Raw genomic sequence first — 114,006 nt, forward strand, 5'->3', positions numbered from 1 at the left:
GCTGCGGGTCGAACTCGGCCGGGGCGCCGCCGCGTACGAGAACCTCGCCGGGCAGCACGCGCCCGACGAACTGGTCAACGTCGTGCAGCGCGCCGAGCAGGCGACGGCCCCCGGGCTGCGCCTGGTCAGCACCCGCAAGCACCAACTGGTCTCCGCCCTGTCGGACTTCGGCCGGGTGGCGGTCCGGCCCTACTGGCCGCAGGTCCGCACCATGCTCGAAGGCATCCGCGACACCAGCGGACGCATCATGATCGCGGGGGGTGCCGAGCGACTGCTCGACACCCTGCACCCCAGGCTGCGCTGGCAGAGCCCGGTGCTCGAACTGCACGGCCCCGGACCCGACCGCGACGTCCACCTCGGTGGGCGCGGGCTCGTCCTGAGCCCCTCGTTCTTCCTGCCCGAACAGACCTGCCTGTTCGTGGAGTCGGAGGGCACGAGCGGACGGCCCGCGATCCTCTTCCCCGTCAACGACCCGGCGAAGGCCGAATTCAGCCGGGACTGCGAAGGAGGTGCCGAAGCCCTCGGCGCGCTGGTCGGGCACACCCGGGCCGCCGCGCTCCAGGTCCTCACCGAGAGCTGCAACACCAGCGAACTGGCCGAACGCCTCAACCTGTCGCTGGCGGGCGCGAGCAAGCACGCCTCGATCCTGCGCGGCGCCGGCCTGATCATGACCACCCGCTCCCGCAACACCGCACTGCACACGCTCACCCCGCTGGGCGTGGCCCTGCTCGACAGCAGGGCCCCCGTGACGCGGGCGGCCCCTGCCACGCGGGCCCCCGTGACCCGTACGCCGGACACCCGTCCGTACGGCACGCGCATCCCCGAGCCCCGTGCGGCCACCTCTCGTACGGTCAACTCCCGTACGGCCGGTTCCTGCACCGCCACCACCCGTCAACCGCTCGGCATCCCCGCCTGAGCGTCCCACCAGAGGAGCAACACATGAGCACCAACCCGTTCGACGACGCGTCCGGCACGTTCCTGGTGCTGGTCAACGACGAGGGCCAGCACTCCCTGTGGCCGTCGTTCGCGGAGGTCCCCGACGGCTGGACGGTGGCGCTCGCCGCCACCGACCGGGCCTCGGCCCTCGCCTACGTCAACGAGAACTGGACCGACATGCGGCCCAAGCGGCTCGTCGAGGCGATGGGCGAGAACTAGCCACCGCCGCACGCCCCCAGGAACCCCCTCCACGACCCTGCGAGAATGGCCGACTGTGACGATTCGAGTGGTACTCGCCGACGACCAGGAAATGGTCCGCCGCGGCATGCGGCGCATCCTTGAGGCCCAGACGGACATCGAGGTGGTCGGCGAGGCCGCCGACGGCGTGGACGCGCTGGCCGAGGTCCGCCGACTGCGCCCCGACGTCGCCCTGGTGGACGTCCGGATGCCCCGGATGGACGGCCTCGAAGTCACCCGGACCCTCCAGGAGTCCGCGGCCGAACTGCCGGTGAAGGTGGTCATCGTGACGACCTTCGACCTCGACGAGTACGTCTACCCGGCACTGCGGCACGGAGCCTCCGGCTTCCTGCTCAAGCGCTCGGGGCCGACCCTGCTCGTCGAGGCGGTCCGCGCGGCCGTCGCGGGGGAGAGCCTGATCAGCCCGTCCATCACGGTGCGGCTGCTGAAGCACGTCGCCGGCGCGGGCCGGACGCCCGAACGAACCGGGCGTCCGGCCGTGGTCGAACCGCTCACCAAGCGGGAGACCGAGATCGCGGCCAAGGTCGCCGAAGGGCTGACCAACGCCGACATCGCGGGCGAGATGTTCATCTCCGCGGGCACCGTCAAGACCCATGTCGCCGCCGTCCAGCGCAAGTTGGGCGTACGCAACCGGGTCGGCATCGCCGTCCGGGCCTGGGAGATGGGCTACGCGAACGCCGGTTAGCAGCCTCGCCCGGCACTCCACCAACACCCGTACCAGCCAAGGAATCTGAGTTACCGTCACGCCTTCGGTGTGCCCCGAAGTCCGCGTGGCGAAGCACCGCACCCCCACCGTCGGACCGCGCCGCCGGGCGCCCCCGCACGCCCTCGGTGAACGGTCCGTCACGCCCCGGTGCGGGTCCCGTCCGGATCCCACCCGCCCGCCCCCTCCGTTCAAACCTGTCCGAAAGAGACATCATGGCCATCGCTCTCGGCGAGAAACGACCACAACTCCACTCCCTGACCGGTCTGCGCGCCCTCGGCATGCTGCTGGTCTTCGTCGTCCACGGCTCCTTCGAGATCGTCTTCAGCGACGACACGATCGGGCTCGCCTACCTCGAAGGCGTCGGCACCTCCGGCCAGACGGCCGTCACGTACTTCTTCATCCTCACCGGCTTCGTGCTCACCTGGTCCTGGAACAAGAAGGAGTCGCTGCGCGCCTTCTGGCGGCGGCGCGCGGTGCGCGTCTTCCCCAACCACGTCACCGCCCTCGCCTTCGCGGTGGTCCTCATCATCGCGCTGGGCGCCCTGCCCGACTTCCTCCCCCTGCTGGCCAACCTCTTCCTGGTCCAGTCCTGGTTCCCCGACCCGGCCTTCCAGGAGGCGGGCAACAGCGCCACCTGGTCGCTCGCCGTCGACATCGGCTTCTACGCGCTCTTCCCGTTCCTGCTGCCCCTGGTCAAGCGGATCCGCTCGCAGTACCTGTGGTACGTGGTCGGCGCCGTGGCCGTCGTCATCGCCCTCATACCGGTGGTCGCGAACACCTTCCTGCCCGCCACCCCCGAGTCACCGCTGTGGCAGACCTCCGAGAGCCGCTACTGGTTCGTCTACTTCTTCCCGCTCTCGCGCATGCTCGAATGCCTCCTCGGGATGCTGGTCGCCCGCATCCTGATCACCGGGCGCTGGATCGGACTGCGTCCGCTGCCCGCCGCCCTGATCCTGGTGGCCGCCTACGTCGCCGCGCAGCAGGTGCCCTTCCTCTACCGGTACGCCGCCATCACCGCCGTACCCGTCGCGCTGCTCACCGCCGCCCTGGCGACGATGGACGTCGAGGGGCGCAAGAGCTGGCTGAACAGCAAGGCCCTCGTGCGACTCGGCGAACTCTCCTTCGCCTTCTACCTGTTGCACGGTCCGATCCTCAAGTACGGACACCTCATGTTCGGCACCGTCATGGACGGCGGCATCCCGGAGGGGCGCACCTGGGAGGTCCCCGGAGCGCTCGCCTTCCTGGTCGGGATGTTCGCGGTGTCCCTGGTGCTGGCCTGGCTCATGAACGTCTTCGTCGAGCAGAAGGCCGTACGCCTGTGGTCGCGTCGCAAGACCCCGGCGGCCCCGCGCGTCAAGGTCGCCGCCTAGGCTCATGCAGATGATGACAGGTAATCAGCAGATGGGCCGCATGCGGCAGTTGTGGTGCGGAGCGAGCGTGGTCCTCCTCGGGTTCCCGGCCCTCCTCGGGCCGCCCGCGGCGTACCTCCTCGCGGTCACCGCCGTCGTCGCCGTGCTCGTGGTACTGCTGCCCCTGCCACTCGGAAGGATCACCCTGCCGGTGGCCGCCCTCGCGGCCACCGGCCTGTCCGTGGTCACCGACGTGGCCTACGGCGGGCAGCAGGGGCTCACCCTCCTGTGGATGCCCTTCGAGTTCACCGCGCTCCTGGTGCTCACCGGACGGCTGATCCGGCGCGTGCGCCGGTACGCCGCCCCGCTGGCGGCGGCCGTGGCACTGGCCACCGTCGCGCTCCCGCTGCGCTTCACCGTGCGCAACCCGGAGTCGGGGGCCAACGGCTCCCTCGTCATGGTCGTGATCACGCTGGTGCCGGTGGCCTGCGCGGTCGCCGTCGGCGGCTACCTGCGGTCGGTCGACGAACGCAGGCGGCGCGCCGTGCTCCGGGCCCGCAGGGAACAGCGCCTCGACATGGCCCGAGTGCTGCACGACTTCGTCGCGCACGAGCTGACCGGCATGGTCCTGGAGGTCCAGGCGGCCCAGGCGTCCCCGTACGAACCCGATCAAATGGCCTTGTTCCTGGGCCGGTTGGAGGAGTCCGGGCTGCGCGCCCTGGACCAGCTGGACCGCGCCCTGGACACCCTGCGCCAGCCGGAGGAGCACCCGGGCGCGACGCCTGAGGTCGGCGAGCAGATCCCCCCGGGACAGTACGAGGACGCCGAGGAGCCCGCCCACGTGCCCACCCTGGTGCGCGGGCTTTCCGACCTGCCCGACCTCGTCACCCGCTTCGCCGAGTCCAGCTCCCTCCCCGCGAAGCTGGACCTGGACGCGGAACTGACCGGCACCCTGCGCCGCGAGAGCGACGAAGTCGCGTACGGAATGGTCATCGAGGCCCTCACCAACGTGCGTCGGCACGCCCCCTCGGCCACCTCCGTGACCGTCTCCGCCCAGCCCGAAGGCGACGACCGCGTGCGCGTCAGCGTCACCGACCACGGCGGTGGCCGGGAGGGCGCGTCCGGCGCCCTGCTGAAGGACCGTCAGGGCGGCGGCACCGGACTGGTGGGCCTGCGCGAGCGGTTCACCGTACTGGGCGGAGAACTGACGGCCGGACCGTGCGAGGACGGCTGGCGCGTGACCGGAACCCTGCCCCGCTGACCCACCGGGTCGCCACCGCAACTCCGCACCACTGACGTACCGGGTCGCCACCGGAACTCCGTACCACTGACGTACCGGATCGCGACCGGAACTCCGCACCACTGACGCATGGACGTGCGAGGGATCCGCAGGGACGGACCTGCGGATCTCTACCAAACGGCAGATGTGCGGATGTCGCCGAACGACGAATCTAGAACCCATCGAGCCCCGCCGCATTCTCGCCGAACGCGGCAACTCCCCAACCAGCCCCCCACCTTCACCACCCCGGAGACACCCCATGGACCTCAAGCCCCTCGCCCGCACCCGGAACGCAGTCGCGGGAGCCGTCGTACTCGCCGCCGTCGTCGGTCTGACCGGCTGCGCCAGCGCCAAGGACGCGGACCCCGAGACGAAGACCTTCGCGTACAAGGGCAAGACCGTGAACGTGAAGTCGCACGGCATCCCGACCGACCTCGTCGCCACCGACCGCGACGACATCCTGGTGACGCGGTGGTTCGACGTCGGTGCGGGCGCCGACGAGGAGAGCAGCTGGGAGCTGAAGGAGGACGTCCTGGACCTGGTCGCCAAGTGCAGCAAGCTCGCCAACTGCGACGTGCGCTACAAGGTCGAGGTGCCCAAGGAGATGAAGGTCCTGCGCAACGGGAAGGCGACGGACCTCAAGGGCGAGAAGGGCGACAAGGAGAAGGGCACCAAGGACAAGTCCGCACCCCCTGCCGGTGCCGTCTCGGCCGCCGTCCGGAACCTGGCGTAGGGGAGCGGAACGACATGCTGGAACTCATCGACATCACCAAGGACTACCGGGGCGGCAAGCGTGCCGTCGACAACATGACCATGCGCATGGAGCGCGGCATGCTCGGTCTGCTGGGCCCCAACGGGGCGGGCAAGTCGTCCCTGATGCGGATCGCCTCGACCGTCACCCGCCCCACCAGCGGCCAGGTCCTCTTCCAGGGCACCGACGTGGTGGCCAAGCCGGACGTGCTGCGCCGCGCTCTCGGCTACCTCCCGCAGGACTTCGGCGTCTACCCGAACCTCACCTCCCGCGAGTTCCTCGGCTACCTCGCCGCCGCCAAGGGCCTCTCGGCCCGCTCCTCCAAGGCCCGTATCGACGAACTGCTCGAACTGGTCAACCTCACCGAGGCCGTCAAGCGCCCCCTCGGCAAGTACTCGGGCGGCATGATGCGCCGCGTCGGCATCGCGCAGGCGCTGCTCGCCGACCCGCAGGTGATCATCGTGGACGAGCCCACGGCGGGCCTCGACCCCGAGGAGCGGGTCCGCTTCCGCAACCTCCTCAGCGACCTGGCCGCCGACCGGGTGGTCATGCTCTCCACCCACATCGTCTCCGACGTCGAGTCCGTCGCCTCCGACATCGCCGTCGTCGCCCAGGGGCGGCTGCTGCGCCGGGGCACCCCCGAGCAGCTGATCGCGGCCATCGAGGGCTGGGTCTGGGAGGTCATGGTCGACGCCGCCGAACTGCCGGTGCTCCAGAAGCGCCACCTCGTCAGCCGGATGGTGCGCACCAGCAGCGGCGTACGGGTGCGCCTGCTCACGCACCTCGCGCCGTACGCCACGGCCCAGCAGGTGGCACCGGACCTGGAGGACGCCTACCTGGCCGCCGTGAACAACGTCGGCGCCGGGGCTGCCCAGCAGCGCATGACCAGTGCCGGAGGGCGGTAGCCGTGCGGACCCTCTACAGGCTCGTCGTCGGCGACTTCTGGGACCGGGTGCGCCGCCCGGCGTACGCCGCGATCCTCCTCGCGGCGGTCGGACTCGGCTACCTCGCGACCCCCGCCCGCGAGGCGGGCTGGGTCGTCATGCAGGTCGGTGAGTACCGGGGCACGTACAACAGCGCGTACATCGGCATGGTGGTGGCCCTCGCCGGATCGGTGTGGCTCTCCCTCGGCGGCTTCTACGTCGTCCGCAACGCCATCTCCCGCGACGAGGCCACCGGCGTCGGCCGCCTCCTCGCCTCCACCCCCCTCAAGAACCACCTCTACCTCGCGTCCAAGTTCCTGAGCAGCGTCCTGGTCCTGGCCTCGATGCTGGGCGTGCTGGCGCTGACCGCCGTGGTCATGCAGCTGTCCCGGGGCGAGACGATGGCCGTCAACCCCGTCGAACTGCTCAAGCCGTTCCTCTTCATCGCGCTGCCGCTGATGGTGTTCACGGCGGCGGCGGCCCTCCTCTTCGAGGCCGTACCGCTGCTGCGGGCCGGACTCGGGAACATCCTCTGGTTCTTCATCTGGGCCTTCATCGCGATCGGCGGACAGTCCCCGAACGCGCCGCTCGGCGGGATCGGCGTGCACCAGGTGGTGCAGTCGCTCAGTACGTCGCTGAAGGCGCAAGGCATCGACCCGACGCAGGTCGGCGAGTTCAGCCTCGGTCTGACCCTGGTCGACAAGCCGCTGAAGACCTTCGACTGGAGCGGCTTCGAGCTGACCGGCGACTACCTCCTCACCCGGCTCGTCCTCGTCCTGATCGGGGTGGCGCTCGCCATGGTGCCGGTGCTGTGGTTCCCGCGCTTCGACCCCTCGCGGGGGCGTGCGGCCAAGGACACGGCGGCGACGCAGGCCGCCGGTGAGGGTCCCGCCGGGGCACCCGGTGCCGTTGCCGCTCCCGGTTTCCCCGCCGCTCCCGGTTTCCCCGCCGTACTGCGCGAAGAGCACGAGTCCGGCACGAAGACCTTCGGCGGTGTGCCGAAGGCCCAGGTCAAGCTGGGCAACTCCGCGGTGCGGCTGCTCGTCGGCGAGGTGAGGATCCTGATCCAGGGGATTCCACTGTGGTGGTGGGGCGGTGTGCTGACGCTCGCGCTCGTCGCGCAGATGGTCACCCCGGCCACCGGAGTCTCCCGCTTCCTGCTGCCGCTGGCCTGGATCTGGCCGGTGCTGATCTGGTCGCGGCTGGGCACGCAGCGGCACGAGTCCGGGGTGGAGGCCATCCTCGGGGCGTACCCGACGACCCACCGCCGGGTGCTCGCCGAATGGGCGGCGGGCTTCCTGCTGACCGCCGTCGCGGGCATCGGACCCGCCGTCCGGATGGCGACCGGGGCGGACACGGTGGGCCTCTTCCACTGGGTCCTCGGCGCGCTGTTCATCCCCTCGCTGGCACTGCTCCTCGGCACGCTGAGCCGCACGCACCGCCTCTTCCAGGCCCTGTACCTGCCCCTGTGGTACGGAACGGTCAACGGCATCACCCCGCTGGACTTCATGGGCGCGCTGCGCACCGACGACGGAACGCCCGTGGGCATGTCACCCGGGTTCCTGATCGGCAGCTCGGCCGTGATGCTCGCCCTCGTCTTCGCGGCGGGCAAGGCACGGCGCGCGGTGAGCTAGCGAGAGCGGGCAACGAGCGGCAGGCCGGCGGAGCCGGGACCACGGACGCCACGTCCACGGTCCGGCGCCCGCCGGCCGCGCCGTTTCCGGGCCCGGCACCCTCCGGTCGGTGCCGGCTCCCCTCCCGCATAGGGTGGGCACAATGCAGGAGCAGTACCGGACCGTCGCCCACGCGGGCGTGCACGAGACCGAGATCAACCGATCCCGGTTCCTCTGCGCCCTCGCCCCCGCCGCCACCGAGCAGGAGGCGCAGGACTTCGTCGCCCGCGTCCGCAGGGAACACCCCACCGCCTCGCACAACTGCTACGCGTACGTCGTGGGGGCGGACGCCGGAATCCAGAAGGCCAGCGACGACGGAGAACCCGGCGGCACGGCGGGCGTCCCGATGCTCCAGATGCTGATGCGCCGCGAGGTGCGGTACGCCGTCGCCGTCGTCACCCGTTACTACGGCGGCGTGAAACTCGGCGCGGGCGGTCTGATCAGGGCCTACGGCGGAGTCGTCGGCGAGGCCCTGGACACCCTCGGCACGATCACCCGCCAGCGCTTCCGGCTCGCCACCGTCACCGTCGACCACCAGCGCGCGGGCAAGCTGGAGAACGACCTGCGGGCCACCGGGCGCTCCGTGCGCGAGGTGCGGTACGCCGAGGCGGTCACCATCGAGATCGGGCTGCCCGACGCCGACGTGGACGCCTTCCGGGGCTGGCTCGCGGACGCGACCGCCGGAACGGCCGCCTTCGAGCTCGGCGGCGAGGCGTACGGAGACGTCTGAGGAGCCCGCAGGACCAGGGGCGCGAGAGGCCGGTGCGCGGGCGGATTCCACCGTTGCCTCCTTGATTGTCAGACCCTCCCTTTACTCTCGTGAACCATGAGGCTTCTGCATACGTCCGACTGGCACCTCGGCCGGTCCTTCCACCGGGTGGGACTGCTCGACGCCCAGGCCGCGTACCTCGACCACCTGGTGGCGACGGTCCGCGCGCACGAGGTGGACGCCGTGCTGGTCGCGGGGGACGTGTACGACCGCGCGGTGCCGCCGCTCGCCGCCGTGGAACTCTTCGACCGGGCCCTGCACCGCCTCGCCGAGGAGAACGTGCCGACGGTGATGATCTCCGGCAACCACGACTCCGCGCGCCGCCTGGGCGTCGGCGCGGGCCTCATCGAGCGGGCGGGCATCCACCTGCGCACCGACCCCGCCGGGTGCGCCACCCCCGTCGTGCTGTCCGACGCGCACGGCGACGTCGCCCTCTACGGGCTGCCCTACCTGGAGCCCGCTCTCGTACGGGACGAACTGGGCGCGGCGAAGGCCCGGCACGAGGACGTCCTCGCCGCCGCGATGGACAAGGTCCGCGCCGACCTCGCCACCCGCCCCGGAGGCACCCGCTCCGTCGTCCTCGCACACGCCTTCGTCGCGGGCGGCGAGCCCAGCGACAGCGAACGCGACATCACGGTGGGCGGTGTCGCCGCCGTCCCCGCCGGGGTCTTCGCGGGCGTCGACTACGTCGCCCTCGGCCATCTGCACGGCGCGCAGACGGTGAACGAGCGGGTCCGCTACTCGGGCTCGCCGCTCGCCTACTCCTTCTCCGAGGTCAACCACCGCAAGACGATGTGGCTGATCGACCTCGGCCCCGGCGGGGAGATCGCAGCCGAGCGGCTCGACTGCCCGGTGCCCCGGCCGCTCGCCCGCCTGCGGGGCCCCCTGGAGGACCTCCTCGACGACCCCGCCCTCGCCCGGCACGAGGCCGCCTGGGTCGAGGCCACCCTCACCGACCCGGTCCGGCCCGAGGACCCGATGGCCCGGCTCTGCGCGCGCTTCCCGCACACGGTGAGCCTCGTCTTCGACCCGGACCGGGGGCCCGAGGGCGAACACGTCTCGTACGCGCAGCGGCTCAAGGGCCGCGACGACCAGCAGATCGCGGAGGACTTCGTGGCGCACGTACGCGGCGGCAGCGGACCCGACGGACGGGAACGGGCGGTGCTCCAGGGCGCGTTCGACGACGTCCGCGTCGACGAGACGGTCCGCGAGGTGGCCCGGTGATCGCGTACGCCGCGACCGCGCGCGAGGTGACCCGATGAGGCTGCACTCCCTGTGCGTCACCGCCTTCGGGCCCTTCGGCGCCGCCCAGCACGTCGACTTCGACGAACTGAACGCCGCCGGTCTCTTCCTGCTCCACGGGCCCACCGGAGCGGGCAAGACCTCCGTCCTGGACGCCGTCTGCTTCGCGCTGTACGGATCGGTGCCCGGCGCCCGCGAGGGGCGCGGCCTCACCCTGCGCAGCGACCACGCCGCCCCCGGCGTGCCCACCGAGGTCGTCCTCGAACTCACCGTCGGCGGACGCCGCCTCGAAGTCACCCGCAGGCCCGCCCAGTTGCGCCCCAAGAAGGGCAACCGCACCGGCTTCGTCACCGAGAAGGCCCAGAGCTGGCTGCGCGAACGCGACGCCGGCACGGGGGAGTGGCAGGCCCTCAGCCGCTCCCACCAGGAGATCGGCGAGGAGATCAGCCAGCTCGTCGGGATGAACCGCGAGCAGTTCTGCCAGGTCGTCCTCCTCCCGCAGGGCGACTTCGCCCGTTTCCTGCGCGCCGACGCCGAAGCGCGCGGCAAGCTCCTCGGCAAGCTCTTCGACACCCGCCGCTTCGCCGCCGTCGAAGAGCGCCTCGCCGATCTGCGCCGCACCGCCGAACAGCAGGTCAAGCAGGGCGACGAACGCCTCCTCGCCCTCGCCGAACGCACCGCGGAGGCCGCCGGGCCCGCCGCCCGCGACGTTCCCCGCCTCGAGCAGCGGCCCGGCGACCCCGGCCTCGCCGCCGCCGTCCTCGCCTGGGCCGCCGTCGCCCGCAGCGGCGCCGTCGAACGCCGTGACCTCGCCTCCTGCGCGGTCGCCGCCACCGACAGCAGACGCGCCGCCGCCCGCCTCGCCCTGGAGGACCAGCGGGAACTGCTGCGGCTCCAGCAGCGGTTCGCCGAAACGCGCCGCCGCGCCGACGCGCTCGACGAACGACGCGAACAGTTCGAGGGACTCCGCGCCCGCCAGGACCTGGCGCGGGCCGCCGACCGGGCGGCCCCCGCCCTCACCCTGCGCGCCGCCGCCGAGCGTGACCACCGCGAGGCCACCAGGGCGTACGAGCAGGCCCGCACCCGGCTTCCCGCCTCCCTCGCGGACGCCGGAGCCGATCAGCTCGCCGAGCGGGAGCGGCGGATCCGGCAGGAGCTGGGCGGCCTCGACGCCGCCCGCCGGGCCGAGCGGCGCAGTGCGGAGATCACCGCCGAACGCGCCGCCCTGGACCGGGAGGCCCGCGCCGACGAGGAACTGCGCCAGGACGCCGACGACTGGCTCACCGGGTGGGACGCCGTACGACGCGGCCTCCAGGACCGCATCGAGGCCGCGCAGGAGGCCGCGACGCGCGCCGGACACCTTCAGTCGCAGCTCGCACCGGCCGCCGCCCGGCTGGCGGCGGCCCGCCGCCGCGACGAGCTCGACCAGCGGCTCCGGGCCGCCGAGCAGAGCCTGCACTCCGCCCGCGACACCGCCGCCGACGCCCGCGAACACTGGCTCGACCTGCGCGAACGCAGGCTGACCGGCATCGCGGCCGAACTCGCCGCCGAACTGCGCGACGGCGAGGCGTGCAAGGTGTGCGGCGCCACCGGCCACCCGGCCCCCGCCCGTCCCGGATCCGGACACGTCGACCGGGCCGCCGAGCAGGGTGCCCAGGACGCGTACGGACGCGCCGAGGAGACCCGTACGCAGGCGGAGAGCGCCCTCTCCCGGCTCCAGCAGACCCACGCCGCCGCCCAGGCCGAGGCGGGAGGCGCGAGCTTCGCCGAACTCGCCCTACTGGAAGGGGAGTTGCGGCGTGACCATGCCGCCGCGCACGCCTCGGCGGGCGACATGCACGCCGCCCGCGAGGAGCTAGGCCGGGCCGAGCAGGAGCACACCCGCCGCGTCGACGTCCGGGAGCGGGCCGAGCGGCGCAGCGCCGCCCGCACCTCGCACCGCGAGGCCATCGACCGCGAACTCGCCGGACTCCAGGAGGAGTTGACCCGGGCACGCGGGGACGCGGGCAGCGTCGAGGAGCAGTACGCCACCCTGACCCGCCGGGTCGCCCTGCTCGCGGACGCGGCCGAGGCGGTCCGGTCGTACGAGGCGACGGCGGATCGGCTCAAGAGCGCCGACGGGTCCCTCGCCGACGCCGCGTTCAAGGCCGGTTTCGCCACTACGGAGGACGCGGCGCGGGCCTTCCTCGACCACCCGGAACAGCGCGCGCTCCAGGACCGCATCGACGCCTGGCAGGCCGAACGGGCGGCGGTCGCCGACCGGTTGCGCGAGGAGGACGCCGTCGAGGCGGCCGACCGGCCCGCCGCCGACGTGTGGGCCGCCGAGGCAGCACACACCGCCGCCGAGCGCGCCCAGCGGGACGCCACCTCCGCGTACGACGCGGCCCGCGACCGGTGCGCCGCGCTGGCCCGTCTCGCCCGGCAGGCCGAGGAGGAGGCCCGGCGGCTGGGACCGCTGCGCGCCGACTACGAGCGGGTGGCCCGCCTCGCCGGACTCGCCGCGGGCACCTCCGCCGACAACGAACGCAAGATGCGCCTGGAGTCGTACGTCCTGGCCGCCCGCCTCGAACAGGTCGCCGCCGCCGCGACCGCCCGTCTGCACCGCATGTCGGCGGGCCGCTACACCCTCGTGCACTCCGACGAGCGCACCACCGGCACGGGCGGCAGACGGGCCGGGCTCGGCCTGCACGTCGTGGACTCCTGGACCGGCCGCGAACGCGACACCTCCACCCTGTCCGGCGGCGAGACCTTCTTCGCCTCCCTCGCGCTGGCCCTCGGCCTCGCGGACGTCGTCACCGACGAGGCGGGCGGGGTGCGCCTGGACACCCTGTTCATCGACGAGGGCTTCGGCAGCCTCGACGAGGCGACCCTCGACGAGGTCATCGACGTACTCGACGCCCTGCGCGAACGCAACCGCAGCGTCGGCATCGTCAGCCACGTCGGCGACCTGCGCCGCCGCATCCCGGTCCAGCTGGAAGTACTCAAGGGACGGGCGGGCTCGGTGGTGCGCCCCCGCAACGCCGGAGACTGAGGCGCCCGGGGCCGCCCGAGGGGCGCCGGAGACCGAGGGGACCACAGAGGCGCGGGCCCACCGGAGCGACCCGGCGGCCCCGCACCCCGCTGCTCACCGTTCGGCGTCAGACGCGCTGGGGAACGCGGTCCACGCCCTGCGAGGAGTTCTTCGGGTGGTTCGGGTTGAGGAACCACTTGCGGGCGGAGACCAGCCACCAGATCCCGGCGAACGCGACCACCGCCAGCACCGCCAGCGGCGCGTAGTTGAACGTCTCGACGCTGACCGGGGCCGACTGCGGAAGCATGAACAGCACCGTGATCACCGCGACCCAGCCCACCGCCACGATCCCGATCGGCTTCGACCAGCGTCCCAGGTGCCACGGCCCGCGCCGGAAGTTCTCCCCCTGCCGCAGCCGCAGCAGCGTCGGGGCGACGTACGCGATGTACAGGCCGATCGTCGCGATCGAGGTGACGGCCGCGTACGCGGTGGTGTTGAAGAGGTACGGCAGCCCCAGCACGAACGCGGCGCCCGCCGCCAGCCACACGGCGTTGGTCGGCGTGCGCGTGCCCGGGTGCAGCTTGTGCCACACCGTGGACAGCGGCAGCGCGCCGTCGCGCGAGAAGGCGTAGATCATCCGGCTGTTGGCGGTCACCGACGCCATCCCGCAGAACAGCTGCGCGCCGATCACGACGAGCAGCATCAGGGACCCCAGGGTCTCCCCGAGCGCGTCCAGGAGGATCTGCGCCGGCGGCACCCCGGTCTCGGAGTCCAGCGCCCCCGCGTACGACTGGATCGCGAAGGTCAGCCCGAAGAGCAGCACGAACCCCGCCGCCCAGGACACCAGCACCGACCGCACGATCCCCTTCGGCCCCTCCACGGAGGCGTTCTTCGTCTCCTCCGTCATGTGCGCGGACGCGTCGTACCCGGTGAAGGTGTACTGCGCCATCAGGAGCCCGATCAGACCGACGTACACCGCCGAGCCCCACCCGGTGTTGTTGACGAACTCGGTGAACACGAACCCCGGTGACTGGTGCTTCTCCGGCACGATCAAGAGCGCGCCGACGATCACCACGACACCGATCAGGTGCCACCACACGGAGACGGTGTTGAAGAACCCGACGACCCGCACCCGGAAGGTGTTCATCACCGCGTGCAGCACCAGGATGATGCCGAACAGCGTGATGGTGTGCGCGGGTGTCGCCGCGTACCCGAACTGGAGGTTCAGATAGGCGTTGAGGAACGACGCCGCCCCGAAGTCGATGCCCGCCGTGACGGCCACCTGCCCGAGCGTGTTGAACCACCCCGTGAACCAGGCCCACGCGGGCGCGGACTTCACCGGGGCCAGCTTGTGCGCCCAGAAGTACAGCCCTGCGGAGGTCGGGTAGGAGGAGCACACCTCCGCCATGGCCAGGGCGACGAAGAGCGTCATCAGCCCGACGAAGACCCAGCCCCACATGATCACGGCGGGCCCGCCGGTGTTCATGCCGAACGCGTACATGGTCAGACACCCGGAGAGGATGCTGATGATCGTGAACGAGACGGCGAAGTTCTGCCGTCCCGACATGGAGCGGTCCAGGGTCTGCGTGATGCCGAGCTCCGCGAGCCGTTCCTCCTCGGAGGGGGCGATGCTCGGTATGTCCAAAGGCATGGGGGTGCCCTTTCCTGATCCGGTTCGATGACGAACGTCCCACCGGGCGGCGGTGGTTGAGGGGTGGTGCGGTCTCTGTGGTGACGGGCTGCGTGACGGTGACGGGCCGCGTGACGGTGACGGGCTGCGCGGTGGGTTACGTGGCGATCGCCCGCTGCGCCCACGTCCGGTGCCGGGTGAACAGCGTCGCCGCGTCGCCGCAGTAGCTCCACGGCGTGTCCGAGGCGAAGGGGCCGATGGCGTCGAAGACCTCCGCCGCCTCCCGGTAGCGGCCCGCGAAGGACAGGGCGTGGGCCAGGTAGTTGGCGTCCTCGGTGAAGTGGGCGTGCGGGCGGACGGGTACGCGGTGCACCCACCAGTCGTCCCACGCCTGCGACGTCGACGGGTTGTCCGTCCACGGGTGCACGGCCATCCCGTACCGGTTGCCGTCGGCCTCGGTCCGGCTGCGGTGCGACTCGGCCAGCGCGACCAGCGGCATGACGTGCAGCGGCAGCCCGCGCGGCGCGTGCGCGCACTGCTCCTGCGCCCAGTGGAAGAGCTCGCCGCCCGTCCCGTGCCAGTCCGGGAACAGGTACGTGAGGATCTCGTGGTGCCCCTCGCGGCTCCACCGGTCCCGCTCCGTGACCTGCCGCCACACCTGGTGCAGCGTCGCCCGCCACTCCGGGTCGCGGACGGGGGAGTGGAACCGCAGGAGGGCCAGCATGACGACGTACGGAGCCGGATCGGCCGGAGCCGCGTCCGAAGCGGTGTCGCACGCCGCCCACGCCTGCTCCATCGCCTCGCCGCGCCCCCTGCCACGCCCGGCCGCCATGGACCGCAGCGCCAGTACGTTCGCCAGGAGGGCCAGGGCGTGCGGGGAACGGGGCTCCGCCTGCGCCCAGGTGTCGGCGAAGGTCAGCCGCGCCCCGGTGCGGGCGAGGACCTGGAGGCGGAAGATGCGCCGGTCCCAGTCGCCGCCGGTCCTGGTCAGCAGTTCCCGCGCGCCCTCCCACCGGCCCATCGCCGCGTCCTCGACCACGGTCCGCAGCCGGGCGTCGTCCCGGGCCGGATGCCTGTCTAAGGCGGGCGTCCGGCTCACGGCCGCCCCGCTCGGCGCGTCCCGGGGCGGTGGGTCGCCGAACAGCCTTGCCCGACAGAGGTGTCGAGGAACACCTTCAAGCCTCCGGAATGCCTTCGTGGACCGATCCGGCGGTGCGACAGCACAGCCGGTGACGCAGGGGGAACAGACTGTTCCGCCAAGTGATGTCGTGCACATCTCACTAGTGATATGGCGCGCCGTCTTGACGGTTCGTCAAATGTTCTACGACATGCGGGAGTTGACAGATCTTACCCATGCCGGATAACCCTTTCCCTGCCTCGCGGATGCGAATCGGGAGCAACGTCTTCGCCCGGAGGGGCAGGGGTGCGCGGGCGCGCCCGAGGACGCTGTTTCTGCCGGAGAAGGACTCACGGAGCGAAGGAGCGTAGGTGCCATGGCGGCGCTGCGGACGATGAGCGGGCACCCGGGGGCGAAGAACGTGCGGCAGTGCCTCGACTGCGGACGGGCCCTGAGCAGGTACAACGACGAAGACCGCTGCCACCAGTGCGTCCGCGGCCTCAGGGAGTCCCCGCCGGAACGCCCGCGCGTGCCGTCGTGGGTGTGGGAGCTGCCGGAGGTGCGGCGGGCGCTGCTGCGGCATGACTTCGGTTATGTGTGCATGCAGGTGCGAAGACACGCCTCGCTCCGGCAGGAGGACGTGGCGGAGCTGACCGGACTGAGCCAGGCGTTCCTGTCGATGCTCGAAGCGGGGGCGCGGCGGCTCACGAACATCGACAAGGTGGTGCGGCTGCTCGACGGCCTCGACGTGCCGATCGAGCTGACGGGCCCGATGCTCCGGAACCCGGCTGCCAGGCCCGCATCCGCCCCCTCGGGCCCCGGGGGTGCTAGAGGCTGATCGCCCGTCGCGGCAGCGGCGACGAGTACACCACGCTGGTCGTGACCGACCCGAGCGCCCCGATCCGCCCGGACACCTCCTCCAGGTGCTGCATCGACCGCGCGGCGACCTTGAGCACGAAGCAGTCGTCGCCCGTGACGTGGTGCGCCTCCAGGACCTCCGGCGTCACGTCGAGGAGGTCGTGGAAGGGCTTGTAGTTCCCGTGCGGGTACCGCAGCCGCACGAAGGCGAGGATCGGCATGCCGATCCGCTCCGGCTCGACCACGGCGGCGTACCCCGAGATCACCCCCGCCTCCTCCAGCCGTCGTACGCGCTCGGTCACGGCGCTCGACGACATCGAGACGGTCCGTGCCAGCTCGGCGAACGAGGCACGGCCTTCACGCTGCAGGGCTTCCAGGATGCGCCAGTCGGTAGCGTCCGCTGAATATCCGGTCATGCTCACAGACAACAGGGGAATCACCGGCAGATCAAGAGAAGTTCCGGGGGAATCCACTTCAGTGGGATGATCACTCCCCGTAGATTTTCAGCCATGACCAACACCACCGCGCACATCGCCCCGCAGGCCGCTCCCGCCGTCAACGCCGTCCTGCGGGTCCCGCCCGCTTCCCCCGCCGCTGCCGCCGCCCACTTCGGCGCGAGCCTCGCCTTCCACGCCGACGTCTCCGACGTCGCCTCCGCCCTGGCTGCCGGAGGCGACCCCGGCTTCGTCGTGATCGACTCCCGCAACACCGCCTCCTGGGACCAGGGGCACGTCCCCGGTGCCGTGCACCTGCCGACCGCCCTCATCCCCGAGCATGCCGAACGCCTCCTCGACAAGAGCGTCCCGGTCGTCACCTACTGCTGGGGCCCCGGCTGCAACGGCGCCACCCGTGCCGCCCTCGCGCTCGCCCAACTCGGCTACCAGGTCAAGGAGATGCTGGGCGGCATGGAGTACTGGATCCGGGAGGGCTTCGCGTACGAGACCTGGGAGGGCCGCCAGACCCCCACCGCCGACCCGCTGACGGCCCCGGTCGACTCCGACGACTGCGGCTGCTGAACCGAATGCGGTGGCCGTGGCGGGTGCGGCCTGAGAGGATTCCGGGCCATGCCCACCTTCCCGCACCCCGCCCCCGAAGACCTCCGCCGTGACCCGCGCCCCCTTCTCGGCCGTACCGCACTGGTCACCGGAGCCAGCCGGCGCGACGGCATCGGTTGCGCGGTGGCCCGCCGGCTCGCCGCGTACGGTGCGAGCGTCTACCTCCACCACCACGTCCCGCACGACGCCTCCCAGCCGTGGGGTGCGGACCCCGAAGGCCCCGAAGGCGTGGCCCAGGGCGTCCGCGAAGCCCGCAGTGACCCGGCAGCGGTCGTCGCCCACGGTCCCGGCGACCTGTCAGAACCGACGGCCCCCGCCGCCCTCATCGCCACGGCGGCGAAAGCTCTCGGCGGACGCCTCGACATCCTGGTCGCCAACCACGCCCTGAGCGGCGGGGACGGCACCCTCGACGAGATCGACGCGGCGATGCTCGACGCCCACTGGGCGATCGACACCCGCTCCGTGATCCTCCTCGCCCAGGCTTACGCACGCCTGCGCGCGAAGGCCCCGGCCGCTCCCGGCGGCCGCCTCCTCATGATGACCTCCGGCCAGGACCTCGGGGGCGGCATGCCCGGGGAACTCGCCTACGCCCTCGCCAAGGGCGCCCTCGCCTCCGCGACCCGCAGTCTCGCCACCACCCTCGCCGACCTCGGGGTCACCGTGAACGCGGTCAACCCAGGCCCCGTCGACACGGGCTACCTGTCAGGCTCCGACCACGCCGCCGTCGCGGCGATGTTCCCGGCGGGCCGCTGGGGCCTGCCGGACGACCCGGCCCGCCTCATCTCCTGGCTCGCCACGGACGAGGCCGCCTGGGTGACGGGCCAGGTCATCGACTCGGAGGGTGGCTTCCGCCGGAGCTGACGGCCGCACCCAACGCCTCGAACAGAACCCGGGCGTCGGCCCCTTCCGGCAGTCCGCTCACCTGCCCGTCCCCCACCTCCACGACCCGCCACTCGCCGTCCCCGCGCAGGGCGAGATCGGTGGTCACCCAACGGCAGCCGAGCGCCCGCACGGCCGGGCGCACCGCCGCGAGGTCCGGCTCGGGGGCGTCTTCGGGGGAGTCGGGGTGGGCGGTGACCAGCACCGCCTCCCCGTCCACCCACCAGACCCGGGCCTCTCCGCCCGGCACGAAGTGCTCGAACTCCCGCACCACGAGACCGCCCGCGAGGGAGTCCTCCTGGAGCGCGAAGAAGCGGTCCACGACGGCGGACAGGGCGGCGGTGTCCCGGAGTTCGGGCACGAAGCACGCCTCGTGCCACTCGTGCTTGCGGGACTTGACGAAGTCCTTCACCACGGCGGGCCCGTCCCGCAACGGGCGGACGAGCGCGTCCAGTCCTGCTCCCCGGGGCGGCCCGCCCGGCGGGCACTCCCGCCAGACGCTCCGTGGGGTGAGTGCGGTGAACTCCCCGTACCAACCGGGCAGTTCGTGCGCCGTACGGTACGCGTCGGCCCCGGTCAGCAGGGAGCAGCCGCGCTCCTCCATGCCGCGCGCCACCTCCTCGTACCGCCGGACGGGGATCATCCATCCCCGATACCAGTACGGCCCCGAGCCGCGCGGCACCCGGGCCAGCGCGGCCCCGACGTCACCGGCGAGCAGGGCGTCGTGGTCCAGCAACGACACCGCCCCGCCCGCCTGCCGTACGGCCGCCGCCTCCCCGGCGAACGCCGGATCGACCCGCCGCCCCGACAACGGATCCCCACACACCAGCCAACCGGCCTTCACGCTCTCCCCGCTCCCACGTCCGCCCGCCCCCGCACGGTCAGAGCTTCGACAGCTCGTCCACCAGATCGTCCAGCCCCAGCGAGCCCTGCGACAGCGCCGCCATGTGCCACGCCTTCAGGTCGAAGGACTCCCCGTGCGCCGCACGCGCGTTCTCGCGGCCCTTCAGCCACGCCCGCTCGCCCAGCTTGTAGCCGATCGCCTGCCCCGGCATCGACAGGTACCGGGTCATCTCGCTCTCGACGTAGTCTGCCGGACGCCCGCTGTGCAGCCCGAAGAACTCCTGCGCCAGGTCCGGCGTCCACCGCTCGCCCGGGTGGAACGGCGAGTCCGCCGGGATCTCCAGACCCAGGTGCATGCCGATGTCCACGATGATCCGCGTCGAGCGCATCATCTGGGCGTCCAGATAGCCGAGCCGCTGCTCCGCGTTCTTCAGGAAGCCCAGTTCGTCCATCAGACGCTCCGCGTACAGCGCCCAGCCCTCCGCGTTGGCGCTGACCATGCCCACCGACGCCTGGTAGCGCGACAGCCGGTCGGCCACGTGCGTCCACTGCGCGAGCTGGAGGTGATGACCGGGAACGCCCTCGTGGTACCAGGTCGACGTCAGGTCGTACACCGGGAAGCGGGTCTCGCCCATGGTGGGCAGCCAGGTGATCCCCGGACGGGAGAAGTCCTCGGAGGGATGCGTGTAGTACGGGGCCGCCGCCCCGCCCGGCGGAGCGATCCGCGACTCCACCTTGCGCACCCGCTCGGCGAGCTCGAAGTGCGTGCCGTCGAGCGCCTCGATCGCCTCGTCCATCAGCGCCTGGAGCCAGACCCGCACCTCCTCGACGCCCTCGATGTGCGTGCCGTGCTCGTCCAGCCAGGCCAGCGCCGCCCACGGGGTCGCGGCCCCCGGCAGGACCTTCTCGGCCTCGGTCCTCATCTCGCCGAGCAGCCGGTGGTACTCGCTCCAGCCGTACGCGTACGCCTCGTCCAGGTCCAGGTCGGCGCCGTTGAAGGCCCGCGACCACACGGCGTACCGCTCGCGGCCCACGGCGTCGGGAGCGTCCTTGACGGCGGGCGCGTACACGTCCCGCATCCAGTCGCGCAGCGCGACCACCGAGGCGGTCGCCGCACGGCCCGCCTCGTCCAGCTCCGCACGCAGTGCGTCCGGTCCTGCCGCCGTGAACTCCTCGAACCAGCCCCGCTCGTCTCCCGCCCACTCGGTGAGCTGCTCGATGAAGGTGGCGGTGGGCCGGGGGCCACCGAGCAGGCCCTGCTCCAGGCCGAGTTCCAGGCAGAGCCGGTAGCCCTCGAAGGCCGCCGGGACGGCGCGCAGCCGCTCGGCGACGTCCGCCCAGTCCTCGTCCGTCTCGGTCGGCGTGAGCGTGAACACCTCGCGGACGCTGTGCGCGGGGGAGTGGATGTTGCTGACCGTGCGCAGGTCCTCCTGCGCCGCGTGCACGGCGAGTTCGGCGGTCAGCCGCTCGCGCAGCAACCGCCCGCAGCGCCGTTCGGCCTCGGTGTCCGCGCCGGGCTGCCGCTCCGCCTCGTCCAGGACGGCGAGGGTGTGCCGGGCCAGTTCGGCGACGGCCTGGCGGCCCTCGGGGGAGAAGTCGGGGAGGGCACGGGAGCTGGCCCTGACCCCGAGGCCGGTGCCGATGATCGGGTCGAGGGTGATCAGGGCGTCGACGTACGCGTCGGCGACCTCGCGCGGGAGCGGGGTGCGAAGGGTGCTGTTGTCTGGCATGCGGCCATCCTCGTACGAAGAGGGGGCCCGCGTCACTACCGTTCTGTACCGGCCGCCGTTCGGCCCGTGACCTGGGGAGACGCCGGAGGCAGGAGGGGCCCGCAGTCCCACTGCTGGAAGATCAGCCGGGTTTCCACCCGGGCCACCTCGCGCCGCGACGTGAACTCGTCGAGCACCAGCCGCTGGAGGTCCGCGGCGTCCGCCACGGCCACCTGCACCAGATAGTCGTCTGGCCCCGTCAGATGGAACAGCGCCCGTGACTCGGGCAGCGCCCTGATCCGCTCCACGAACGGCCCGATCAGCTCCCGCCGGTGCGGACGCACCTGCACCAGCAGCAGGGCTTCGATGCCGCGCCCCAGCTTCGCGGGGTCGAGCCGCAGCTGATGCCCGAGGATCACCCCGGAACGGCGCAGCCTGGTCACCCGGTCCAGGCAGGTGGAGGGGGCGACGCCGACCTCGGCGGCGAGATCGCGGTACGTCGTCCGGGCGTCGTTCTGCAACAGGCGCAGAATGTGCAGGTCGACCGTGTCCAGTACGACGGAATCAGCCATTGGCCGAACGTAGCACGGCAGTTCGCTACGAGAACCCGCCGGATGTTCAGACTGCGCAGCATGACTGCCGCATCCCTGGCCGGTTCCGCCGCCTCCTCGCCCGCACCCCGGGCCCTCGCCACCCAGGCCGTCCACGCGGGCCGCGAAGACCTCGCCGCGCTCGGCGTGCACGCCGTACCGCTCGACCTGTCGACCACGTACCCCTCCTACGACAGCCGGGGAGAGGCCGCGCGCATCGACGCGTTCGCCGCGACCGGCGAACTCCCGGACGGGCCGCCGGTCTACGCCCGCCTCGACAACCCCACCACCGCCCGCTTCGAGGAGGCCCTCGCCACGCTCGAAGGCACGGACGCGGCCGTCGCGTTCGCCAGCGGTATGGCCGCGCTGACCGCCGTACTCCTGGTACGGGCCTCGGCGGGGCTGCGGCACGTCGTGGCGGTGCGCCCGCTGTACGGCTGTAGCGACCACCTGCTGACCGCCGGGCTCCTGGGCACCGAGGTCACCTGGGTCGACCGCAGCGACCCGGAGGGCATCGCGGAGGCGATCCGCCCCGACACGGGCCTGGTGATGGTCGAGACCCCGGCCAACCCGACCCTCGCGGAAGTCGACATCGAGGCGGTCGCCCGCGCCTGCGGACCGGTACCGCTGCTGGTCGACAGCACCTTCGCCACACCCGTCCTCCAGCGCCCCGCCGAACACGGCGCACGCCTCGTGCTGCACAGCGCGACCAAGTACCTGGGCGGGCACGGGGACGTGCTGGCCGGAGTGGTGGCGTGCGACGACGCGTTCGCGCGGCAGCTGCGTCAGGTGCGCTTCGCCACCGGCGGCGTCCTGCACCCGCTCGCCGGTTACCTTCTCCTGCGCGGCCTGTCCACGCTTCCGGTACGGATGAGGGCCGCCTCCGCGAACGCCTCCGAGCTGGCCCGTCGCCTCGCCGCCGACCCGCGCGTCGCCCGCGTCCACTACCCCGAACTGGGCGGCGCGATGGTCGCCTTCGAGGTGTACGGGGACCCGCACGCCGTGATCGCGGGCGTCCGCCTTATCACCCCGGCCGTCAGCCTGGGCAGCGTCGACACCCTGATCCAGCACCCGGCCTCCATCAGCCACCGCATCGTGGCCGAGGGAGACCGCCGCTCCTCGGGCGTGAGCGACCGGCTGCTGCGGATGTCGGTCGGCCTCGAGGACGTCGAGGACCTCTGGCGCGACCTCTGCGAGGCCCTCGCGGCGGCCGGTGCGGTCCCGCCCGACCACAAGGGCCTCAACTCCCCGTGGACCGAAGAGGCCCTCAACTCCTCTCGGACCGGGGCACGTACGGCAGACCTTCCTCGCGCCCGAGCCGAGGGCGTACCGGCTTAGCCACGGAGCCGAGCCGCGCCGTCACCACGAGCGTGCCCTCCTCTATCTGGTAGTCGAGGGGCAGTTCCAGCCCTCGCATCGACGCCACCATGCCTGTGTTGGACGCCTGGGTGACGGCGTACACGCTCGCGCAGTCCGCCTCGGCGGCCAGAGCGACCAGTCGGTTCAGCAGCTCGGAGCCGATGCCCCGCCGCTGCCAGGCGTCCTCGACGAGCAGGGCCACCTCGGTCTCGTCGCCGTCCCACAGCAGGTGCCCGAGGGCGACGAGCCGCCCGGACGCGGTCTGCACGGCGAGGGTGCGGCCGTACCGGGGGTTGAGCAGGTGCGTGAGATACCGGTCGGCGTCGCCCATCGGGCCGTGGTAACGGAGCCCCAGCGTCCGCTCGGAGCAGCGCTCGTGCATGGCGAGCGCCGCTTCGAGGTCGTCGGGCCCCGCTCGCCGCACGGTGATGGCGTTGCCCTCGGGCAGCGTCAGCACGTCCTGGCTGCGCGGCACCCGGGGCCCGAGCCGGGCGTCCAGCTCCACCAGCGCCCGCGCCCGCGCGAACTCCGTCGGCGTGAACGGCAGATACGGCCGCTCCAGGGTGATCGCCCCGCCGGACGGGTCCCGCAGCCGCATCACCGTCCCTTCGAGTACGCCCTCCACGGGTGCGGTCTGCCCGGACGGCCGCCCGGTCAGGGTCGTCGCGGGCAGCGAGTGGATGGTGCACCGCCCGAGCAACTGCCGCAGGGCGAGCGGGAGTTCAGCAGCGTCGAGCGCGGTCCGGGTGGCGAGCCCGAGCACCCGGGTCGGGGCGTCCACCAGGTCGTGCGCGTCGGCCCGCTCCAGCCAGGTGTCCTTGGCCCCGATGGCCGCGACCTCCCGGGACAGGTCCCGGATCTGGATCTCGGCGGGCGCCCGGAGCAGCAACTCGTCCACGGTGCCGTTGCCCAGCGGGTGCGTCTGGAGCGTCAGGATGTCGACGTCGAGCCGGGCGAGCACGGTGCACAGCGCGGCCAGCGAACCCGGCTCGTCCTTCACCGTCGTCCGCATCCGCCACAGCGAGGTCTCCCGGGGCTCCCGCGGTTCGGCTGCGTCGACGGGGGCGGACTCGCCCGGGCCAGGATCGGTCGGCGGTGCCGGAGGTGGTGCGTGGCTGTGCTTCCGTGCCCACCAGGTGTGGAACCCGGCGGTGGCCGCGAGAGCCACCGCCGAGGCGATGAGCAGTACGGGCCCGTCGGGACCGTGCACGATCATGTTCGCGATCGAGTCGGCGACCGCCACCGCCGTGAAGAGAGCCGCCAGCTCCACGAGGTCGCGCCGCCAGTGATGGCGCCTGGTCCGGCCTGCCGGGGAAGGGGTTGCCGTGGGGCAATTCGTGTCCGTCATGGCAGCACTCTTGCTCAGCGGTGTTGCGTGATCACGAACGGTTTGTGACTGATGGGTTAAGTGTGGATCTGGTCGATTCGCCGCGATTTCCGGCGCGGAGAGACCGGAGCTGTCCACTCCCGTGACGGGTTACGTTCACCAGGTCAGGCCGGTGCGTCAAGCCCCTGGTCCCCGGCGATCGCCCGCAGTGCGGCCAGGTGTTGACGGTACACCGTCCGTCCCTCGTCGCTCAGCCTGAGCCACGTCCGGGGCCTCCGCTCGATCCGCCCCTTCTCCACGGTCACCCACCCCGCCTCCTCCAGCGCCGCCACCTGCTTCGACAGCACCGAGTCGGACACCTCGACCAGGTCCCGCACGAAGCTGAACTCGGCCTTGTCCAGCGGAGCGAGCGCCGCCACCACGGACAGCCGCACCGGCGAGGTCAGCAGTGGTGCCAGCGCGTGCCGGGGGTGCGACCCCTGCCTCTCACCGCCCGCACCGCTCACGCGGTCCTCCGTATCTCGAACCAGGCCCCTGCCGCGAAGGGCAGAAGGCAGGCCAGGGTCGCCACCGCCGCGAACGGAACGCTGCCGTGCCAGACGGTTGACCCGAGCCAGGACGTGGCCACGAAGGCCGCCGCCCAGGTGCCGATCACCGTACCGTGCCGCCAGCCGAAGCCGGGTCGGACCGTGCGTTGCCGGGCCACGTACGCGCTGAGGACGATCACCATCACCGTGTTCAGCCCGACGGACACCTGGGCGCCCAAGGGGTGCGGCAGCAGGACCAGTGCCGGAACGATGACCAACTGCGCAGCCCCGTACGGCAGGAGGAAGCGGAGGTACCACCCGCTCCTGCGCCACGCGGTGGTCTCCAACGCCCCGACCCTTCGCAAGGCTGCTGCGGCATCGCCGTACTCACTCATGCTTCCCCCTCGGAACTGCTGACGGTCTTCTTTCTTTCCAGAGTGGCATCCACTTTCCAGGTTGGCAAGTAGCTCGTCAGGGTGAAGCCCGGAGGGGGGTGGTCGTAGGCCCCCGCGGCCTCAGCGGCTCGTGTCGAGAATGACCCTCGCCACCGCCGCCGGATCGTCGTTCATCGGGACATGCCCGCACCCGGGCAACCGCACCAGCCGCGCCCCCGGAACGACCCCCTTCGCCCGCACCCCCTGCCGCCGCACCAGCAGCCGGTCCCTCGTCCCCCACGCCACCGTCACCGGCACGTCCCGCACGTCGTCCAGGAACCGCACCTTCAGCCCGGCCGCGAGCGTCGGCTCGAACCCCGTCGCCTCCCGCAGCGCGACCGTCTCCGCGACCACGGCCTCCGGCGTCCGCCGTCCCGGCTTCGCGTAAATGGTGCTCGTCAGCGCGAACCGCCCCGCCTCGCTCTGCGACAGCCGCTCGATCATCGCCAACGGCATCGCCCGCGCCGCCACCCGCATCCCCCGCAGCGTCCCGAACGCGTACCGCCGCTCGGCCTGCGTCCAGAACCCCGCAGGGGACAGCGCCGTCACCGACCGCGCCAGCTTCTCCCGCCCCATCTCCAGTGCGAGCAGCCCGCCGAGCGAGTTCCCCGCGACGTGCGGCCGCTCCACCCCCAACTCCCGGCAGAACGCGCCGAGCACTGGCACCACGGCCCCCAGCTCGTACGAGATTCCGTCAGGCAGCGACGGCGAAGCCCCGAACCCCGGCAGGTCGACGGCGATCACGTCGCGCTCCGCAGCCAGCGCGGACAGCACCGGCTCCCACGCCTGCCAGTGGTGCCCTATGCCGTGCAGCAGGAGCAGCGGCTCGCCCTGCCCCCGGCGCTCGTACGACACGGACGCGGTGCGCGGGCCGCCGGGGGACTCGACGGCGAACTCGACGGTGGCGGTCATGGGGACTCCCTGGGGTCGGGGGCGGGGATGGGTCGACGAAGCGGTGCCCGAAGTCGGCTTAGACACTCTGTCAGCAACAACTACCCTTCGGTAGCTTGGAGTTCAAGGGTGTGGCCGAAGCCGCTTCCGTCCGGTCTGGACACCGTGGTCGACGTGGGCTGGGATGGGACGATGACCGCCGACACCGCCGCCGAGGCGGCCGACGCCGCAGCCCTGTTCGAAGAGCACCGATCCGTCCTGACCGGTGTCGCCTACCGCATGCTCGGTCGCGTCGCCGACGCCGAGGACGTCGTGCAGGAGGCGTGGCTGCGCTGGTCGTCGGAGGACCGCGAGGACGTCCGTGCCCCGCGCGCGTATCTCGTACGGATCACCACGCGCCTGGCCATCGACCGGCTGCGGCACGTGCAGTCGCGCCGCGAGGCGTACGTCGGCCCCTGGCTGCCCGAGCCGCTGGCCACCGACCTCGGCACGGACGTCCCCGACACCGCCGACCGCGCCGTCCTCGCCGAGTCCGTCTCCCTGGCCGTCCTGGTCGTCCTCGAATCGCTCTCGCCGCTGGAACGCGCCGTGTTCGTCCTGCGCGAGGCGTTCGGCTTCCCGTACGGGGAGATAGCGGCGGCCCTCGACAGGTCGGACGCGGCGGTGCGTCAGCTCGCGGGCCGGGCGCGCAAGCACGTGGACGAGCGCAAGCCGCGCTTCGACGTGGACCCCGTCGAGCGCCGCGAGATGACCGAACGGTTCCTCGCCGCGGCCGGCGGCGGCGATCTCGGCGACCTGCTCACCCTGCTGGCCCCCACGGCGCGGCTGGTCGGCGACAGCGGCGGCAAGTCGCGGGCGCCCCTGCGGATCGTGGAGAGCGCCGACAAGGTGGCGCGCTTTCTGCTGGGCGCCGCCAAGAAGTCCGTCCCGGGAATGGAGGTCCGGCTCACCGAATTCAACGGCGGCCCCGCCCTCCTCTTCCTCTCCGGCGGCCGCCCCGACAGCTTCTTCCAACTGGACGTCGCCGACGGACTCATCCAGACCGTCTACATCGTGCGAAATCCCGACAAACTCGCATCACTCATGCCGGAATAGGCGCTTCCAGATTTGTCGTACGCCCCACTGCCCCGCTTCCGTCCGCCGGATGCGGGGCAGTTTGCGGCTCTGTGAACGGTCCGTGACGTACGCGCATTTCGCTCCCCCGCTTCCATAACCTCCGTAAAGGAAGGCGGATTGGTCTTGACCAAGTAGGGGGGTCGACCTATGGTCGCAGAGTTAGTGCAAGGACCTTTAATAAACAAAGGCGTGGAACGGCGTTCGGGCCTGCGGACGTCTCGGAGTGCCGCAAGGACGCGGCGATTGCGGAGGATCAGGGTGGGGACCACGCAGCTCGAAACGGTGCCGGAGCCGAAGTACTGGCACCTCAAGACCGTGCTCAGCGAGGCGCTCGACTCCGACTTCTCGGTCGGCGAGATCCTCCCCAACGAGCGTGACCTCGCGGCCCGCTTCGGCGTCGCCCGTGCCACGCTCCGCCAGGCCCTCGAACAGCTGGAGCTGGAGGGCCGACTGCACCGCCGCCGAGGCGTGGGCACCACGGTGGCCCCGCCCCGCATGGGTGTCGACGTGTCGACCTCCCAGCACGCCTGGCCCGGCACGGCAGGTGACGCCTGGCAGCCCGTCGACTCCTCGGTCGCCGTGCCTCCCGCCGCAGTCAGCCGCATGCTCGGAACGGCCGTCCGGGAGGAGCTGCACGTCGTGCGCCGCACGCGCATGACGCACGGCCAGCCGGTCGCCGCCGAACTGCTCTACGTACCCCTCGCCTCGGTGCCCGAACTCCCGGCGCTGGACGCCCCGTCGGGCCAGGTCCGCGCCCGCAGCGTGCTGCGCGAACTCCAGCTCCTCGGACTGGAGGGCCAGGACCGCGCCGTCGAACTGGGCTCCGCCCGCGCCGACGACGCCAAGGAGCTGGACCGGCTGCCCGGCGCTCCCGTCCTGGTCGTCACCACCCGCTACTTCGCGGCGGGCCGCACCGCCGCCGTGTCCGTGGCGACGTACCGCGCGGACACCTGCCGCCTGACCTTCGGGGACTCGGGCGACCTGGAGATAAGCCACCACGACAGCCCGGCCGCCCACGCGTCCTGACCTGCCGATCTCCTCCGTACGGCCCGCCACCGGGAACTCCGGGTGCGGGCCGTACGTATTGAAGAGGTACACAGCCAAGAAGAGCTCAACCAAGAAGAACTCAGCCAGGGGAAACTCAGCCAAGAAGAACTCAGCGCCGCGCCGTCACCGTCGTCTCCACCGCGAACAACTGCTCCTCCACATGGTCCAGCGCGAGGCGCAGCGCCCCCGTCGCCACCGACGCCTCGCCGAGCAGCGACAGCGCCACCCTCGGCGGACGCAGGCAGAACCGCTCCAGCTCCGCGCGCAACGGGTCCAGTACGCCGTCAAGACCGGCCGCCCACCCGCCGACCACCACCAGCTCCGGATCGAGCGCCAGCACCAGCGCCGCCACGTCGTGCACCAGCCGCTGAAGGAACCTGTCCATCGCCGCCCGCGCCTGTACGTCCCCCTGCTTGGCCTGGGCGAACACCGCCGCCACCGCCTGCTCGTCCAGCGGGTGCAGCGGCTCGTCCGTCGTGGACAGCAGGCTTTCGGGCCGGGCCTCGCGCCCCAGCAGGTGCAGCGCGCCGATCTCTCCGGCCGCGCCGCCGTACCCCCGGTGCAGCCGCCCGCCGATCAGCGACCCCGCCCCCGGGCTCAGCCCGGCCAGGACGAAGACCATGTCGTCGGTGTCCTGCCCGACGCCCTTCCAGTGCTCGGCCACGGCAGCGGTGTTGGCGTCGTTCTCCACCAGCACCGGGCAGCGGAAGGACCGCCGCAGCCGTTCGCCCAGCGGCAGCCCGGTCCACCCGGGCAGCGCCGTACCGAGGCGTACCGTGCCGTCGGCCTCGACGATGCCGGGGCTGCCGACGCCGACCGCCCGCAGCGAGCTGCGCGGCACTCCGGCCCGGCGCAGCACGTCCGCGACCACGGTCCGTACCCGCTCCAGCCGGTCGTCCGCACTCGCGGACTCGTCGACCTCGCGCGACCCCGCGCCGACGATCCGCCCGTCGAGACCGGAGATCAGCGCCGACACCCGGTGCGGCCCGATCTCGATGCCCAGCAGGTGCCCCGCCTCGGCCCGGAACCGGAACCGCCGCGCGGGCCGCCCCTGCCGTTTCGCAGCGCCCTCTTCGGCGACCGAGGCAGCCGACTCGACGACGAGCCCGGCCTCGATGAGCCCCTCGACGACGCCCTCGACGGTCGGCCGGGAAAGCCCGGTGATCCGGGTCAGGTCGGTCAGGGTGGGGGAGTCCGCGTAGTCCGCGCCGCGCAGTGCGTGCAGCACCACCGCGGAGTTGATCCGCCGCAACAAAGAGGGGTCCCCGCCGGTCAGCCGCCCCAACGTGTCCTCCCAGCTCGTACGCGTGTGTGCTGCTGGATCGTATCTGCTGGTGACAGGCCGGGGCGAGTCAGGCCGTACAAAGCGGAACCGGATCGTTGCGGGGCGCTACGTGTCCGCAACGTCTGCGGACGCTTCGCGCAGGCGTGCGTACTCCTCCGCCATCGCCTCCAGGCTCCAGTGCGCGTTGAGCCCGCTGGGGTTGGGCAGCGCCCAGACCCGCGCCCCGCCGATGGTCCGCTCCTGCGGCCCGATCCGCGCCTTCTTCTCGTCGAACGCCGTGCGGTACGCGGTCACACCGACCACCGCCAGCCACACCGGCCGCAGCCGCTCCACCTTCTCGGTGAGCAGCCGCCCGCCCTCGCGGTACTCCTCCGCGCTCAGCTCGTCCGCCCGGGCGCTGGCCCGCGCCACGACGTTGGTGATGCCGAGACCGTACGAGAGGAGTTCGTCCTGTTCGGACGGCTGCAACTGGCGCGGAGTGAAGCCCGACCGGTGCAGCACCGGCCAGAACCGGTTGCCGGGGCGGGCGAAGTGGTGACCGGTGGCCGCCGACATCAGCCCCGGGTTGATGCCGCAGAACAGCACGCGCAGACCGCCCGCGACCACGTCGGGGATGACGCGGTCGCGGGCGGCCCGGAGCTCCTCAGGAGTCACGGTGCCTCAGAGGATCGAGCCGGGGGTGTACGCCGCCGCCTCGGGGTGCTGCTTGACGATCTCCTCGATACGGGCGACCAGCACGCCCACCTGCTGCCCCGCGGCCCCCGTGAACGACAGCTTGTCCGCCATCAGCTCGTCGAGCTGTGCGCGGTCCAGCGGCATCCGGTCGTCGGCGGCGAGCTTGTCGAGCAGCTCGTTGCGCTCGGCGCCCTGCTCCCGCATGGCCAGTGCGGAGGCCACCGCGTGCTCCTTGATGACCTCGTGCGCGGCCTCCCGGCCGACCCCGGCCCGTACGGCGGCCATGAGCACCTTGGTCGTGGCGAGGAACGGAAGGTAGCGGTCCAGCTCACGGGCGACGACCGCGGGGAACGCCCCGAACTCGTCCAGCACCGTCAGGAAGGTCTCCAGGAGGCCGTCGAACGCGAAGAACGCGTCCGGCAGCGCGACGCGGCGGACCACGGAGCAGGACACGTCGCCCTCGTTCCACTGGTCGCCCGCCAGCTCGCCGGTCATCGACGCGTACCCGCGCAAGATGACCATCAGGCCGTTGACGCGCTCGCAGGAGCGGGTGTTCATCTTGTGCGGCATCGCGGAGGAGCCGACCTGCCCGGGCTTGAAACCCTCGGTGACCAGCTCGTGGCCCGCCATCAGACGGATCGTCTTGGCGACGGAGGAGGGGGCACCGGCCAGCTGCACCAGCGCGGTCACCACCTCGTAGTCGAGCGAGCGCGGGTAGACCTGGCCGACCGAGGTGAAGGCGTGCGCGAAGCCGAGGTGGCCCGCGATGCGCTGCTCAAGATCCGCCAGCTTCTCGGCGTCGCCGCCCAGCAGGTCGAGCATGTCCTGCGCGGTGCCGACCGGGCCCTTGATGCCGCGCAACGGGTAGCGGCCGAGGAGCTCCTCAAGCCGTCCGTACGCGACGAGCAGTTCGTCGGCGGCGGTCGCGAAGCGCTTGCCGAGGGTGGTGGCCTGCGCTGCCACGTTGTGCGAACGGCCCGCCATGACCAGCTCGGCGTACTCGCCCGACAGCTTGCCCAGGCGTGCGAGGACGGAGACCGTGCGGTCCCGCATCAGTTCGAGCGAGAGCCGGATCTGGAGCTGCTCGACGTTCTCGGTGAGGTCGCGGGACGTCATGCCCTTGTGGACCTGCTCGTGCCCGGCGAGGGCGTTGAACTCCTCGATCCGCGCCTTCACGTCGTGGCGCGTGACCTTCTCGCGCTCGGCGATGGAGGCCAGGTCGACCTGGTCGAGCACGCGCTCGTAGTCGGCGATGGCGGCGTCCGGAACCTCGATGCCGAGGTCCTTCTGCGCACGCAGTACGGCCAGCCACAGCTGGCGCTCCAGCTTGACCTTCTGCTCGGGGGACCACAGGACGGCGAGCTCCGCGGAGGCGTAGCGGCCGGCCAGGACATTGGGGATGCGAGGCTTCGCACTTACAGCAGTCACGTAAACAGATTCTACTGGCGGTTTGTGCAGGCCAGGGCCACGGGTTCGTTCGTACGTTGCTACGAGAGGGGCCCGTCGTACGGAACCAGCTCCGGCCTCTTCGCCGGGCGGCCGTCGCCCGAGGAGCGTCCCGACATCCTGCGCCCGATCCACGGCACCAGGTGTTCCCGCGCGAACCGCACGTCGCTCACCCGGCGCGCGACCCACTTCGGGGGCCTCGCGAGGGGCAGCGGGGACAGCCAGTCGTCCTCAGCGTCCAGGCCGAGAGCCTGCCAGACCGCTTCGGCGACCCTGCGGTGCCCCTCGGCGGTCAGGTGCAGCCGGTCCACGTCCCACATCCGCTGGTCGCCGAGGACGGCTGCCCCGTACAGGTCGACGACCACCGCGTCGTGCCGGGCCGCCAGCTCGTCGACGAGGACGAAGAGTTCCTCCATGCGCGGCCGGAAGCGCTCCATGACCGGGCCGTTGCGCCCCGGGCTGCGCATCAGGACGAGCTGCTTGCAGGAGGGAGCCAGGATCTCGACGGCCTCGGTGAGCTTGGCGCGCACGCGTCCCATGTCGACCTTGGGGCGCAGGGTGTCGTTCAGCCCGCCGACCAGCGTGACCACGTCGGCCTTCATCGCGGCGGCGAGCGGTGCCTGCTCGTCGGCGATCTGCGCGATGAGCTTGCCGCGCACAGCGAGGTTCGCGTACCGGAAGCCGGGCGTGCGCGCGGCCATCCGGGCGGCGAGCAGATCGGCCCAGCCGCGGTAGGAACCGTCGGGCAGGAGGTCGGACATTCCCTCGGTGAAGGAGTCGCCGACCGCGACGAGACTGGTGTAGGTGGCATTCATCTCCATGGCGGAGTGATCGTACCCAATCGCTTCCGGGCGTGCGCGGTCGGGAAACGACAACTGCCGGGCCCCCTCCCGAAGGAGGGGGCCCGGCAGCGTCACGCGACACGGACTACGCCTGCTGCGGCGGCCCCACCAGCTCCCGCAGCACGTCCTCCATGGTGACCAGACCGGCCGGGCGGCCGTCCTCGTCGGCCACCGCGGCCAGATGCGTACGGCTGCGGCGCATGGCCGTCAGTACGTCGTCCAGCGGCGTCTGCGCCTTCACCCGCGCGATCGGCCGCATCGCCGTCACCGGGAACGGCAGGTCGCGCGGTACCGCGTCCAGGGCGTCCTTCACGTGCAGGTAGCCCAGGATCCGCCGGTTCGCGTCGAGCACAGGGAAGCGGGAGAACCCGGACTCGGCCGACAGCCGCTCCAGCTCCTCCGGCGTCGTCCCGACCTGCGCGTACACGACGCGCTCGACCGGCATGACGACGTCCCGCACCGGGCGGCGGCCCAGCTCCAGGGCGTCCCGCAGCCGCTCGGCGGCCCGGTCGTCCAGAAGTCCCGCGTCCTCGGTGTCCTTGACCAGCCGGGCCAGCTCGTCGTCCGAGAACGTCGCCGCGACCTCGTCCTTGACCTCCACCTTCAGCAGCTTCAGCAGCACGTTGGCGAAGGAGTTGATCGCGAAGATCACCGGACGCAGCGCCCGTGCCAGGGCCACCAGCGGCGGGCCGAGGAGCAGAGCGGTCTTCGTCGGCTCGGCCAGCGCGATGTTCTTCGGCACCATCTCGCCGAGCAGCATGTGCAGGTACGTGGCCAGCGCCAGCGCGATCACGAAGGAGATCGGGTGCGTCAGCGCGTCCGGCACGCCCACCGCGTGGAACGCGGGCTCCAGCAGGTGCGCGATGGCGGGCTCGGCGACGATGCCGAGCACCAGGGTGCAGAGCGTGATGCCGAGCTGGGCGGCCGCCAGCAGCGCGGAGACGTGTTCCAGGCCCCAGATGACGCTGCGCGCCCTGCGGTTACCGGCCTCGGCCTCCGGTTCGATCTGCGAACGCCGCACCGAGATCAGCGCGAACTCCGCGCCGACGAAGAAGGCGTTGACGACCAGCGTGAGCAGGCCGATGAGGAGCTGTACGGCGATCATCGTCCGGCCTCCGACTGCTTCGCGCCCTGCACGTCGTCGGAGGGGAGCGGCGCGTGCATCAGCACCCGGGCCGCCCTCCTGCCGCTCGCGTCCACCACGTCCAGCCTCCAGCCGGACAGCTCCACGCGGTCACCCGCCTCGGGGATGCGCCCCAGCTCGTTGGCGATCAGCCCGGCCAGGGTCTCGTACGGGCCCTCCGGCACGCGCATTCCGATCCGTTCCAGCTGGTCGCAGCGGGCGGCGCCGTCCGCCGACCACAGGTCGTGGCCCTCGGTGTCCTCGCCCGCGCGGGCGAGGTCGGGGGTCTCGTGCGGGTCGTGCTCGTCGCGCACCTCGCCGACGACCTCCTCGACGATGTCCTCCAGCGTGACCACACCGGCCGTGCCGCCGTACTCGTCGATGACGACGGCCATCGTGCGCTTGCCCGACAGCCGGTCCAGCAGCTTGTCGACGGTCAGCGTCTCGGGTACGAGCAGGGGCTCGCGCACCAGCTCGGTGACCGGGTGGCGGGGCCTGCGGTCGGCGGGCACGGCCAGGACGTCCTTGATGTGGACCAGGCCGACGACGGAGTCCAGGCTGCCCCGGTACACGGGGAAGCGGGACAGCCCGGTCGCCCGGGTGGCGTTCGCGACGTCCTCGGCGGTGGCCTGCACGTCCAGCGCGGTGACCTGCACGCGCGGGGTCATCACGTTCTCGGCGGTCAGCTCGGCGAGATTGAGCGTACGGACGAACAGCTCGGCGGTGTCGGCCTCCAGCGCGCCCTCCTTCGCGGAGTGGCGGGCCAGGGCGACCAGCTCCTGCGGGCTGCGCGCGGACGCCAGCTCCTCGGCGGGCTCCATGCCGAAGCGGCGCAGGATCCGGTTGGCCGTGTTGTTGAGGTGGCTGATCAGCGGCTTGAAGGCGGCCGTGAACAGGCGCTGCGGGGTCGCCACGACCTTCGCGACGGCCAGCGGCGAGGAGATCGCCCAGTTCTTGGGGACCAGCTCGCCGACGACCATCAGAACGACGGTCGACAGCGCGGTGCCCAGCACCAGGGCCACCGAGGAGGCCACGGTGGGGGACAGGCCGATCGCCTCGACCGGGCCCTTGAGCAGCTTGGAGATCGACGGCTCGGAGAGCATGCCGACGAGGAGGTTGGTGACGGTGATGCCGAGCTGCGCGCCGGAGAGCTGGAAGGTCAGACCGCGTACGGCCTTCAGGGCGCTCTCGGCACCCCGCTCGCCCCGCTCGACGGCCCGCTGCAAGTCGCCGCGCTCCACGGTCGTCAGCGAGAACTCCGCCGCGACGAAGGCACCGCAGATCAGCGAGAGCAGTACCGCCACGAGGAGCAGAAGCACTTCAATCATCGGTTCACCTCCGTCCCATGATCGATCAGGGTCAGGAGGATCGCGCGATGTCGGCTACTACTGGGAGGCTCGCCCATGGGCGGACGCTCACACCTTTCAAGGAGACGGTGAACCGGGGCGCGGCGGCTGCCGGGCCCCCTGGTTCAACAAGAATGAGCCACCCATGGTAAACGATCGGTAAAGCTGCTGGTAAGAGGGTTGGTCGTCGGATCGGGTTCAGGGAGTGAGCGGCTTGACCCAGCGGGACCACTGCGGCTCGGGCGCGTACCCCGCCGCCCGCCACGCGGGGTGCGCCGACTCGTTCGCGTCCAGCACCATCGCGTCCCCGCGCCGCCCGCCGAGCGCGGCGAACCGCTCCTCGGCCGCAGCGAGGAGGGCCCGCGAGATGCCCTGCCGACGGTGGCCGGGGTGGACGGCCAAACGGTAGAGCGAGCACCGCCAGCCGTCGAAGCCCGCTATGACAGTGCCCACCGGTTCGCCGTCGCGCTCCGCCAGGATCAGCGCCTCGGGGTCGCGCGCGACCAGCCGCTCGACGCCGTCCCGGTCGTCGCTGATGCTGGTGCCCTCGGCGGAGGTCTTCCAGAAGGCGAGGACGGCGTCGAGGTCGGCGGGGGTGGCGGGGCGGAGCCGGATGCTCGCAAGATCACTCATGGGGGCATCCCACCACCGGGCCGCGACCGGGGTCGAGCGGGTTTCCCGCCAGGCGATCGGATGCCGCGCAGCTCCTCGATACCGGCCGTCTCGTGCTCCTGCGTGACGTACCCGGCGCCGATGCCCGTCCGGTATTGGCTTTCGGACCTAACTTCCGGCCGGACGCCTCGCCGTTCCCAGCACGCACGCCGACGACGGCAGCCTCGGCCCCTTCTCGGGTACGTTCACCCGCCGGTGGGGGCCGAGTTCGAAGCCTGCCGACCGGATCGAGGCGAGGGGGTCACGGGCGGTGTGGCAGTTGCCGAACAACAGGGGCCACACGGTCGTGTCCAGGACCCGCTGAAGCACCGCCATGCCGCGCCGCTCGTCCCTGCCGTGCTCGAAGAAGCGCAGCTCACCGCCGGGACGCAGCACCCGCTTCGCCTCCACGAGAGCCCGGTCCACGCTCCGTACGCTGCACAGCACCAGGGAGAACACCACCGCGTCGTACGCCTCGCTCTTGACCGGCAGGGCCTCCGCGGCACCGGGCACAACGTCCACCGGAACGTCCGTCCGCAGCGCCTCCTCCAGCGCCAACTGCCGCAGGGAGCGCTCCGGTTCGATGGCGACGACCTCCGAGACGGTCGCCGGGTAGTGCGCGAAGTTCAGCCCGTTGCCCGCGCCGACCTCCAGCACCCGGCCGGACAGCCCGGACAGCAGTTCCGCCCGGTGTGCGGCGATGCCGCCGCGAAGGTCGGCGGACACGCTGAGCCGCGCGTACACCCGGGCGAACAGGGGGTGGTGCACGGCGTCGTGCGGGACCTTGCGGTTCCGGCCCGTGACGGCCTTGGCAGCCTCGACGGCCTTGACGCGCCTGATGCCCCTGATGCCCTTCGGGCCCCTGAGTCCTTTGAAGAAGTGTGGACGTACGGCCATCGCGGACCTCCTCCGTGGAGTCCGTGGACTCCGGGATACGGGCGGGTTACCGCAATTGTCCTCCCCGGCACCGGGAGTGACAGCCCGTCAGGCGCTCACGAAGCAGAACTCGTTGCCTTCGGGGTCCAGCAGCACCTGGAAGTCCCCCGGCTCCTGCGACACGATTCCGCCGGAGAGCTTCGCCCCGAGCGCCACCGCTTCGGCGCTGAACGCCGGGATGTCGTCGGCCACCAGGTCGATGTGCACCCGGTTCTTGGCCGACTTGCCCTCCGGAACCCGCTGGAAGGCGAGCCGGGTGAAGTCGGGGACGTCGATGTACGACCAGTCCGGGCTGCGGTCGTGGGGTTCGCCGCCGACCAGGGAAGCCCAGAAACGGACGAGGGCGGCGGGGTCGGCGCAGTCGAAGACGATTTCGTCGATACGTGCTCGCATGATCCCCACCCTACGCACAGCCGGTGTGCGGTCCCTGAGTCACCGCAGGGCGGCGGCGAACTCCGCCGCGTCCCAGCCCCCGCCCAGCTCCCGCGCCAGCCAGCTCCCGGCCTCCGCCGCGAACCGTACGGGGTCGAGAGCGCCCGCCCCCGCCGGTACGGCGCCGAGCAGCGGCGCGCCCGCCATCTCGGCCAGCTCCTCGACGTTGCAGCGCTCGGCGAGACCGGGCTCGTGCGGCCAGGCCCCGATCACCACGCCCCGCGTCGTCAACCCCCGTGCCCGCAAGGCGTCTCCGGTCAGCTGCACGAGGTTGAGCGTCCCGAGCGCGGGGGCCGCCACGACGAGCACGGGCGCGTCCAGGAGCCCGGCGACGTCTGCCAGCGTTCCCCCGTCCCCGTCCATCCTGACGAGGAGCCCGCCCGCCCCTTCGACGAGTACGAGGTCGTACGCGGCCTCCAGCTCGCGGGCGGCGTCGGCGGCGTCCTGCGGGGTGACCGGGCGCAGGCCCGCGCGGCGGGCGGAGGTGGCGGGGGCGAGGGGCTCGGGGAACCGGGCCAGCTCGAAGGCGTCCACGCCCTCACCCGCGAGGCGGGCGGCGACGTGCGCATCGCCCTCTTCGCCCGGGGCGACGCCGGTCTGCGCAGGCTTCAGCACGGCGACGCGCTGCCCCTTTGCCCGGGCGATGGCGGCGACGGCGGCGGTGACGACGGTCTTGCCGATGTCGGTGTTGGTGCCGGTGACGACGAGGGTGGGCATGCGGGCTCCTGGTTCTGGTGGGGGTGTCTCAGGTACGGGTCGGTGGGCGGACTGATGCCCCTACCGGGGGCTCCGCCCCCTCATCCCGCCCCCGCCGCCGCACAGACCCCCCGCCCGATCCGGGCAAGGTCCGCGTCCCCGGTGACGTACGGGGGCATCACGTACACCAGGTCCCGGAACGGCCGCACCCACACCCCTTCCCGCGCCGCCGCCTCCGTCGCGGCCTCCATCGACACCGCGTGGTCGAGCTGCACGACGCCGATCCCGCCGAGCACACGCACCTCCCGCACCCCCGGCAGCTCCCGCGCCGGAGCGAGCCCGTCCCACAGCCCCGCCTCCAGCCTCTTCACTTCCGCCTGCCAGTCCTGCGACAGCAGCAGCTCGATCGAGGCACACGCCACCGCCGCCGCCAGCGGGTTCGCCATGAACGTCGGCCCGTGCGCCAGTACCGGCACCTCGCCCCGCGAGATCCCGTCCGCCACCCTCGCCGTGCACAGCGTGGCCGCCATCGTCAGATACCCGCCGGTCAGCGCCTTCCCCAGACACATCACGTCCGGCGAGACCGCCGCCTGCTCCGCGGCGAAGAGGGTCCCCGTGCGCCCGAACCCGGTCGCGATCTCGTCGAAGACGAGCAGCACGTCATGCGCGTCGCACGCCTCCCGCAGCACCCGCAGGTACTCGGGCGCGTGGAAGCGCATCCCGCCCGCTCCCTGCACCACCGGCTCCACGATCACCGCGGCCAGCTCGTCCGCGTGCCGGGCGATCGTCTCGCGCAACAGCTCCGCGTACGACTCCTCGTACGCCGCCGGAGGCTCCGGGACGAAGAGCTGCTGCGGCAGCACCCCCTGCCACAGCCCGTGCATCCCGCCATCCGGGTCGCACACCGACATCGGCTGCCAGGTGTCCCCGTGGTAGCCGCCGCGCCAGGTCAGCAGGCGCTGCTTGGCGGGACGGCCCACCGAGCGCCAGTGCTGGAGGCACATCTTCACGGCGACCTCGACCGACACCGAGCCCGAGTCGCAGAGGAAGACGTGCCGCAGGGGCTCCGGGGTGATCTCCACCAGCTTCGCGGCCAGCCGTACGCCCGGCTCGTGGGTGAGCCCGCCGAACATGACGTGGCTCATCCGGTCGAGCTGGCCGCGCGCCGCCTCGTTCAGGACGGGGTGGTTGTAGCCGTGGATCGCCGACCACCACGAGGACATGCCGTCGATCAACTCGGTCTGCCCGAAGGCGGGTCGGGCCAGGCGCAGGCGTACGCCGGACGCCGATTCCACGAGCAGGGGTTCCGCGCGTCCCGGCATCGGACCGTACGGGTGCCAGACGTGCTCCTTGTCCAGACGCAGGAGCTCGGTGGGGGAGAGGGAGCGGTCAGGCATTGGGCGCGAGGTCCGTTCCCGCGCCCCGGCGGCGCACCGACACGAGATCCGTACGGGCCTCCTCGCGCGCGGCTGGAACGGTGGCGTCCGGCTCGGACGTACCGCACACCGACCCGCAGACGCCGCCCCCCTCGGCATCGGCCGAGGCGCCGGAACCGCATCCGCCGCCCGCCGTGGCCCGATGCCCCGGCAGCGTCGTCGTGTCCGTGCCCTCCACCTCGAAGCCCGCGTCCGCGATCATCTCCAGGTCCGCCTGTCCTGCCTGGCCCTCGCTGGTCAGGTAGTCGCCCAGGAAGATGGAGTTGACCAGGTGCAGGGCGAGCGGCTGCATCGTGCGCAGGTGGACCTCGCGGCCGCCCGCGAGCCGGACCTCCACGTCCGGGCAGACGAACCGGACCATCGCCAGGATGCGCAGCGCCCGCTGCGGGGTGAGGTTCCACTCCTTGGCGAGGGGGGTGCCCTCGAAGGGGATCAGGAAGTTCACCGGGACGGAGTCCGGGTCGAGTTCGCGCAGCGAGAAGACCACGTCGACCAGGTCCGCGTCGGACTCGCCCATGCCCGCGATCAGCCCGGAACAGGCGGACAGACCCGCCGCCTGCGCCTGCTGGACGGTCTCCACGCGGTCCGCGTAGGTGTGGGTGGTGGTGATGTCGCCGTACGTCGCCTCGGAGGTGTTGAGGTTGTGGTTGTACGCGTCCGCGCCCGCGGACCGCAGGCGCTCGGCCTGGCCCTCGGAGAGCAGGCCGAGGCAGGCGCAGACCTCGACGCCCTCGTTCTGCTCCTTGATCGCCTCGATGGTCTTCGAGACCCGGTCCACGTCCCTGTCGGTCGGACCGCGCCCGCTCGCCACCAGGCAGACCCGCTTCGCGCCGCCCGCGACCCCGGCCGCCGCCGCCTTCGACGCCTCGTCGGCCTTCAGCCAGGTGTACTTGAGGATCTCGGCCTTGGAACCGAGCCGCTGCGAGCAGTACGAGCAGTCCTCGGGGCACAGCCCCGACTTCAGGTTGACGAGGTAGTTGAGCTTCACCCGCCGACCGAACCACTGGCGGCGCACCTTGCCCGCCGCCGCCACCACGTCGAGCAGGTCGTCGTCGGTCGTCGCCAGTACGGCGAGTGCTTCTTCACGGGTCGGCAGCTCGCGCCGCAGCCCCTTCTCCACGAGAGTGTTCAGCAGGTCCATGAGCATGATCCTGACCTACGGCACTGCCGCTGTCCAAGGAGGATCCGTACAACAGCGCGCGTTCGAGGTGTGGGTATTGCCACACCCTGAAGGCGGTTCCGTGCGGCTAGTGTCTGTGAGCTGCCTACAAAAGCAGACCGCGTGCCCGTTTTCCCGGCATGCGTTGCGCGCGTACCCCCCACCCCGTCCCCTGTGCCACGGAGGGTCTCCCATGCCCCAGCGTCCCACCACCCCCTTCGGACGGCTCGCGGAGGAGGCCGGACGCCGGGAGCGCGCCGGGCTCGTCAGGACGCTGCGGCCACGGCCTGCCGACAGCCCCCTGCTCGACCTCGCGAGCAACGACTACCTCGGGCTCACCCGCCACCCCGAGGTCACCGCAGCCGCCGCCGAGGCCGCCCGCCGCTGGGGCGCGGGCGCCACCGGGTCACGGCTGGTCACCGGAAGCACCGAACTGCACGCCGAACTGGAGCGGGAACTCGCCGAGTTCACCGGCTTCGAGGCGGCCCTCGTCCTGTCCTCCGGGTACGCGGCCAACCTCGCGGCGCTCACCGCCCTCACCGCGCGCGGCTCCCTGATCGTCTCCGACGCGGGCAACCACGCCTCGATCGTGGACGGTTGCCGCCTCTCCCGGGCCGAGACCGCCGTCGCGGCACACACCGACCCCGCTGCCGTACGCAAGTGTCTGGACGGGCACCCGGGGGAGGCCCTGGTGGTCACCGACTCCGTCTTCTCGGTCGACGGCGACGCGGCTCCGCTGGAGGAAATCGCCGACGTGGTACGGGAGTTCGGTGCGGCGCTCGTCGTCGACGACGCGCACGGTCTGGGCGTACTCGGTGACGGTGGGCGCGGCGCGCCGCACGCGGCGGGTCTCGCGGGAGCCCCGGACGTCGTCGCGACCGTCACCCTGTCGAAGTCGCTCGGCAGCCAGGGCGGCGCGGTGCTGGGGCCCGCGCACGTCATCGACCACCTGGTGAACGCCGCCCGCACCTTCATCTTCGACACCGGGCTCGCCCCGGCCGCCGTCGGCGGGGCCCTCGCGAGCCTGCGGCTGCTGCGCCGCGAACCCGGCCGGGCGGCGCGGGCGCGCGAAGTGGCGCGTTCCCTGCACCGGCAACTGACGGACGCCGGTCTCGTCGCCGCCAGGCCCGACGCGGCCGTGGTCTCCGTACGGGCACCCGCGGCGGACGCCGCGCTGCGCTGGGCGGCCGACTGCCGCACCGAGGGGCTGGGGGTCGGGTGCTTCAGGCCGCCGTCCGTTCCCGACGGCATCTCGCGGCTGCGGCTCACCGCGCGGGCCGACCTCGACGAGGCACAGATCGCGGGTGCGGTGGACGTCATCGTCCGTACCGCACCCGCCAGTTGACTTGGTGTCGGAAGTGCGTTGGCGCTGGATCAGAGGGCCTCTTCGCGCACGGCGCCGACGAAGCGCGCCCATGCGTGGGAGGTGAACAGGAGAGCGGGCAGGGTGGTGCGCTTCGAGTCCCGGACGGCCCGCAGGCCGCCGGGGGTCGGAGCGGTTTCCACGCAGTTGTTCATGCCTGCGCTGTGACTGCTGCGACGCCACGCTGCGTCGGGCAGAAGCGAGCCGGAAAGTACGACTGGGAGGTGTGGGGACATGGGGTCTCCCTGCACGTCGTCACCGATAGGTGGTCGTCCGTCACGGGGCGGCCCGTTGCCGGGCCGGCCGCTCCGGGTTGTCCCTCAGGAACCGCCTTCGATGTCGGCGATCAGCTCCAGCGAGTCCTGCGGGGACAGGGCCTGTTCCTGGATCTTGCGGAATGCCGCCGAGTATTCCGCAAGGTCTTCTTTCCGTTCCAGGGAGAGGCTACTCGCCAAATGGTCGATAACAACCACATCCAGATCGGCAATGTTCGGAAAGGAGAAGATAACGAAAGAACCCGTGATACCCGTGTGCGCACCCACCGCAAAGGGAATCACCTGTAACCGGACGTTCGGCAATTCAATTGCCTCCAGCAAGTGCCGGATCTGTTCCTTCATCCCGCGTCCGCCGCCCACCTGCCTGCGCAGCACCGCCTCGTCCAGCACCGCCCTCAGTACCAACGGCTCCTGCGAACGCAGTACTTCCTGTCGGGCCAGCCGCACCTCCACCAGCGTTTCGATCTTCTTCACCGACAGGTTCGGCAGCATCGCCCGCGTCACCTCGCGCGCGTAGCCCGGCGTCTGGAGGAGCCCCGGCACCACCGAGGTCTCCAGGTTGCGTGCCGAGGACGCCTGGGACTCCAGGGAGATGAAGTCCCGGTACTGGGAGGGCAGCAGCCCCCGGTAGGAGTGCCACCACTGGGTCCCCGACTCTCCGGCCGTCTCCGCCAACGCCGCGAGCAGACGGCGCAGTTGGGGGTCCCGGACGTCGTACACCTCCAGCAGCCGGGCCACGTCGTCGGGCTTGACGCCGCTGCGCCCGGTCTCGATGCGGCTCACCTTCGACTGGTGCCAGCCGACGAGGCGCGCGGCTTCCGGACTGGTGAGCCCCGCCCTGTCGCGCAGTCTGCGCAGTTCCTCCCCGAGCTTGCGGCGGCGTACCGCGGGTCCGTGGCGCATTCCCGACTCCCTTCGGTCTGGCATCCCCTCCCCGCCGAAAGTCAGTGTGCGGTCAAATACGGTCTTGCGTCGCAGAGTTCACTACTTTGAGTGGCAGATATATGTATGTCTGGGAGGAACGCCCTCCGCGCGCGCACCATGAGTGACACTCTGGCGCGGAACCAAGTCCGGGGCCGCCCCCGCACAGATCCGCGTACGACCAAGAGTCCGGCCCCGGTGGGAAAGGGACAGCGTCGCCATGGCAGACCACCAGGAAGTATCCGTCACCCTGCCGAGCGATCCCGCCTCGGTGTCCACGGCCCGGAAGTACGTCGCCGAAGTCCTCGCCGAATGGGGCCTGTCGGCGGACTCCGATGCCGCCGACACCGTACGGCTGATCGTCTCGGAGCTGGCGACCAACGCCGTGCAGCACACCTTCGGCCAGTCGCCCACCTTCACGGTGGACGTCCAGTTGGAGCGGGACGAGCGACTGCGCGTCGGCGTCACCGACAGTCATCCACGCTGGCCCCAACGGCTGCCCGCCGCCGTCCAGCAGGACAACGGCCGAGGCATGGTCATCATCCGCTCGCTCGTCGCCGAGTGCGGCGGCCGTCTGTCCGTCACACCCACCGCCGAGGGCGGCAAGACGGTGTGGATCGCGCTGCCGTGGACCGTGCCCGTGCAGAGATGACCGCACGGGCACGCGGACGGCGGCCGGGAACGGACGGCCGGGAGAGTACGGCGGTGCGCCGGGGAGTCCAGCCCCGGCGCACCGCCGTACCCAGGAGATGGACGGGGGTCACTTCACCCGGCCGTACCACACGCTCTTCGTCCAGATCCGCTCCAGCCGTACGACCGTGCCCCGCCTCGGCGAGTGCCAGATCTTGTTCGACCCGGCGTAGATGCCGACGTGGTAGACGCTGCGGCCGCGGTGGAAGAAGACCAGGTCGCCGCGCTGGCGTTGGGAGGCGGAGATGTGCCGGGTCTTGTTGTACTGCGACTGCGCGGTGCGCGGCAGGGTCTTCCCGGCGCGCTTGAAGGAGTAGAGCGTCAGCCCCGAACAGTCGAACCTGTTCGGTCCGGTGGCGCCGAACTTGTAGGGGGCGCCGCGCTTCGAGGCGGCGATGTTGAGCGCTTTCGTGGCGAGCGTCGCGGCCTCGGCCTCGGAGGCCGCCCCGGGGACGATCAGACCGCCGCCCACCACCGCGAGAGTGAGGACGGACGCGGTGGACGCCCTGACGAGCAGCGACGTGCCGTACTTCGCCGGTCGGCCGCCCGCCGGGCGGTTCTGCGCCGGGAGTTCCCCGGTCGCCTTCGCGGGGAGCACCCCGGTCGTCCTCGCGGGGAGCCCGCCGGTCGGGCCGTACCGCGTCCGCCGGTCCTCGTCCGGTGCGCTGTTCGCCGGGCGGCCCCCTCCCGGTCCGCCGTTCGCCGGACGGCCCTTCCCCGAGCCGTCCTTCCCCAGGCCGTTCTTCGCCGGGCTGTCGTTCCCCACGATGTGGCAGTTGACGTGCGCAGGCATGCGCAACCCTTCGTCGACCAGACGTCCCGGCCGGCGTCCTCCATGACGCGACGCCCGCCAGGACCGCCCCGCCACGACGGCGGGGGCTTGTCGTCCCACGGATCTTGACCCGGTCGACGTCCGGTTTCCGAGCGGAAGCAGGGGTTTGTGAGGCTCCTCACCACTCGGCCGTTCGGGTGGACAAAGGCGGCACTGATCTTGTGCGTCGGCCCGCGGGGATGCCCGCACCAGCACCGGAGCAGCTCACTCCGCACAGGGGTCGGCCGAATGGCGCAACTCGATCAGTACGTCCGCAGTAGACGTGGATGGGCCGAAAGGGGGAGAAGCCCTGGTCATCGCACGCCCCTCCCCGCACCCCCGACGGTGATCAACTCGCGTGTTCCGGAGGCACGGTGAGCCGTCCGGCCCGCCGCTCCCCGTCCAGGACGCGCAGCGCCCGCCCCAGCGTCACCGGGTGGAGCGCGCTCTCTCCCCTGTCATGCATGAGGGTGAGTGCGTCGCGCAGCGCGGTGGCGCGCCCGACGAGCGCCTGAGCCGCGCGCAGGGCTCCGTAAGTGTCGTTGGTCCGGGTCGGGTTGATCCGGCCGAGCAGGTCCACGACCTCCAGGTAGCTGTCCACCAGCTCGCACTCGGCGCGGGTGAGCGCGGGCAGCGGTGGCAGCTCGGGCGGCAGCATGTGCGGCCTCACCCCTCGGCGGGCGCCATGGCGGCCTTGCGGCTCGCGATGATGCGGTCCACGAGGCCGTACTCCCGGGCCGCCGTCGCGTCGAGCACCTTCGTCCGGTCGAAGTCCGCCTCGACCTGCTCGGCGGGCCGCCCCGTGTGCCGGGCCAGCATCCCCGCCGTCATCGTGCGCAGCCGTACGAGTTCCCGGGCCTGGATCTCCAGGTCCGACGGCTGCCCCTGGGCGGGTTCGTCCAGCGCGGGCTGGCTGAGCGTGATCCGGGCCCCGGGCAGCGCGAACCGCTTGCCGGGGGTCCCCGCCGCGAGCAGCACGGCCGCGGCGTCCAGCGCCTGCCCGAGACAGATGGTCTCCACGTCGCAGGTGACGAACTGGAGAGTGTCGTAGAGGGCGGACATCGCGGTGTACGAGCCGCCGGGGGAGTTGATGTACAGCGAGATGTCCCGGTCGGGGGCGTCGTGCTCCAGGTACATGAACTGCGCGGCGATGTCGTTGGCCGAGGCGTCGTCCACGGGCGTGCCGAGGAAGACGATGCGCTCGCCGAGCATCTTCGAGTACGGGTCGAGAGTGCGGGTGCCCGTACTGGTGCGCTCGGTGAAGGACGGCAGGACGTAGCGGGCGGACGGCCCGGGCAGGTGCGGCGGGGTCAGCGACGGACTGTTCATGGCGCGCTCTCTTTCGGCTGAAGGGCGGCGTGCGCCTGTCTCCGTAAAAAATGTACAGGATGTACGTTCAGTACGATGGGGAGCATGACCTACGAGATTCCTGTGACGCAAGCCCGCGCAGAGCTAGCCGACCTGATCAACCGCGTCGTATACGGCGGCGAGCGGGTGGTCGTGACGCGCCACGGGAAGCCCCTCGTCGCCCTCGTTTCGGCCGCTGACCTGGAGCGACTGGAGAGCGAACCGGAACCCGTCGCCGAGGAGCAGGTGATCAGCTCCGTGTCGTCCCTGGGGACCTCGCTGTCCGCTCCCGGCGAACGCGGCCGCTTCGGCATCGCCGCCGAGCACCGGGGCGAGGAGCCGCGCTGACCGGCGGCCCGAGGTGAGGCGGCCCGTCCGGCCGCGTTGATCATGCACTGGCAAAGCGTCAGTTAACGCGTTGGAAAAACTCGGGCTCTAACGTGCAATTCCTGGCCGGGTGGCTGGGATTGACGCCTCAACGTTCCGTTGAAGTCGGATATGGTCCCGCTGCGCCGAGGCGGGTGCCCTTTACATCTTTCTGGTCACCTCCGCCCCGTACATGCGCAGGGTGTTTGACAACCAGGAGGTGGGAAGCGTGCAGCTGTCCCCGCACGAGCAGGAGCGCCTGCTCATCCATGTGGCCGCGGACGTGGCCGAGAAGCGCCGGGCGCGCGGGGTGAGGCTCAATCACCCCGAGGCGGTCGCTCTCATCACCTCGCACATCCTCGAAGGCGCCCGCGACGGCCACACCGTGGCCCAGCTGATGTCCACCGGGCGCAAGGTGCTGCACCGCGACGAGGTCATGGACGGCATCCCGGAGATGATCCACGACGTGCAGGTCGAGGCCACCTTCCCGGACGGCACCAAGCTCGTCACCGTGCACGAGCCGATCCAGTGACCGCCGTGCCGCAGGACGCGATTCCGGGAGCGCCCGTTTCCCGGCCGGTCGTCCCCGGAGAGATCCTCTACGGCGAAGGGCCGGTCCTCTTCAACGAGGGGCGCCCCGTCACCCGGATCACCGTGCTCAACGCCGCCGACCGGCCCGTCCAGGTCGGCTCCCACTACCACTTCGCCGAGGCCAACCCGGGCCTCGCCTTCGACCGCGCCGCCGCCCGCGGCCTGCGGCTGAACATCGCCGCCGGTACGGCCGTGCGCTTCGAGCCCGGCATCCCCGTCGACGTGGAACTCGTACCCCTGGGCGGGCGGCGCGTCGTCGCCGGGCTGCGCGGGGAGATCGGCGGTGCCCTCGATGTCTGACCGTACGCACGCGGGCTCCACGCACCCCGGCATCGCGCGGCCCGTCTACGCCGACCTCTTCGGCCCCACCACCGGCGACCGCATCCGCCTGGCAGACACCGACCTGCTGATCGAGATCGAGGAGGACCGCTCCGGCGGGCCCGGACGCGCGGGCGAAGAGGCGGTGTTCGGCGGTGGCAAGGTCATCCGCGAGTCCATGGGCCAGGCCCGCACCACCCGCGCCGAAGGCGCTCCCGACACGGTCATCACCGGCGTCGTGATCCTCGACCACTGGGGCGTCGTCAAGGCCGACGTCGGCATCCGGGACGGACGCATCACCGGCATCGGCAAGGCCGGAAACCCCGACACCATGGACGGCGTCCACCCCGATCTGATCATCGGTCCCGAAACCGAGATCATCGCGGGCAACGGCCGCATCGTCACCGCCGGAGCCATCGACGCCCACGTCCACTTCATCTCCCCGACCGTCGTCGACGCGGCCCTCTCCTCCGGCATCACCACCCTCGTCGGCGGCGGCACGGGACCCGCCGAAGGCTCGAAGGCGACGACCGTCACTCCCGGCAGCTGGCACCTCGCCCGGATGTTCGCCGCGCTGGAGCACTACCCCGTCAACATCGGCCTCCTCGGCAAGGGCAACACGATGTCCCGCGAGGCCATGCACGCCCAACTCCGGGGCGGTGCACTCGGCTTCAAGATCCACGAGGACTGGGGCGCGACCCCCGCCGTCATCGACGCCTGCCTGTCCGTCTGTGACGAGACCGGCGCCCAACTCGCCATCCACACCGACACGTTGAACGAGGCCGGGTTCGTCGGCGACACCCTCGCCGCCATCGCGGGCCGCACCGTCCACGCGTACCACACGGAGGGTGCGGGCGGCGGCCACGCACCGGACATCATCACCGTCGTCTCCGAGCCGCACGTCCTCCCCAGTTCCACCAACCCGACCCGTCCGCACACCCTCAACACCCTCGACGAACACCTCGACATGCTGATGGTGTGCCACCACCTCAACCCGGCGGTCCCCGAGGACCTGGCCTTCGCCGAGTCCCGCATCCGCCCCTCCACCATCGCGGCGGAGGACATCCTCCACGACCTCGGAGCGATCTCGATCATCTCCTCCGACTCGCAGGCCATGGGGCGCGTCGGCGAGGTCATCCTCCGCACCTGGCAGACCGCCCACGTCATGAAGAAGCGCCGGGGCTCCCTGGCGGGCGACGGCCGCGCCGACAACCACCGGGCCCGCCGCTACGTCGCCAAGTACACGATCAACCCCGCCGTCGCGCAGGGCCTCGGCCACGAGATCGGCTCGGTCGAGCCCGGCAAGCTCGCCGACCTGGTCCTCTGGGAGCCCGCCTTCTTCGGCGTCAAGCCGCTGCTCGTCATCAAGGGCGGCCAGATCGCCTACGCGCAGATGGGCGACGCCAACGCCTCGATCCCCACCCCGCAACCCATCCTGCCCCGCCCGATGTACGGGGCGATCGGCCTCGCCCCCGCCGCGAACTCCTTCAACTTCGTCGCCGAGGCCGCCATCGAGGACGGCATCGCCGATCGCCTCGGCGACCGCTACGGCATCCGCAAGTCCTTCGCGCCGATCACCAGCACCCGTGGGGTCACCAAGGCGGACATGCGCGAGAACGACGCGATGCCGAGGGTGGAGGTCGACGCGGACACCTTCACGGTGACCATCGACGGCGACCCGGTGGAGCCGGCCCCGGCCGCCGAACTGCCCATGGCCCAGCGCTACTTCCTGTTCTGAGGGTGTGCATCATGGACCACCGGTCAGTCATTACGGGGAGCACGCCTGCGCCGCGGGGGCGGAGTTCGGCGGGTACGGGCGGCGCACAGGAAGAGGCCGCGCCTGGTACTCGTACGACCACGGCCATGGCCTCGGTCACAGCCACGGCCATGGCCTCGGCCGCCGCTGTCGGGGCGTCGGCGACGGGCCCCGCTCCGGTACGGCCCGGGGGCGCGCGGCCCCTGCCGAGCAAGCCCCCGTCGGGGCGGCCTGGAGGCCAGGCCGTGGCACGAGTCGCCCCCTTGCGCGACCGGCTCGCGGCAGTCGACCGGGGCCCGGGCGTGCGGTCCCCGGCGGGCAGCCCCGTGGGCGGCGCGTCGCCTGCGGGCACGGCGGACGCCCCGGCTCCGGGCGCGCCGCCGAAGCAACTCCCAGCAGCAGAGCACCACACGCCCCCGGAGCCCGGCCCTACCTCCCCCGCCGCCCGCGTGTCCTCTTCTCGCGCCCCCGACGGGCCCGCCCCCCGCGCCGCAGGCTCCCGTGCGGCCCTGCTCGTCCTGGCCGACGGGCGGTTTCCTGCCGGGGGGCATGCGCACTCCGGGGGAGCGGAGGCCGCCGTCAAGGCCGGGCGGATCAAGGATCACCGGGATCTCGCGGCCTTCTGCCGGGGGCGGCTGCACACCGCCGGGCTCACCGCCGCCGGACTGGCGGCGGGCGCCGCGCTCGGGCTCGACCCGCTGGAACTCGACGAGGCGGCCGACGCCCGCACCCCTTCGCCCGCCCTGCGCACCACCGCCCGCAAACTCGGGAGGCAGCTGATGCGGGCGGCACGGATCACCTGGCCGTCCGCGGAGCTCGACGCCCTCGCCGCCGCCCGGCCGCGCGGGGCACACCAGCCCGTCGTGCTCGGGCTCGCCGCCCGCGCCGCCGGGCTCGGGCCCGAGGACGCCGCGCACTGTGCCGTGTACGAGAGCGTCAGCGGCCCCGCCACCGCGGTCGTACGGCTGCTGAGCCTCGACCCGTTCCAGGCCACCGGCGTCCTCGCCCGGCTGGCCCCCGAGATGGACCAGGTCGCGGCGCGCGCCGCCGAGGCGGCGTACCGGGGTGTCGACGCCCTGCCCGCCGCCTCCGCCCCGCTCCTCGACATCACGGCGGAGGCACACGCGGCCTGGCCGGTCCGTCTCTTCGCCTCGTAGACCCCGTACACCACACGTACGGCATCCGTCATCCGTCATCCAAAGGAGCCCGCACCATGCACCTCGACCACGACCACGCGTACGAAACCGCCGTCAGCGCCGACGCCCACCGCCCCGACGGCACCCGCCGCGCCCTGCGCATCGGGCTCGGCGGGCCGGTCGGCTCCGGCAAGACCGCGACCGTTGCCGCGCTCTGCCGCGAACTGCGCGACACCCTCTCCCTCGCCGTCGTGACGAACGACATCTACACTCGCGAGGACGCCGAATTCCTGCTCCGCCAGGCCGTGTTGCCGCCCGAACGCATCCAGGCGGTGGAGACCGGCGCCTGCCCGCACACCGCCATCCGCGACGACATCTCCGCCAATCTGGAGGCCGTCGAGGACCTGGAGGAGGCGGTCGGGCCGCTCGACCTGATCCTCGTGGAGTCCGGCGGCGACAACCTCACCGCCACCTTCTCCAGGGGCCTCGTGGACGCCCAGATCTTCGTCATCGACGTCGCGGGCGGCGACGACATCCCGCGCAAGGGCGGCCCCGGCGTCACCACCGCCGACCTCCTCGTCATCAACAAGACGGACCTCGCCCCGTACGTCGGCTCCGACCTGGCGCGGATGGCCCGCGACGCCAAGGAGCAGCGTGGTGAACTCCCCGTCGCCTTCACCTCGTTGACCACCGGCGAGAAGGTCAAGCCGGTCGCCGACTGGGTGCGCGCGCAGCTCGCCGCCTGGACCGCGCCCGCTCCTGCCGCCGTATGACCCTCACCGCCACGGCCCGCATCGTCGCCGCCCCCGGCGGGAAGCTCCCCGTCCTGGAGGGCGAAGGACCGCTCGCCCTGCGCCGTACGAGATCGGCGGAAGGGGCAGGCCACAGCAGGGTCACCGTCGTCGGCGCGATGAGCGCGCCCCTGGGCGGCGACCGGCTCGCCGTCGAGGTGGAGGTCCTGGACGGGGCCCGGCTGACCGTCGACGCGGCGGCCGCCACCGTCGCCCTCCCCGGCCGCATCCCCCAACAGGCGTTCTACGACGTACGTGTGACGGTCGGTCAGGACGCTGAGCTGTGCTGGCTGCCGGAACAGCTCATCTCCGCGCACGGCAGCGACCTGCGCATGACCACCACGGTCGACCTCGCCCCCACCGCCCGCCTCGTGCTCCGCGAGGAGCAGGTGCTGGGCCGGTGCGGGGAGAGCCCCGGCACCCTCTTCACCCGCCTCACCGTGCGCCGCGCCGGACGCCCGATCCTCGACCAGGAGCTGGCGTACGGTCCGGGCGCGCCGGGCGGCTGGGACGGCGGGGCGGTGCTGGGCGGACACCGTGCCGTGGGTCAACTCATCGTCATACGGGGGGAGTCGGCAGACAGCGAACCGCGGCCCCGCCTGCTCGGCGAGACCGCGGTGCTCACCCCGCTCGCGAGCGGGGGCGTACTCGTGACGGCGGTAGCCCCGGACGCCAGGGCGCTGCGCCTGATCCTCGACGAAGCGCTGAGCGGCGTCACGGAGGGTGTGCCGCACAGGTGACCGGTCACCCGCCGATGAAGAAGCTGAACCCGCCGGCGACCATCAGGACGATGCCGAGCACGGTGTCCACGATGCCCACGACGATGGCCGCCTTCGCCATGCCGTTGCCGCCCTTGCCCGTCTGACGCAGGCCCAGCGCGCCGAGCAGGATGGCCAGCGGGCCGAAGAGGATGGCCAGGATGATCAGGCCGATGATGCCGCTGGCGAGACCGCCGATCGCCAGCCAGTTGGTGCTCGTGCGCGACTGCCCGCGAGTGCCGCTCATGCCGGTAGCCATCTGAACTCCCCTGCTGTGAAGGACTGTTGGAGACATCCGCGTAACCCGTGGTGACAGGTTCATGCATGGGGCCGCGCCGAGGATCTTGTGCGGAGGAATGTGCGGGTTTCCGGGAGCACCGCTCAGCGAACCCTTCGTACCGGCTATTGGTTCGGTAAAGAAACACCCGTACGGTCTGTTCCCGGCGTCCCTCCTGCCGGAAGGATGCCGCCGGGGCCCAGTCAGGGTCCCGCGCAACCCTCAGGGGGAGGTCTCACTTGCGTCGCACCGCAGTGCTCGGCTCGGCCGGCACCCTGCTCGCGGGCACACTCATAGCCGGGGCAATGGCGGCACCGGCCGCCACCGCCGCCGCCGGACAGGCCAACCAGGGCAACAAGAGCTCCAACAGCCTTCTGGGCAAGGGGGGTTCGGAGGCGTACGGCGTGAAGGTCGCCGCCGACCGGGCCGCCAGGACCGGCATCGCCTGGCAGGACTGTCCGGCCGCCTGGGGCCTGGAGAAGCCCATCCAGTGCGGCTACGTCACGGTTCCGCTGGACTACAAGAAGCCGCACGGCAAGCAGATCAAGCTCGCCGTCGACAGGGTCGGCAACACCGGCTCCAAGAAGGACCGGCAGGGCTCCCTGGTCTACAACCCGGGCGGCCCCGGCGGCTCGGGCCTCAAGTTCCCGCGCCGCGTGGTCACCAAGAACCCGATCTGGGCGGGTGCCGCCAAGGCGTACGACCTGGTCGGCTTCGACCCCCGGGGAGTCGGCAAGTCGACTCCGATCTCCTGCGTCGACCCGCAGGAGTTCATCAAGGCCCCGAAGGCGGACCCGGTCCCCGACAGCGAGGCCGACAAGCAGGCGCAGCGCAAGCTGGCCGCCGAGTACGCGGCGGGCTGCAAGGAGCGCAGCGGCTGGATGCTGCCGCACATGACCACCCCGAACACGGCGCGCGACCTCGACGTCATCCGCGCCGCGCTCGGCGACAAGAAGCTCAACTACCTGGGCGTCTCGTACGGCACCTACCTCGGCGCCGTCTACGGCACGCTCTTCCCGACGCACATCCGCCGCATGGTCCTCGACAGCGTCGTGAACCCCTCCACGAAGAAGATCTGGTACGAGGTCAACCTCGACCAGGACATCGCCTTCGAGGGCCGCTGGAAGGACTGGATGAAGTGGGTCGCAGCGAACGACGCGACCTACCACATCGGCGACACCGTCGAGAAGGTCCAGAAGCAGTGGGAGAAGCTGCGCGCGACCGCCAAGAAGGAGCCCGTGGGCGGCCTCGTCGGCCCCGCCGAGCTGATCGTCTTCTTCCAGAGCGCGCCGTACTACGACTCCGCGTGGGCGCCCGTCGCCGACGTCTGGAGCAAGTACCTCGCCGGTGACCCGAAGCCGCTGATCGAGGAGGCGGGCCCGCACCCGGAGGACACCGCGGGCAACATCGCGTCGGAGAACTCCAACGCCGTCTACACGGCCGTCGAGTGCGCCGACGCCAAGTGGCCGACCAGCTGGAACAAGTGGAACCGGGACAACACCCGGCTGCACGAGAAGTACCCCTTCCTCACCTGGTCCAACGCCTGGATGAACCTGCCCTGCGCGACCTGGGGCGCCCCGCAGCAGCACGCCACGGAGGTGAAGACCAACAAGGGTCTGCCGCCGGTGCTGATCGCCCAGTCGACCCGCGACGCGGCCACGCCGTACGCGGGTGCCGTCGAACTGCACAAGCGGTTCAAGGGTTCGCGCCTGATCACCGAGCGCGACGCGGGTTCGCACGGCATCACCAACCTGGCCAACCCGTGCCTCAACACGCGGGTCGAGGCATACCTGCTCAGCGGCAAGCTGGACAGCCGTGACGTGACGTGCGCCCCGCACGCCACGCCCAAGCCGTAACTCCCGGCAGGCTGTCGGCGGTTCCGCCCGAACCAGGGGGCGGCCGGTGCTCTCCCACCGGCCGCCCCCTCTCCCATGCCGCGAGAGCCTGGCGCGCCCGCCCCCTCAGCGCCGCAACCTCGGGAACTTCCGCCCCTGCGCGGCCTGTTCCGCCTTCACCTCGGCCGCGTACCGGTCGACGTACTCCTGCCCGGACAGCGCCAGGATCGCGTACATGATCTCGTCGGTGACGGCCCGCAGCGCGGTCTTCTCGTCCTCCATCCCGGCGAACCGGGAGAAGTCCAGCGGCTCTCCGAAGCGGATCGTCACCCGCTTCACCTTCGGGATCTTCCGCCCCGGCGGCTGGATCTCGAACGTCCCCACCATCGCGCACGGCACCACCGGCACCCCGGCCCGGATCGCCATCACCGCGACCCCCACCTTGCCCTTGTACAGCCGCCCGTCGTGCGACCGCGTCCCCTCCGGGTAGATCCCGAGCAACTCGCCCTTCTCCAGCACCCCGAGCCCCTCCCGCACGGCCGCCTTCCCGGCCTCCTTCCCCGACCGGTCCACCGGGATCTGCCCCGCACTGCGGAAGAACGCCGCCGTCAGCCGCCCCTTCACCCCGGGCCCGGTGAAGTACTCGGCCTTGGCGAGGAAGGTGATCCGCCGCTTCAGTACGGCGGGCATCAGGAAGTGGTCGGAGAACGACAGGTGATTTCCCGCGACGATCGCCGCCCCGTCCGCCGGAATGTGCCGCAGCCCCTCGATCCGGGGCCGGAAGAGAATTCTCAACAGCGGTCCGAGAACGACGTATTTGAGCACGTAATAGAACACCCGGTTGCTCCCTACTGTCACGGACTGCCTTGGGGCTGCGTTCTTGCTGGGCAGGGCCTGTTTCGGGGGGCGCTCAGTGTATGTGCAGGTATTGCCTTGTGTAACCACCTCTGGTCGTATCGACGGCCACCGTCCGGGTGTGGACGGCCGCCATCGAGCCGCTCTCATCGACCCGCTCTACTCGACGGCGCTCCTCTTGGCGTCCGCCTCGATCGCGGGTACGTCCGGGAAGGGGCGCGGGTAGCGGGCGCCGATGCCGAAGCGGGAGGCCAGGGTGTCGGCGAAGGCGGCGGCGATACGGATCTCGCCGTTGGGGTTGGGGTGGGTTCCGTCCCAGGTGTGCTCGGAGGCGACGAATTCCGCCGAGGTGTCCGCGACGACGACGGGGGAGGACGGGCTGTCGAGGTCCTTCGCCACGGCGCGCAGCCGCTCGTTGGAAGCATCGACGCGGGCACCGAACTCAAGGTCGTCGACCGCCTTCCGGCACGGCAGCACGCGGCCCAGAACGATGCTCAGCCGAGGATCGGCGCGGCGGGCGTTCACGATGAACTCCCGCAGGTTCGCCTCGAACTGGGGCGGCTCGACGCCGTACCAGAACAGGTCGTTGATGCCGAGCAGGACCAGCAGGTAAGCGGGCCGGTGCTCGCGCACCTTGGCCTCGATCTCGTCCTTCTCCGTCACGTACGGGCGGCCCCACTGGGCGTCGTGGTCACGGTCGAAATCGGGGTCGGCGTAGGTGCCGTCGTCGTCCCCGACCTCGGCGGTGCGGATGTTGTCCAGCGTGTCCTTCGGCCCCACCAGGTCCAGGCTGACGCCATGTCCGCGCAGGTGCTTCCAGAGGCGGTAGCGCCAGGTCCAGTCGCCGCTGCTGCCGTGGCTGATGGAGTCGCCGACGATCATGATGGGGATCTCGTCGGCCCGGTGGCCCTCCGCGTCGGGGACGGCGGGGCCGGGGCGCTGCTCCGGGTGGTCGGAGTCGGGCATGCGGGTCTCCTTCGGAGGTGCGGACATGCGGGTCTCCTTCGGAGGTACGGAGCGCCAGTGCGTCCCGGGGCCGTAGCGGCGCAGGATGCGGGCCGGTATCCGCCCGGTGCCTCGGAGGTGATCGGCCCCCGCCGCTCGGCCCACGCCCACGCGCGACGGACGGCCGTGCCGGTGAGACGGTGGCCGTGCACGGCGGGCCGCCTCCTCAGCGCGTCGGCGGTCGGAGTCATGGCCTCACGCTAGGCAGCGACCGACCACCCCGCCGCAGGGAAGCCGCTGTCCAGGTGACGAGACCGCGTGCCCGGGTGCGGGACGAGGCGGACGACGTCCATGCGCACGCGAAGGTTCCTCGGTCAGGGATGTCTCTCCTGGCCCCCGTCGGAACGTCAGGCGGGTCGGCCCGTGCGGGCGGCCCCTCAGGTCAGTCCGGCGAGGGACCCCGTCAGCACCAGCAGTACGCACATCGAGAAGTTGACCACCTTGTGCTGCATGAAGATCGCCACGAACTCCCGGATGACCGCGCTCGGCCAGAAGTAGCGGGCCGTTCGGGAGCCCACGACCTGACCGGGGATGTCCGTCTTGCGGGCCATCAGGGCCGCCCGGAACGCGTGGTAGTTGTTCGTGACGATCACGCACCGGTACCCCGGGTCCACGTCCCGCATCAGCGCGCCGCTCAAGGCGAGGTTCTCCTCGGTGGTGCGCGACTGGGTCTCCTGGATGATCCGGTCCGCCGGTACGCCCGCCTCGATCAGGTACTCGGCCATCGCCTGGCCCTCCGGCCGGTCCTCGTCGGGACCCTGCCCGCCCGAGGTGACCAGCATCGGACTGCCGCCGGCCGCGACCTGGGCGTCGTACACCTCGCGCCCCTTGTCGAGACGGCCCGCGAGCAGCGGCGGCACCTTGTTGCGGATCAGGCCCGAGCCCAGCACCACCACGAAGTCGATGCGGCCGCGCGGCTTGAACCAGCCGTACAGGAGCGCGTACAGCAGGAAGCAGGTGAAGAGGAAGGACACGTACCCCACGACCAGGACCGTCACGACCGTCACCGTGCCCAGCGCGCGCGAGCCCGTCGCGAGCGAGGCGACCAGCATCGCGCCGAGGCCGATGATGCCCAGGCCCGCCACCAGGGAGAGCAGGTTCGCCGGGCTGCGGCCCTCCTTGCGGAGCATCGTCAGCCCGTTCCGGACGAGGAACCAGGCGAGGACGAACGCGGACAGCAATGCCAGCAGGAGCAGGATCCCGGCGATCACGGCCGCCAGCGCCGGGTGCGTCTGCCCCGCCTTCAGCATGATGCCGACCAGGGTGAAGAAGAGGGTGAAGACCAGATAGAAGCCGTTCCGCAGACGGCGTCGGTCGCGCAGCATGCCGACGAGCAGCGCCAGGAGGAAGATTCCGGCGGGAACAAAGACGATCATGCGTTTACGGTACGTCAGCGGAAGGCGTCGGCGGGACGGAATGAGCAGGGCCGGACGGCCCAAGGGGAACCTCCGGGCGGGCGACCCGGACGGCGCGGCGCGTTGCGGGCGGCGGGGTGCGGCGGATGCGCTCTTCCGGACAGCCCCGCTCCCGTCCTTGGAGACCCCATGCGCCCCCTCCGTACCGCCGTCGTCGCGGCAGCCGCCCTGTGCGCCCTCGCCCCGGCCGCGACCGCCGTCGCCGACTCCCACCCCACGCCGCAGCGGGGGTTTCTGCTCACCGTGAGCGGTGCCGAGAACACCTGGATCCGGGGCGTCAGCCTGCACTGCTCGCCCAAGGCGGGCGGCGGCCACCCCGACGCACAGGCCGCGTGCGACGACATCACGAAGGCACGCGGCGACTTCGGCTCGCTGCCCGGCGACCCGCACGCCTGCACCAAGCAGTACGACCCGGTGACCGCCACGGCCTCCGGCACGTGGCGCGGCCGTACCGTCAGCTGGACGAAGACCTTCGGCAACGCGTGCGAGCTCGACGCGGCAGCGGGACCGGTGTTCCGCTTCTGATCCGGAGCCTGATCCGGATCCTGATCCGGCTCCGGAGCCTGATCCGGTTCCGGACGATGTCGTACGACGCGAGGGCCGTGCCCTGCCCCGGCTCAGCGGCCCCGCGTCGTGGCGATCGTCCCGACCGTCGCCAGCAGCAATACCACCCAGCCGAACCACAGCCAGCCGTTGCTTCCCATCGCGGCCGTGTAGCCCGTGACCACGACCAGCATCCCGACGGTCAGCGCCCCCATCGACTTCGGCGAACTGGACATGCGCGCCCCTCCCTGACGAGTGGAGGGTCATCGTCACCCGAGGGGGCACGCCACCGCTACAGCCGTGCGGGCACCCGTACGTGCGTCAGGCGTACGCGTACGCGCGTCACGACTGACCGCCGCGCGCCCGCAAGGACGCCAGGTACGCGTTGTACTCCTCCAGCTCCTTGTCACCGTTGCGGTCCGCCGCCCGGTCCGAGCGCCGCGCCACGCGCTGCTCGGAGCGGTACCACTGGAAGACCAGCGCGAGCAGCACCACCACCGACGGGATCTCACTGAACGCCCAGGCGATGCCGCCCGCCGCGTTCTGGTCGGCGAGCGCGTCGATGCCGAGCGAGGCGGGCGGATTCTTGTACGCCTCCACCATCGGCTGCGTCGCCATCATCAGCGCGATGCCGAAGAACGCGTGGAACGGCATGCCCGCGAACAGCTCCAGCATCCGCATCACGTAGCCGGGGCGGTGCGGTCCCGGGTCGACGCCCATGATCGGCCAGAAGAAGACCAGGCCGACCGCGAGGAAGTGCACCATCATCGCGATGTGCCCGACCTTGCTGCCCATGAGCGTGTCGAACAGCGGGGTGAAGTAGAGGCCGTACAGGCTCGCGATGAACAGCGGGATGGTGAACGCCGGGTGCGTGATGATCTTCATGTACCGGCTGTGCAGCAGTGCGAGCAGCAGCTCGCGCGGCCCCTTGCGGCCCTTGCGCCCGCGCCCCGACACCGGCAGCGCGCGCAGGGCGAGGGTGATCGGCGCGCCCAGCAGCAGCAGGATCGGCGACAGCATGCTGATGATCATGTGCTGCACCATGTGCACGCTGAACATGACCATGCCGTAGTCGTTGAGCTTGGTGCACATCACCAGGAGCAGGGTCAGCACGCCGATGGTGAAGAACACCGTCCGGCCCACCGGCCAGTCGTCGCCGCGCCGACGCAGCCGCGCCACGCCCCATCCGTACAGGGCGAGCGCCGCGAGGCAGGTCACCAGGAAGAAGGGATCGGGGGAGAGCTCCAGGCCCCGTCCCAGCGTGAACGGCGGCAGATCCATGTTCATGCCGTGCCCGCTGTGGTCCATCCGCTGACTCCTGATTAGTGCCGGGTTGTCCGGTCCAGAGTAGAACTGCCCCCGGCCGCGTCGGCGACCGGGGGCAGCTCTCAGGAACCTTGCAGCGCTACAGCACGCATTCCGCTTCCGCGTACCGCTCCACCGGAACCGTCTTCAGCTCTTCCACCGCACTGGCCAGCGGCACCATCTCGATGTTCGTGCCGCGCAGCGCCGTCATCATGCCGAATTCGCCTCGGTGCGCCGCCTCCACCGCGTGCCAGCCGAAGCGGGTCGCGAGGACGCGGTCGTACGCGGTCGGGGTGCCACCGCGCTGGACGTGGCCGAGGATCACCGGGCGGGCCTCCTTGCCGAGGCGTTCCTCCAGCTCGATCGCGAGCTGGTTGGCGACCCCGGCGAAGCGCTCGTGCCCGTACTGGTCGGTCTTGCCGATGTCGAACTCCATCGACCCCGCGCGCGGCTTCGCACCCTCCGCGACCACGACGATCGCGAACTTCTTGCCCGCCGAGAATCGCTTGCCGACCAGCTCGGTCAGCTCCCCGATGTCGAAGGGCCGCTCGGGCACCACGATGGCGTGCGCGCCGGCCGCCATCCCGGAGTGCAGGGCGATCCACCCGGTGTGCCGCCCCATGACCTCGACGATCAGGACGCGCTGGTGGGACTCGGCGGTGGTCTTCAGCCGGTCCAGGGCCTCCGTCGCGACCCCGACGGCGGTGTCGAAGCCGAAGGTGACGTCCGTCGACGCGATGTCGTTGTCGATCGTCTTCGGTACGCCGACGATCGGCAGGCCCGCCTCGGACAGCAGGTGCGCCGCCTTGAGGGTGCCTTCGCCGCCGATCGGGATGATCGCGTCGAGGCCCAGGTCCGCGACGTGGCCGCGGGCCTGCTCGATGCCGCCGCGCAGGTGCGCGGGCTGGACGCGGGAGGAGCCGAGGATGGTGCCGCCCCGGGCCAGGATGCCGTTCACGGCGTCCAGGTCGAGGGGGCGGTAGTCGCAGTCGAGGAGGCCCCGCCAGCCGTCGTGGAAGCCGATGACCTCGTCGCCGTGGTCGACGACGGCACGGTGGACGACGGAGCGGATGACGGCGTTCAGGCCGGGGCAGTCGCCGCCGGAGGTGAGGACACCAATGCGCATGGCGCGAAAACCTTTGCAACGTGGGCCGAATGACCGGACCACGTCGTCCGGGCGGGGTCCCGTCACCCTACAAGTGCGGGGTGACGGGACCGAACCGGGCGTCCAACGGGTGGACGTTTCACGTGAAACAGGCGGTGCGCGCCGTGAGGAGGCGTCAGGCCGGCTGCGGCGTGCGCCGTGAGCGGGTGTCAGGCGGGCTGCGTGGCGCTGGCGATGCGCTCGGCGCGCAGCGCCTCGTACCAGCGGTCGTCGGTGGGCGGCAGCGCGTTCACGTCGAGGGCCAGCTTCAGCAGCAGGTCCGCGATCTGCGGGTTCCGGGCGAGAACCGGACCGTGCATGTACGTGCCGAACACGGTGTCGTTGTACGCGCCTTCGGTGCCGTCGCCCGTGCCGTTGCCCTTGCCGAGGCGGACCCGGGCGAAGGGTCGGGCGGTGGGGCCGAGGTGGGTGATGCCCTGGTGGTTCTCGAAGCCGGTGAGCTGCGGGAGGTTCAGCGGGGCGTCGATGTCGGCGAGCACGTCGCCGACGCAGCGCTCGCCCTCACCACGGGTGGAGATGACGTCGAGCAGGCCGAGGCCCTGCTCGCGCTGCCCGAGGTCGTTGATGAACTCGTGGCCGAGGATCTGGTACCCGGCGCACACCGAGAAGACGATCGCGCCGTTGGAGACGGCACGGCTGAGCCCGCCGTCCTTGCGCAGCCGCTCGGCGGCCAGCCGCTGGGGTCGGTCCTCACCGCCGCCGATCAGGTAGATGTCGCCCGAGGTGGGCACGGGCTGGTCGCTGCGTACGTCCACACGCTGCACGTCGAGGCCCCGCTGGCGGGCCCGGCGCTCGACGACGAGGGCGTTGCCCTGGTCGCCGTACGTGCTGAGGAGGTCGGGGTAGATCCAGACCAGCCGCAGACTGTTGTCGTTCATTCGAGTCATGTCCCTGCGGTTTCTGTCAGTTGCCGACGCGGCGGCGGAGGTCCTGGAACGCGGTGTAGTTGGCGATCGTCTCGATCAGGCCGGGCGGTGCCATCTGCACGGCCTCGTCGAGGGTCTCGCACACCCGGAACTCCAGGTTGGCGACTTCGAGGCGGACCGCCAGGTCCAGCTTGCGGTCGCCGAGCACGAAGATCGGGTGACCGGCGAGCCGGGTGTAGTCGACGTCCCACAGCCAGGAGGTGTCGGTGCCGTCGGCGCCACGGGCGTTCACGGACAGGATCACCGGCGTCGGCGGCGGGTTGATCAGCGAGAACGTCTCCAGCCACCCGGCCGGGTTCTTCGCGAGCAGCAGCCGCAGTTCACGGCCCTGGTACTGGACGACGTCGTACCGTCCGGCCACCGCCTGCACCTGGTACATGCGCTCCAGCGCCACCTGCGGGGGCACCCCGAAGGTCGCCGCGACGGCGGCCGACGTGGCCGCGTTCGCCTTGTTGGCGCGGCCCGGCAGCTGGAGGTGGATCGGCCACGCCGAGCCGTGCGGGTCCAGGACGTGGTCGCCGGAGAGCACCCAGCTCGGCGTCGGACGGCGGAAGCCGCACTCGCCGCAGAACCAGTCGTCGCCGGGACGCTGCATCACACCGCCGCAGGAGGGGCACGACCAGGCGTCGTCCTTCCACTCCTGACCGGCCGCCACCCACACCACGTTCGGCGACGAGGACGCCGCCCACACGATCAGCGGGTCGTCCGCGTTCGCGATCACGACGGCCTTGGAACCGGCCAGACCCTCACGCCACTTCTCCGCCAGCATGCGGGTCTCGGCGGCCCGGTCGAGCTGGTCGCGCGAGAGGTTCAGCAGCGCGATCGCCTTCGGCGTCACATCGCGCGCCACCCCCGCCAGGTACTTCTCGTCGACCTCGATCACGCCGTACTTCGCGTCCGAGCCGCCCGCGAGGGCGGACGTGATGCCCGCGGGCATGTTCGCGCCGAGCGCGTTCGACACGACAGGACCGCTGGCCCGCAGGGCCTCCGCGATCAGCCGGGTCGTCGTCGTCTTGCCGTTCGTCGCCGAGACAAGCACCACGTCCAGGTGGTTCGCGAGTCGTCCCAGCAGGTCCGGGTCGAGCCTGAGCGCGACCTTTCCGCCGATCACCGAACCGCTGCCGCGCCCCGCGGCGCGGGACACCGCCGCCGCGGCCTTGCCTGCCGTCACGGCCAGCTTGGCCCGCGGCGACAACGGCTCCGTGTTGCCTGCCATCGTCACTGATCCTCCTTGCATCCGGCGCCGCACTTGCCCCAGGTCCACCGGTCAACAGTCCGGGCTCAGCCTATCGAGGTCCCGCCGCCTGCCCGAACCGCGGCACCCGTGGGGAAGGGCGCGGACCAGCCTCGACCGTACGTGACGCGCGGCGGAACGTACGCTTGCGGCCATGCGACACCGCCCCATTCCCGGCAGTTCCGGCACCGTACGCCCCATGACGCTGCACGGCGAGCCCGTCCTGCACGCCCCGTGCGAGCCCGTCACCGACTTCGACGCGTCCCTGGCCCGCCTCGTCGAGGACATGTTCGCGACGATGTACGCGGCCGAGGGCGTCGGCCTCGCCGCCAACCAGGTCGGCACCTCGCTCCGCGTCTTCGTCTACGACTGCCCGGACGACGACGAGGTCCGCCACCTCGGCCACGTCGTGAACCCCCGCCTGGTGGAGGCGGACGGCGTCGTCGTACGAGGCGCGGAAGGCTGCCTCTCCCTGCCGGGCCTGGAGGCGGGCACGCCGCGCTACGACCACGCGGTGGTCGAGGGCTTCACGATGACGGGAGAGCCGGTCACGATTTCCGGCACCGGCTTCTTCGCGCGCTGCCTCCAGCACGAGTGCGACCACCTCGACGGCACGGTCTACCCGGACCGCCTCACTGGCTGGCGCAAGTCCAAGGTCCTCCGCGAGGCCCGCAGGGCGAAGTGGAACCGCTCCGCACAAGGGGCGTGACCGCACGGGGCCCGAGCGGGGCCGCCCGTACCTAGAATCCCGGCCCGCCCGGCCGATCCCCCGCAGCGGCCAGCCGGCCCCACAGCAGATCCGCCAGACTGCCCACCAACTCCGCCCGCGAACAAGGCCGCTCACCGAGCCACCAGTCTCCCGCCGCATGCATCATGCCGACGATGCCGTGCCCCCACACCCGCGCCAGCTGCTCACTGTTCGGCCCGAGGTCCACCCGCTCGGCGATCACCTCGGCCAGCTCCTCGCCCATCCGCCGCAGCAGCGGCGCCGAGTGCCGCCCGACGTCGAACCCCTGCTCGGGCGTCGGAGCGGCGGCGTCCTCCGCAGGGTGCATCAGGAACCGGTAGACCTGCGGACGCGCCTCGATCGCCGCGAGATACGTGTCGAGGGTCCGCTCCACCCGCTCACGCCGCTCCGCCGGAGCGTCCAGCGCGGCACGCAGGGCGGCCAGCAACGCGTCGGTGTGCCGCTTGGCGAGGGCGCGGTAGAGACCGCCCTTGTCACCGAAGTGCCGGTAGAGGATCGGCTTGGTGATCCCGGCCTCGGCCGCTATGGCGTTCATGGAGGCTTGCGGACCGTCCCGCAGGACCACCCGGTCCGCGGCTTCGAGCAGCTCGCGCCGCCGGGTCTCGGCACTCGACCGCTGCGTTCCGGCCTGCTGTGTGGTCTCCATCGTGTGCTCTCCCCGCCCAGGTGATTCCGTTCCGTGACGCCCGCGCAACGTAACACTGCCGGTCCGCAGCCGACTGTTGACAGGGGCTACCCGTGGGTAACACACTCGTGGTTACCGCAAGTAACGTGCACGTGCTGGAGGGGACATGGCCGAGTTCACGCTCGATCTCAACGATGACCAGAAGCAGGTCCGCGACTGGATCCACGGCTTCGCAGCCGAGGTGATCCGCCCGGCCGCGGCGGAGTGGGACGAACGTGAGGAAACGCCCTGGCCCGTCATCCAGGAAGCCGCCAAGGTCGGAATCTACTCCCTCGACTTCTACGCCCAGCAGTACTTCGACCCTACGGGCCTGGGCATCCCCATGGCTATGGAAGAGCTCTTCTGGGGCGACGCGGGAATCGCCCTCTCGATCGTCGGCACGGGTCTCGCCGCGGTCGGCGTCCTCGCGAACGGCACCGAGGAGCAGATCGGCACCTGGATACCGCAGATGTACGGCGACGCGAACGACGTGAAGGTCGCCGCCTTCTGCTCCTCCGAGCCGGACGCGGGCTCCGACGTCGCCTCGATGCGCACCCGCGCCGTCTACGACGAGGCCAAGGACGAATGGGTCCTCAACGGCACGAAGACCTGGGCCACCAACGGCGGCATAGCCAACGTCCACGTGATCGTCGCCTGTGTCGACCCGGCCCTGGGCTCGAAGGGCCACGCCTCCTTCATCGTCCCGCCCGCCACCCCCGGTCTCTCCCAGGGCCAGAAGTTCCAGAAGCACGGCATCCGGGCCTCGCACACGGCGGAGGTCGTCCTCGAAGACGTACGCATCCCCGGCTCGTGCCTCCTGGGCGGCAAGGAGAAGCTCGACGAACGCCTCGCCCGGGCCCGCGAGCGGGCGGCCAAGGGCGGCGGCGAGCGCGTGAAGAACGCCGCCATGGCCACCTTCGAGGCATCCCGTCCCGCAGTCGGCGCGATGGCGGTCGGCACGGCCCGCGCGGCCTACGAGGTCGCCCTCGACTACGCGAAGACCCGCGAACAGTTCGGCCGCCCCATCATCGACAACCAGGGCATCGCCTTCCAGCTCGCCGACATGCGCACCCAGATCGACGCCGCCCGCCTCCTCGTCTGGCGGGCCTCCTGGATGGCCGTCTCGGGCAAGCCGTTCACGGCGGCGGAGGGCTCCATGTCCAAGCTCTACGCGAGCGAGGTCGCCAAGAAGGTCACGGCGCAGGCGATCCAGATCCTGGGCGGCAACGGCTACACACGGGAGTACCCGGTGGAGCGGATGCACCGCGACGCGGCGATCTACACCATCTTCGAGGGCACGAGCGAGATCCAGCGCCTGGTGATCGCGAGGACCCTGTCGGGAATGCCGATCCGCTAGGAACGGAACGGGGGCCACGGGGACCAGCCCCCGTGGCCCCCGTTCCGTGAGCGAGGTCAGCCCTGCGGCAGCTGCGCCTCGATCGCCGCTACGAGTACCGCGTCGGCCGGCTCCGTGCGCGGGCGGAAGCGGCCCGCGACCTCGCCCGAGGGGGAGAGCAGGAACTTCTCGAAGTTCCACTGGACGTCGCCCGCCTCGCCCTCCGCGTCCGCGACCTCGGTCAGGGCGGTGTAGAGGGGGTGGCGGTGCTCGCCGTTGACCTCGATCTTCTCGAGGAGGGGGAAAGTGACGCCGTAGCCGGCGGAGCAGAAAGCGGCGATCTCCTCGGCGCTGCCCGGCTCCTGGCCCGCGAACTGGTTGCAGGGGACACCGAGCACCGTGAAGCCCCGGTCGGCGTACGTCTTCTGGAGTTCTTCGAGGCCCGCGTACTGGGGAGTGAGGCCGCACTTGGAGGCGACGTTGACGATCAGGACGGCCTTGCCCTTGTGCGCGGCCAGGCTCGTCGGCGTGCCGTCCAGCGTGTGCAGCGGGATGTCGTACAGGCTCATGAGTTTCTTCTCCTGTTGCGTCCGGCGTGATTCGTCGGAGACCCAGCCGCAGGCTAACCCCCGCCGCACTCTGATCAGGCAACCGCCCTTGAGGGCCCCGTGAGCCCCGCGAGGATGACGGAGCGGGAGAGGTTGCGGGGCCGGTCGGGGTTCATGTTGCGGCGGGCGGCGAGTTCCACCGCGAGGCGCTGGGCGCGGACCAGGGAGGCGACCGGGTCGAGTGCGTCGGCGCTGAACAGGGCTCCGGTGACGCTCACTTCGTCCTCCAGTCCGGCCGGGGGCTCGCCGAAGGACCAGACCAGGCTGTTCTCGTCGCTGATGCTGATGGGGCCGTGACGGTACTCCATCGCCGCGTACGACTCGGTCCACGCACGGGCCGCCTCGCGCAGCTTCAGGGCCGCCTCGTCGGCGAGGCCGACCGTCCAGCCTCGGCCCAGGAAGGTGAACTGGGTGCGGTGGGACCAGGGGCGGGGGAGGGGTTCCTCCACGGCCAGTTCGCCGTCGGCGATGGAGGCGGAGAGATCGAAGCCGAGGGCGGAGCGCAGGAGCTGGAGGGACGTGTTGGCGAAGCGGGTCTGGACGACGGACCTCTCGTCGGCGAAGGACAGGTCCACGAGGGCGTCGGCGCAGTCGGCGACCGGGCCGTCGGGTACGCCGGTCAGGGCGACGGTGGGGATGCGGCCGTGCACCTCGTCGAGGAGGGAGAGGACTTCGGTCGTCGTGCCCGAGCGGGTGATGGCGACGATCCGGTCGTACGGGCGGGCGAGCGCGGCCTCGGAGGCGGCGTGGGCGTCGGTCTCGCCCTGACCCGCGCGCTCGCGGAGGACGGCGTAGGCGCGTGCCATGAAGAACGACGTGCCGCAGCCGACGACGGCGACCCGCTCGCCGGGCTGCGGCAGCCCGTGTCCGACGGTGGCGGCCAGTTGGGCGGCCCGCGCCCAGCAGGCGGGCTGTGAGGCGATCTCGGCGGTGACGTGGGCTGCGGCGGTCATGGTGCGTCCCCCCGGGGAGGTAAGGAAGTGTGGTGCGTGCTGGCCTGATTGTGAGGGTGGGGTGGGGGGTGCGCAATGAGCAATCAGTGAGCAATGAGGGAGTAATCGGGGATGAGTTCTGGGGAGGGGGGAAGACCGTTGCGGAGAGGTGTTGTCAGCGGTGCGTTGTCAGTGGTGCGTCCTACGCTCGGTTCATGTCTACGCAAACGCGTGATCCGAGCCTGCTGGAGCGGCAGACCGCCGAGTACCGGGAGTTGGCCGCACAGGGCGGGCTGCCCGCACTCGCCCGCGCGGTGATCCGTTCCGCCTGCCGCAACGGTGCGGCGACCGGCCCTGGTCCGCCCGCCATGGGCCTGCTGCGGTCGCTGCCCGACGCGGACCGGTTGGCCCTCGGCCGGATCTGGGCCCACGAACTGCCCAGGATCCCGCTTCACGGCCCTTACGCCTTCGAGGAGTTCGGCCGCACCCCGGCCCATGTGCGCGGCGAACTCCTCACCGTGGCCAGTGGCGTCGTCCGGGGCCTGGACGGCGACCTCCTCGCCGCCGAACGGCGCACCAGGCTGGCCGAGCTGAGCCGACTGTACGAGACCGGTCCCGGCAACCGGGACTGGGAGCTCGCCGTCGCGGAACTGGCCGCCGGCCGCGCGCCCGCCCCCGACGTCGTCGCGGTCTTCCGCCGCACCGCCCTCGGCCCCGGCGCCCCGCGAGCCCTGCGCGAGACGGCCGCCGCACTTCCGGGGCCGGTGCTCAATCCCGGTGAGCCCTGGGCGGACCTGGCCCTCCGGGAGGCGACGGGCGGCCCGTTGGAGGTGCTCCTCGCGCACCCGGCACCGCCCACCGCCCGTGCCCCCTCCGCCCGGTGGGCCCGCACTTCCCGTGCGGTGCTCGCCCGAGCGGGGCCCGAGTGGTCCCGGCAGCGCCTGCACGGATGGTGCGACGCCTTCGGCCTGCCCCGTACGGTCCCGCTGCACGCCTACCGGCCGGTGCACCCCGACGCCGGGCAGCCGCCCGATCCGTACAACTGCGCAGTGCTGCGCGGCGTGGTCTGGTCGCTCGGGCTCCTTCCTTGCGCCCCGGACACAGCGCGCACCCTTGCGGGCCTCACCGTGGCCGCGCTGCGCCCCCTGCGCGACGGGAGAGCCGTCGCTCCCGCCGTGGCGGAAGCCGCCGTCACCGCCCTGGGGCTCCTGGGCGACACCGCAGCCCGGGACGAGCTCGCCGGGCTGACCCGCCGGGTGATCCACCGGGGCACGACCCGCAGCATCGCCACCGCCACCGCCCTCGCCGGAACCGGAACCGGAACCGGAACCGGGAGGTGAAGTCGCCTCGACGTCTCCTCCCGCAGCCCCTACTGCCGACGGGCCCCGCAGGACGCCCGCACCACCAGGTTCGGCCGCAACTGCACCTGGTGCAGCGGCGACGCGTCGCCCTCCGCCAGTCGCCGCAGCAGGATCTGCGCCGCCAGCCGCCCCACCTGGAACTTCGGCGGCGACACCGCGGTGAGCGGAATCTCCGCCACGTCCGCGAACTCGTTGTCGTAGCTGACCAGCGCCAGATCGTCCGGGACCTTCAGCCCGGCCCGGCGGGCCGCCGACTGGACCAGCGCCGCCTCCCGGTCGCCGAAGCACAGCGCCCCGGTGGCTCCGCCCGCGACGAGCGCCGCCACCGCCCGGTCCGCGCGGGCAGGCGTCCACGCGTCCATGACGTCCGCGTCGTACACCGGCTCCCGCAGCCCGAAGTCGGCGACGGCACGAGCGAATCCGGACCGGATGGGCGCCGCAGTCGCCGCGTCCGTACGGACCACCAGGCCGAGCCTCTCGTGGCCGAGGGAACGCAGATGGCGGACCGCGTCGTACGCGCCGCCCTGGTGGTCCGTGCACACGTGCTCGGTCGGATCTCCGGGGCCCGCGGCCGTCAGCCGCCGTTCCACCAGCACGGCGGGAACGGGGAGTGCCAGCAGCTCCTCCGCGCGGCGTGCCGGGTCGTCCTCGTCGTGCAGCCCGGGGACCAGGAGCAGTCCGTGCACCCCGGAGAGGAGGAGTTCGGCGACGGCCGCGTCCTCGGCCCGCCGGTCGTAGTGGGAGCAGGCCAGGACGAATTGCGCGCCCGCCTCCGACAGCACTTCCTGGATGCCCTGGAGGACGCGCGGATAGTAGAGCGTCGTGTCCGGGACGAGCACGCCGACGATCCGCCGGTGGTGCGGCACCCCGGGGACGCGGCCGAGCGCGAACGTGCCCGCGCCCTGCCGCCGTACGACCAAGCCCTGCGCGACCAGGTCCTCGTACGCCCGCCGCACCGTCGTCATCGAAAGCCCGGTCTCGGCGGCCAGGGCCCGTTCGGTGGGGAGCTTGCTGCCGGGCGGCCAGGTGCCGTCCTGGATGCCGCGCCGCAGGTCGGCCGTCAGTGCGCGGAACTTGAGCTCTCTGGCGGTCACGTCTACCCCCGGCTTGGCAATGCTCCTGGAATCCTATCCTCATCGCTCCCTGGCGTCCGCCGACAGTTCGGCCACCCGCCCCCGTCCACCACTGCGCGACCGTCGTGCGCACCGCCGACGGGAAGCCGGGCCATTGCAGTCTGTCGATCGAGTCCAAGTACCGCTATTCCGATGAGAGTTCGCGCGGCCAGCTTGCGATCTCGCGGAGCACCTTCATGAAGGCGTGCTCCGCGGGTGACAGCAGCCGGTCGCGCCGACGCACCAGGTTCACCGGGCGCGAGCGCGGGGCCGGGCTCACCGGGACGACCGTGAGCGCCCCGGACCGTACGTCGTCCACGACCGCGTGCTCCGAGATCAGCGTGATCCCCAGGCCCGCCGCCACACACTGCTTGACGGCCTCGGGGCCCCACACGTCGCCGTGCCGGACATCGGTCAACTCCCAGTCGCCCAGCACCTGTTCCTGGAGCTCGCGGGTCTGCGAGCCGGGCTCGCGCAGCAGGAAGCGGCACTCCCGCAGCTCCTGCGGACCCACCTCCCCGACACCCGCCAGGGGGTGCGAGGAGGACGCCACCACGATCAGGCGTTCGTCCAGGACGGTCTCGACGACGAGCTGGTTCGCGGTAGGGGTCCCGGCCACGACGGCGATGCCGATGCCGCCGCCCAGCAGGCGTTCCATGACCGACTCGTTGTTGCCGACGAAGAGGTCGCAGACGATGCCCGGATGGTCCTGCTGGTAGCGGGCGAGCAGCGGCGGCAGCAGATACGTGCCCACGGTCGTGGAACCGCCGACCAGGAGGCGGCCCGAAGCCAGCCCGCTGACCTGCTGCACCGCCGCTACGGCCTCCTCCGCGAGCAGGAAGACCCGCTTGCCGTACGCGGCGAGCACCTCGCCCTCCGCCGTCGGGCGGGTCCGGGCGCCGGAGCGGTCGATCAGCGTCACGCGCAGGGACTGTTCGAGGCGGCGCACCTGGTTGGAGACCGAGGGCTGGCTCATGTACAGCTTCTGCGCGGCGGCCGAGAACCCCTGGTGCTCCACGACCTGCATGAAGATCCACAGCCGGTGGAGGTTCAGTTCCACGTGCCCCCCTTGATCAACTGTGCGCGCGGTGAGCCTAACCGCGAACCCGCCGGAGGGGGAGGGGTCGCGCCGGCCGGAACGCGGCTATGGCCGCCATAGCGAACCGAGAGGTTCTTCACCCCCGGCAGCGGGTGCTACCCATGTCACACGGGGTGGCAGCCACCGCCCCGCGACTTCGAACCTCAGGGGTGTCCGTACATGGAGCAGCTTCAGGTCAACGGCCGCGACTACCCGTGGCCCGCGCGGCCCGTCGTCGTGGTCTGCATCGACGGCAGCGAGGACGCGTACCACGAGCGGGCCGTCGCGGACGGGCGGATGCCGTTCCTGGAGAAGATGCTGGAGCGGGGCGCGGACCTGCGCGGCGACTGCACGATGCCGTCGTTCACCAACCCGAACAACATCTCCATCGCCACCGGGCAGCCGCCGGCCGTGCACGGCATCTGCGGCAACTACTTCTACGACACCGAGTCCGACGCCGAGATCATGATGAACGCCCCGGAGCTGCTGCGGGTGCCGACCATCTTCGCGGAGTTCTCCAAGGCGGGCGCCAAGGTCGTCTGCATCACGGCCAAGGACAAGCTGCGCCGCCTCCTCGGCCGCGACCTGATCGACGGCATCAACTTTTCCGCGGAGAAGGCCGACCAGGTCACCGACGAGGACAACGGCATCACCAAGGTCCTGGAACGCGTCGGCAGGGAACTGCCGTCCGTCTACAGTGCCGAGCTGAGCGAGCTGGTCATGGCCGCCGGTGTCGACGTCCTGGAGAAGGAAGGACCGCAGCTGATGTACCTGTCGCTGACCGACTACATCCAGCACAAGCACGCCCCGGGCTCGCCGGTCGCCAACGACTTCTACGCCATGCTCGACGGCTACTTCGAGAAGATCGACGCCCTCGGCGCGGTCCTCGTCGTCACCGCCGACCACGGCATGAACGCCAAGAGCGACGCCGACGGCGTCGCCCAGGTCGTCTTCCTCCAGGACTTCTTCGACGGCCGTCTCGGCGGGGGCACCTCCCGCGTCATCCTGCCGATCACCGACCCGTACACCGTCCACCACGGCGCGCTCGGCTCGTACGCCACCGTGCACCTGCCCCAGGGCGCGGACGTCGCGGCCCTCGTCGCCGAGGTCGCGGCGATCGACGGTGTCGACACCGTCCTGACCCGTGAGGAGGCCGTCGAGCGCTTCGAGCTGCCGGGCGACCGCATCGGCGACCTCGTCGTCATCGCCACCCGGAACACCGTGCTCGGCACCACGCCCTCGCGCCACGACATCTCGGGTTTCAAGGAGCCGCTGCGCTCGCACGGCGGCCTGACCGAGCAGAAGGTCCCGTTCCTGGTGAACGCCCCCGTCGAGCTGCCCGCCGGGCACCGGCTGCGCAACTTCGACGCGTACTGGGTGGGCACCACCCTCGCGGCGGGCCGGTCGCTGACCGCCTGACCCGTCCCCCGTAGCAACACCCACTGACCCGGTCCCGGCGCGCATGCCTGGGCGCGCGCCGGGGCCGTGTCGTGCCCGCACACCGCTCTGTTCGAGGTGCGGGCACGGCCGTACCTCGGTACGACCGCTCGTTTCCCCTACCCGTGCACGTCGAGGACAGGACGCCGCCGCCATGGCCGACCTCGCACCACAGCAAGGAACACCGCAACAAGGAACACCACAGCAAGGAACACCACAGCAAGGAACAGAAGAGCCACAGACCATCACCACCCGCGAGGCGGTGAACCGGACCAACCCGCTTCTCGGTTCCGCCCGCGCCTCCCGCTGGCGCTGGCAGATATTCGCGATCACCTGGGTCGCGTACGCCGGGTTCTACTTCGTACGACAGGCGTTCTCCGTCGCGAAGCTCGGGATTCTGGACGACCCCGCCGTCAACACCGTACTCACCAAAGGGGTATTGGGGGTCATCGACTCCGTCTACCTCGCCGCCTACGCGGCGGGCCAGTTCCTGTGGGGCATGTGGGCCGACCGCTTCGGCCCGCGCGTCGTCGTCATCGGCGGCATGATCGGCGCGATCGTCGCCGCCTGCCTGATGGGCCTCAGCAGCGCCGTCCTCGTCTTCGGCGGGGCGATGGTCCTCCAGGGCCTCTCCCAGTCCGCGGGCTGGGCGCCGCTCTGCAAGAACATGGGCGACTTCTTCACCGTCAAGGAACGCGGGCGCGTCCTGGGGCTGTGGAGCACCAACTACGCCTTCGGCGGCCTGGCCGCCCCGCCGTTCCTCGGCTGGATGGCGTACTCGGTGTTCGACAGCTGGCAGGCGGCCTTCTTCGCCGGAGCCGCGACCCTGGCCGTCGTCCTCGGACTCTTCCTCGTCTTCCAGCGCAACGCGCCGAAGGACGTGGGCCTGGAGGACCCGGACCACGACCCGCAGGCCGCCCCGGTCACCGCCGGCGAGGAAGAGGAGCGGCTCACCGGCCTCGCCCTCTACCGGGAGACCGTGCGCGACCGCATGGTCCTCACCCTCGGCCTCTGCTACTTCCTGCTGAAGCCGGCGCGGTACGCCATCCTCCTCTGGGGCCCGGTCATCGTCGCCGAGCGCATCCCCGAGATCGACAAGGCGGGCGCCACGCTCATCCCGGTCGCCTTCGGCGTCGCCGGAGTCCTCGCACCGATCCTCATCGGCTGGGTCTCGGACCACGTCTTCGCGTCCCGCCGCGCCCCCGCCTGCGTCATCGCCCTGGGTATCCTGACCGTGGCGCTCGCCCTGTTCATGCCGCTCACCGCGACCGGCAGCGTCGGCACCATGATCGCCGTGCTGGCCGTCATCGGGGTCTCGGTGTACGCCGCCGACGCGATGATCTCCTGCGTCGCCGCCGTGGACTTCGGCAGCGCCAAGGGTGCGGGCACCGCCGCGGGTCTGGTCAACGGGTGCGGTTCGGTCGGCGCCATCCTCGGCGGACTGCTCCCCGGATTCCTCTCCGGGGGCGTCCTGTTCGCCCTCTTCGCAGTGGCCGCACTGCTGGCCGGTGTGCTGATGGTCCCGCACTGGAACCGGGTTCCCCGGGCCGCGTGACCCCGTACGGGCCGGGTGACCCCCGGGCCGCGTAACTCCCGGGAAAGGCGGCGTCCTCATGGGCGTCGCCTCCCGTACACCGTGAAGTGATCTTGTACCCGACGTACGTCTTGTAGATAGGGGACCCCCATGACTGTCAGCAGCGCAGCCGTCAACCGCGCGGACACCGCCGTCGTCGGCGGAGGCATCGTCGGGCTCGCCCACGCACTCGCCGCAGCCAAGCGCGGCGACAAGGTCGTCCTCTTCGAGCGCGACGACTACGCGGTCGGCGCGTCCATCCGCAACTTCGGCATGATCTGGTCGGTCGGCCAGCAGCGCGGCGCGATGTACGAGCGAGCGCTGCGCAGCCGCGCCGTATGGCAGGAGATCTCGGCCAAGTCGGGCCTGTGGGCCGCCCCGACGGGCTCCCTGCACCTCGCGCACCACGCCGACGAGGCCGCCGTGCTGGAGGAGTTCGTCGAGACGACCGAGGCCGCCCGCGAGCACGGCACCACCATGATCTCCGCGAAGGACGCCCTGGCGCGCAGCTCCACCGCCGTGGCGGAGGGCCTGCTCGCCGCGATGTGGAGCCCCACCGAGCTGAACGTGGACCCGCGCCGCGCGATACCCGCCGTCGCCGAGTACCTGATCAGCGAGTACGGAGTCGACATCCGCTTCGGCACCACCGTGCGCGGCGTCGACATGCCGACCGTGTCCACCACGGCGGGCGACTGGCAGGTCGACAACCTCTTCGTGTGCAGCGGCAACGACTTCGAGACCCTCTACCCGGAGGTCTTCGCCGAGTCCGGCATCGTCCGCTGCAAGCTCCAGATGATGCGCACCGGCACGCAGCCCACGGGCTGGGAACTCGGCCCGATGCTCTGCGGCGGCCTGACCCTCCTGCACTACGCGGCGTTCGACGACTGCCCCTCGCGCACCGAGCTGGCGCAGCGGATGGGCGAGCAGTACCCCTTCCACCGCGAGAACGGCATCCACGTCCTGCTCTCGCAGACCGCCGACGGCCGCCTCACCATCGGCGACAGCCACGCGTACGCGAAGACCCTCGACCCGTTCGAGAGCGAGGAGATCAACAAGGCGATCCTCGACTACCTCGGCACCTTCGCGAAGCTCCCGAACACGGAGATCACCGAACGCTGGGTCGGCTTCTACCCCTCCCTGCGCGACGGCCGCACCGAGCTGATCGTCAACCCGGAACCGGGCGTCACCGTCGTCAACGGGGTCGGCGGCGCGGGCATGACCCTGTCGTTCGGACTGGCGCAGGAGCTCATCCCCGGCTGACCGCCGCGGAGTTACGGGAAGGGCCCCGGCGGACACGGAACCGCCGGGGCCCTTCCCGTTGCCGCTACTTCGGGGTCGGCACCGGATCCACGCCGAACACCCACGGGGCGAGGACCACGAGCCAGCCGTCCGGGTCGGCGTACGTCACCGCGCCGCGCTCCGGCCAGTACGCGTTGGCCGCCTCGACCGGCTCGTGTCCGCGCTCGCGCATCCGGGCGACGGCCGCCCCGACGGCCTCGGGGCCGCGCAGGTAGAGCGCGATCAGGTTCTCCGGGTGGGGCTCGGGTATCCGAGGCGGGTTGCCGTGCTGGGTGATCTCCATGTGCACGGGAGCACCAGGCAGCCCGAACACCACTCCGGAGTGCTCGTCCGGGGTGTCTCCCCGCCAGGCGGCCAGCACCGGCAGCTCCACGTCGTCGCGGTAGAAGGTGAGGACGTCGTCGTAACGAGCCGTGGGGCGCGCGAAGCGCACGGCGCCGACGTCGAGGTGCTGGGGCCAGGTCTCTGTCATGGGCCTGATTGTGCAGGAGGGGGCCCGGCGCGTACGCCGGGCCCCCTCAGCAGGTGAGCGTCAGTAGCTGATGCAGGCCGAGTGCCACTCCGTGTAGAAGTCGAACACTTCCGGCGAGCACTCCGGCGGCCCGTACTGCGAAGCCTTCGACCCGACGTGCGGCAGGTGCGCGTACGCGCCCACACCCGGCCGGTTGACGTGCAGCATGCCCGCCTCGAAGCGCTCGATCGCCTCGAAGGCCCGGGACTGCGAGGCGGTGAAGATGGTCCCGGACATGCCGTACTTCACCGAGTTGGCGATCTCCATGGCGTTCTCGAAGCCGTCCGCGTCGATCACCGCGAGCACGGGCCCGAAGACCTCCTCCTGCGCCAACTCGCTGTCCCACGCGGTACGGACGACCGTCGGCTGCACGTAGCACCCCTCCGGCAGGTCGTCCCGTACCTCCCGCTCCCCACCGCACAGAACCTTCCCGCCCTCACGCTGCGCCCCCGCGATCGCGTCCAGGGCGGCATCGAGCCGGGCCGTGTTCACCACCGGGCAGATCTTCGACTCCGGGTCGTCCCCGGGCCCCACCCGCAGTTCCCCGAGCCGGACGAGCAGCTTCTCCAGGAACTCCTCCCGCACGCTGACGTCCACCACGGCCCGGCTGGTGGCACTGCACCGCTGGCCCGCCTGCCCGAACGCGCCCTTCACCACCGCGTCGACGGCCTTGTCGACATCCGCGTCGTCACACACGATGACCGCGTTCTTGCCGCCCAACTCCAGCTGCGTACGCAGCAGTCGGCCCGCGCCGCCCGCGTGGATCGCCGTCCCCACCGGCAGCGAACCGGTGAAGCTGATGCCCGCCACCGCCGGATGCGCGACCAGCGCCTCACCGGCCGCGACGTCGCCCTGAACCAGGTTCAGCACCCCGTCCGGCACCCCCGCCTCCTGGAAGACCTCCACCAGCAGCGCCGACGTCAGCGGCGTCAGCGGCGACGGCTTCAGGACCGCCGTGCACCCCGACAGCAGGGCGGGCGCGACCTTCCACATCGGGATGGCGAGGGGGAAGTTCCACGGCGCGATCAGCGCGACGACCCCGATCGCCTTGCGGAACGTGAACGCGAAGGTACGGTCCTCCTCGGCCGGGGCCGTCACCCCGCCCAGTACCCGCGCCTGCCCCGCCGTGAACTCCAGGACGGCCCGCGCCCGTTCGACCTCGCCGCGCGCCTCGGCGAGCAGCTTCCCCTGCTCCCGCGTGATGACGGCGGCGACCTCCTCGGCCCGCTCGCCCAGAATCCGCCCCGCCTCGACGAGGTATGCGGCCCGCCGGATCGGGCCGAGCCCCCGCCAGGCCGCGAGCGCCGCCGACGCCGCGTCGACCGCGTGGTCGGCATCCACCCCGCCGGACTCGGTGAACGCGCCGATCACATCCGAGAAATCGGCCGGATTGACGTTCTCCCGGGTCTGCCCGGACTCCGCCGCCACCCACCGGCCGTCGATGAAATTGAGCCGCAGGTGCGGTGCGATCGCGTTCGGATTGCGCTCCACAACGGGTGCCATGCCCTCCCCTTCGCCGGACCGAGCAGGCACCGGCGCCGCTTCCCCGGCGCCGACGCCCTCGTCGGACAACGTGGTCAGGCTCGCTCAGGAGTGGGGCCCCCACAACGGCCGATTAGGGTATGCACCCGATAGCCGCGCCCTATCGGCCCTCCGGCCCCACCGGCATCCGCGCCCTGTCACCCCTTCGCGACCACCGGTGCACCGCCCACGCGAGCGCCGCCCCGACGGCGTACCAGAACAGATCCGGCGCGTTGAACGTCGACCCGAACACGAGCCTCAGCAGCCCACTGCGTGCACTCAACTCCGCCGGTACGGACGTGAGTTGAGCGAACTCCGCCAGCCAGCTCACCCCGAGCGCGACCCCGCCCGCCAGCACGGGCCGAACCCGTGGCCACACCGCCACCACGAGCGCGTACAGCAGCACGGTGTACAGCGCGTCCCCCGCGTACTTCGCGAACGCCCCCGACGAGACGGCCCGTATGCCGAGAGCGGCGGCGATGGTGACCGCCGCCGCTCCCAGCGCGTACAGCCGCACGCGCAACGCCCGTATGCCGTTCAATCGCCGAGCTTCCGGAACAGCCCCTCCTGCACCACCGACACCAGCAACTGCCCGTCCCGGTCGTAGATCCGGCCCCTGGCCAGACCCCGCCCGCCGGTCGCGATCGGGGACTCCTGGTCGTACAGGAACCACTCGTCGGCCCGGAACGGCCGGTGGAACCACATCGCGTGGTCCAGCGACGCGATGTCGAAGTTGCGCGATCCCCACAGGGGCTCCACCGGCAGCCGCACCGCGTCCAGCAGCGTCGTGTCGCTCGCGTACGCCAGCGCGCACGTGTGGACGAGCTGGTCGTCGCCCAGCGGGCCCACCGCGCGCATCCACACCGCGCTGCGCGGCTCCGCGCCCTCGATCTCCTCGCGCGTCCAGCGCAGCCCGTCCACGTAGCGGATGTCGAAGGGCTGGCGGCGGGCGATGCGCTCCAGGGCCTCCGGCAGCGCGCCCAGGTGGTCGCGGATCTCGTCGGCGACCGTGGGCAGCGACTCCGGCGCGGGGACCTCGCGGCGCGGCGGCAGCTGGTGCTCGATGCCGCCCTCCTCCGGCTTGTGGAAGGAGGCCGTCAGGTTGAAGATCGTGCGGCCCTGCTGGACCGCCGTCACCCGGCGCGTGGTGAAGGAACGGCCGTCCCGCACCCGCTCCACCTGGTAGACGATCGGCACGCCGGGGCGGCCGGGCCGCAGGAAGTACGCGTGCAGGGAGTGCACCGGGCGGTCCCCGTCCGTGGTGCGCCCCGCCGCGACCAGCGCCTGGCCCGCGACCTGCCCGCCGAACACCCGCTGGAGGTGCTCCTGCGGGCTGCGGCCACGGAAGATGTTGACCTCGATCTGCTCCAGGTCGAGCAGATCGACGAGTCTCTCGGCCGGATTCGTCATGTCGTTCCCCTGGTTCTCGTAGGCGTTAGAGCTGACCGACGGACGTGACGCGGACGACCGCCCGCGCCTCCTCGTCCGAGGCCGCCAGATCGACCTCGGCGCTGATGCCCCAGTCATGGTCGCCCGCCGGGTCCGCGAAGGTCTGGCGGACCCGCCACAGCCCGTGCGCCGCGTCCTCCTCGATCATCAGGAGCTTGGGGCCGCGCGCGTCCGGGCCCGTGCCCAGGTCCTCGTGCTCGTCCCAGTACGCGTCCATCGCCTCGCCCCACGCGTCCTCGTCCCAGCCGGACTCCGCGTCCAGCTCGCCGAGCGCGCGGACGTGGTCCAGCGCGGCCAGCTCGACGCGGCGGAACATGGCGTTGCGTACGAGGACCCGGAAGGCGCGCGCGTTCGCGGTGACCGGCTTGACCTGGTCGGCCTTCTCCTGCGCCTGCTCGGCCGTCTCGACCTCGGGGTTCGCCAGCTGCTCCCACTCGTCCAGGAGCGAGGAGTCGACCTGACGGACCAGCTCGCCGAGCCAGGCGATCAGGTCCTGGAGGTCCTCCGACTTGAGGTCGTCGGGGATGGTGTGCTCCAGCGCCTTGTACGCGCCCGCCAGGTAGCGCAGCACGATGCCCTCGGTGCGCGCCAGCTCGTAGTGCGAGGTGAACTCCGCGAAGGTCATGGCCCGTTCGTACATGTCACGGATGACCGACTTCGGCGACACGGGATGGTCGCCGACCCACGGGTGGCTCTTCTTGTACACGTTGTACGCGTGCCACAGCAGCTCTTCGAGGGGCTTGGGGTACGACACCTCCTGGAGGAGTTCCATCCGCTCCTCGTACTCGATGCCGTCCGCCTTCATCTGTCCGACGGCCTCGCCGCGCGCCTTGTTCTGTTGCGCGCCCAGGATCTGCCGGGGGTCGTCGAGCGTGGACTCCACGACGGACACCATGTCGAGCGCGTACGAGGGCGACTCGGGGTCCAGCAGGTCGAAGGCGGCGAGGGCGAAGGTCGACAGCGGCTGGTTGAGGGCGAAGTCCTGCTGGAGATCGACCGTCAGCCGTACGATCCGCCCCTCGGCGTCCGGCGTGTCCAGCTGCTCCACCACACCGCCGTCGAGCAGCGAGCGGTAGATCGCGATGGCGCGGCGGATGTGCCTCAGCTGCGCCTTGCGCGGCTCGTGGTTGTCCTCCAGGAGGTGGCGCATGGCGTCGAAGGCGTTGCCGGGGCGCGCGATGATCGACAGCAGCATCGTGTGCGTGACCTTGAAACGGCTGGTCAGCGGCTCGGGGTCGGAGGTGATCAGCTTGTCGAAGGTGGACTCCGACCAGGCGATGAAGCCCTCAGGAGCCTTCTTGCGGACCACCTTGCGGCGCTTCTTCGGGTCGTCGCCCGCCTTCGCGAGCGCCTTCTCGTTCTCCACGACGTGCTCGGGAGCCTGCGCCACGACGAAGCCCGCCGTGTCGAACCCGGCCCGGCCCGCGCGCCCCGCGATCTGGTGGAACTCCCGGGCCCGCAGCGTGCGCACCCGCGTGCCGTCGTACTTCGTGAGCGCCGTGAACAGCACCGTGCGGATCGGCACGTTGACGCCGACGCCGAGCGTGTCCGTACCGCAGATGACCTTCAGCAGACCGGCCTGCGCCAGCTTCTCCACCAGGCGGCGGTACTTGGGCAGCATGCCCGCGTGGTGCACGCCGATGCCGTGGCGGACGTACCGCGAGAGGTTCTGGCCGAACTTGGTGGTGAAGCGGAAGTTGCCGATCAGGTCGGCGATCTTCTCCTTCTCCTCCTTGGAGCACATGTTGATGCTCATCAGCGACTGCGCCCGCTCGACGGCCGCCGCCTGCGTGAAGTGCACGATGTAGACGGGCGACTGCCGGGTGTCGAGCAGCTCGGTGAGCGTCTCGGTGATGGGCGTCATCCGGTACTCGTACGACAGGGGGACGGGACGCGTCGCGGAGCGCACGACCGCCGTCGGGCGGCCCGTCCTGCGCGTCAGGTCCTTCTCGAACATCGCGACGTCGCCGAGCGTCGCCGACATCAGGATGAACTGTGCCTGCGGGAGCTCCAGGATCGGGATCTGCCAGGCCCAGCCCCGGTCCGCCTCCGCGTAGAAGTGGAACTCGTCCATCACGACCTGGCCGATGTCGGCGTACTTCCCGTCGCGCAGCGCGATCGAGGCCAGGATCTCGGCGGTGCAGGCGATGACCGGGGCGTCCGCGTTCACCGAGGCGTCGCCGGTCAGCATGCCGACGTTCTCGGTGCCGAACAGCTTGCAGAGGTCGAAGAACTTCTCCGAGACGAGAGCCTTGATCGGAGCCGTGTAGAAGGTGACCTTGTCCTGGGCCAGTGCCGTGAAGTGCGCACCCGCCGCGACCAGGCTCTTTCCGGAGCCGGTGGGCGTGGACAAGATCACATTCGCGCCGGTGACCACCTCCATCAGCGCCTCTTCCTGCGCCGGGTAGAGGGCGATGCCCTGGCCCTCGGCCCAGGTCGAGAAAGCCTCGAAGAGGGTGTCGGGGTCGGCGTTCGGCGGGAGCTGATCGATAAGGGTCACGCCCCCATCTTGCCTGGCGCGGGTACGGATCGGGCAACCGGAGGGTCCGTACAAGATCATCCCGGATAGGGTGACGGGTCAGCCCATCGGCGGCCCGTGCTCAACTCGGCCGCGCCAGGGAAGAGATGGGGGCACGGACAGCAAATGGGGCGGGTACGACCATGATGGGACCGGCGCACTCACTGTCGGGAGCGGCAGCCTGGCTCGGGGTGGGAGCCGCGGCAGCAGCGGCGGGCCACGCCATGCCCTGGCCGGTGCTCGTCGTCGGCGCACTGATCTGCGCGGGGGCGGCGCTCGCCCCCGACCTCGACCACAAGTCGGCGACCATCTCGCGGGCCTTCGGGCCGGTCTCCCGGCTGCTCTGCGAGATCGTCGACAAGCTGTCGTACGCCGTCTACAAGGCGACCCGCACCCGGCACGACCCGCGCCGCACCGGCGGTCACCGCACCCTCACCCACACCTGGGTGTGGGCGGTGGCGATCGGCGGGGGCTGCTCGGCGGCGGCGGTGTTCGGCGGGCGCTGGGCGGTCCTGGCGATCCTCTTCGTGCACCTCGTCCTCGCGGTGGAGGGCCTGCTGTGGCGGGCCGCGCGGGTCTCCAGCGACGTACTGGTGTGGCTGCTGGGCGCGACGAGCGCCTGGATCCTGGCCGGAGTGCTCGACAAGCCGGGCAACGGCGCGAGCTGGCTGTTCGAGGCCCCCGGCCAGGAGTACCTGTGGCTGGGCCTGCCGATCGTCCTCGGGGCGCTCGTGCACGACATCGGCGACGCGCTGACGGTGTCGGGCTGCCCGATCCTGTGGCCGATCCCGATCGCGGGCAAGCGCTGGTACCCGCTGGGACCGCCCAAGGTGATGCGCTTCAGGGCCGGGAGCTGGGTGGAGCTGAAGGTGCTGATGCCGGTGTTCATGCTGGCCGGGGGAGTGGGCGGGGCGGCGGCGCTGGGGTTCATCTGACGCGTACGGGATAGGGGCGGTCCGCAGGGGTGCGGACCGCCTCTTTTCGCATGTCAGGGGCGGGTGTACGTTCGGGTCAGTGCACCTTCCACGAAAGGCAGTGACACGTGTCAACAGCTGAAGCGCCCGCCGCCGGGCAGCTCGTCGTCGAGACCACGGCGGGCGCCCTGCGCGGCACCGTCCGCCACGAGAGCCGTGCCTGGCTCGGCGTCCCGTTCGCGCAGCCGCCGGTGGGCGGGCTGAAGTGGCGTGCGCCGCAGCCGGTCCGGCCGTGGGAGGGCGTGCGCGAGGCGACGCAGTACGGTCCCGCCGCCGTGCAGCTCTCCCGCTTCGACCCGACGGCACCCCCGTACGACAGGGACAGCGAGGACTGCCTCTACCTCAACGTCTTCGCCCCGGCCGCGCCCGCCGCCTCCCCGCGTCCGGTCCTGGTCTGGATCCACGGCGGCGGCTTCGTCTTCGGCACCGGCGCGGACTACGACGGCTCGGTCCTGGCGGAGCGCGGCGACGTGATCGTCGTGACCCTGAACTACCGGCTCAGCTCCTGGGGCTTCCTGCACCTCGCGGGCGTCGACCCGTCGGTCGCCGACTCCAACGTGGGCGTACGGGACCAGGTCGCGGCCCTGGAATGGGTGCGCGACAACATCGCGGCCTTCGGCGGCGACCCGTCGCGCGTGACGATCGTCGGCGAGTCGGCGGGCGGCATGAGCGTCGGCACCCTCCTCGGCGTCCCCGCCGCACGCGGGCTCTTCCACGGTGCGGCCCTGCTCAGCGGGAGCGCCGCCGAACAGCAGGACGCCCGGACCGGTACGGCCGCCGCGAAGGCGCTCCTTGCCCGGCTGGGCATCCCGGAGACGGAACCGGGCCGCATCCGGGACGTGCCCGTCGCCGAACTGCGCGCGGCCACCGAGGAGTTGGCCCATGCGGGAGGCCACGACGGCAAGCAGGGCATCCCGTTCGTGCCGGTCGTCGACGGCGACTACATCCCGTACGTACCCCTCGCCGCCGTCGCGGACGGCGCGGTGACGGACGTGCCGCTGCTCGTGGCGTACTGCCGCGACGAGATGGCCGTCTTCACGTTCATGGGCGACGACAACCCGATCACCCGGTCCCTGGAGTCGGCCGTCGGCCCGGAAGCCTGGGCACAACTGCTGCGCCGCTACGCGGAGTTCGAGCCGGAGGGGGCGGCCGTCGGCGGCAACGCCCGCAAGACGCTGCTGGGCGACGCGATGTTCGTGATGCCGTCGGTGCGGGTCGCCGAGGCGCAGGTGCGGGCGGGCGGCCGGGTGTGGATGCACCGCTTCGACCACCAGCCGCCCATGGAGCCGTACAACCTGCTCGGCCCCACGCACGCGGCCGACATCCCGTGCCTGTGGAGCCGCGAACCGTCCTTCGACCTGTGCTCGCTGAGCGGTGAACCGGCGGACGGATTCATGGACATGGGCGAGGCGGACAAGGCGGCGTCGGCGGCGCTCCAGGACACGGTGCTGTCGCTGGTCCGCGAGGGGCGGCCTCGGCTTGTGGGTGGGCCGCAGTGGCCCGCGTACGACGAGAAGACGCGTCCGCAGATGCTGATCAAGGCGGAACCCGAGCTGGCGAACGACCCGACGGGGGCGCGGCGCGTGGCGTGGGACGGGCTCGGGGTGTGAACTGACGGTGCGTGGAGCGGGCTTGGGGGTCTGAGCCGACGGGGCGTCGCCCGGCGTCCGTCGGCCAGGCGATGGGCGGGCCTGTGGGCCCCCGAGGGGGTGAGTGGATCACCCGCTGACGTTACGGTGGGCCGGGCCCGGTCCCCGGTCCACCGTTTTCGCGCTCCCAGGAGGTCCCGGCCGATGCCCGCCCCGTATCCGATCCTCGAACCGTACGACCACGGCATGCTCGACGTCGGCGACGGCAACCGCATCCGCTGGGAGGTCTCCGGCAACCCCGAAGGCAAGCCCGCCGTCGTCGTGCACGGCGGCCCCGGCAGCGGCAGCAGTCCCAGAAACCGTAAGCTCTTCGACCCCGACCGCTACCGCCTCGTCCTCTTCGACCAGCGCGGTTGCGGGCGCAGTACCCCGCATGTCGCGGACCCGGCGACGAGCATGGAGTTCAACACGACTCCGCATCTCGTCGCCGACATGGAGAAGCTCCGTCAACACCTCGGTGTGGAGAGGTGGTTGCTCTTCGGCGGGTCGTGGGGCTCGACGCTGATCCTCGCGTACGCACAGGCGTTCCCGGAGCGCGTCAGTGAGATCGTCCTCGCCGGTGTGACGACCACCCGGCGCTCGGAGACCGCGTGGCTGTACGGGGGAGCGGGACGCTTCTTCCCCGAGGCGCACGCCCGGTTCCGGGCGCAGATCCCGGAGGGCGAGCGGGACGACCTGGTGGCCGCCTACGCGCGGCGGGCGTCGAGCACCGATCCGGCCGTACGGGACAAGGCCGTCGCGGACTGGTGCGCGTGGGAGGACGCGGTGCTCGGCCTCGAACCCGTGGTGCAGACGTCGGCTCCGTACAGCGACCGTCCCGACGAGGGCCGGATCTCGCTGGTGCGCATCGCCTCGCACTACTTCGCCAACGGTGCGTGGCTGGAGGAGGGTGAACTGCTGCGTGGGGCAGGCAAGCTGGCGGGGATTCCGGGAGTGCTGATCCAGGGACGCCACGACCTGGCGGGCCCGCCGAACACGGCATGGGAGCTGGCGCAGGCGTGGCCGGGGTCGGAGCTGCGGATCTTCGACGACTCGGGGCACATGGGCGGGACGGGAATGAAGGCGGCGCTGGCGGAGGCGCTGGAGAGGTTCGCGGGGGAGTAGGGAGGTGCGGGAATGCGGTGCGGGAATTCCCGTGGAAAACACGCCCTTCCGGAATTCCCCGAGTTTCGGAGCCTCTTCACCCGAACGGCGCAGCGCGCCGTTCGGGTGGCGTGCTCCGGGAGGCCCCGGGCGGTGAAATGCGCGCCTGTGCAAGCCGTTGTGGGGAGAAATTCAGGCGTGAAATCCTCGGCACGTCGACTCGCCAAGTGCAGTGACGAACCGAGGGAGTTGTCGTGTCCGGAAAAGCAAGAAACGAGGGAGACCGGAGCCGTTCGGCGAAGGGGTGGAGCACGGCGCTGCGGCGGGCCGGACCCGTCGTCGCCGGGGCGCTCCTCCTGGTGGCCGTACTGCCGTCCAGCGCCGGGGCGGCGGGGGGCCAGCTCACCTTCAGCCGCAATGACGGATCCGTGGACGGGTTGATCGCGCCACCCAATGACGTGTGTCTTCCGCTGAGTGGCGGTGCGGCCCACCTCAGCAACGACACGGACGCCACGGCCTTCGTCTTCCTGGACGGAGGGTGCGGCCAGCTCGCGTCGATCGTCGGGGTCGGTGCGACCTGGGACCAGTACAACCCGCCGCCGCAGCCCGCGTACAGCGTGCGGTTCGGGTCGTCGGGCTGAATTTCCCGCGAGGCTCCTCGCAACGCACGGAGGCAAGGATGAAACGCAGACTGTCCCTGATGTTCGCGACGCTGGCGGTCGGTGCCATGGCGCTGGCGGCTCCGGCGAGTGCGCAGATTCGCGGCGCCGACGACTGGCACCTGAATCCCGCCGGTGTCTTCCAGAGCGAGTACGACTGCATGGTGGCCGGAAGCACCGGATATCTCGGGGGTGCCTGGAAGGAATACAGATGCGAGTACGTGGGAATCGGCTGGCGGATGTGGATCCGCACCGAGCCGTAAACCGCAGCGAGTCGCCCACCCGTACCGAGTCGCCCACCCGTACCGAGGCGCACACCCGCGTCGCGTCGCATATCCGCACCGCGTCGCCCACCCGCTCTGCGTCGTAAGGCGGCACACGGCCGGTCCGAGGGCAGGGAAAGCCCCAGGACCGGCCGTTGGCCTACCCGTGCCACGACCTCCACAGCGCCGCGTACGCCCCCTCCGCCGCCACCAGCTCGTCGTGGCTGCCGAGTTCCGCGATCCGGCCGTCCTCGACCACCGCGATCACGTCCGCGTCGTGCGCCGTGTGCAGCCGGTGCGCGATGGCGATCACCGTGCGGCCCTCCAGTACCCGGGCGAGCGACCGCTCCAAGTGCCGTGCCGCACGCGGGTCGAGCAGCGACGTCGCCTCGTCGAGTACGAGCGTGTGCGGGTCCGCGAGGACCAGCCGGGCCAGCGCGATCTGCTGCGCCTGTGCCGGAGTGAGGGCGAAACCACCCGAGCCGACCTCCGTGTCCAGCCCCTCCGGCAGTCCGCGCGCCCACTCGTCCGCGTCCACCGCGCCGAGTGCCGCCCACAGTTCGGCGTCCTCGGCGGCGGTGCGGGCCAGCCGCAGATTGTCGCGCAGTGAGCCCACGAAGACGTGGTGCTCCTGGTTGACCAGCGCCACGTGCGAACGCACCCGCTCCGCCTGCATGCGCGACAACTCGGCGCCGCCCAGGGTGAGTTCACCCGTGCGCGGGGCGTAGATGCCCGCCATCAGGCGGCCCAGCGTCGACTTGCCCGCCCCCGAGGGGCCGACCAGGGCGACCCGGGTGCCCGGAGCCACGTCCAGCGACACCTGGTGCAGGACGTCGACGCCCTCCCGGTAACCGAAGTTCACCTCGTCCGAGCGGAGCCTGCGGCCGTCCGGCGTCACCGTCTCGTCGCCCGCATCCGGCTCGATGTCGTGCACGCCCACCAGCCGGGCCAACGACACCTGGGCGACCTGGAGTTCGTCGTACCAGCGCAGGATCAGGTTGACCGGGTCGACCAGCATCTGCGCGAGCAGCGCGCCCGTCGTCAGCTGACCCACCGTCAACCAGCCCTGGAGCACGAAGACTCCGCCGATGACGACGGACGAGCACAGGATGGTGACGTGCGTGGCGTTGATGACCGGGAAGAGGACCGTGCGCAGCCACAGGGTGTAGTTCTCCCAGGCGGTCCACTCCTTGACCCGCTTGTCGGACAGGGCCACCCGCCGGTCCCCGAGGCGGTGCGCCTCGATGGTGCGGCCCGCGTCGACCGTCTCGGTGAGGATCGCCGCGACCGCCGCGTACCCCGCCGCCTCCGAGCGGTACGCCGAGGCCGCCCGCTGGAAGTACCAGCGGCAGCCGATGATCAGGACCGGGAGTGCCACCAGCACGGCGAGCGCCAGCGGCGGTGCGGTCACCGTCAGACCGGCGATCAGCAGCACCGCCCACACCACGCCGATCGCGAGCTGCGGCACGGCCTCCCGCATCGCGTTCGCGAGCCGGTCGATGTCCGTGGTGATGCGGGACAGCAGGTCACCTGTGCCCGCCCGCTCCAGCACGCCCGGCGGCAGGCCGACGGAGCGGACGAGGAAGTCCTCGCGCAGGTCCGCGAGCATGCGCTCGCCGAGCATCGCGCCGTTGATCCTGGTCTGCCGTACGAAGAACGCCTGGATCAGCAGCGCTGCGGCGAACAGGCCCGCCGTGCGCTCCAGATGGAGTTCCTTCGCGTTCGCCGTCAGGTCCTCGATGATGCCGCCGAGCAGGTACGGGCCCGCCATCGAGGCGATCACCGCGAGGGTGTTGAAGCCGACCAGCGCGGCGAAGGACGTGCGGTGGCGGCGCAGCAGGCCCTTCACGTACCCGCGTACGGTCGCCGGGCTGCCCACCGGCAGCGTGGTCGCCGACTCGGGGGCCGCCGGGTCGTAGTCCGGGGGAGCCACCCCGATCCGGGGCGCTCCCTTGGTCGTGGCGCCCTGGGAGGTCGTGGCGCTCATGCCGATTCCTCGATCTCTTCGCGTGCGTTCTTCTCGCGTGCTGTCAGGGCGTGTATCCGAGCGCCCGCTTCCGCGCCCGTGCCCGCTTCCGTGCTCGCTTCCGCGCCCGCGCCCGCTTCCGTCTCGTCGTCCGTCTCGCGCGTGACGACCGCCCGGTAGCGCGGCTCGGTGTGCAGCAGTTCGCGGTGCTCGCCGACCGCCGCCACCTCGCCGTCGTGCACGAACACCACGCGTTCCGCTTGGTCGAGCAGCAGCGGGGAAGAGGCCAGGACCACGGTCGTACGACCGGACCTGAGCCGGGAGACACCCGCTGCCACCCGGGCTTCGGTGTGCGAGTCGACGGCTGACGTCGGCTCGTCCAGTACCAGTACCTCCGGATCCGTCACCAACGACCGTGCCAGCGCCAGGCGTTGGCGCTGTCCGCCGGAGAGCGACCGGCCGCGCTCGGTGATCCGCGTCTCCATCGGGTCGCCGTCGCCGGTGACCGACGCCTGCGCGAGGGCGGCCAGCACGTCCGTGCACTGCGCCGCCGCGAGGGCGTCCTCGGCGGACACCTTCCCCGACGCCGGTACGTCGAGCAGCTCGCGCAGCGTGCCCGACAGCAGCACCGGGTCCTTGTCCTGCACGAGGACACTGGCGCGCGCGGCCGCCAGGGGAAGCTCGTCCAGGGCGACGCCGCCCAGCCGGACGGAAGCGACCTTCTCGGTGGCCTCCTCGGCTTCCTCGGCCTCCTCCTCCGCGCCCGCCGGATGTCCGCCGAGCCGCTCCGCGAGCCGCCCCGCCAGGTCAGGGTCCCCGCACACCACGGCCGTGAACACGCCCGAGGGGGCGAGCAGCCCGGTCACCGGGTCGTACAGGTCGCCTGTCGGGTACTGCGCGGCCTCCTGCCCGTCGCCGGGCGCGGTGCGGCGCAGGGCCAGCACGCGGGCGGCCCGCTTGGCGGACGGCTTGGAGAAGGAGTACGCCATCGCGATCTCCTCGAAGTGCCGCAGCGGGTACATCAAAAGGGTCACCGCGCTGTACACGGTGACCAGTTCGCCGACCGTCACCGTGCCCTGCCGCGCGAGCGTCGCCCCGTACCAGACGACGGCGACGAGCAGCAGACCCGGCAGCAGCACCTGGACGGCGGCGATCAGCGCCCACATCCGGGCACTGCGCACGGCCGCCTTCCTGACCTCCTGCGAAGCCTCGCGGTAGCGCCCGAGGAACAGCTCCTCGCCGCCGATGCCGCGCAGCACGCGCAGGCCGGCGACCGTGTCGGACGCCAACTCCGTCGCCTTGCCCGCCTTTTCGCGCTGTACGTCGGCGCGTGCGGTGGCCTTGGGGAGCAGCGGCAGCACGGCGAGCGCCAGTGCGGGGACGCCGATCGCGACGACCACGCCGAGCGCGGGCTGGTAGATCACCAGGCCCACGCAGACGACGATCAGCGCGAGAACGGCCGCCGCGAACCGCGACAGCGCCTCGACGAACCATCCGATCTTCTCGACGTCGCCCGTGGAAACGGCCACGACTTCGCCCGCCGCGACCCGCCGGGTCAGCGCGGCGCCCAGTTCGGCGGTCCTGCGCGCCAGCAACTGCTGGACGCGGGCGGCGGCCGTGATCCAGTTCGTGACCGCCACCCGGTGCAGCATGGTGTCGCCGAGCGCGAGGGCCACACCCATGAGCAGCAGGAGCCCCGCACCCAGGGCGAGCCGCGTGCCGGACCGGTCGACGACCGCCTGCACGGCCACCCCCACGCCCAGCGGCAGACCCGCCACGCCGAGCTGGTGCAGTACGCCCCAGCCCATGGCCTTCAGCTGCCCGCCGAGCTGGCTGCGCCCCAGCCACAGCAGGAAACGGCCCCCGGAGCGAACGTCGGGGTCGCCGGGGTCTTGATACGGAAGATCCTTGATGTGCATGAATTCCTACGGGTCGATGCGCGCCGACACGGACGGGAGAGCGGACAGGGGCGACAGGAAGCGGAAGCGGTCCGACATCGCGTACCGCGTGCCGCAAACCGTGCAAGGTTCGCGCTTTTCGCCGGCCCGGGGCAATTGATTTATGCGCAGGCCCCCACAGAACCCGCCATTTTCCATGCGTCGCCCCCGGCCGGGTCTGGTGTTCCCGTCCGTCCCGCGATTCACTCCTGTCGCATGAGACAACGAAGGATCATGTCCGTGCTCAGCGGTCTGGTGCTGGCCGCCGGAACGCTTCTCGGTGCCTCCCCGGCCACCGCCGCCCCCGGCCCGGTGCCGCCCCCGGAGTTCGGCAACGACTGGCACGACCCGCTGACCGCCGCCCCGCCCGTGGTCAAGCCGCACACCAGGTCCTGCGCCGTGACCCTCGGCGAGGCCCAGTTCCGCGACTTCACCCCGTACAAGGGGAGTTACACCCCGCCGGAGAAGTGCGGCGGGAGCTGGAGCAAGGTGGTGCTGCGCCTCGAAGGCAAGGTCAAGGGCCGTCAGTACGACCGTCTGGGCTACGTCCACGTCGGCGGCGTCGAAGTGCTGCGCACGTCCACTCCGCAGCCCTCCCCGGACGGCATCACCTGGTCGGTGGAGAAGGACGTCACCCGCTACAGCGACACCTTCCGCCGTACGCAGGACGTCGAGATGCTCATCGGCAACGTCGTCAACGAGACGTACACCGGCGTCATCGACGTCAAGGCCACGCTCACCTTCTACGCCGCCGAGGGGCGGACCAAGCCCGCCGACACCCCCGACCGCGTCCTCACCCTCAACGACAACTCCCTTCTCACGCCCCGCAACGCACGGCGCATCCTCGCCGAGGTGTACGCGACCGGCTCCGGCGGCGGCTGCGAGGAGTACTGGTACCTGTCGGTGCCCGAGAAGGCCCCGTACTCCTGCACGTCGGCGGGCGGCCCCTACCGCGAGGTCCAGCTCAAGGTCGACGGGAAGCTGGCCGGAATCGCCGCGCCGTTCCCGACCGTGTGGACCGGCGGCTGGTCCAACCCCTTCCTCTGGTACGTCGTCCCGGGCCCCCGCGCGCTCGACGTCTTGCCCATCCAGTACGACCTGACCCCCTTCGCCGGACTCCTCAACGACGGCCGCCCGCACCGGATCGAGGTCGGCGTCGTCGGCGTCCCGGCCGGGCAGGCGGGCTGGAGCCACCCGGTGAACGTCCTCGTCTGGCAGGACCACGGCAGCCGCGTCGTCACCGGCGGCCTCACCCGCCACACCGAGTCCGCGCCCGTCAACTCCACGACGTACACGCCTGGTTCGGAGCACCGTCTGGACACGCGCGGCGGCCACGCACTGACCGTCGAGGGATACGTGAACACCTCGCGGGGCCGCGTCGATACCCGCGTCACGCGCACCCTGGCGAACACCTCCGTACACCGCTGGACCGAGGGCGAGAGCCTGGACGCGCTCCAGGGCGAGTGGACGGACGACGAGACGGTGACGGTGCGCGGCAAGCACGGGCCGGCGCGCGCCACCGAGGCGAAGCGCACGTACACGATGGACGGCACGACCACGCTCGGCGCGGGCGACCGGCTGCGCACGGTCCTGACCCTCGGCGACAAGGCGGACACGACGGCCTTCACGAACGGGCGGCGCACCGGTTCCACCCGGCTCGACCACGTCTACCGGGGCGACGCCACGTACACCGCGAACGTCCCGCGCGACCAGCGGCACGCCGTCGCCACCACGGGCGAGCGCTACCGCCTGTACGGCTCCGACGGCACCTGCCACGACCGCACCGTGGAGACGGTGCAGGGGACGCTGGTCAAGGACCGCACGCGCTGCTGACCGGTGGGTGAGGAGCGGGGGCGGGGGTGGGCCCCACCCCCGCTCACTTCCTCATGCCTTCGGCTTCTCCGAGTCCACGCCCGGCCGGGCCTTGCGCCACTCGCCCCGGGTGAAGTCGGGGATCTGCTGCGGCGCGCCCCTGCCGCGAATCGACAGATGGCTCAGCGGCACCGGCGCCGTCCAGGTGGCCGCGTCGTACACGTCGAAGTCGGGGACAAGCCCGAGCTGCATGCACTGCACCAGCCGGAACAGCATCAGGTAGTCCATGCCGCCGTGGCCGCCCGGCGGGTTGGCGTGTTCCTTCCACAGCCAGTGGTCCCACTGGGCGTACTTCGTGAAGTCGTCCCACTGGTCGTTGGTGTTGGCGGGCTCCAGGTAGATGCGCGGCGGGTAGTCCTCGAACACGCCGAGGGTGCCGCCGAGGCTGTTGATCCTGCTGTACGGGTGCGGGGTCGACACGTCGTGTTCGAGCCGGATGACGCGGCCCTTGGCGGTCTGGATCAGGCTGATCGTACGGTCGCTCTCGATGTACGACTCCTTCCAGCTCGGGTCGCCCGGCGGCATGTGCTTCTTGCGGTACTCGGCCAGGCCCAGCGCGGGGGAGCCGACGCTGACCATGCTCACCGCGCGGTCGCCCCGGTTGACGTCCATGTAGTTGCCGACCGGGCCGAAGCCGTGGTTGGGGTAGAGGTCGCCGCGCAGCCGGGTGTGCCACAGGCGGCGCCACGGGCCCTCGTAGTAGTCGGGGTCGAACATCAGTCCGCGCAGGTCGTGGTTGTACGCGCCCGCGCCGTGCAGCAGATCGCCGAACAGGCCCGCGTGCGCCATCCGCAGGACGCGCATCTCGTTCCTGCCGTAACAGCAGTTCTCCAGCTGGATGCAGTGGCGTCGGGTGCGTTCGGAGGTGTTGACCAGGTCCCAGATCTCGTCCATGCGCATGGCGAGCGGACACTCCACGCCGACGTGCTTGCCGTTGAGCATGGCGGTCTTGCACATCTCGTAGTGGAAGTCCCACGGGGTGGCGACGTACACGAAGTCGATGTCGCCGCGCTTGCAGAGGTTCTTGTAGTCGTCCTCGTTCTTCGTGTAGATCGCGGGGGCGGGCTGACCTGCCTTGACGACCTTCGCGGCGGCCTTCTCCGCCTTGGCGCGGACCGGGTCGCAGACGGCGACGACCTTGACGTTCGGCAGGGCGAGGAACAGGTCGATCATGCCGTCGCCGCGGTTGCCGAGGCCGATCATGCCGACGCGGACGGTGGAGCGGCGTTCGAAGGGGACGTTCGCCATGGTCTTGCCCTGGCGGCGGGGAGCCTCGTCGAACCCCGCTCTCGCGTCGGCGGCCGAGGGCCCCGCCGCGCCGAGCACGCCGCCCGCGCCGAGGCCCAGACCGGCGCCGACCACTCCGGCGGTGCGCAGCGCGGAACGGCGGGTCACACCGTCGGGAGCCTCGCTGAAGTCGTCGTTTTCGTCAGGGGTCGGTGTCGCCTTGTCGTCGTACATCGGACCTCCGTGAAAGGGATCAGGTGCCGATCACCTTCACGGAGGGGAGGGCCGGGGCACAAGAGGCCCTAGGGCAAAGGGGGTTGGATTTACTCCCTCCGGTTGATGGATTCTTGCGCGGAGAGGTTTCGGGGCGCTGTCTCAGGGGCGGGTGGACCGCTCCAGATCCAGGAGTACGGAGCGGTACGGGCGGCCCGTCGCGTGGTCCATGCCGACCTCGCACATCCGGTTCGCGGAGAGGTACGCGTCGTACGCGCGCCGCCCCACCTCGGCGGCCTCCCGCGCGGTCGCCGACTCGGTCAGCTCCTGGTGCAGCATGCCCCGGTCGCCCGCGAACGCGCAGCACCGCAGGTCGTCGGGGACCACCACCTCGTCGGCGCACGCCTGGGCCACCTTCGTCAACTGTGCCTCGTCGCCCAGGTGCCGCATCGAGCAGGTGGGGTGCAGAACGGCGGAGGCCACCGTACGGTGGACGGTCAGCCCCGGCAGCAGCTCATCGGCCGCCCAGACGATCGAGTCCACGATGTCGAGCTCGGCGTGCAACTCCCGGTTCTCGTCGGTGAGATACGGCACCACTTCGTGCGCGATGCCCAGCGTGCAGGACGAGGCGTCGACGACGAGGGGGAGCTGCCCGCCCGCCGTCCAGCCCCAGGCGGCCTCGATGATCCGGTTGGCCATCACGGTGTTGCCCCGCTCGTACCCCTTGGAGTGCCAGATGGTGGCGCAGCAGGTGCCGCGTACGTCGGCGGGAATCCACACCGGTTTTCCGGCCCGCGCGGACACGGCGACGACGGCTTCCGGGAGGGAGGGGCCCGCGTAGCCGTCGGGGCTGCCGAAGATGCGGTTGACGCAGGCCGGGTAGTACACGGCGTGCGCACCGGGCCGGGAGGTGCGGGGGAGGGTGCGGGCGGCGGCGCCCGGGATCTCGGGGAGCCAGCGCGGGACGAGGTCGGGGCGCACCGCCTTGCGGGCCAGGCCCGTCACGGACGCCAGCAGCCGGTCGGAGATCTTGTCGCCCGCCGCCACGGCGAGGCGCGCCGAAGCCTCCACCGCCTTGAAGTGCTGCGCGGTGAGCGCCGCGACGCGCTCCTCGCGCGGTGAGTGCCTGCGGTGGCGGAAGTCCTTCATCAGCGCTCCGGTGTCGATGCCGACCGGGCAGGCGATCTTGCAGGTGGAGTCGCCCGCGCAGGTGTCCACGGCGTCGTACCCGTACGCGTCGAGGAGGTTCACGCCGACCGCCGAGTCGGCGGGCTGGCGCATCAACTCCCGGCGCAGCACGATGCGTTGGCGGGGCGTGGTCGTCAGGTCGCCACTGGGGCAGGTGGGTTCGCAGAAGCCGCACTCGATGCACGGGTCGGCCTCGGCCTCGATGCGGGGGATGGTCTTGAGGCCGCGCAGATGGGCTTCCGGGTCACGGTTGAGGACGATGCGCGGGGCGAGCACGGCGTCCGGGTCGATCAGCGCCTTGGTGCGCCACATCAGCTCCGTCGCCTGCGGGCCCCACTCCAGTTCCAGGAACGGGCTGATGTTCCGCCCGGTGGCGTGCTCCGCCTTGAGTGAGCCGTCGAAGCGCTCGACGGTCATCCGGCAGAAGTCGTCCATGAACTCCGCGTACCTGCGGACGTCGGCGGGCTCGCCCGCGTCGAAGGCGAGCAGGAAGTGCAGGTTGCCGTGGGCGGCATGCCCGGCGACGGCCGCGTCGAAGCCGTGTGCCTCCTGGAGTTCGAGGAGGGCCTCGCAGGCTTCGGCGAGGCGGGAGGGCGGTACCGCGAAGTCCTCGGTGATCAGCGTCGTACCGGACGGGCGGGCGCCGCCGACGGCCGTCACGAACGCCTTGCGGGCCTTCCAGTAGTTGCCGATGGTCTTCGCGTCGCGGGTGATCGCGTTGGTGACGGAGGGGACCGGTGCGACCAGTTCGAGGTTCTTCAGGACCTCGGCCGCCGCCCGCTCGTACTCCTCCTGCCCCGCCTCGTCCGGGGCACGGAATTCCACGAGGAGCGCGGTCGTCTCCTTCGGCAGGTCCGCCCAGTCCTGGGGCACGCCCGCCACGCTCACCGAGGCGCGCAGCGTGTTGCCGTCCATCAGCTCGACGGCCCGCGCGCCCGCCTCGTTGAACAGCGGCACGGCAGCGGCGGCGGCGGACAGCGTCGGGAAGAACAGCAGTGCGCAGGAGACGCTGCGGTCCAGCGGCAGCGTGTCGAAGACGACCTCCGAGATGAACCCGAAGGTGCCCTCGGAGCCCACCATCAGCCCGCGCAGGATCTGCACGGGCGTCGCACCGTCCAGGAACGCGTCGAGCCGGTAGCCGTTGGTGTTCTTGATCTCGTACTTGGCGCGAATGCGGCGGACCAGGTCGCCGTCGGCCTCGATCTCCCGCTTGATCGCCAACAGGCCCGCGCAGAGCCCCGGTTCGGCGTGCGCGAGGTCCTCGTCGGCCGTCGGGTCGCCGGTGTCGACGATCGTGCCGGACGGCAGGACGAAGGTGAGCGAGGCGAGGGTGCGGTAGCTGTTGCGGGTGGTGCCCGCGGCCATGCCCGAGGCGTTGTTGGCGACGACGCCGCCGAGCGTGCAGGCGATGGCGCTCGCCGGGTCGGGGCCCAGCACCCGGCCGTACCGGGCGAGTGAGGCATTGGCGCGGACGACCGTGGTGCCCGGCTGGATGCGGGCGCGGGCTCCGTCGTCGAGGACCTCGACGCCCGACCAGTGGCGGCGCACGTCCACCAGGATGTCCTCGCCCTGGGCCTGGCCGTTGAGCGAGGTCCCGGCGGCCCGGAACACCACCTCGCGGCCCTTGCCGTGCGCGTAGGAGAGGACCGCCGAGACGTCGTCGACGTCCTCGGCCACCACCACGACCTGCGGGACGTACCGGTACGGGCTGGCGTCCGTTGCGTACCGCACCAGGTCGGACACCTTCCACAGCACCTTGTCCGCGCCGAGCAGCGCCGTCAGGTCCCGGCGCAGCGGCGGTGGTGTGCCCTCCGCGAGGGCGGCGGGCACCCGGTCGGGGGCGGGGGCCCGCGCGGTGGTCGGGCGCAGGGCCTCCGGCTTCGGCTCCAGGAGCGGCATGAGGTCGGTCCTCTCACGGCTGCGGCGGTTCGACGGGGGCCGCGCGGTGGCTCAGCAGGGCTGCGGCGGGCCCCCGTCGACCAGGGTGGACAGCAGGCCGCCGAGAATCTTGCGCTCGTCGGCGGTCAATGGAGCCAGGATGTCCTCCACGGCGTCCCGGCGCGCGCTGCGCAGCGCGTCCAGGGTGTCGCGGCCTCCATCGGTGAGCTCGATGCGGATGACCCTGCGGTTGGCCGGGTCGGGCACGCGGCGCACCCTTCCCTGCTGCTCCAGGCCGTCCACCAGGGTCGTCACGGCGCGCGGCACGACCTCCAGGCTGCGGGCCAGGTCGGTCATGCGGGGGGCGGCGTCGTCGCGCAGCGAGAAACGGGAGACGACGCGCAGGAGGCGGGCCTGGCCGGGAGTGATGCCGATCGGCTCCAGCTGGCGCTTCTGGGCGCGGTGCAGGCGACGGGTCAGCCGCAGCAGCTGCTCGGCCAGCATTCCGTCATCCGAATGTGTGCTCATGCCGGGAACAATAACAGGACCCCGTGCATTGTGAGTATAGGTAACAATGAACTACGCTCGGAAAACCCCGAACCCGCACCCCCGAGGGAGCCCATGCACCCCGATCGACAGATGACCCCCGAAAAGCTCTGGACGCCCCCTGATCCCGAACCGGGCAACCAACAGCCGCCCGCCGAGGTCCGCCGCATCCTGCGCCTCTTCCGCCCCTACCGCCTGCGGCTCGCCCTGGTCGGCCTGCTCGTCGGCGCGTCCTCGCTGGTCGGCGTCGCCTCGCCGTTCCTGCTCCGCGAGATCCTCGACGTCGCCATCCCTCAGGGGCGTACGGGCCTGCTGACGCTGCTCGCCCTCGGCATGATCGTCACCGCCGTCGTCACCAGCGTCTTCGGTGTTCTGCAGACCTTGATATCGACCACGGTCGGCCAGCGCGTCATGCACGACCTGCGCACCGCCGTCTACACCCAGCTCCAGCGGATGCCCCTGGCCTTCTTCACCCGCACCCGCACGGGCGAGGTCCAGTCCCGCATCGCCAACGACATCGGCGGCATGCAGGCGACCGTCACCTCCACCGCGACCTCCCTGGTCTCCAACCTCACCGCGGTCGTGGCCACGGTCGTCGCGATGCTCGCCCTGGACTGGCGGCTCACGCTCGTCTCGCTGCTCCTGCTGCCGGTGTTCGTGTGGATCAGCCGCAAGGTCGGCCACGAACGTAAGAAGATCACCACGAAGCGCCAGAAGCAGATGGCCTCGATGTCCGCCACGGTCACCGAGTCCCTGTCGGTCAGCGGCATCCTGCTCGGGCGCACCATGGGCCGCTCCGACTCCCTCACCAAGAACTTCGCCGAGGAGTCCGAGCGCCTGGTCGACCTCGAAATCCGGTCCAACATGGCCGGACGCTGGCGGATGTCCACCATCGGCATCGTGATGGCCGCCATGCCCGCCGTCATCTACTGGGCCGCGGGCCTCACGATGAACGCCGGAGCGCCCGTCGTCTCCCTCGGCACGCTCGTCGCCTTCGTCTCCCTCCAGCAGGGCCTGCTGCGCCCCGCCGTGAGCCTGCTCTCGACGGGGGTGCAGATGCAGACCTCGCTCGCCCTCTTCCAGCGCATCTTCGAGTACCTCGACCTCCCCGTCGACATCACCGAGCGAGCGAACCCGGTCCGGCTGACCGCGCCCAAGGGCGAGGTCCGCTTCGAGAACGTCGACTTCGCCTACGACGAGAAGTCCGGTCCCACCCTCACCGGCATCGACGTCACGGTCCCCGCGGGCGGCAGCCTCGCCGTGGTCGGGCCCACCGGCTCCGGCAAGAGCACCCTGAGCTACCTGGTGCCCCGGCTGTACGACGTCACGGGCGGCCGCGTCACCCTCGACGGCACGGACGTCCGCGACCTGGACTTCGACTCGCTGGCCCGCGCGGTCGGCGTGGTCTCCCAGGAGACGTACCTCTTCCACGCCTCCGTCGCCGACAACCTGCGCTTCGCCAAGCCCGACGCCACCGACGACGAACTGCGCGCCGCCGCCGAAGCCGCCCAGATACACGACCACATCGCCTCGCTCCCCGACGGCTACGACACCCTCGTCGGTGAACGCGGCTACCGGTTCTCGGGCGGCGAGAAGCAGCGTCTGGCCATCGCCCGCACCATCCTGCGCGACCCGCCGGTCCTGATCCTGGACGAGGCGACCAGCGCCCTGGACACCCGCACCGAACACGCGGTGCAGCAGGCCATCGACAACCTCTCCGCGGGCCGCACCACGATCACCATCGCCCACCGCCTCTCCACCGTCCGCGACGCCGACCAGATCGTGGTCCTGGACGCGGGCCGCATACGGGAGCGGGGCACGCACGAGGAACTGCTCGCCCACGACGGCCGCTACGCCGCGCTGGTCCGCAGGGACGCCCGGCTGACCACCACGTCGTGAGCGCTGCCGCTTCCTCGTGAGCGCTGCCGCTTCCCGGGCGCATGCGACGGCGCCGCCCCTCCCCTGGGACGGGGGAGGAACGGCGCCGCGGCGGGACCTCGGTCAGACCATCCAGCCCAGGAAGTGGAAGAAGCCGGCGAGGAGGTCGGTGATGAGGTTCATGATCTGGGTTCTCCTTGTGCTGCGGCACCGGTGTGCCGCGTAACTCGTGCGTGTGTGGGACAGCACAACCACGGTCTGCAGCCCGCCGCTTGCGCACCGTAAGCATCGTGCGCCACAAGGGAGTTGAGCAAGGGAAGCCGGTACGATCACGCGTTCCAGCGAACACCCGATCCCCTGTTCGTGTGTTCCCTGCATGCACCCATCAGGCGGAGGTGACGGTCATTTGACCCCGCCTCCGGGTTAGCGTTCCGGTATGGAGTTCGAGTCCCCGCACGTCTCGCCCCCGCCCCCGCGCCGCAGACCGCGGCGGGGCAGGCTGATCCTGCTGGTGTGCACCCTCGCCGCGCTCGGCGCCGTCACGGTGGGAGTGGTGCTGTTCCTGGTGTGGACGAAGGACGGCCCAGGCCGCGCCACGTCCCTGACGATTCCCGAGGGCTGGCGGTCCTCGCAGGTGTACGCGGCGGTGGACAAGGCCGTCGGCGCGGCGCCCGGTACCGCGAAGAAGGCGGCGGCCTCCACGGACCTGGGACTTCCCGCCGCCGCCCAGGGCAACCCCGAGGGCTACCTCTTCCCGGCGACGTACCCCGTGAAGGACGGCACCACGGCCTCCAGCCTCCTCACCTACATGGTCAAGACGGCCGGGGAACGCCTCGGCGCGGGCCCCGAGGTGCGCCGCGACGTCGTGATCGCGAGCATCGTCCAGGCGGAGGCGGACACGGCGGACGACATGGGCAAGGTGGCCAGGGTCATCCAGAACCGGCTGGCCCGGGACATGCCCCTGCAGATGGACTCGACCCTCAACTACGCCATGAACCGCAGCACGCTGGACACCACGCACGAGGACACCCGGATCGACAGCCCGTACAACACGTACGAACGCAAGGGCCTGCCTCCGACACCGATCGGCAACCCGGGCCTGGAGGCCGTGCGGGCCACCCGCACGCCCCCGCCGGGCAACTGGCTGTACTTCGTCACGGTGAAACCCGGCGACACCCGCTTCACGGACGACTACGAGGTCCAGAAGCGCAACGTGGCCGAATTCAACAAGAACCGCCGGGGGCGGTAGACCCGCGCGCCCGTCTCCACCGAAGGTGGCGGCGCACCCGCGCGCCCTTCTCCGCCGAAGGCAGCGAAGCCGCGCGCCCCCCGTCACGTTCCGTCGCGACGCCCCGCCGTCACACCTCGGCCCCCACCCCCCTCACCACACGCAGCGCGCCCCGCACGGCCACCCGCCCCGCCCGGTTCGCCCCGATCGTGCTCGCCGAAGGCCCGTACCCCACCAGTTGGATCCTCGGGTCCCGCGCCACCTGCGTCCCCTCCATGCGGATCCCGCCCCCGGCCTCCCGCAGCCGCAGCGGTGCCAAGTGCTCGACCGCAGCCCGGAACCCGGTGGCCCACAGGATGACGTCCGCCTCGACCGGAGCCCGGCCGTCGTCCCACGCCACCCCCGTCTCCGTGATCCGGTCGAACATGGGCAGCCGCTCCAGCACGCCGCTCGCCCTGGCCTCCCGTATCGCGTCATTCACCGGAAGGTCCGTCACCGCGACCACGCTCTCCGGCGGCAGTCCCCGCCGCACCCGCTCCTCGACCCGCGCGACGGCGGCCCGTCCCCACTCCTGGTCGAACTCGGCCTCCCGGAAGACCGGAGGCCGCCGCGTCACCCAGGTCGTCTCCGCCGCGAACGGCGCGATCTCCATCAGGTGCTGCGTCCCCGACGCACCACCGCCCACCACCACGACCCGCTGCCCCGCGAACTCCTCCGGACCCGGGTAGTTCGCTGTGTGCAGCTGACGTCCCCGGAAGAGTTCCTGCCCCGGGTAGTGGGGCCAGAAGGGCCGGTCCCAGGTCCCGGTTCCGCTGATCAGCGCCCGCGCCTGCCACACCCCCGCCGACGTCTCGACCCGGAGCCGCCCGCCCTCGCCCTCCCGTACGGCTGCCACGTGAACCGGCCGGTGAACGTGCAGGTCAAAAGCCTTCTCGTACGCGGCGAAGTACTCCGGGATCACCTCCGACGAGGGGCGCGTGGGGTCGGCGTCCGTCAGCTCCATGCCCGGCAGCGCGTGCATGCCGTGAACCTTCGCGTACGTCAGCGAAGGCCACCGGAACTGCCAGGCCCCACCCGCCGCGGGGGCGTGGTCCAGGACCACGAAGTCCCGGTCGGGCACCAGCCCCGACCTGCGCAGATGGTAGGCGGCGGCCAGCCCCGCCTGCCCGGCGCCAATGACGACGACGTTCACGTCCCGCACCCCGAAGTTGTTCATGCTTCTACCAACGAGGTGAGGCTCGCAGATCTTCCCGCCGTACGGACCGCTGTAAGGACCGCCGTAAGGACCGCCGTGTGGGTCGCAGTACGGAAGCCCCCTACGGCGCGATCAGCCCCCGCCGCACCAGCTCCGGCCGCACCCCCATGGCACGCCTCCAAGGGCTCCAAGGGGAGATGAGGGCAGAACGTAGCCAGCACGCCAGGCCCCCGGTAAACAGCCGTCCCACGATCCGGATGCCCGATCCCACCAGACGGCCGTTTCCGGCCCTGATACGGGAACATGTCACCATGGCCGACACATTCACGACCCGCGTCCTGCACCTCATCACGGGCTCGACGGAAACCGTCATGGACCTGACCTCAGCCTGTGCCGACTTCCTCGCCGACGCCGCCTCCGGCCGCGACGGACTCCTCAACGTCTTCGTCCCGCACGCCACCGCCGGGATCGCCGTCCTCGAAACCGGCGCGGGCAGCGACGACGACCTCCTCGCCGCCCTCCGCACCCTCCTCCCCGCCGACGACCGCTGGCACCACCGCCACGGCACCCCCGGCCACGGCCGCGACCACGTTCTCCCGGCCCTGGTCCCCCCGCACGCCACCCTCCCGGTCGTCGCCGGTCAACTGGAGCTGGGCACATGGCAGTCGGTGTGCCTGGTCGACACGAACGTCGACAACCCGGAACGGAAGGTGCGGTTGAGCTTCCTCGGCTGAGGGTGCGCCGCCCCGCGGGGCGGCGGGCTGAGCCCCGAACAGGCCCTGACCGCGTACGACGAGGGCGGAGCCCTGCGCCGCGTGCACGGGAGTGCGCGCGCCACCGGGCTCCGCCGGGTGTGTGCTCGTCGGGGAGCTGCGGACGGTCAGCGGCCGCTCAGAGCGGGGAGCTGGCCGCACGAGCCGCTCGCGCACTGGCTCAGCCAGTTGGCGAAGTCAGCGTCGTACCTGTTGCCGATGGTGTTGCGGAGGAAGGTCTGGGCCGCCTCGTACTCACCCGCGCGGTAGTGGCCGAGCAGCGTGGCCACGTCGTTGGGGTGCGACTGGAGCATGTAGCGGACGGCGAGGTAGCCCCACTGGTAGATGCGGGTGGTGTCGGAGTTGGAGTAGGTGTTCTCGAAGAGCTGGCTGAGCGAGTACGTCTTCTTGCCCGCCTCCTCGATGGCCCTGTCGTAGGGGACGTCCCGGTACGAGTAGGAGAGGTACTCGGCGAAGCCCTCGACCCACATCACGGTCGCGGTGGTCTGCCCGGCCTGGAAGTCGCCGTGCATGTTGTAGCGGCCGTCGAGGTAGTGGGTGTACTCGTGGTTGAGGTTCCAGATCTGGAACGCGCCGTCCGAGGCGGCCTGTTCGTAGGCGATGAAGCGCGGCTGGTTGCCCTGGGCGGCGGGGTCGCCCTCCAGGTACATGCCGCCGTTGTTGGTGTCGATGCCGAAGATGATTCCGGCGTAGGTCCGGTAGTCGTTGCTGGAGTTGAAGGCGACGATCTCGATGTTGGTGTTGTTGTCGTCCTTGACCGGGCCGGGGTCCTTGACGACGTTGTGGAAGACCGGGTCCTGCTTGAGGACGCTCTCGCAGGTGGCCGCCAGCTCGGCGGCGGACAGCTCCTGGGCGAGGACCTTCGCGCTCGGGCCGCACGAGTGCTTGACCGTCAGGACGGCGTCCCGCACGCGGTTCTGGAGGTCGCAGGTGCCGTACTCGGCGCAGTTCGCCTTGTCGAACGCGTCGGTCATCCCGGCGACGGTGATCCACAGTGCGGCGGTGCGTCCGGTCATCTGGCTGCGGCCGAGCAGCTCCTTGACCAGCGGCTTGACGACGTCCTTCAGGTCGGCGTGCTGAAGGAAGCGGCCGATTTCGAGTCCGGCATTGCTGACCAGGTAGGACTTGTCGGTACCGAGCAGATCGTCGTGGGCGACGGCGAAGTCGCGCATGCCGGTGAGGACGCTCGGGTCCGCCTTCACCGCGGCCGCGAACTCCGGCAGCTGGTGGCCTCGGAACATGACGGTGTAGGTGTTGTTGACGGCCGCGACCATCCAGTAGAACTCGTCGTACGCCTTGTTGTAGTCCTTCTGGAGGCGCTTGACGACGTTCAGGAAGCGGATGTTCTCGCCGGAGCTGTCGATCAGGATGACCGCTTCGGCCAGGGTCTGGCCGTTGGCCTCGGTGACGTCGAAGGCGTGCGACGAGGCGAAGAAGGCGTCCAGGGCACCCTGGATGGCGCTCTTCAGGGCCGGGCCGTACTCGCCGACGGTGTCCGGCTGGTAGAACTGGACGAAGTATCCGGCGCGCAGGAACAGCACCAGCTGGCTCGCGAACGTGCTGTTGTCACCGGGGTAGTTGGCCGAGACGTCTCTCAGGGCGTTCGCCACCGTGACCATCTGTTCCTCGCGGAAGACGGCCTTGGCGTCTCCGCCGGTCACCTGGAACAGCGTGTTGACGCAGCCGACTTCCGACTTCTTGATCTGCTCGACCAGGGCCGCGCCGGTCCGTGAGGCGAAGTCACTGACGTTGCAGTCCGCAGCGGCCTTCTCCTGGACGAGGGCCTTCTTGCGGTCCTCGGAGTTCTGCGGTGCGGGGCGCGGGGGGCGGGGCGCGGCGTCCGAAGCCTTCAAGGACGACCGCGCGGAGGTGGTCGCGTGTCCCGGTGCGAGATCGGCGGCCAGCACGGTGGCGCTGGCGGGCAGCGGGGCGAGGCCCGGCTGCGGTGTCGCGGCGGGATTCGCCGCAGGCTTGAACGCCCCGGCGTCGACCGGGATCGCGGCCGCCGCCCCGTTGGGCGCGAGCAGGGTGAGTCCGAGGCTCGCCGCGGTCGCGGCGGGTATCAGCAGGCGGGTGAGCTGCGTGAACGTGGGGGTTCTGCGCACAGCAAGGGCCTCCAGGCCAATAGACGGCCGTTCGTGGGGAACGGCGGTGGGGGGAGCGGGCTGTCAACGACCGTGGGAACAAAGGGAGTTGAACCCCCGGGGTTGTCATGCCCGTGCAAGGTGTGACCGTACAATTTCACAGTTCACATGTCAGTGGTAGAGGGGTGCGAGCAGTAAATGAGACTGATGTGCCATGAGGGTCAGTAGGTTGTGCCGATGACTGAATTCCTGCCGCCCGGTGGCGTTGTGCTCGACGAGGACGAGGCGGACGCCCGCTGGGGGAGTGCCTGGCGTCCGGAGCAGGTCGCGGAGCGGCTGGACGGGGTGGGTACGCCCTGGTGCGTCGCGGCGGGGTGGGCGCTGGATCTCTTCCGGGGGGAACAGACCCGGCCGCACGGCGATCTGGAGATCGCCGTGCCCGCGGCGGGCTTCCCCGAACTCCGGTCCCTCTTCCCCGAGTTGGCGTGTGACGCGGTGGGTTCGGGACGGCTCTGGGCGGGGGCGGGAGCCGAAGCGCTGGCGGCCACGCATCAGACCTGGTTCAGGGATCCGGGCAGCGGCCAGTTCCTCTTCGACGTCTTCCGGGAGCCCCACGACGGCGGTACGTGGATCTGCCGACGGGACGCGAGCCTGCGGCTGCCGTACGACGCGGTCATCGAGCGGACGGCGGACGGCATCCCATACCTGGCACCGGAGTTGGTGCTGCTGTTCAAGGCGAAGGCGCAACGGGCCAAGGACCGGGCGGACTTCGACGGAGTGCTGCCGTTGCTGGGACCCGCGCGGCGGGAAGCCCTCGCCGGGTGGCTGGAGCTCGTCCACCCCGGGCATCCGTGGCGGGCGGAGCTCACGGGCTGAGTCGGGCGGGCGGGTCAGGCGGGCCGGGGGAAGGTACCCGCTGCGCGCAGGGCTTGCCTCAGTGCTGGTCCGCGCTGTGCGTGTCGTCGTGGCCCGCTTCCGGCGAGGCGGTCGTCCCGCCCGGCGTGCCCCCGGTCGCCTTGCCCGCCTCGACCGTGAACGCCGCCGTCCGCACCTTTCCCTCGTGCTGGAAGTCCAGGAAGAGGCGGTACGTACCCGGGCTCGGGGCCGTCGCACTGAAGGTGACGTCGGGGCCGGGGCGGGTGGTGCCGTCGCCGGGCGTGCCGTGCGGGTGGACGTGGAGGTAGGCGAGGTCGCCGGAGCGCAGCGCGACGAGGTGGCCGTAAGCGCCCAGGTAGGGCTGGAGGTCGGTGACGGGCTTGCCGTCCTTGGCGACCTTCAGGGTGAGCGTGTCGCTCTTGCCGGGCTTGAGGACCCCGGCCAGCGTCACCCGGTAACCGTCCACGTCTGCCGTCCGGGACGGGGTCGGGAGGGGGTTCGGAGTGTACGTCCCGGAGACCGCCAGGTCCGCCCCGAGGGTGAGGGCCGTGGCCCCCTTCTTCGCGGGCTTGAAGTCGGCGAAGGCGCGGTAGCCGCCCGCCGCGGGGAGGTCCGCGGTGGTCGACCAGGTGCCGTCGGCGGCTCGCGTCGGGTGCAGGTGGCGGAAGACGGTGAGGTCGCGCGAGGCGACGATGAAGTGGAGTTCCTTCTCGTGCTCGCGTTCGTACGCGGTGACCTTGCGGCCCTGTGCGTCCTTGATGGAGAAGCGGAGCGCGGTGCGTTCGCCGGTGGAGACCCGGGGGGTGTCCAGGGCGAGGGTGTAGCCCGCCTCGGAGACCTGCAGGCCGCCGGGGGGTGCGGCCGCTTCGTCGGCGCCGGTGTCGGGGGCGGGTTCCCGGTGTGGTTCCGAGGCGTGGGCGGGCTTCTCGTCCGTACCGAGCGGGCCGACGCCCTTGCCGATCCCGTAGGCCGCCCCGAACGTCGCGGCGACGGCTGCGCCGAAGGCGGTGATCTTGAGTCCCGTGTTCATGGCGATCTCCCTGGAAAGTCCCGATGTCGTAGCACTCACCATACCCCTGGGGGGTATGCAGTCAAGAGGATGCCGCACGCGGGGGAGGGGTATTGCGATGGCTTGGGTATCTCATAAGTCGGCCTTATGGGGTCATAGATCGGACCCGGCTACTGACTTAGGTTTGCCTTAGTTTAGGCTTCGGGGTGATTCAGCGGTGCTGCCGCTCGCCATTCCTCGAAGGGAACCTGATCATGCCTCGCCCCCTGCGAGTAGCAATTGTCGGAGCCGGCCCCGCCGGGATCTACGCTGCCGACGCGCTGCTGAAATCCGCGGTGGCGGTCGAACCCGGCGTGTCCATCGATCTCTTCGAGCGGATGCCGGCCCCGTTCGGCCTGATCCGTTACGGAGTCGCCCCCGACCACCCCCGCATCAAGGGCATCATCACCGCCCTGCACCAGGTGCTCGACAAGCCGCAGGTGCGGCTGTTCGGCAACGTCGACTACCCGAACGACATCAGCCTGGACGACCTGCGCTCGTTCTACGACGGGGTGATCTTCTCCACCGGCGCGACCGCCGACCGTGCCCTCGACATCAAGGGCATCGACCTCGACGGCTCGTACGGAGCCGCCGACTTCGTGTCCTGGTACGACGGACACCCGGACGTCCCGCGCACCTGGCCGCTGGAGGCCGAGAAGGTCGCCGTGCTGGGCGTCGGCAACGTGGCGCTCGACGTCGCGCGGATCCTCGCGAAGACCGCCGAGGAGCTGCTGCCGACCGAGATCCCGCCGAACGTCCACGAGGGGCTCAAGGCGAACAAGGCGCTGGAGGTGCACGTCTTCGGGCGTCGTGGCCCGGCGCAGGCCAAGTTCAGCCCGATGGAGCTGCGCGAGCTGGACCACTCGCCGAACATCGAAGTCATCGTCGACCCCGAGGACATCGACTACGACGAGGGCTCGATCGCCACCCGGCGCGGCAACAAGCAGGCCGACATGGTCGCCAAGACCCTGGAGAACTGGGCGATCCGCGACATCGGCGACCGCCCGCACAAGCTGTTCCTGCACTTCTTCGAGAACCCGGCGGAGATCCTGGGCGAGGACGGAAAGGTCGTCGGGCTGCGGACCGAGCGCACGGAGCTCGACGGCACGGGCAACGTGAAGGGAACCGGTCAGTTCAAGGACTGGGAGCTCGGTGCCGTGTACCGGGCGGTGGGCTACCTGTCGGACGAGCTGCCGAAGCTGCCGTGGGACGTCGCGTCGGGGACCGTTCCGGACGAGGGCGGACGGGTCATCGAGGAGTCCGGCGAGCACCTCCGGTCGACGTACGTCACCGGGTGGATCCGGCGCGGTCCCGTCGGTCTCATCGGGCACACCAAGGGCGATGCGAACGAGACCGTGGCGAACCTGCTGGACGACTTCGCGAACGGGCGGCTGCACGAGCCGGCCGCGCCGGAGCCGGAGGGCGTCGAGGCGTTCCTCGGGGGGCGTGGGGTCCGGTTCACCACGTGGGAGGGCTGGTACAAGCTCGATGCGGCCGAGAAGGCGCTGGGCGCGCCTGAGGGGCGTGAGCGGGTGAAGTACGTCGAGCGCGAGGACATGCTGAGGGAGAGCGGGGCGTAGGTCTCGGCTTGAGTGAGGGGCCCGGTGCGGAGTCGCGCCGGGCCCCTTTTGCCGTGCGGGCACGATGCCGATTTTCGCCGTGCGGGCATGACGCCGATGCGTTGTGTGGTCGCGCCCGCACGGCGGAGCCGCACATTCAGTACAGCCCCGCGCCCCTGACGGGGCGCATGGCTGTGCCCGGGACCCGTCACCTCGGGTCCCGGGCAGCCGGGGGTCAGCGGAACCGGTGGCCTGCGGGCCGGCCGGTCACCGGTCCGCCGTCCTGGCGTCCGGTGCGGACGGCTCAGCGTCCGATGCGGATGCGGTGCGCCTGGTCCTGGCGCTCCGTGCCCACGGCGGACTTGTCCACGACGTACGCGGTGCCGCGCGTCACCGTGATGTGGTTCGGGTTGGCGCCGGTGGCGATGGTCTCCACGACCGTGCCCTTGCGGGGGTCGACGACCGTGACGTTTCCGGCGCCGCGGTTCGCGACGAGGACCTTGCCCGAGCGGACGTCGGTGGCGACCGACAGGGCGCCCGCGCCGGTCGGGACGGTCTTGGCGACCGCGCCCTTGCGGAGGTCGACGACGGAGAGGCTGCCCGCGGCCTGGTCGGCGGTGTACGCGGTGCGGCCGTCGGCGGACAGGGCGATCGAGATCGGGCCGTCACCGGTGGGGATCAGGCGCGGCTCCTTGGCGTGAGGGGAGACCTCGACGATGCGGTCGCCGCCCAAGTCGGCCGCGTAGACCGTGCCCGTGCGCTTGTTGAGGGCCAGGCCGGTGGGCTGGCTGCCCGTCACCGTGACGCGCTTCTTCTCCTTGAACGTACGGGAGTCGAAGGCGACGAGGGTGCCGTCGCCGAAGCCGCTCGCCCACACCGTGTCGCGGCGCTCGTCGACCACGATTTCACGGGCGTGCGCCACGTTCGGCAGGCTCGCCAGGTGCTTGCCGTCGCGCTGGCTGTAGACGGAGACCGAGTTGTTGCGGGTGTTGGTCGTCCAGACGGTGTTGTGCTCGTCGTCGACGGCGACACCGTAGACGGCCTCGACGGCGCCGGTGGCCGGGTCGGTGACCGGCGGGGTGTACGTCGCCCGCACCGCCAGCGAGCGCGGATCGACCTTCATCAGCGAGGACTTGGTGACCGGCGGGCGGCCCACGGCGGCCGTCGCCCACAGCACGTGGTTCCGCTCGGAGTACGAGGACTGGTAGAGGCCGGCGGTGAGCTGGGCGGAGGTGACGGTCGAACCGGCGGCCGGTTTGGCCTGCGCGGACGCCGTGCCCGTCAGGGCGAGGGAGCTGCCCGCGGCGAGGGCGACGGCGGTGGCGGCGGTGCGACGGAAGCGGCGGGTGATGGTGGGCATGCCGAGTCGATCTCCGATACGTCAAGTGCCTCCGGGTGGGAGGCGGACAGGAGTTAACTTAGCTTAGGCTTGCCTAAGTAATCGACAGTGGAAGGTGTGGCTCCGGTCACATTGGCCTGCAACTCCCAGGCGGAGCAAGCGCCTTGGCTGGAATTCGATGCACGAAAAGCGGCTCTCCCCCCGACTTCGCAGTCGGGGGGAGAGCCGTCGGGGCGGGGTGGGGTCAGTTCACCTGAACCGTCACGTCGTCCACCACGAAGGAGGTCTGGAGGGACTGGTCCTCCGTGCCGTTGAACTTCAGTGCGACCGTCTGACCGGCGAACTCCGCCAGGTCGTAGGTCTTCTGCTCGTACCCCGTGTTGGCGTCCACGTTGGAGAAGGACTGGAGCGTCTTGCTGCCGACCTGGACCGTGAACTTGTCGTACACCACGTTCTCGTTCTCGTCCGTGTCGATGTGCAGGAAGAACGAGAGCTTGTACGAGGCGCAGCCCGACGGGATCGTCAGCGTCTGGGCCGCGTTGTCGGTGCGCGTGGTGCCCCAGCCGTTCAGCCAGGCCATGTAGGTGCCGCCGTGCGGGGGCTGGCCCGCCTGGTTGGTGATGACGCCGCTGGTGGTCGTCCACCCGGTCTGGCCGCTCTCGAAGCCGCCGTTGGTGACCAGCTGGCGGGGCGTGCAGCCGGTGCCGCCGCCGACCGTGAGCGTGTAGGTGGTGCTGTGGGTGGTCGTGCCCGTACCGGTGATGTTCAGCGTGTACGTGCCGGGGGTCGTGCTCGCGCCCACCGCCACGGACAGCGTCGCGTTGCTGCCGGACTGCACGGACGTCGGGCTCACGGTGGCCGTCACACCGGACGGGGCGCCGGAGACCGACAGGGCGACCTGCTGCGGGTTGCCGCTCACCGTCTGGGTGGTGACCGTGGCGGTGGTGTTGCCGCCCGGGTTGGCGCTGCCCGCGGCCGGGTTGACGCCGATGGAGAAGTCCTGCGTCGGGGTACCGGTGCCGACCGAGGTCTTCCAGATGCCGTACGCGACACCGTCGGCGCTGCGGTCCAGGACCGTGGCGTTGATGTTGTTCACGGTGTCGCAGGCGCTGTGGTAGCAGGAGTCGTACGCGGCGTTCGCCGTGCCGCCCCACTTCTGCGCCTGTGCGGCGGTCTTGCGGGCGCTGGCCCCGGCCGCGTAGCCGGAGGTCGGAATGCCGACCGCCTGGAAGGACGCGTCGTCACTGCGGCCCTGGCCCTCGACGTTCTCCTCGGGAGCGAGGTTGAGAGAGGTCCAGTACGCCTTCAGCGGGGCGGCGGTGGTGGAGTTGACGTTGTTGATGAAGTAACCGGCGTTGGTCGAGCCGACCATGTCGAAGTTGTAGTAGCCCTTGATGGCCGCGCGCTGCGCCGCCGTGAGCCGGTTGACGTAGAACTCGGAGCCGTTGAGGCCCTGCTCCTCGTCCGTCCACCAGGCGAAGCGCACGTGCTTGGTCATCGTCGGGTTCTTCTGGGCCAGGACGAGCGCGTTCTCCAGGAGCGTCGCGGAGCCGGAGGCGTTGTCGTTGATGCCGGGGCCCGCGGAGACGCCGTCGAGGTGCGCGCCGAACATGGTCGTCTGGTCCTCGGGGCCGCCCGGCCAGTCGGCGATCAGGTTGTTCGAGGGGTACGTGCAGGTGGTGCAGGTCTGCTCGGTGACCTGGTAGCCCGCGGCCGTGAGCTTGCCCTTCACGTACGCCAGCGACTGGGTGTAACCGGCGCTGCCCGCCCGGCGGTTGCCGCCGTTCTGCGAGGCGATCGTGCCGAACTGGGCGAGGTGTGCGCGGACGTTGTCGACGCTGATGTTCGGCGGGTCGGTGGGCGGCACCGTGCCGCCGACGTTGAGCACGTAGTCGACGCTGTGGGAGAGCGTGGTGCCCTGGCCCTTCACGGCGATCGTGGTCGTGCCGGGTGCGGCGTTCGCCGTGGCGGACAGCGTGAGCGTCGAGGACTGGCCGGACTGCACCGTCGCGGGGCTGAAGGTCGCGGAGACCCCGGCGGGCAGGTTGCTCGCGGTCAGCGCCACCGACTGGGCGTTGCCCGTCGTGGTGTTGGTGACGACGGTCGTGGAGACCGAAGCGCCCTGCTGGACGGTGCCCGACGCCGGGTTCAGCGCCATCGAGAAGTCGTTGTTCTGGCCGTCCGGCACACAGGTCGGGTCACCGGGCTGGGCGGGCACGCTGATCGCGTCCCACGCGGCCTTCGTCTTGTTGAACAGGTTGCAGGTCGCGGTGTCCAGGGTCTTCGCCGAGGTCAGTGTCGCCGTGCGGTACTTCTTGTACGACATGCTGCTGGTCTTCAGCAGCATCGCCCCGTAGAAGATCTTTCCGGCGTTCTGGACGCCGACGCCGGTCAGCGTCGACTGGTTGCAGGTGCTGGAGTTCGGCTTGCCGCCACCGGGGTTGGTGCCCTCGGCGAGCAGGTAGAACCAGTGGTTCATCGGGCCCGCCGCGGCGTGCGTCTCGGTGCCGGGGATCGAGGAGCTGTAGCAGGACGGGTCGTTGTTGATGGCCGAGGGGTTGTACATGTTGCGGATCGGGCCCCGGCCCTGGAGGTTGATCATCTCGCCGACGGTGTAGTCGGGCACGTCGAACGGGGAGGGCTGGCTCATGTACGCCTCGGTCAGCGCACCGAAGATGTCACCGGTCGCCTCGCCGAGCCCGGACTCCTGGCCGCCGGTGCCACCGGGGGTGTTGGAGTCGATGGCGTGCCCGTACTCGTGGGCGACGACGTCCGCGCCCGCTATCCACTCGTTGGCGCTGTTGCGGCCAATGGTGACGGAACTGCCGTCCCAGTACGCGTTGAGTTCGTTCAGCCCGACCTTGGCGGGGAAGGTGCGGCCCTGCCCGTTGACCCCGTTGCGGCCGAGCCACTGGGTGAGCATGTCCGACTGCTTCTGCGCCGCGAACATCAGGTCGGCGCAGCCGGTCTCCTTGGAGGTCGGATTGCCGTTGCCCCAGGAGTCGGTGGACTTGGTGAACACCTGGCCGGTGGCGTAGTCGGCACAGCTCAGGCCGGGGCGGTTGGGGTCGCGCAGGGAGTAGGTGCCGTTCGCGTTGGTGGTGTCGATGGCGACGGGGGCCGGGCCGTTCCACTTGCTGTTGGCGGTGCCCGCGACGACCTCGTCGTAACTGTCGACGACCTTACCCGTCCGCGCGTCCACGAAGACATGCAGCTTGCTCGGCGCCTTGGCCTGACGACCCGTCAAGGTCGTCTCCCAGGCGAGGACTTGCTTGCCGTCCTTGATCTTGACGACCAGTCGGCTGCCGCTGACCTTGTCGGTCTTGGCCTGCTGGGAGCGGGACACCGTCTCGGCGCGCTTCGCGGTGACCGAGGGCTGGATCGACACGTCGATGCGGGTCTGCGAAGCAGACTGGAGGGAACGCACGTTCCCCTCGCCGTCGGCGAGCACGACCGCGTCGCCGCCGACCACCGGAAGGCCCCGGTATCTTCGCTCGTACGCCACCGAGTAGAGGTCCTTCACCCAGGGCGTGACCTGGCGTCTTTCGTACGTCTGCGACGCGGCGTTGACCGCGGTGTCGAAACCGCTCTTCACGGCCGCGTCGGCTGCGGCGATCGCACGCGCCGCGGACTTGGCCTGAGGGGCGGGCGGGGGCTGCGCCGCGGCCGATGCGGAACTCGCGAGTGTGCTCACGAGTCCCGTGGTCAGCGCGAGCGCCGCCACTGCCGCCGTCCATCTGGTGGGTTGCAACGTCCACTCCGATCGTGGGTGGGGGAGGGGGAGAGCTGTTCGTTGCCGCACGCGCAGATGTGTGCTTCGCCTTACCCGTACGTCACACACGCTTCACACGTACGTCGCGAGTATGAGCGTGGACATGACGAGTTGGGGCATCCCGGAAGGGCATACGCCGCGTGTTATGGGCCCGGCCGGTGGAAGCGCACCTCCGGGTAGAGCGGCGAAGGCCCTTCGAGCAGGGCGGCGGGCCGTCCCCGCAGATGGGTGTCGGCGAACGCCGCGACGTACGCCCGGGTCAGGGCGGCCACGCGCCCGCCGTCGAGGTCCTGGAAGGGGATGCCGAGCTGCTTGCCCAGCGGGGCCACGTCGGTGAACGACAGATGGCCGACCCCCTCCACGCTCAACCAGCGCCTCCAGCCGGTGAGTTCGGGCCAGGTCGCGTCCCAGGTGGGGTCCGGGCCGCCCGGCACGTGGCTGGGTATGCCCAGCATCAGGTACGGGCGGTCCAGCGGGACGTCGTTCGGGACGTGGAAGTTGCCGTCGATGTTCAGCCCGGCCCGGATCCGGCGGTCGCGCAGCATGGCGGGAAGCGTGCTGAAGCCGCCCGCCGAGTGCCCTGCCATCGCGATGCGCCCGGCGTCGATGCGTACGCCGCACGGCAACTGGCCGTGTCCTGACAGAAGTTGATCCAGCGCGAAGGACACGTCCGCCGCCCGCCCGAGGCCCAGCCGGGGGAAGTGGCTCCGGTCCGGCACCTTGCCCGCGGTGGTGTGCCCGTCGGGAAAGGTGATCCCGTCGGCCTCGTAGTTGTGGCCGATCCCCGCGACCGCGTACCCCCGGCTCGCCAGCTCCTCGGCCACGACCGACAGGGTGGCCCGGGGCATGCCGAGACCCGGCGACAGGATCACCAGGGGCAGCCCGCCGCGCGTCCGTTCCGCCCGCGCGCCCACGGAGGCGTGCGTGCGGACGGTGCTCAGCAGCCTCGGCGGCAGGTCGAATCCGGCGGAGGCGAGATACGTCGTCGACTCGGCGGCGGTCAGGTACGCCGCCGAAGTGGCCGACGCGCTCCGCGCCGGATACCAGAGCGAGACCATCAACTCCCGCCGCTCGTCCGGGACCCACGGGTCCGCCCGGCTCTCGTCGCGCAGGTGCAGGGTGGCCAGACCGATCGGGTGCGGGCCGGTGGGGCGCGGCAGTTCCAGTGGTGCGGGGGCGGCCGATGCGGGGCTCGTACCGAAGCCCGCGCCGAGGGCGGTGAATGCCGTGGCCGTCGCTGCGGCGCTGGTCAGGAAGGTGCGTCGTCTCATGTGGGCAACGCTACGAAGCCCGTACAGGAAGGTCGTCAACCCGTGGTGGGATGCGGGGGGCCCGCCTCAACCCGTGGGACTCATCCCACGGGTTGAGGCGGGAGGGGACCGTCGGAGAGGCAGGTGGGCCCTCCCGCCGAGGCGGCGGGCCCACCTCACCCCAGCCCCAGCCAGACGAGCGCCGCCTCCGCAGTGAAGTCGGCCTGACCGCCGGAGAAGAGCAGGTCGGCGGTGGCGAACTCAGTCGCCGGGAACTCCGTGGCCGGGAACTCAGTGGCCTGGTACTCCGTGGCCATGTACGGAATCGCCGCACACCGCATCCCCGCCGCGAACGCCGCCGTCACGCCCGGTGCCGCGTCCTCGAACACCGCGCAGTACCCGGGTTCCGCCCGCAGCCGCGCCGCGGCGGCCAGGAAGACGTCCGGGGCGGGCTTGCCGTGCGCCACCTCCTCCGCCGACACGATCACCGCGCCCGCCGCCTCGCCCAGGTACGCGTCGAGCCCCGTGCCCTCCAGCACCGCGACGATCGCCTCCCGCGAGGAGCCCGACGCCACCGCCATCGGCACCCCCTCGGCGTGCAGCCGCTCCACCAGCTTGCGCATCTGGGGGAACACCTCGGTGGAGGCGCGGGCGAGCTCCAGATACAGCCGGTTGTACTCGGCCAGCAGCAGGTCGACGCCGGTGGCGATCCCGTACCGCTCCCGCAGGATCTCCAGCGTCTCGCGCGTCCCGATGCCGATGAACCGGGCGTTCTCCTCCCAGCTGAAGTCCGGCACGCCGTGCTGTTCGAGGAGGCGACGCCCCGCCTCGTAGTAGTTGGGCTCGCTGTCCACCAGCGTGCCGTCGAGATCGAAGAGGACGAAGAGCGAGTGCGGTGTACTCATGAGACAAGGATGGCTCAGGCGATCACCGGGCCCGCGCCGCCCTCCCGACCGCCTCCACCAGCGGCAGCAGCCGGTGCGGCACCCGCTCCCGCAGGGCCACCTCCGTACGCGTCCTGACCACGCCCGGCACCTGGATCAGCCGCTGGATCACGTCCTCCAGATGACCGGCGTCCCGCGCCACCACCCGTGTCATCAGGTCCCCGCCACCCGTGATCGAGAACGCCTCCACGATCTCCGGCACCCCGGCGAGCGCGTCCCCCACCTCGTCCAGATGCCCCTGCGTCACCTCCACGTGGACGAACGCCAGCACCGGATGCCCGAGCGCGGCAGGGGACAGGGTCGGCCCCGTGCCGGTGATCACGCCCTCCCGCTCCAGCCGGTCCAGCCTCGCCTGGAGGGTGCCGCGTGCGATCCCCAGGATCCGGGCGTACTCGCGCACGCTCGTGCGGGGCTGCTCGATCAGCAGACGCAGAATCCGGGTGTCCAGCTCATCCACTGACAAGTCGCAC

105 protein-coding genes (1 of these 105 running past the window's edge) are annotated in these 114,006 nt (G+C 71.3%); 45 read left to right on the plus strand and 60 right to left on the minus strand.

The features are described 5' to 3' along the window. The 11 genes from OG897_RS36780 to OG897_RS36830 all read left to right on the plus strand — a co-directional run. Positions 1-916, plus strand: partial view of a helix-turn-helix transcriptional regulator gene (locus OG897_RS36780; RefSeq protein ID WP_266664083.1) — the 3' portion only. It extends 140 nt beyond the left edge of the window; only the last 916 of its 1,056 coding nucleotides appear in the window; the start codon falls outside the window, past its left edge; its stop codon occupies positions 914-916. Between the two features lie 23 nt (positions 917-939). Next, positions 940-1,155, plus strand: coding sequence for an MbtH family protein (locus OG897_RS36785; protein ID WP_266664085.1), 216 nt, complete (start codon positions 940-942; stop codon positions 1,153-1,155). Positions 1,156-1,210: 55 nt separating this feature from the next. Next, on the plus strand, positions 1,211-1,879 hold the full coding sequence (locus OG897_RS36790) for a response regulator transcription factor (protein WP_266664087.1): 669 nt from the start codon (positions 1,211-1,213) through the stop codon (positions 1,877-1,879). Positions 1,880-2,112: 233 nt separating this feature from the next. Beyond that, on the plus strand, positions 2,113-3,270 hold the full coding sequence (locus tag OG897_RS36795; protein WP_266664089.1) for an acyltransferase: 1,158 nt from the start codon (positions 2,113-2,115) through the stop codon (positions 3,268-3,270). Positions 3,271-3,280: 10 nt separating this feature from the next. Further along, the gene (locus tag OG897_RS36800) at positions 3,281-4,510 is read left to right on the plus strand and encodes a sensor histidine kinase (RefSeq protein ID WP_266664091.1); all 1,230 of its coding nucleotides are present in this window, start codon (positions 3,281-3,283) and stop codon (positions 4,508-4,510) included. A 277-nt stretch (positions 4,511-4,787) separates the two neighbouring features. After that, on the plus strand, positions 4,788-5,261 hold the full coding sequence (locus tag OG897_RS36805; RefSeq protein WP_266664093.1) for a hypothetical protein: 474 nt from the start codon (positions 4,788-4,790) through the stop codon (positions 5,259-5,261). A 14-nt stretch (positions 5,262-5,275) separates the two neighbouring features. Beyond that, entirely contained in the window at positions 5,276-6,184 is a 909-nt protein-coding gene (locus tag OG897_RS36810; protein WP_266664095.1) for an ABC transporter ATP-binding protein, read from the plus strand. Between the two features lie 2 nt (positions 6,185-6,186). Beyond that, positions 6,187-7,836 (plus strand): ABC-2 transporter permease, encoded by a 1,650-nt coding sequence (locus OG897_RS36815; RefSeq protein ID WP_266664097.1) that lies wholly within the window; start codon positions 6,187-6,189, stop codon positions 7,834-7,836. Positions 7,837-7,978: 142 nt separating this feature from the next. After that, a complete protein-coding gene (locus tag OG897_RS36820; protein ID WP_266664099.1) occupies positions 7,979-8,605 on the plus strand; it encodes a YigZ family protein in 627 nt (208 codons plus the stop codon). 96 nt (positions 8,606-8,701) lie between these two features. Continuing rightward, on the plus strand, positions 8,702-9,868 hold the full coding sequence (locus OG897_RS36825) for an exonuclease SbcCD subunit D (RefSeq protein WP_266664101.1): 1,167 nt from the start codon (positions 8,702-8,704) through the stop codon (positions 9,866-9,868). A gap of 34 nt (positions 9,869-9,902) precedes the next feature. Then, positions 9,903-12,917: an SMC family ATPase gene (locus OG897_RS36830; protein WP_266664103.1), complete on the plus strand. Its 3,015-nt coding sequence runs from the start codon at positions 9,903-9,905 to the stop codon at positions 12,915-12,917. A 106-nt stretch (positions 12,918-13,023) separates the two neighbouring features. Here the strand turns inward: OG897_RS36830 and OG897_RS36835 are convergent, their stop codons facing one another. Continuing rightward, a complete protein-coding gene (locus OG897_RS36835; RefSeq protein ID WP_266664105.1) occupies positions 13,024-14,547 on the minus strand; it encodes an amino acid permease in 1,524 nt (507 codons plus the stop codon). 136 nt (positions 14,548-14,683) lie between these two features. After that, entirely contained in the window at positions 14,684-15,625 is a 942-nt protein-coding gene (locus OG897_RS36840; protein ID WP_266664107.1) for a hypothetical protein, read from the minus strand. 394 nt (positions 15,626-16,019) lie between these two features. On the opposite strand from OG897_RS36840, the gene OG897_RS36845 reads away from it, so the two are divergent. After that, positions 16,020-16,481 (plus strand): helix-turn-helix domain-containing protein, encoded by a 462-nt coding sequence (locus tag OG897_RS36845; protein ID WP_266664109.1) that lies wholly within the window; start codon positions 16,020-16,022, stop codon positions 16,479-16,481. Here the strand turns inward: OG897_RS36845 and OG897_RS36850 are convergent. After that, positions 16,471-16,917, minus strand: coding sequence for an Lrp/AsnC family transcriptional regulator (locus OG897_RS36850; RefSeq protein WP_266664111.1), 447 nt, complete (start codon positions 16,915-16,917; stop codon positions 16,471-16,473). The two genes, OG897_RS36845 and OG897_RS36850, sit on opposite strands and share 11 nt — an antisense overlap. 93 nt (positions 16,918-17,010) lie before the next feature. On the opposite strand from OG897_RS36850, the gene OG897_RS36855 reads away from it, so the two are divergent. Next, entirely contained in the window at positions 17,011-17,517 is a 507-nt protein-coding gene (locus tag OG897_RS36855; protein ID WP_266664112.1) for a rhodanese-like domain-containing protein, read from the plus strand. A gap of 48 nt (positions 17,518-17,565) precedes the next feature. After that, on the plus strand, positions 17,566-18,417 hold the full coding sequence (locus tag OG897_RS36860; protein WP_266664113.1) for an SDR family oxidoreductase: 852 nt from the start codon (positions 17,566-17,568) through the stop codon (positions 18,415-18,417). Here OG897_RS36860 and OG897_RS36865 read toward each other — a convergent pair. From OG897_RS36865 to OG897_RS36875, 3 genes are read right to left on the minus strand one after another with little or no spacing between them, the layout of a single operon-like run. Continuing rightward, positions 18,383-19,279 (minus strand): ATP-grasp domain-containing protein, encoded by an 897-nt coding sequence (locus tag OG897_RS36865; protein ID WP_266664114.1) that lies wholly within the window; start codon positions 19,277-19,279, stop codon positions 18,383-18,385. The genes OG897_RS36860 and OG897_RS36865 overlap by 35 nt on opposite strands. 37 nt (positions 19,280-19,316) lie before the next feature. Next, positions 19,317-21,008, minus strand: coding sequence for a DUF885 domain-containing protein (locus tag OG897_RS36870; RefSeq protein ID WP_266664116.1), 1,692 nt, complete (start codon positions 21,006-21,008; stop codon positions 19,317-19,319). Between the two features lie 35 nt (positions 21,009-21,043). Further along, positions 21,044-21,559, minus strand: a complete 516-nt coding sequence (locus OG897_RS36875) for an Lrp/AsnC family transcriptional regulator (protein WP_266664118.1) — start codon at positions 21,557-21,559, stop codon at positions 21,044-21,046. Between the two features lie 60 nt (positions 21,560-21,619). Between OG897_RS36875 and OG897_RS36880 the strand changes: the two genes are divergently transcribed. Beyond that, positions 21,620-22,915: a PLP-dependent aspartate aminotransferase family protein gene (locus OG897_RS36880; RefSeq protein WP_266664120.1), complete on the plus strand. Its 1,296-nt coding sequence runs from the start codon at positions 21,620-21,622 to the stop codon at positions 22,913-22,915. Here the strand turns inward: OG897_RS36880 and OG897_RS36885 are convergent. From OG897_RS36885 to OG897_RS36900, 4 genes are all read right to left on the minus strand, one after another. Next, the gene (locus OG897_RS36885; RefSeq protein WP_266664122.1) at positions 22,845-24,284 is read right to left on the minus strand and encodes a GNAT family N-acetyltransferase; all 1,440 of its coding nucleotides are present in this window, start codon (positions 24,282-24,284) and stop codon (positions 22,845-22,847) included. The two genes, OG897_RS36880 and OG897_RS36885, sit on opposite strands and share 71 nt — an antisense overlap. Before the next feature lie 143 nt (positions 24,285-24,427). Further along, the gene (locus tag OG897_RS36890; RefSeq protein WP_266664124.1) at positions 24,428-24,769 is read right to left on the minus strand and encodes a transcriptional regulator; all 342 of its coding nucleotides are present in this window, start codon (positions 24,767-24,769) and stop codon (positions 24,428-24,430) included. Further along, entirely contained in the window at positions 24,766-25,185 is a 420-nt protein-coding gene (locus OG897_RS36895) for a hypothetical protein (protein WP_266664126.1), read from the minus strand. Before OG897_RS36895 ends, OG897_RS36890 begins: the two co-directional genes overlap by 4 nt. Positions 25,186-25,305: 120 nt before the next feature. Further along, on the minus strand, positions 25,306-26,136 hold the full coding sequence (locus OG897_RS36900) for an alpha/beta fold hydrolase (protein ID WP_266664128.1): 831 nt from the start codon (positions 26,134-26,136) through the stop codon (positions 25,306-25,308). Positions 26,137-26,307: 171 nt separating this feature from the next. Here OG897_RS36900 and OG897_RS36905 point away from each other — a divergent pair, with 171 nt between their 5' ends. Next, a complete protein-coding gene (locus OG897_RS36905) occupies positions 26,308-27,210 on the plus strand; it encodes an RNA polymerase sigma-70 factor (RefSeq protein ID WP_266664130.1) in 903 nt (300 codons plus the stop codon). 279 nt (positions 27,211-27,489) lie between these two features. Next, a complete protein-coding gene (locus OG897_RS36910; RefSeq protein WP_266664132.1) occupies positions 27,490-28,257 on the plus strand; it encodes a GntR family transcriptional regulator in 768 nt (255 codons plus the stop codon). Positions 28,258-28,387: 130 nt separating this feature from the next. Here OG897_RS36910 and OG897_RS36915 read toward each other — a convergent pair whose 3' ends face one another. From OG897_RS36915 to bioB, 12 genes are all read right to left on the minus strand, one after another. Next, a complete protein-coding gene (locus OG897_RS36915; protein ID WP_266664134.1) occupies positions 28,388-29,563 on the minus strand; it encodes an ROK family protein in 1,176 nt (391 codons plus the stop codon). 105 nt (positions 29,564-29,668) lie between these two features. Continuing rightward, the gene (mug, locus tag OG897_RS36920; RefSeq protein WP_266664136.1) at positions 29,669-30,217 is read right to left on the minus strand and encodes a G/U mismatch-specific DNA glycosylase; all 549 of its coding nucleotides are present in this window, start codon (positions 30,215-30,217) and stop codon (positions 29,669-29,671) included. 6 nt (positions 30,218-30,223) lie between these two features. After that, on the minus strand, positions 30,224-31,666 hold the full coding sequence (gene purB, locus OG897_RS36925; RefSeq protein ID WP_266664138.1) for an adenylosuccinate lyase: 1,443 nt from the start codon (positions 31,664-31,666) through the stop codon (positions 30,224-30,226). A 59-nt stretch (positions 31,667-31,725) separates the two neighbouring features. Then, positions 31,726-32,505, minus strand: a complete 780-nt coding sequence (locus tag OG897_RS36930) for an SGNH/GDSL hydrolase family protein (protein WP_266664140.1) — start codon at positions 32,503-32,505, stop codon at positions 31,726-31,728. A 106-nt stretch (positions 32,506-32,611) separates the two neighbouring features. Further along, positions 32,612-33,631 carry a hemolysin family protein gene (locus OG897_RS36935; protein ID WP_266664142.1) on the minus strand — a complete coding sequence of 340 codons (1,020 nt, stop codon included), beginning with the start codon at positions 33,629-33,631 and terminating at the stop codon, positions 32,612-32,614. After that, positions 33,628-34,977, minus strand: coding sequence for a hemolysin family protein (locus OG897_RS36940; protein WP_266664144.1), 1,350 nt, complete (start codon positions 34,975-34,977; stop codon positions 33,628-33,630). The genes OG897_RS36935 and OG897_RS36940 overlap by 4 nt, the downstream gene beginning before the upstream one ends. Positions 34,978-35,193: 216 nt before the next feature. Beyond that, positions 35,194-35,628: a GNAT family N-acetyltransferase gene (locus OG897_RS36945; RefSeq protein ID WP_266664146.1), complete on the minus strand. Its 435-nt coding sequence runs from the start codon at positions 35,626-35,628 to the stop codon at positions 35,194-35,196. Between the two features lie 147 nt (positions 35,629-35,775). Then, positions 35,776-36,543 carry a class I SAM-dependent methyltransferase gene (locus OG897_RS36950; protein ID WP_266664148.1) on the minus strand — a complete coding sequence of 256 codons (768 nt, stop codon included), beginning with the start codon at positions 36,541-36,543 and terminating at the stop codon, positions 35,776-35,778. Between the two features lie 87 nt (positions 36,544-36,630). After that, complete coding sequence (locus OG897_RS36955; protein ID WP_266664150.1) at positions 36,631-36,975, minus strand: VOC family protein; 345 nt, start codon at positions 36,973-36,975, stop codon at positions 36,631-36,633. A 39-nt stretch (positions 36,976-37,014) separates the two neighbouring features. Next, positions 37,015-37,731 (minus strand): dethiobiotin synthase, encoded by a 717-nt coding sequence (bioD, locus tag OG897_RS36960; RefSeq protein WP_266664152.1) that lies wholly within the window; start codon positions 37,729-37,731, stop codon positions 37,015-37,017. 80 nt (positions 37,732-37,811) lie between these two features. Then, positions 37,812-39,107, minus strand: a complete 1,296-nt coding sequence (locus OG897_RS36965; RefSeq protein WP_266664154.1) for an adenosylmethionine--8-amino-7-oxononanoate transaminase — start codon at positions 39,105-39,107, stop codon at positions 37,812-37,814. Further along, on the minus strand, positions 39,100-40,287 hold the full coding sequence (gene bioB / locus OG897_RS36970) for a biotin synthase BioB (protein ID WP_266664156.1): 1,188 nt from the start codon (positions 40,285-40,287) through the stop codon (positions 39,100-39,102). Before bioB ends, OG897_RS36965 begins: the two co-directional genes overlap by 8 nt. A gap of 211 nt (positions 40,288-40,498) precedes the next feature. On the opposite strand from bioB, the gene OG897_RS36975 reads away from it, so the two are divergent. After that, entirely contained in the window at positions 40,499-41,650 is a 1,152-nt protein-coding gene (locus OG897_RS36975) for an 8-amino-7-oxononanoate synthase (protein ID WP_266664158.1), read from the plus strand. A 29-nt stretch (positions 41,651-41,679) separates the two neighbouring features. Here OG897_RS36975 and OG897_RS36980 read toward each other — a convergent pair whose 3' ends face one another. Next, positions 41,680-41,904, minus strand: a complete 225-nt coding sequence (locus OG897_RS36980) for a DUF397 domain-containing protein (protein WP_266664160.1) — start codon at positions 41,902-41,904, stop codon at positions 41,680-41,682. 84 nt (positions 41,905-41,988) lie between these two features. Beyond that, a complete protein-coding gene (locus OG897_RS36985; protein ID WP_266664162.1) occupies positions 41,989-42,846 on the minus strand; it encodes a helix-turn-helix transcriptional regulator in 858 nt (285 codons plus the stop codon). A 238-nt stretch (positions 42,847-43,084) separates the two neighbouring features. Between OG897_RS36985 and OG897_RS36990 the strand changes: the two genes are divergently transcribed. Then, positions 43,085-43,516, plus strand: coding sequence for an ATP-binding protein (locus OG897_RS36990; protein ID WP_266664164.1), 432 nt, complete (start codon positions 43,085-43,087; stop codon positions 43,514-43,516). Positions 43,517-43,624: 108 nt separating this feature from the next. Here the strand turns inward: OG897_RS36990 and OG897_RS36995 are convergent, their stop codons facing one another. The 3 genes from OG897_RS36995 to OG897_RS37005 form a co-directional block, all read right to left on the minus strand. After that, positions 43,625-44,071: a C40 family peptidase gene (locus OG897_RS36995; protein ID WP_266664588.1), complete on the minus strand. Its 447-nt coding sequence runs from the start codon at positions 44,069-44,071 to the stop codon at positions 43,625-43,627. 643 nt (positions 44,072-44,714) lie between these two features. Continuing rightward, complete coding sequence (locus OG897_RS37000; RefSeq protein ID WP_266664166.1) at positions 44,715-45,023, minus strand: hypothetical protein; 309 nt, start codon at positions 45,021-45,023, stop codon at positions 44,715-44,717. Positions 45,024-45,031: 8 nt separating this feature from the next. Next, entirely contained in the window at positions 45,032-45,664 is a 633-nt protein-coding gene (locus OG897_RS37005) for an ATP-dependent Clp protease proteolytic subunit (protein ID WP_323188157.1), read from the minus strand. A 114-nt stretch (positions 45,665-45,778) separates the two neighbouring features. On the opposite strand from OG897_RS37005, the gene OG897_RS37010 reads away from it, so the two are divergent. The 7 genes from OG897_RS37010 (at position 45,779) to OG897_RS37040 (ending at position 51,410) form a co-directional block, all read left to right on the plus strand. Then, positions 45,779-46,060, plus strand: a complete 282-nt coding sequence (locus OG897_RS37010; protein WP_266664170.1) for a type II toxin-antitoxin system Phd/YefM family antitoxin — start codon at positions 45,779-45,781, stop codon at positions 46,058-46,060. A 247-nt stretch (positions 46,061-46,307) separates the two neighbouring features. After that, positions 46,308-46,610: an urease subunit gamma gene (locus tag OG897_RS37015; RefSeq protein WP_266664172.1), complete on the plus strand. Its 303-nt coding sequence runs from the start codon at positions 46,308-46,310 to the stop codon at positions 46,608-46,610. A 5-nt stretch (positions 46,611-46,615) separates the two neighbouring features. Then, positions 46,616-46,969 (plus strand): urease subunit beta, encoded by a 354-nt coding sequence (locus OG897_RS37020; protein WP_266664174.1) that lies wholly within the window; start codon positions 46,616-46,618, stop codon positions 46,967-46,969. Next, positions 46,962-48,725, plus strand: a complete 1,764-nt coding sequence (locus OG897_RS37025) for an urease subunit alpha (protein WP_266664176.1) — start codon at positions 46,962-46,964, stop codon at positions 48,723-48,725. The genes OG897_RS37020 and OG897_RS37025 overlap by 8 nt, the downstream gene beginning before the upstream one ends. Positions 48,726-49,192: 467 nt before the next feature. Next, positions 49,193-49,900: an urease accessory protein UreF gene (locus tag OG897_RS37030; RefSeq protein WP_266664590.1), complete on the plus strand. Its 708-nt coding sequence runs from the start codon at positions 49,193-49,195 to the stop codon at positions 49,898-49,900. A 56-nt stretch (positions 49,901-49,956) separates the two neighbouring features. Further along, complete coding sequence (ureG, locus tag OG897_RS37035) at positions 49,957-50,652, plus strand: urease accessory protein UreG (protein ID WP_266664178.1); 696 nt, start codon at positions 49,957-49,959, stop codon at positions 50,650-50,652. After that, complete coding sequence (locus tag OG897_RS37040; protein ID WP_266664179.1) at positions 50,649-51,410, plus strand: urease accessory protein UreD; 762 nt, start codon at positions 50,649-50,651, stop codon at positions 51,408-51,410. The genes ureG and OG897_RS37040 overlap by 4 nt, the downstream gene beginning before the upstream one ends. A 4-nt stretch (positions 51,411-51,414) precedes the next feature. On the opposite strand, the gene OG897_RS37045 is transcribed toward OG897_RS37040, so the two are convergent. Further along, positions 51,415-51,675 carry a DUF4190 domain-containing protein gene (locus OG897_RS37045; RefSeq protein WP_266664181.1) on the minus strand — a complete coding sequence of 87 codons (261 nt, stop codon included), beginning with the start codon at positions 51,673-51,675 and terminating at the stop codon, positions 51,415-51,417. 269 nt (positions 51,676-51,944) lie between these two features. Here OG897_RS37045 and OG897_RS37050 point away from each other — a divergent pair, with 269 nt between their 5' ends. Further along, on the plus strand, positions 51,945-53,561 hold the full coding sequence (locus OG897_RS37050) for an alpha/beta hydrolase (protein ID WP_266664183.1): 1,617 nt from the start codon (positions 51,945-51,947) through the stop codon (positions 53,559-53,561). 105 nt (positions 53,562-53,666) lie between these two features. On the opposite strand, the gene OG897_RS37055 is transcribed toward OG897_RS37050, so the two are convergent. The 3 genes from OG897_RS37055 to OG897_RS37065 all read right to left on the minus strand — a co-directional run bounded on the left by OG897_RS37055 (position 53,667) and on the right by OG897_RS37065 (position 56,776). Next, positions 53,667-54,377 (minus strand): 1-acyl-sn-glycerol-3-phosphate acyltransferase, encoded by a 711-nt coding sequence (locus OG897_RS37055; RefSeq protein WP_266664185.1) that lies wholly within the window; start codon positions 54,375-54,377, stop codon positions 53,667-53,669. Positions 54,378-54,554: 177 nt separating this feature from the next. Beyond that, positions 54,555-55,388, minus strand: a complete 834-nt coding sequence (locus OG897_RS37060; protein ID WP_266664187.1) for a GDSL-type esterase/lipase family protein — start codon at positions 55,386-55,388, stop codon at positions 54,555-54,557. A gap of 389 nt (positions 55,389-55,777) precedes the next feature. Beyond that, complete coding sequence (locus OG897_RS37065; protein ID WP_266664188.1) at positions 55,778-56,776, minus strand: YdcF family protein; 999 nt, start codon at positions 56,774-56,776, stop codon at positions 55,778-55,780. Positions 56,777-56,944: 168 nt separating this feature from the next. On the opposite strand from OG897_RS37065, the gene OG897_RS37070 reads away from it, so the two are divergent. Further along, positions 56,945-57,340, plus strand: coding sequence for an SSI family serine proteinase inhibitor (locus OG897_RS37070; protein WP_266664190.1), 396 nt, complete (start codon positions 56,945-56,947; stop codon positions 57,338-57,340). Positions 57,341-57,432: 92 nt separating this feature from the next. Here the strand turns inward: OG897_RS37070 and OG897_RS37075 are convergent, their stop codons facing one another. From OG897_RS37075 to OG897_RS37095, 5 genes are all read right to left on the minus strand, one after another. Beyond that, positions 57,433-57,594 (minus strand): hypothetical protein, encoded by a 162-nt coding sequence (locus OG897_RS37075; RefSeq protein WP_266664192.1) that lies wholly within the window; start codon positions 57,592-57,594, stop codon positions 57,433-57,435. A gap of 106 nt (positions 57,595-57,700) precedes the next feature. After that, positions 57,701-58,666, minus strand: coding sequence for a cytochrome c oxidase assembly protein (locus tag OG897_RS37080; RefSeq protein WP_266664194.1), 966 nt, complete (start codon positions 58,664-58,666; stop codon positions 57,701-57,703). A gap of 97 nt (positions 58,667-58,763) precedes the next feature. Beyond that, positions 58,764-59,789 carry a 6-phosphofructokinase gene (locus OG897_RS37085; RefSeq protein ID WP_266664196.1) on the minus strand — a complete coding sequence of 342 codons (1,026 nt, stop codon included), beginning with the start codon at positions 59,787-59,789 and terminating at the stop codon, positions 58,764-58,766. 188 nt (positions 59,790-59,977) lie between these two features. After that, entirely contained in the window at positions 59,978-60,706 is a 729-nt protein-coding gene (locus OG897_RS37090) for a type 1 glutamine amidotransferase (RefSeq protein WP_266664198.1), read from the minus strand. 25 nt (positions 60,707-60,731) lie between these two features. After that, positions 60,732-61,970, minus strand: a complete 1,239-nt coding sequence (locus tag OG897_RS37095) for a MurT ligase domain-containing protein (protein WP_266664199.1) — start codon at positions 61,968-61,970, stop codon at positions 60,732-60,734. A gap of 172 nt (positions 61,971-62,142) precedes the next feature. Between OG897_RS37095 and def the strand changes: the two genes are divergently transcribed. Next, entirely contained in the window at positions 62,143-62,697 is a 555-nt protein-coding gene (gene def / locus OG897_RS37100; protein WP_266664200.1) for a peptide deformylase, read from the plus strand. Positions 62,698-62,728: 31 nt separating this feature from the next. Here the strand turns inward: def and OG897_RS37105 are convergent, their stop codons facing one another. After that, positions 62,729-63,382, minus strand: coding sequence for a TetR family transcriptional regulator (locus tag OG897_RS37105; RefSeq protein WP_266664202.1), 654 nt, complete (start codon positions 63,380-63,382; stop codon positions 62,729-62,731). Between the two features lie 145 nt (positions 63,383-63,527). Between OG897_RS37105 and OG897_RS37110 the strand changes: the two genes are divergently transcribed. Continuing rightward, positions 63,528-64,757 carry an acyl-CoA dehydrogenase family protein gene (locus OG897_RS37110; RefSeq protein ID WP_266664204.1) on the plus strand — a complete coding sequence of 410 codons (1,230 nt, stop codon included), beginning with the start codon at positions 63,528-63,530 and terminating at the stop codon, positions 64,755-64,757. A 56-nt stretch (positions 64,758-64,813) separates the two neighbouring features. On the opposite strand, the gene OG897_RS37115 is transcribed toward OG897_RS37110, so the two are convergent. Together OG897_RS37115 and OG897_RS37120 are read right to left on the minus strand one after the other, a co-directional pair. Next, positions 64,814-65,305, minus strand: a complete 492-nt coding sequence (locus OG897_RS37115; RefSeq protein WP_266664206.1) for a glutathione peroxidase — start codon at positions 65,303-65,305, stop codon at positions 64,814-64,816. Between the two features lie 74 nt (positions 65,306-65,379). After that, the gene (locus OG897_RS37120) at positions 65,380-66,297 is read right to left on the minus strand and encodes an SIS domain-containing protein (protein WP_266664208.1); all 918 of its coding nucleotides are present in this window, start codon (positions 66,295-66,297) and stop codon (positions 65,380-65,382) included. Positions 66,298-66,491: 194 nt separating this feature from the next. On the opposite strand from OG897_RS37120, the gene OG897_RS37125 reads away from it, so the two are divergent. Next, a complete protein-coding gene (locus OG897_RS37125; protein ID WP_266664211.1) occupies positions 66,492-67,616 on the plus strand; it encodes a hypothetical protein in 1,125 nt (374 codons plus the stop codon). A 29-nt stretch (positions 67,617-67,645) separates the two neighbouring features. Here OG897_RS37125 and OG897_RS37130 read toward each other — a convergent pair whose 3' ends face one another. After that, positions 67,646-68,731: a substrate-binding domain-containing protein gene (locus tag OG897_RS37130; protein WP_266664213.1), complete on the minus strand. Its 1,086-nt coding sequence runs from the start codon at positions 68,729-68,731 to the stop codon at positions 67,646-67,648. A 163-nt stretch (positions 68,732-68,894) separates the two neighbouring features. After that, positions 68,895-69,809, minus strand: a complete 915-nt coding sequence (locus OG897_RS37135) for a LysR family transcriptional regulator (protein WP_266664216.1) — start codon at positions 69,807-69,809, stop codon at positions 68,895-68,897. A gap of 198 nt (positions 69,810-70,007) precedes the next feature. Here OG897_RS37135 and phnA point away from each other — a divergent pair, with 198 nt between their 5' ends. From phnA to OG897_RS37150, 3 genes are all read left to right on the plus strand, one after another. Beyond that, entirely contained in the window at positions 70,008-71,246 is a 1,239-nt protein-coding gene (gene phnA / locus OG897_RS37140; protein ID WP_266664218.1) for a phosphonoacetate hydrolase, read from the plus strand. A gap of 280 nt (positions 71,247-71,526) precedes the next feature. Then, entirely contained in the window at positions 71,527-72,819 is a 1,293-nt protein-coding gene (locus OG897_RS37145) for an MFS transporter (RefSeq protein WP_266664220.1), read from the plus strand. 129 nt (positions 72,820-72,948) lie between these two features. After that, positions 72,949-74,097, plus strand: a complete 1,149-nt coding sequence (locus OG897_RS37150; protein ID WP_266664222.1) for a TIGR03364 family FAD-dependent oxidoreductase — start codon at positions 72,949-72,951, stop codon at positions 74,095-74,097. A 64-nt stretch (positions 74,098-74,161) separates the two neighbouring features. On the opposite strand, the gene OG897_RS37155 is transcribed toward OG897_RS37150, so the two are convergent. From OG897_RS37155 to OG897_RS37175, 5 genes are all read right to left on the minus strand, one after another. Then, positions 74,162-74,608 (minus strand): VOC family protein, encoded by a 447-nt coding sequence (locus OG897_RS37155; protein ID WP_266664224.1) that lies wholly within the window; start codon positions 74,606-74,608, stop codon positions 74,162-74,164. 60 nt (positions 74,609-74,668) lie between these two features. Next, complete coding sequence (locus OG897_RS37160; RefSeq protein WP_266664226.1) at positions 74,669-76,150, minus strand: aldehyde dehydrogenase; 1,482 nt, start codon at positions 76,148-76,150, stop codon at positions 74,669-74,671. Positions 76,151-76,289: 139 nt separating this feature from the next. Beyond that, positions 76,290-76,709 carry a DUF2809 domain-containing protein gene (locus OG897_RS37165; RefSeq protein WP_266664228.1) on the minus strand — a complete coding sequence of 140 codons (420 nt, stop codon included), beginning with the start codon at positions 76,707-76,709 and terminating at the stop codon, positions 76,290-76,292. Further along, a complete protein-coding gene (locus OG897_RS37170; RefSeq protein ID WP_266664232.1) occupies positions 76,706-77,578 on the minus strand; it encodes an acyl-CoA thioesterase II in 873 nt (290 codons plus the stop codon). The genes OG897_RS37165 and OG897_RS37170 overlap by 4 nt, the downstream gene beginning before the upstream one ends. Positions 77,579-77,603: 25 nt before the next feature. Then, positions 77,604-80,117: an RNA helicase gene (locus OG897_RS37175; RefSeq protein ID WP_266664235.1), complete on the minus strand. Its 2,514-nt coding sequence runs from the start codon at positions 80,115-80,117 to the stop codon at positions 77,604-77,606. Between the two features lie 161 nt (positions 80,118-80,278). Between OG897_RS37175 and OG897_RS37180 the strand changes: the two genes are divergently transcribed. The 5 genes from OG897_RS37180 (at position 80,279) to OG897_RS37200 (ending at position 84,763) form a co-directional block, all read left to right on the plus strand. Beyond that, positions 80,279-81,070 carry a metal-dependent hydrolase gene (locus OG897_RS37180; protein ID WP_266664237.1) on the plus strand — a complete coding sequence of 264 codons (792 nt, stop codon included), beginning with the start codon at positions 80,279-80,281 and terminating at the stop codon, positions 81,068-81,070. A gap of 107 nt (positions 81,071-81,177) precedes the next feature. Then, the gene (locus tag OG897_RS37185) at positions 81,178-82,719 is read left to right on the plus strand and encodes a carboxylesterase/lipase family protein (protein WP_266664239.1); all 1,542 of its coding nucleotides are present in this window, start codon (positions 81,178-81,180) and stop codon (positions 82,717-82,719) included. Between the two features lie 183 nt (positions 82,720-82,902). Further along, positions 82,903-83,862 (plus strand): prolyl aminopeptidase, encoded by a 960-nt coding sequence (gene pip, locus OG897_RS37190; RefSeq protein ID WP_266664240.1) that lies wholly within the window; start codon positions 82,903-82,905, stop codon positions 83,860-83,862. 233 nt (positions 83,863-84,095) lie between these two features. Further along, the gene (locus OG897_RS37195; RefSeq protein WP_266664241.1) at positions 84,096-84,482 is read left to right on the plus strand and encodes a hypothetical protein; all 387 of its coding nucleotides are present in this window, start codon (positions 84,096-84,098) and stop codon (positions 84,480-84,482) included. A gap of 38 nt (positions 84,483-84,520) precedes the next feature. Then, positions 84,521-84,763 (plus strand): hypothetical protein, encoded by a 243-nt coding sequence (locus OG897_RS37200; RefSeq protein WP_266664242.1) that lies wholly within the window; start codon positions 84,521-84,523, stop codon positions 84,761-84,763. A 160-nt stretch (positions 84,764-84,923) separates the two neighbouring features. Here OG897_RS37200 and OG897_RS37205 read toward each other — a convergent pair whose 3' ends face one another. Beyond that, positions 84,924-86,750, minus strand: coding sequence for an ABC transporter ATP-binding protein (locus OG897_RS37205; RefSeq protein ID WP_266664243.1), 1,827 nt, complete (start codon positions 86,748-86,750; stop codon positions 84,924-84,926). Beyond that, positions 86,747-88,648 carry an ABC transporter ATP-binding protein gene (locus OG897_RS37210; protein WP_266664244.1) on the minus strand — a complete coding sequence of 634 codons (1,902 nt, stop codon included), beginning with the start codon at positions 88,646-88,648 and terminating at the stop codon, positions 86,747-86,749. The genes OG897_RS37205 and OG897_RS37210 overlap by 4 nt, the downstream gene beginning before the upstream one ends. A gap of 234 nt (positions 88,649-88,882) precedes the next feature. On the opposite strand from OG897_RS37210, the gene OG897_RS37215 reads away from it, so the two are divergent. Continuing rightward, entirely contained in the window at positions 88,883-90,499 is a 1,617-nt protein-coding gene (locus tag OG897_RS37215; RefSeq protein WP_266664246.1) for a peptide-N4-asparagine amidase, read from the plus strand. A gap of 51 nt (positions 90,500-90,550) precedes the next feature. On the opposite strand, the gene OG897_RS37220 is transcribed toward OG897_RS37215, so the two are convergent. The 3 genes from OG897_RS37220 to OG897_RS37230 all read right to left on the minus strand — a co-directional run bounded on the left by OG897_RS37220 (position 90,551) and on the right by OG897_RS37230 (position 95,572). Next, positions 90,551-91,999: a Gfo/Idh/MocA family protein gene (locus tag OG897_RS37220; RefSeq protein WP_266664248.1), complete on the minus strand. Its 1,449-nt coding sequence runs from the start codon at positions 91,997-91,999 to the stop codon at positions 90,551-90,553. A gap of 141 nt (positions 92,000-92,140) precedes the next feature. After that, entirely contained in the window at positions 92,141-95,065 is a 2,925-nt protein-coding gene (locus OG897_RS37225; protein ID WP_266664250.1) for an FAD-binding and (Fe-S)-binding domain-containing protein, read from the minus strand. A gap of 51 nt (positions 95,066-95,116) precedes the next feature. Continuing rightward, a complete protein-coding gene (locus OG897_RS37230) occupies positions 95,117-95,572 on the minus strand; it encodes a MarR family winged helix-turn-helix transcriptional regulator (RefSeq protein ID WP_266664252.1) in 456 nt (151 codons plus the stop codon). 111 nt (positions 95,573-95,683) lie between these two features. Between OG897_RS37230 and OG897_RS37235 the strand changes: the two genes are divergently transcribed. Further along, complete coding sequence (locus OG897_RS37235; RefSeq protein WP_266664592.1) at positions 95,684-97,489, plus strand: ABC transporter ATP-binding protein; 1,806 nt, start codon at positions 95,684-95,686, stop codon at positions 97,487-97,489. Positions 97,490-97,591: 102 nt separating this feature from the next. Here the strand turns inward: OG897_RS37235 and OG897_RS37240 are convergent, their stop codons facing one another. Next, complete coding sequence (locus OG897_RS37240; protein WP_266664254.1) at positions 97,592-97,717, minus strand: hypothetical protein; 126 nt, start codon at positions 97,715-97,717, stop codon at positions 97,592-97,594. A gap of 187 nt (positions 97,718-97,904) precedes the next feature. Here OG897_RS37240 and mltG point away from each other — a divergent pair, with 187 nt between their 5' ends. Next, on the plus strand, positions 97,905-98,717 hold the full coding sequence (mltG, locus tag OG897_RS37245) for an endolytic transglycosylase MltG (RefSeq protein ID WP_266664256.1): 813 nt from the start codon (positions 97,905-97,907) through the stop codon (positions 98,715-98,717). Positions 98,718-98,826: 109 nt separating this feature from the next. Here mltG and OG897_RS37250 read toward each other — a convergent pair whose 3' ends face one another. Continuing rightward, positions 98,827-99,912 (minus strand): NAD(P)-binding domain-containing protein, encoded by a 1,086-nt coding sequence (locus tag OG897_RS37250; protein WP_266664258.1) that lies wholly within the window; start codon positions 99,910-99,912, stop codon positions 98,827-98,829. Positions 99,913-100,202: 290 nt separating this feature from the next. On the opposite strand from OG897_RS37250, the gene OG897_RS37255 reads away from it, so the two are divergent. Beyond that, entirely contained in the window at positions 100,203-100,625 is a 423-nt protein-coding gene (locus OG897_RS37255) for a YjbQ family protein (protein ID WP_266664260.1), read from the plus strand. A 146-nt stretch (positions 100,626-100,771) separates the two neighbouring features. Here OG897_RS37255 and OG897_RS37260 read toward each other — a convergent pair whose 3' ends face one another. Continuing rightward, entirely contained in the window at positions 100,772-102,769 is a 1,998-nt protein-coding gene (locus OG897_RS37260; protein WP_266664262.1) for a collagenase, read from the minus strand. A gap of 216 nt (positions 102,770-102,985) precedes the next feature. Between OG897_RS37260 and OG897_RS37265 the strand changes: the two genes are divergently transcribed. Beyond that, a complete protein-coding gene (locus OG897_RS37265) occupies positions 102,986-103,624 on the plus strand; it encodes a hypothetical protein (protein WP_266664264.1) in 639 nt (212 codons plus the stop codon). A gap of 58 nt (positions 103,625-103,682) precedes the next feature. On the opposite strand, the gene OG897_RS37270 is transcribed toward OG897_RS37265, so the two are convergent. After that, a complete protein-coding gene (locus OG897_RS37270; protein WP_266664266.1) occupies positions 103,683-104,654 on the minus strand; it encodes a hypothetical protein in 972 nt (323 codons plus the stop codon). Positions 104,655-104,887: 233 nt separating this feature from the next. Here OG897_RS37270 and OG897_RS37275 point away from each other — a divergent pair, with 233 nt between their 5' ends. Next, complete coding sequence (locus OG897_RS37275) at positions 104,888-106,252, plus strand: FAD-dependent oxidoreductase (protein WP_266664268.1); 1,365 nt, start codon at positions 104,888-104,890, stop codon at positions 106,250-106,252. Positions 106,253-106,535: 283 nt separating this feature from the next. Here the strand turns inward: OG897_RS37275 and OG897_RS37280 are convergent, their stop codons facing one another. The 5 genes from OG897_RS37280 to OG897_RS37300 all read right to left on the minus strand — a co-directional run bounded on the left by OG897_RS37280 (position 106,536) and on the right by OG897_RS37300 (position 113,999). Continuing rightward, entirely contained in the window at positions 106,536-107,591 is a 1,056-nt protein-coding gene (locus OG897_RS37280) for a YncE family protein (RefSeq protein WP_266664270.1), read from the minus strand. A 223-nt stretch (positions 107,592-107,814) separates the two neighbouring features. Further along, positions 107,815-111,294 (minus strand): M28 family peptidase, encoded by a 3,480-nt coding sequence (locus tag OG897_RS37285; protein ID WP_266664594.1) that lies wholly within the window; start codon positions 111,292-111,294, stop codon positions 107,815-107,817. Positions 111,295-111,485: 191 nt separating this feature from the next. Next, positions 111,486-112,613, minus strand: a complete 1,128-nt coding sequence (locus OG897_RS37290) for an alpha/beta hydrolase (protein WP_266664272.1) — start codon at positions 112,611-112,613, stop codon at positions 111,486-111,488. Positions 112,614-112,768: 155 nt separating this feature from the next. Further along, positions 112,769-113,497: an HAD family phosphatase gene (locus OG897_RS37295; RefSeq protein WP_266664274.1), complete on the minus strand. Its 729-nt coding sequence runs from the start codon at positions 113,495-113,497 to the stop codon at positions 112,769-112,771. A gap of 22 nt (positions 113,498-113,519) precedes the next feature. Beyond that, on the minus strand, positions 113,520-113,999 hold the full coding sequence (locus OG897_RS37300; protein WP_266664276.1) for an Lrp/AsnC family transcriptional regulator: 480 nt from the start codon (positions 113,997-113,999) through the stop codon (positions 113,520-113,522). Positions 114,000-114,006 lie beyond the last annotated feature (7 nt).

Origin of the sequence: Streptomyces sp. NBC_00237, assembly GCF_026342435.1 — a bacterium.
In the GTDB taxonomy this organism is placed as follows: Bacteria; Actinomycetota; Actinomycetes; order Streptomycetales; family Streptomycetaceae; genus Streptomyces.

Coding starts and splice junctions, on each gene's coding strand:
- OG897_RS36785 (WP_266664085.1), top strand. CDS start 940: ATGAGCACCAACCCGTTCGACGACGCGTCCGGCACGTTCCTGGTGCTG.
- OG897_RS36795 (WP_266664089.1), top strand. CDS start 2,113: ATGGCCATCGCTCTCGGCGAGAAACGACCACAACTCCACTCCCTGACC.
- OG897_RS36800 (WP_266664091.1), top strand. CDS start 3,281: ATGATGACAGGTAATCAGCAGATGGGCCGCATGCGGCAGTTGTGGTGC.
- OG897_RS36805 (WP_266664093.1), top strand. CDS start 4,788: ATGGACCTCAAGCCCCTCGCCCGCACCCGGAACGCAGTCGCGGGAGCC.
- OG897_RS36810 (WP_266664095.1), top strand. CDS start 5,276: ATGCTGGAACTCATCGACATCACCAAGGACTACCGGGGCGGCAAGCGT.
- OG897_RS36820 (WP_266664099.1), top strand. CDS start 7,979: ATGCAGGAGCAGTACCGGACCGTCGCCCACGCGGGCGTGCACGAGACC.
- OG897_RS36825 (WP_266664101.1), top strand. CDS start 8,702: ATGAGGCTTCTGCATACGTCCGACTGGCACCTCGGCCGGTCCTTCCAC.
- OG897_RS36830 (WP_266664103.1), top strand. CDS start 9,903: ATGAGGCTGCACTCCCTGTGCGTCACCGCCTTCGGGCCCTTCGGCGCC.
- OG897_RS36835 (WP_266664105.1), bottom strand. CDS start 14,547: ATGCCTTTGGACATACCGAGCATCGCCCCCTCCGAGGAGGAACGGCTC.
- OG897_RS36845 (WP_266664109.1), top strand. CDS start 16,020: ATGGCGGCGCTGCGGACGATGAGCGGGCACCCGGGGGCGAAGAACGTG.
- OG897_RS36850 (WP_266664111.1), bottom strand. CDS start 16,917: ATGACCGGATATTCAGCGGACGCTACCGACTGGCGCATCCTGGAAGCC.
- OG897_RS36855 (WP_266664112.1), top strand. CDS start 17,011: ATGACCAACACCACCGCGCACATCGCCCCGCAGGCCGCTCCCGCCGTC.
- OG897_RS36860 (WP_266664113.1), top strand. CDS start 17,566: ATGCCCACCTTCCCGCACCCCGCCCCCGAAGACCTCCGCCGTGACCCG.
- OG897_RS36870 (WP_266664116.1), bottom strand. CDS start 21,008: ATGCCAGACAACAGCACCCTTCGCACCCCGCTCCCGCGCGAGGTCGCC.
- OG897_RS36875 (WP_266664118.1), bottom strand. CDS start 21,559: ATGGCTGATTCCGTCGTACTGGACACGGTCGACCTGCACATTCTGCGC.
- OG897_RS36880 (WP_266664120.1), top strand. CDS start 21,620: ATGACTGCCGCATCCCTGGCCGGTTCCGCCGCCTCCTCGCCCGCACCC.
- OG897_RS36885 (WP_266664122.1), bottom strand. CDS start 24,284: ATGACGGACACGAATTGCCCCACGGCAACCCCTTCCCCGGCAGGCCGG.
- OG897_RS36895 (WP_266664126.1), bottom strand. CDS start 25,185: ATGAGTGAGTACGGCGATGCCGCAGCAGCCTTGCGAAGGGTCGGGGCG.
- OG897_RS36900 (WP_266664128.1), bottom strand. CDS start 26,136: ATGACCGCCACCGTCGAGTTCGCCGTCGAGTCCCCCGGCGGCCCGCGC.
- OG897_RS36905 (WP_266664130.1), top strand. CDS start 26,308: ATGACCGCCGACACCGCCGCCGAGGCGGCCGACGCCGCAGCCCTGTTC.
- OG897_RS36930 (WP_266664140.1), bottom strand. CDS start 32,505: ATGGAGATGAATGCCACCTACACCAGTCTCGTCGCGGTCGGCGACTCC.
- OG897_RS36935 (WP_266664142.1), bottom strand. CDS start 33,631: ATGATCGCCGTACAGCTCCTCATCGGCCTGCTCACGCTGGTCGTCAAC.
- OG897_RS36940 (WP_266664144.1), bottom strand. CDS start 34,977: ATGATTGAAGTGCTTCTGCTCCTCGTGGCGGTACTGCTCTCGCTGATC.
- OG897_RS36945 (WP_266664146.1), bottom strand. CDS start 35,628: ATGAGTGATCTTGCGAGCATCCGGCTCCGCCCCGCCACCCCCGCCGAC.
- OG897_RS36950 (WP_266664148.1), bottom strand. CDS start 36,543: ATGGCCGTACGTCCACACTTCTTCAAAGGACTCAGGGGCCCGAAGGGC.
- OG897_RS36955 (WP_266664150.1), bottom strand. CDS start 36,975: ATGCGAGCACGTATCGACGAAATCGTCTTCGACTGCGCCGACCCCGCC.
- bioD (WP_266664152.1), bottom strand. CDS start 37,731: ATGCCCACCCTCGTCGTCACCGGCACCAACACCGACATCGGCAAGACC.
- OG897_RS36965 (WP_266664154.1), bottom strand. CDS start 39,107: ATGCCTGACCGCTCCCTCTCCCCCACCGAGCTCCTGCGTCTGGACAAG.
- bioB (WP_266664156.1), bottom strand. CDS start 40,287: ATGGACCTGCTGAACACTCTCGTGGAGAAGGGGCTGCGGCGCGAGCTG.
- OG897_RS36975 (WP_266664158.1), top strand. CDS start 40,499: ATGCCCCAGCGTCCCACCACCCCCTTCGGACGGCTCGCGGAGGAGGCC.
- OG897_RS36980 (WP_266664160.1), bottom strand. CDS start 41,904: ATGTCCCCACACCTCCCAGTCGTACTTTCCGGCTCGCTTCTGCCCGAC.
- OG897_RS36985 (WP_266664162.1), bottom strand. CDS start 42,846: ATGCGCCACGGACCCGCGGTACGCCGCCGCAAGCTCGGGGAGGAACTG.
- OG897_RS36990 (WP_266664164.1), top strand. CDS start 43,085: ATGGCAGACCACCAGGAAGTATCCGTCACCCTGCCGAGCGATCCCGCC.
- OG897_RS37000 (WP_266664166.1), bottom strand. CDS start 45,023: ATGCTGCCGCCCGAGCTGCCACCGCTGCCCGCGCTCACCCGCGCCGAG.
- OG897_RS37010 (WP_266664170.1), top strand. CDS start 45,779: ATGACCTACGAGATTCCTGTGACGCAAGCCCGCGCAGAGCTAGCCGAC.
- OG897_RS37025 (WP_266664176.1), top strand. CDS start 46,962: ATGTCTGACCGTACGCACGCGGGCTCCACGCACCCCGGCATCGCGCGG.
- ureG (WP_266664178.1), top strand. CDS start 49,957: ATGCACCTCGACCACGACCACGCGTACGAAACCGCCGTCAGCGCCGAC.
- OG897_RS37040 (WP_266664179.1), top strand. CDS start 50,649: ATGACCCTCACCGCCACGGCCCGCATCGTCGCCGCCCCCGGCGGGAAG.
- OG897_RS37045 (WP_266664181.1), bottom strand. CDS start 51,675: ATGAGCGGCACTCGCGGGCAGTCGCGCACGAGCACCAACTGGCTGGCG.
- OG897_RS37060 (WP_266664187.1), bottom strand. CDS start 55,388: ATGTCCGCACCTCCGAAGGAGACCCGCATGCCCGACTCCGACCACCCG.
- OG897_RS37065 (WP_266664188.1), bottom strand. CDS start 56,776: ATGATCGTCTTTGTTCCCGCCGGAATCTTCCTCCTGGCGCTGCTCGTC.
- OG897_RS37070 (WP_266664190.1), top strand. CDS start 56,945: ATGCGCCCCCTCCGTACCGCCGTCGTCGCGGCAGCCGCCCTGTGCGCC.
- OG897_RS37075 (WP_266664192.1), bottom strand. CDS start 57,594: ATGTCCAGTTCGCCGAAGTCGATGGGGGCGCTGACCGTCGGGATGCTG.
- OG897_RS37080 (WP_266664194.1), bottom strand. CDS start 58,666: ATGGACCACAGCGGGCACGGCATGAACATGGATCTGCCGCCGTTCACG.
- OG897_RS37085 (WP_266664196.1), bottom strand. CDS start 59,789: ATGCGCATTGGTGTCCTCACCTCCGGCGGCGACTGCCCCGGCCTGAAC.
- OG897_RS37090 (WP_266664198.1), bottom strand. CDS start 60,706: ATGAACGACAACAGTCTGCGGCTGGTCTGGATCTACCCCGACCTCCTC.
- OG897_RS37095 (WP_266664199.1), bottom strand. CDS start 61,970: ATGGCAGGCAACACGGAGCCGTTGTCGCCGCGGGCCAAGCTGGCCGTG.
- def (WP_266664200.1), top strand. CDS start 62,143: ATGCGACACCGCCCCATTCCCGGCAGTTCCGGCACCGTACGCCCCATG.
- OG897_RS37105 (WP_266664202.1), bottom strand. CDS start 63,382: ATGGAGACCACACAGCAGGCCGGAACGCAGCGGTCGAGTGCCGAGACC.
- OG897_RS37110 (WP_266664204.1), top strand. CDS start 63,528: ATGGCCGAGTTCACGCTCGATCTCAACGATGACCAGAAGCAGGTCCGC.
- OG897_RS37115 (WP_266664206.1), bottom strand. CDS start 65,305: ATGAGCCTGTACGACATCCCGCTGCACACGCTGGACGGCACGCCGACG.
- OG897_RS37120 (WP_266664208.1), bottom strand. CDS start 66,297: ATGACCGCCGCAGCCCACGTCACCGCCGAGATCGCCTCACAGCCCGCC.
- OG897_RS37125 (WP_266664211.1), top strand. CDS start 66,492: ATGTCTACGCAAACGCGTGATCCGAGCCTGCTGGAGCGGCAGACCGCC.
- phnA (WP_266664218.1), top strand. CDS start 70,008: ATGGAGCAGCTTCAGGTCAACGGCCGCGACTACCCGTGGCCCGCGCGG.
- OG897_RS37150 (WP_266664222.1), top strand. CDS start 72,949: ATGACTGTCAGCAGCGCAGCCGTCAACCGCGCGGACACCGCCGTCGTC.
- OG897_RS37155 (WP_266664224.1), bottom strand. CDS start 74,608: ATGACAGAGACCTGGCCCCAGCACCTCGACGTCGGCGCCGTGCGCTTC.
- OG897_RS37160 (WP_266664226.1), bottom strand. CDS start 76,150: ATGGCACCCGTTGTGGAGCGCAATCCGAACGCGATCGCACCGCACCTG.
- OG897_RS37170 (WP_266664232.1), bottom strand. CDS start 77,578: ATGACGAATCCGGCCGAGAGACTCGTCGATCTGCTCGACCTGGAGCAG.
- OG897_RS37180 (WP_266664237.1), top strand. CDS start 80,279: ATGATGGGACCGGCGCACTCACTGTCGGGAGCGGCAGCCTGGCTCGGG.
- pip (WP_266664240.1), top strand. CDS start 82,903: ATGCCCGCCCCGTATCCGATCCTCGAACCGTACGACCACGGCATGCTC.
- OG897_RS37200 (WP_266664242.1), top strand. CDS start 84,521: ATGAAACGCAGACTGTCCCTGATGTTCGCGACGCTGGCGGTCGGTGCC.
- OG897_RS37205 (WP_266664243.1), bottom strand. CDS start 86,750: ATGAGCGCCACGACCTCCCAGGGCGCCACGACCAAGGGAGCGCCCCGG.
- OG897_RS37210 (WP_266664244.1), bottom strand. CDS start 88,648: ATGCACATCAAGGATCTTCCGTATCAAGACCCCGGCGACCCCGACGTT.
- OG897_RS37215 (WP_266664246.1), top strand. CDS start 88,883: ATGAGACAACGAAGGATCATGTCCGTGCTCAGCGGTCTGGTGCTGGCC.
- OG897_RS37220 (WP_266664248.1), bottom strand. CDS start 91,999: ATGTACGACGACAAGGCGACACCGACCCCTGACGAAAACGACGACTTC.
- OG897_RS37225 (WP_266664250.1), bottom strand. CDS start 95,065: ATGCCGCTCCTGGAGCCGAAGCCGGAGGCCCTGCGCCCGACCACCGCG.
- OG897_RS37230 (WP_266664252.1), bottom strand. CDS start 95,572: ATGAGCACACATTCGGATGACGGAATGCTGGCCGAGCAGCTGCTGCGG.
- OG897_RS37235 (WP_266664592.1), top strand. CDS start 95,684: ATGACCCCCGAAAAGCTCTGGACGCCCCCTGATCCCGAACCGGGCAAC.
- mltG (WP_266664256.1), top strand. CDS start 97,905: ATGGAGTTCGAGTCCCCGCACGTCTCGCCCCCGCCCCCGCGCCGCAGA.
- OG897_RS37250 (WP_266664258.1), bottom strand. CDS start 99,912: ATGAACAACTTCGGGGTGCGGGACGTGAACGTCGTCGTCATTGGCGCC.
- OG897_RS37255 (WP_266664260.1), top strand. CDS start 100,203: ATGGCCGACACATTCACGACCCGCGTCCTGCACCTCATCACGGGCTCG.
- OG897_RS37265 (WP_266664264.1), top strand. CDS start 102,986: ATGACTGAATTCCTGCCGCCCGGTGGCGTTGTGCTCGACGAGGACGAG.
- OG897_RS37270 (WP_266664266.1), bottom strand. CDS start 104,654: ATGAACACGGGACTCAAGATCACCGCCTTCGGCGCAGCCGTCGCCGCG.
- OG897_RS37275 (WP_266664268.1), top strand. CDS start 104,888: ATGCCTCGCCCCCTGCGAGTAGCAATTGTCGGAGCCGGCCCCGCCGGG.
- OG897_RS37280 (WP_266664270.1), bottom strand. CDS start 107,591: ATGCCCACCATCACCCGCCGCTTCCGTCGCACCGCCGCCACCGCCGTC.
- OG897_RS37290 (WP_266664272.1), bottom strand. CDS start 112,613: ATGAGACGACGCACCTTCCTGACCAGCGCCGCAGCGACGGCCACGGCA.
- OG897_RS37295 (WP_266664274.1), bottom strand. CDS start 113,497: ATGAGTACACCGCACTCGCTCTTCGTCCTCTTCGATCTCGACGGCACG.